Genomic DNA, 115,343 nt, shown 5'->3' with positions numbered 1-115,343 from the left:
CCGGCGAGGTCTGATCGACCGGGATCGAGCCGCCTGCCGATAGTGTTTCCGTCGAGCCCGTGCCTTCGAGAAGTTCCATGTAGCGATCGCCGACCAGGTTCTCGTAGCGCACCGTCGCCTTGGTGCTCTCCATCAACGAATACTTGGTATCGACATCGAATTCGATCTCGGCTTGGTTGGAATCGTCGATGGAAACACCGGTCACCGATCCGACCGGAACACCGGCGATCCGTACCTTGTCTCCGGACTTGAGTCCGGAGACGTCGCTGAACGTCGCCTGAAATCCGTTGCTGCTACTGAATCGCACCTGACTGAAAACGATTGCCAGGCCGGCGAAGATCACCGACATGACGACTGTAAAGATCAGGAGCTTTACCGTTGTCGGTCTCATCACTCCCCGTCCTGTTCGTAGGAGTCCCCGAAGAGGAACTGGAAGATCGTCGGAACGGTCACCTCGAGCTCGGTATTGGGCACGAAGGGGACGTTGCCGGTGTTGGTGACCGCGAACGGCGCCTGCCCGTCCACCTTCGGATCGAAGCTCGGAAGCCCGTAACAGTTGGGGCCACCTGATGCGGCCACCTTTGGAAGGGATTCCGGGTTGGTGTACGCCTGCGCACCCCACATGAAACTCGCACTGAGCATCAACGCCGCCTTGTCGCCGGTACCTGCCATCGGTTCGAATTTGATTCGGCCGTCGTTCAATCCGACGAGGAAGCAAGTTATGCCGGGCGAGTACTCCGCGAGGAGCGTCGTGGTTTCGGTGAGGGTACTCAACGCTGTTGTGAGATCCTTCTCGTTGTCGGTCAGCAGGCTGTTGCCCGTGTTGGCGAGGCCAGTCACGTTGAGCAGCAACAGGTCGAGATTGGCCTGCTCGGCAACGATCGAACCGCTGGTGGCGGTTGCGTTATCGAGGATCCGCATGAGATCGGGCGCTACATCGGCGTAAAGATTGGTGACATCGGATGCCTTCGCCAGATCCTCTTGCAGCTGCGGCAGGCTGGGATTCATCTTCGTCAGATACGTGTTACCGAGTTCGAGTACCTCGCCCAACGATTCGCCGCGACCGTTCAGTGCCGTGGAAATTGCGCCGAGGGTGGCGTTCAGCTTTTCGGGCTCGATTTGGGCCAACAATTCCGAAAGATGCTCGAACACACTGTTGAACTCGACAGTGACGCTGTCCGAGGCAATGACTGCACCCTCTTGAATGGGCGTGGTCGAGGGATCCTCCGGAATCACGATGTTGACGTACTTCGCTCCGAACACTGTGGTGGACTTGATCTCCACGCGTGCATTGGACGGAATCATCTCCATCTGCCCGGGGTCCATCGCCAGCTTCAGGTTTGCTTCGTCGCCGTCGAGCGAAATTGATTCGACGCGGCCCACCTGGACGCCGCGCAGTTTCACCTTCGCATCCGGCTCCATGACGAGACCAGCTCGCGACGACGTCACCGTGATGGGCGTGCTTTTGGTGAAGCCGCCCGAGAACATGGTCAGTGCTACGACCACGATGGCAACGAGGCCGAGGATCAGGCCTGCTGCGGCAAGTTTCTTGTGCCAACTGGGAACAGTCATTGTCTCGCCCCCTATCCCGACAGGTTGAAGTTGCCGGACCCACCGTAAATGGCGAGTGAGATGAGAAGAGTAACTGTGACTACCGCGATCAGCGAGGCGCGCACGGCGTTACCGACAGCGATGCCGACGCCCACCGGACCACCGGTTGCGTTGAAACCGTAGTAGGTGTGGATGAGCATGACGGCTAGCGCCATGACTATCGCTTGGGCGAATGACCACAATATGTCCGTGGGTATCAGGAACGTCGTGAAGTAGTGGTCGTACACGCCGCCGGACTGGTCGTAGAGGAACACCGTTGCAAAACGGCTGGCTATGAACGACGCGATCACTGCCAGCGAGTACAGCGGAATGATGGCGATCATGCCGGCCATCACGCGAGTGCTGACCAGGTACGGGATGGACGGAATCGCCATGGTCTCGAGTGCATCGATCTCTTCCGAGACGCGCATAGCGCCGAGCTGCGCCGTGGAGCCGGCACCGATCGTGGCTGCCAGGCCGATGCCCGCGATAACAGGCGCGGCGATGCGCACGTTGATGAAAGCTGCGAAGAAACCGGTCAGTGCTTCGACGCCGATATTGCCGAGCGAACTGTAGCCCTGCACGGCGATGGTTCCGCCGGTGAAGAGTGTCAGGAAGCCGACGATCACGACGGTGCCACCGATGACGGCCAGGGCGCCGGTTCCCATGCTGATCTCGGCGATCAACCGCAAAGTCTCACGCGGGTAGCGCATCAGCGCCTTGGGTGCATGTCCGAGCGCTTTCGCGAAGAACAGTGCCTGATCACCGATGCCGTCGATGCCGCGGGAGACGGATCGGATCTGCCGCCGGGTGCGGGGGAAGCGTCCTGCTGCTGCCAGTGCCATCAGTGCGTCTCCCGTCCGTCGTCAGTTGCTGTGTCGGTATTGCTTGTGCGCGTCATCCGGCCGTCAACTTGATGCCGATGGTGGTGATGAGCACATTGACGACGAACAGTGCCATGAACGCAAACACGACGGTCTGGTTGACGGCGTCACCGACGCTCTTGGCGCCACCCTTGACGTTGAGTCCGAGGTAGGAGGCGACGAGGCCGGCGATCATGCCGAATAATCCGGCTTTGACCATCGAGATCATCAGCTCTCCGAAACCGGTGAGAAGTGTGATGCCGTTGACGAAGGCGCCGGGGTTCACGTCCTGGATGAAGACCGAGAACACGAACCCGCCGAGGATGCCGATGGTGCAGACCAAGCCGTTGAGCAGCAGTGCCACTCCGGTGGACGCGAGTACTCGGGGAACGACCAACCGCTGGATCGGGTTGATACCGAGCACCTTCATGGCGTCGATCTCTTCACGAATGGTGCGCGCCGAGAGGTCTGCGCAGATCGCGGTGGCACCCGCGCCGGCCACGATCAGCACTGTCACGATCGGTCCGACCTGGGTGACGGTGCCGAGTGCTGCTCCGGCGCCACTGAGGTCGGCTGCACCGATCTCGCGAAGCAGGATGTTGATGGTGAAGCTGACGAGCACCGTGAACGGGATGGCGACCAGCACGGTCGGCACCATCGAGACGCGCGCTACGAACCACGCTTGATCGATGAATTCTTGACGCTGAAATGGACGAGAGAAGACTGCCCGCAAAGTTTCGGCTGACATCTGAAAGAAGCCACCGACCGCTCGTAACGGTACCTCGACGAGGTCTACCATTCGTCCTCCTCGTCCATGATTGCCGCAGTACTGTGTGTTCTCATTGGTCCAGCCCCCGACAGCTTGTGACTGACGTCATATTAACTAGAACGTGTTCACCTGTCAAAGAAAAGCGACAGGTGCGAGTGAATTTTGAAAATCGCAGAAAGGCCCGGCCCCCGCAACGAAGACTCTCAGTGTCCGGGATGCCAGCAGATTTATTCGAAATACTGTGCAAATTAGTACTTTTGGAGGACTCGACGCAATCGCGTCGCAGTCGAACAATCACCACGGTCGACTGGTAATCCTGCCGACCGAGCCCAATTGCACAGTAAATCGAAAGGTAAAAATAGAACACGGTCCAGTTTTTTCGAGACCGGGAGTCTCACTGGAATCCCCAGCAAACAACCCGGCCGGCGAGACACGCGAACACGCTATTTCTACCAAGGATCAGTCAAATCGCCCCGTTGCCCGCGACAAAGAGTTTCGTGTCGCGGGCAACGGGGCGGCAAAGAAGCTCAGCCCAGCGCGCAGAGCTCTCAGCCCAGCGCGCGAAGCGCGGCCGAAGCCGAAAACATCTTGCCCGGGTCTCGATCGACAAAGTAATCACCCATCGCTGCGGACAACGCTTCCGGAGACCAGGCGTCGCCGTCCGCATCGAACCGCTGCTCCACTACCGGAGCTGCCATCAGGGCAACCATCGGACCGTAAACGACAAAGACCTGCCCGTTGACGGCGTCCGCCGCCGGTGAAGCCAGGTACGAGACCAACGACGCCACATGCTCAGGCGAGAGCGGATCGATACCGTCGACCGGTGCGTCACCGAACACGCCTTCGGTCATCGTCGTACGAGCCCGCGGGCAAATCGCGTTGGCGCGAACGCCGTAGCGGGACAGTCCGCGAGCTGCTGACAGCGTCAGCGCGGTGATTCCGGCCTTGGCCGCACCGTAGTTCGGCTGCCCTTCCGGACCGAGCAGTCCAGCCTCGGACGACGTATTGATGATCCGCCCGCATACCGGAGCGCCGGCCGCCTTCGACTTTCCGCGCCAGTACGTAGCTGCGTTGCGGCACAACAGGAAATGCCCGCGCAGGTGAACTTCGAGCACCAGATCCCAGTCCTCGTCGGACATGTTGAACAGCATCCGGTCACGGACGACGCCGGCGTTGTTGACGATGATGTCGACGCTGCCGAACTGGCCTTCGGCCCTCTCCATGAGAGCGTCGGCAGTGGAGCGTTCACCGACGTTTCCGGCGACGAACTCGACCTTGGCGCCCAGTCCCCGAATCTCTTCGAGCGTTGCTTCGACGGCCTCGCTGGGCGCCAGATCGTTGACAACCACCGATGCACCGGCCTTGGCCAGGCCGATGGCCTCGAACTTTCCGAGTCCCGATCCGGCACCGGTCACGATAGCGACCTTGCCTTCGAGACTGGTTTCTGGGCTGTTCACAGCATTCATCGACGCGTTCTCCCGGTTCTATGCGGTCATGGGTCGAATCCCGTTCGGCCGAGTTGCCGTGACCCACAGATCCGCAACTTTAGAACGTGTTCCTGTTTTGAGCAATAGCCTTCAGGGATGCTCGGTCAGCGCCGCACGCGGACACTGCGCGATGGCGGACCGAACATCTTCCCATCGATCCTCCGACGGACGTGCGGAACTGATCACGAGCTCCTCGTTGTCGTCGAGGTCGAAAATATCGGGGGCGATACCGACGCACACCCCGTTTGCCTCACAACGGTCCAGATCAACCCTGACCTCCATGAACGTTCCTCTTCTCTACTCAAATACGTATGTACGAACACAGGTCCGGAACAGCCGCTTCGGGGCTGCGATGCACACCGTTCCTCCCGTAACACTAGAACCTGTTCCAGTCCTGTGCAATGATTCGAAAAAGTAGTGAAAACAGGCACCTTCGATCAGTCGACGTCACAGACTGCATCACTGGCCTTGTAGATAGAACTTGTGTCAAAACAAACGATTTGTATCTCGACCGGAGAGGCAACAATGCACATCACCTACACCCCTGAGCAACAAGCGCTTCAGGAGGAGTTACGTGCCTACTTCGCCAAACTGATGACACCGGCTCGCCGCGAGGCTCTCGCCGCAACCACCGGCGAGTACGGCGAAGGCAACGTCTACCGCGAGGTTGTCGCACAGATGGGGCAGGACGGCTGGCTCACGCTCGGCTGGCCCAAGGAATACGGCGGGCAGGAACGCTCCGCGATGGATCAGCTGATCTTCACCGACGAAGCGGCCATTGCCGGCGCTCCGGTGCCCTTCCTGACGATCAACTCCGTGGCACCGACAATCATGCACTTCGGCACACAAGAGCAGAAGGATTTCTTCCTTCCCAAGATCTCGCGCGGCGAACTGCATTTCGCGATCGGATACTCCGAACCCGGCGCCGGCACAGACCTGGCGTCGCTGCGCACGTCCGCAGTCAAGGACGGCGACGACTACATCATCAACGGCCAGAAAATGTGGACCAGCCTCATCCAGTACGCGGATTACATCTGGCTCGCGTGCCGCACGGACCAGGAAGCCAAGAAGCACAAGGGAATCAGCATGCTGATCGTCCCGACCACCGCCGAAGGCTTCTCGTACACCCCGGTCCACACGATGGCCGGACCCGACACTAGCGCCACCTACTACCAGGACGTACGTGTTCCGGCGTCGTCGATCGTCGGTCAGGAACACGGCGGCTGGGGCCTGATCACCAATCAGCTCAACCACGAACGCGTCGCACTCACCTCTGCCGGTCCGATTCTGACTGCTCAGCGTGAGGTCCGGGAGTGGGCACAGAACACCAAGCTGCCCGACGGCCGACGGATGATCGATCAGGAATGGGTGCAGATCAATCTGGCACGCGTCCACGCCAAGGCCGAGTACCTCAAGCTCATGAACTGGGAAATCGCGTCGATGACCGACCATTCGCCCGGACCTGAGGCGGCGTCGGCCAACAAGGTCTTCGGCACCGAATTCGCTACCGAGGCTTACCGTTTGCTGATGGAAATCCTCGGATCTTCCGCGGTGATCCGACAGAACTCCCCCGGCGCGCTTCTGCGTGGACGAATCGAACGCATGCATCGCTCCGCTTTGATCCTGACCTTCGGTGGCGGAACCAACGAAGTGCAGCGCGACATCATCGGCATGACGGCCCTGGGCTTGCCGCCCTCAAAGCGATAAGGACTGTTCGAGACATGGATTTCACCTTGACAGAGGCCCAGAACGATCTGGCTGGCCTCACCCGCGGAATTGTCAGCGAACTGGTCACCAATGATCGTCTGCGGGTACTCGACGCAGCCGAAAACCGGACCGATCTGGCACTCTGGACCACCCTCGCTTCCTCCGGCGTGCTCAGCGCCGCGCTACCGGAGTCGGTCGGCGGCGACGGATTCGGCGTTCTGGAGCAGTGCAGCATTCTGGTCGAATTGGGCCGCGGCGTAGCCGCTGTGCCGTTCTTGACCTCGATCATGACGTCTGCCAGCGCAATTGCAGAATTCGGCAACGACGCACAACGCGTCGAGTGGGCTGCACCGGCGGCTTCCGGCGAAAAGATTCTCACGGCAGCATTGGCCGAGGAGTTCAACGACAATCCGGCCCTTCCGACCACCCACGCCTCCCGGACCGCCGACGGTTGGACCCTCCAGGGATCCAAGATCATCGTCGATAGCGCACCGGTCGCCGATCTCTTCCTGGTACCGGCTCTGACCGACGACGGCGTTGTCGTATTCCTGGTGCAGCCCAGCGATTCCGGTGTCACGATCACACGCGAGTCCGTGGTCGATTTCGGCAGCGTCGGCCAGGTCGACTTCGATTCGGTCCAGCTTTCCGACGCCCGAGTCCTCGGCTCGCCGGCTCAGGGCGCCGAGATCACAGACTGGATCGTCGAACGCGCACGACTCGGTTCCAGTGCGTACCAATACGGCGTCCTTGATCAGGCGCTGAAACTGACCGCCGAGTACGCACGCGAGCGAGTTCAGTTCGGCCGTCCGATCGGCAGTTTCCAGGCTGTAGCGCAGCGCCTCGCCGACGGATATATCGACGTCAAAGGCGTTCGACTGACGCTGTGGGCTGCTGCCTGGCGCCTGAGTGAAGGCCTACCGGCCGCTGAAGCAGTCCAGACCGCCAAGTTCTGGGCAGCCGACGCCGGGCATCGAGTCGCACACACTGCTGTTCACGTTCACGGCGGCGTCGGACTGGACGAGGATCACCCGGTTCACCGGTACTTCCTCGCGGCCAAGCGCCAAGAGTTCTTCCTGGGAAGCGCCACCGACCAGTTGCGCATTCTCGGTAAGGAATTGGCAAGCGTTCCCGCTTGATTCGTCCCACCGAGTGGAAACTACCGACCTGATCCTCGACGAAACGACCATGATGCAGTTATGAGTGAGAGCCCCACTGTTTCCGATCTACTCCTCGGAGTCAGCGAGATCGACACGTACGGCATCAGCTTCGAGGATCAGGTCCTCAGTTGGCGTGAGCACATTCAGTACTCGTTCGACCGCGCCGCCTTGCTCGATTCACTTCTCGATCACGACAGCCCCCGACACTTCGGGCTGTTGATGGACAACATTCCCGAGTTCTCCCTTCTGCTCGGTGCCGCGGCATTTTCCGGCACCGTCGCAGCCGGACTCAACACCACGCGGCGTGGCCCCGCGTTGGCTCGCGACGTCGAACTCTCCGACTGCCAGATCATCTTCACGGAAGACAGTCAGGCACATCTGCTCGACGGCGTCGATCTCGGTGATGTTCGTGTCTTCAATGTGGATTCACCGCAGTGGCAGGAACTGCTGGCACCCTTCGTCGATTCGCCGCAACTCCCGGTTGCTGCGGCGCCCGACGACCTCCTGATGCTCATCTTCACTTCCGGAACGAGCGGCGACCCCAAGGCTGTCCGCTGCACCCACCACAAGATCGCGGGTCCCGCGATCATGCTCGGTGATCGTTTCGGGCTCGGTCCGGAAGATGTCGTCTACATGGCGATGCCCATGTTCCACTCCAACGCGATCATGGCCGCCTGGGCGATCGCACTTCACCGCAAGTGCGCAATTGGCATGCGTCGCAAGTTCTCTGCCTCAGGTTTTCTGCCCGACGTCCGCAAGTTCGGGATCACGTTTTCCAACTACGTCGGTAAACCTCTCTCGTTCATTGCGTCGACTCCCGAGCATCCTGACGATCACGACAACACACTCAAGATCATGTACGGCAACGAAGGCTCCGCTCCGGCGGTCGCCACGTTCGTCCGACGCTTCGGCGCGCGTGTCATCGACGGCTTCGGTTCCACTGAAGGCGGCGTTTCGATCGGTGCGGCGCCGGTCCCCCGCGCCGGCGCCCTCGGACTGTTGCCGGACAGCGTGAAGATTCTCCATCCCGACACCGGAGTCCCCTGCCCGCCTGCACAATTCGACTCCGACGGCCGAATCACCAACGCCGACGAGGCAACCGGCGAAATGGTCAACGTCACCGGACCGGGCACCTTCGCCGGCTACTACAAGAATCCCGAAGCCGACGCCGAGCGCATGCGAGGCGGGCAGTACTGGAGTGGCGACCTCGCCTACGCCGACGCCGACGGCTACGTCTACTTCGCCGGTCGCAGTTCAGGTTGGTTGCGCGTCGACGGTGAGAACATCGGCGCGGCGCCCATCGAGCGTGCGCTCACCGGATTCCCCGGGTTTGCGCATGTCTCCGTCTACGCCGTTCCAGACAGTGATGTCGGAGACCGCGTCATGGTGTCCGTGATCCCGGTAGGCGATGTCTCGAACTTCGACCCCGAAGCGGTTGCCGCCTACATAGATTCGCGTCCCGAACTCGGCCCGAAACAGAAACCGACTCTCATTCGGGTCTGTAGTGAATTCCCGCGAACCGCGACGTTCAAGGTAGTCACTCGAACGCAGAGCGCCGAGCGGTGGAACACCGCTGATCCGGTGTGGATCCGTCAGCGGGGCGAAAAGGACTTCCAATTACTCACGCCGGAGCGGGCCCTCACCCTCGAAAAAACCACGGTCGAGCGGAGCGAGGGGGAATGTGTCCGCGAGGACGCCGCACTGTCGGCTCAGTAGAGCTCGCCCGGATAGATTTACGACACTCTCTCCCCCACGCCGGCGGTTCTCGAGGCAAAATTGCATCTATGAAGAATCCGAACCTGACACCATCACGCATCCTTGCGCTCGTTGCTGCTGCAGCCCTGGTTATCTTCGTGATTGCACGTCGCCGCGACGACGGCGTGCTCAGTCGCGGGGAATGGTTGTCGGACAGCGTCGGACCTGACGATTTAGCCGGCTGAAACTACACATGAGAGGCCCTCGACCGATTTCCTGGTCGAGGGCCTCTCATGCGCTTCAGAGTGCTGCTTACTTCATGGAAGCAGTCACTTCATAGAGTCCAAGCGGGCTCGCGCTTCCTCGAATCCGGAAACCAACTCGGCCATGACTTCGGCGACCGGGCGGATCTCGTTCATCCGTCCCACGATCTGACCGACGGGCATTGCCACGACGTCAGGGTTATCCGACGCCGAAATACGTTGATGCGCATCACTGACCAGAAGATTCTGCAACGGCATCGGCAGAGCCGCCGGGGCGTCGGGCTGGGACCAAGCCTCGGTCCACTTCGTCTTGAGCAACCGCGCCGGCTTGCCCGAGTAGATCCGTGAACGCACCGTATCCGACGACGTCGCCTTGAGCAGTGCCCGCTGAATAGCCGACGGGCCCTCACCGGAAGCGCTGCCCAGCTTGTACTCCGACGTGGTGAGCCAGTACGACCCCATCCAGACGCCCTGGGCACCCAAGGCCAACGCTGCCGCAACCTGACGCCCACTGCCGATACCGCCGGCAGCCAACACAGGCGCACTGTCGCCTAGTGCGTCGACGATTTCGGGAACCAACACCATCGACGCGATCTCGCCGGTGTGCCCACCCGCCTCGTAGCCCTGAGCGATCACGATGTCTACGCCGTTCTCGACGTGGCGACGAGCATGCTCGACCGTTCCCGCCAAAGCCGCGACCGGAACACCCTTGGCGTGGGCCTGATCGATGACGTCCTTCGGCGGTGAGCCGAGTGCGTTCGCGATCAGGGCAATCCGGTGGCCCAGAGCGACATCGACGTGCGAACGTGCCACCGAGTGCAGCCAACCCAACGTGCCGGTGTTGTGCTCGACATCATCGGACAGCGGCGGTACGCCGAGGTCTGCGAGTGTGCGATCGACGAAGGCGCGGTGCTCCGCCGGGATCAGCTTGTCCAGATCGACAGCGCCGCCCTCGGTGGGAACCTTTGCCGGCATGACGATGTCGACGCCGTACGGCTTACCGTCGGTGTTCTCGTCCATCCAAGTCAGTACGGCTTCGAGTTCTGCGGGATCGTTGAACCGAACGCACCCCAGCACTCCCAAGCCGCCCGCGCGACTGATAGCTGCCGCAACATGTTCCGACGGCGTAAAGCCGACGATCGGATATTCGACGCCGAACTTGTCGGCCAGATCAGAGCGCATCAGGCGTCTACACTTTCTGTTGCTGCTGCCTCGGGAGCACCATTGCCATTGTGGTCATCGGCCTCACGCGACTCGGTTTCGGCCTTGGCCCAACGGTAATCGGGCTTTCCGGCCGGGTTGCGCTTGACCTGGTCCACGAACCACACGCTGCGCGGAATCTTGTATCCGGCAATCTCTTTGCGAGCCGCGGTGGCGATGTCGCTCAGTGTCGGCGACGTACCTTCACGTACCTGGATAACTGCGGCAACGCGCTGACCGAATCGCTCGTCCGGAACACCGACGACAAGCACGTCGAAGATGTCGGGGTGCGACTTCAGTGCGCCTTCAACCTCTTCCGGGTAAACCTTCTCGCCACCACTGTTGATCGATACCGAACCGCGGCCGAGCATCGTGACCGTGCCGTCGGCTTCGACCTGTGCGTAGTCACCCGGGATCGAGTACCGCACACCGTTGATCGTGCGGAACGTTTCTGCCGTCTTGACTTCGTCCTTGTAGTAGCCGAGCGGGATGTTGCCCTTGCGTGCAAGCATTCCCCGCTTGCCGGAACCGGGCTCGACCTCGTTGCCCTCGTCGTCGAGAACCGTTGTGGAGGCATCGATCTTGACCGTCGGACCGCCGGTGTGCTTCTGCCCCTTGGCGAGTACTGCCAGGCCACCGAAACCGGTCTCGGAAGAGCCGATGGAGTCGGTGAGCAGACGGTTGGGAAGCAATTCGAGGAACTGCTCCTGGATGCTCGGAGAGAACAGAGCAGCGCTGCTGGCCATCACGTAGAGCGTCGAAAGGTCATAAGGTTCACCGGTTTCGGGGTTTCCGGCGATCAGAGCGTCGAGCATCGGACGACCCATTGCGTCGCCGGTGATGAAGATCAGGTTGATCTTGTACTTGTCGATGTTCTTCCACACCTCGTGTGCGTCGAACTCCGGGTGCATCAGCAGTGTTCCGCCGCCGAAAAGGCTGTGGAAAACTGCCGACTGAGAACCACCGTGGATCATCGGCGGGATCGGGTAACGAATCATGCTCGGGTTGGCAGCGCCGACCTTCGCCATCTCGTACTCGTCTTCGACGGGAACGCCGGTGACGAAGTTGATTCCGCCGCCGAGTACGCGCCACCAGTCCTCGTGACGCCACATGACGCCCTTCGGGTTACCGGTCGTGCCACCGGTGTAGAGCATGAAGATGTCGTCGTTGCTACGCGGCCCGAAATCACGCTCGCCGGAACTTTGCGCCAGAGCTGCTTCGTACTCGATACCGAACGACGAGTAGTCGATGTCGGTGCCGTCTTCGACAACGACAACAGACTTGACGAGGGGGCTGTTCGGAAGGACATTTGCGATCTTGTCGGCATAGCGACGTTCTGCAACCAGAGCAACCATGTCCGAATTGTCGAAGATGTATTGCAACTCGTTCTCGACGTAGCGGTAGTTGATGTTGACCATCACCGCCCGGATCTTGAAGATTGCAACCATGGCTTCAATGGCCTCGCTGACGTTGCGGCAGTAGATGCCGACCTTGTCACCTGGCTTGACGCCATGTTCGAGCAGGTAGTGACCGAGCCTGTTGGCACGGTCTTCCAGTTGCGCGTATGTCACCTCTCCGGCATCTGAGACCAGTGCCACCCGGTCCGGATTGAGGTCGATCGAGTGCTCTACGAAGTCTGCGATGTTAAGGGCCACACCGTTCAAAGTAGAACGTGTTACCGTTTCTGGCAAGACCCAATTTGAGAGCCAGCTCACAAACCGCCCAGGAGTCATCAGTGTCCTCAACGACGACCGAAAAATCCGACACTTCGGAAACAGCGCCGCACGCCCTCGTCGAGAAGCGCGGTCACGTCCTGATCATCACCATGAACCGCCCCGAACGCAAGAACGCCATCACTGGCGAGATGATGGCAATCATGGTCGACGCATGGAATCAGGTCGACAACGACCCCGACATCCGCGTCGCCGTCCTCACCGGAGCGGGCGGCGATTTCTGCGCCGGCGCCGATCTCAAGAACATGGCCGCCAAGCCCCCCGGAGACGCCTTCGCCGAGGGCGGAGTCGACATGTCCAAGATCGAGGGCCTCCTCAAGGGCCGTCGCCTCACCAAGCCACTCATCGCTGCCGTCGAGGGCGCTGCCATCGCGGGCGGCACCGAAATCCTTCAGGGGACCGACATTCGCGTCGCCGGCGAGAGCGCCAAGTTCGGTGTCTCCGAAGCCAAGTGGGGCCTCTTCCCCATGGGCGGCTCAGCAGTGCGTCTGGTCCGCCAGATTCCGTACACGATTGCTGCCGACATCCTGCTGACCGGCCGCCACATCGAGGCGCCGGAAGCCAAGGAAATGGGCCTCATCGGTCACGTCGTCCCGGACGGTCAGGCACTGGACAAGGCACTCGAACTTGCCGAACTCGTCGCCGCCAACGGCCCTCTCGCCGTCCAGGCCATCCTCAAGACCATCCGCGACACCGAGGGAATGCATGAGGAAGCCGCATTCCAGATCGACTCGAAGTTGGGCCAGACGGTCTTCATGAGTGCTGACGCCAAGGAAGGCCCCCGAGCCTTCGGTGAGAGGCGAGCACCCAACTTCAAGGGCGCCTGAGCGCTCCTGCAGTCCCCTCCCCCTCCTTTCCCCCACCCCCTGTCGGGTGAACGTATCGCTACCCTTGTCAGACCGTGGCAGCGATACGTTCACCCGCCGGGCCGGGCACTGATTGATACCTTCGGGCGGGGACGCGAGGCGGCCAGAGCGAAATGCGAGCACAGATCGGCCATGACGCGGTCGGGCGATTCCCTCAATGCACTCGGGACCGTCGGGAGGACGACGATTCCGGCGTTCTGCATACGCGTCCGACGCTCAAGCGTCGCTCGGTAGTCAGCGGGCGAAAGATGCCAATCCAGCGAATCGATGTCCCACGCGAAAGCAACCGAATCGATCCAACCGTCGGGCATAGCGATGAACTTCCCACCCGCATCGCAAATTTCACGATTGAAGACCATCTCGGGAAGCCCACTACGCTCCCAAAGTTTGCGCGCCTCCGCTTCGGGAACCGAATGGACATTCGCGTCGACCTCGCGCAGGACCTCTCGTGGCAGAGCACTCCCCCGGATACTGCCAGCCTCGAGCTCTTTGGACAGGTCACGAACTGAGACATCACCTCGCTGAACTACTTCCGCAATCAGTGCACGAGCAGTGTCGAGCGTCTTGGTTCGTCGTGCTGCATCGAGCACTGCGCGAACCAATGGCGCACAATCGATTCCACTGCGAGTCAATGGCGTCGGAAGCCTGACGGTACGTTCGACTACGACAAAATCAGTGGATTGCACGCGGCGATGCATGGGCATCAGGATCTGAACGTCGCCAGAGTGCGTTCGATAGCCGAATTGCGCCATCGCCGCTTTGCCGGTGACCATCGACCCCCTGCCGCAGAACATGAGCGCGGCAATTGTTCGTTGACGTGGGCTCGGGTAACCGTTACCCAACAGCACAATTCCGGGAAGCAACCTCTGCCAGGTTCCCCCTTTTCTGCATCGCCCCGCGATTGCAGAATCGGAAACACCCAATCGGCTCAGTTCGGCAACTCGGATGACACCATCCATACTCGCGGCGTCCAACAATTTCGGATCGTCGCCCCATCGTCCCCTTCGCATAGTAGGAATCATGAGGCATCGCTGAGTTCGAACCGGTCCGTCATGGGGGTTATCCACAGGCCTACCGGCAATCCACAGCCGCGTGAACGTATCGCTCCCTCTGTCCAGCAAGGGAAGCGATACGTTCACGCGGTCGAGTGCAGGTCCCGTCGAGTGCAGGTCCCGTCGAGTGCAGGTCCCGTCGAGTGCAGGTCCCGTCGAGTGCAGGTCCCGTCGAGTGCAGACCGGGACTGGGCAGGGGCGGCCAAGGGGTGGCGTCAGCCCAGCACTGCGTCCGCAAGTGAGCGCACATGATCGGCGCTGCGGCAGGTCACCAGCAGCATGGTGACGCCGGCATCCTCCCAACGCTTGACGTCGGCACGTACCTCGTCGATGTTGCCTATAATCATGGTTTCCGTGACCATTTCGTCGGGGACGACGGCAGCGGCTTCTTCCTTTCGGCCGGACATGAAGAGGCGGCCGATCTCGTCGACCTCTTTCTCGTAGCCCATGCGCTTGTAGACCTGGGCGTGAAAGTTCAACTCCGGGGCGCCCATTCCGCCGACGTACAGGGCGGTCATCGGCTTGAGAGCATCAATGGTGGCGGCGCGATCATCGGTGACGACGACCTGGCAGGTGGCGGCTACCTCGAAGTTTTCGCGGGTGCGACGCGCGCCCTCCCGAGCGAAGCCTTCGTCGAGCCACTTGTTGTACATGGGCGCGAGACGCGGGGTGTAGTAGATCGCGAGCCAACCGTCGGCGATTTCTCCCGCGAGTGCAACGTTTTTCGGGCCTTCGGCGCCGAGCCAGATGGGGATGTCTGCGCGCACGGGGTGCGTAATGGGCTTGAGCGGCTTGCCGAGGCCCGAACTGCCGGGTCCGTTGTAGGGCAGAGGGTAGTGCTGTCCCGCACTGGTCACGGGCGCCTCACGGGCGAGAACCTGGCGGACGATCGACACGTATTCGCGAGTGCGCGCGAGTGGCTTCTCGAAGGGTTGGCCATACCAGCCTTCGACGACCTGGGGTCCGGATACGCCCAGCCCCAGGATTGTTCGACCGCCACTGAGGTGGTCGAGCGTGAGTGCGTGCATCGCGCAGCTCGTTGGCGTCCGTGCGGAAATTTGCACGACGGACGTACCCAGTTTCACTTTCTCGGTCCGGGATCCCCACCACGCCAACGGCGTGAATGCGTCCGACCCCCAGGATTCGGCGGCGAAGACGGCGTCGAAACCCGCGCCTTCGGCGGCCTCGATCAACTCCGGGGCGTTCGTGGGCGGCTGTGCACCCCAGTATCCGAGTTGCAACCCAAGCTTCATCTCGCGCCTCCGTATCACCGGTGATCAGTCGTGACTCTTGCCACATTCACTAGAACCTGTTCTACTCGATCTTGTGACCATGGGAAAGAGCGGGGTGGCAGAGAAGCCACTGAGCGCACCACTAAAGCTGGAATTCAACTACACCCGATCAACGGGTCCGACCATTGGCGCGTTCGTGAGTGCGCTACGTAATCGCAAGGTGATCGGGGCTCTCGGCTCCGACGGCCGTGTGTTTGTACCACCGCAGGAATTTGATCCGATTACCGCAGAACCTCTCACGGAGTTCGTCGGAGTTTCCGACGGCGGCACCGTGGTGAGCTGGACGTGGAATGCCGAACCTTACGACGGTCAGCCTCTCGCCAAGCCGTTTGCGTGGGCTCTCATCAAGCTCGACGGCGCAGATTCCACGATGCTCCATGCTGTGGACGTCGATTCGTCGGATGCGATCAGCACCGGTATGCGGGTTCGCGCCCGCTGGGCAGCCGAGCGTGTCGGGCAGATCCAGGATATCGAGTGCTTCGAACCGGGTGAAACCGAAAATGGTGTCGCGACACTGGATTCCGAAGGGGATCCGGTCACGATGATTACTACCCCAATCTCGCTCGATTTCATGCATACGGCATCGCTCGGCGAAAGTTTCTACCTGCGCGGCTTGGCAGAAGGCAAGCTGATCGGCGGCCGCTCCGGGCCGAACGACAAGGTGTACATTCCGCCGCGCGGAACCAACCCGACCAACGGGCGCCCCATGGTCGAGCAGGTGGAGTTGCCGGACCGCGGCATCATCACCACGTTCTGCATCGTCAACGTCCCGTTCCTCGGCCAGAAGATCAAGCCGCCCTATGTCGCTGCCTACGTCCTTCTCGACGGCGCAGACATCGCATTCCTGCATCTGATCCTCGAATGCGATGCGGCAGACATTCGGATGGGTATGCGCGTCGAAGCGAAGTGGAAGCCTCGCGAGGAGTGGGGTTACGGCCTCGAAAATATCGAGTACTTCCGGCCGACGGGTGAGCCCGACGCCGAGTACGACACCTACAAGCATCACCTGTAAAGGGCGGACACATGACAGACATCGCCGTCGTGGGCTTCGCGCAGGCCCCGCACGTTCGTGAAACAACCGGCACCACTAATGGCGTCGAAATGCTCACCCCCTGCTTCGATCAGCTGTACTCGGAACTGGGAATCACCAAGTCCGATATCGGTTTCTGGTGCTCCGGCTCGTCCGACTACCTCGCTGGTCGCGCGTTCTCGTTCATTTCGGCGATCGACGCCATCGGCGCAGTTCCCCCGATCAACGAATCTCACGTCGAGATGGATGCGGCTTGGGCGCTCTACGAAGCCTGGGTCAAGATCATGACCGGTGAGGTCGAGACCGCATTGGTTTACGGTTTCGGCAAGTCATCGGCCGGCAACCTACGCAAAATCCTTGCAATGCAGCTTGATCCGTACCTCGTTGCGCCGCTGTGGCCGGACTCTGTCGCCATCGCCGGCCTCCAGGCTCGTCTCGGTCTCGACGCGGGCAAGTGGACAGCGGAAGAAATGGCAGACGTCGCCGTTCGTAGCCGTCGCAACGCGAAGAACAATCCCAACGCACAGCTCTCCGGCGATGTAATCGCTGAATCTCTGCTCGCCAGCCCATTTTTGGCAGATCCGTTGCGTATGCACGATTGTGCGCCCATCACTGACGGTGCCGCAGCCATCGTCCTGGCCTCAGGTAACCGCGCCCGGGACCTGTGCGAACGCCCGGCGTGGATCACCGGTATCGAGCACCGCATCGACTCCGCCAATCTCGGTGGCCGAGACCTCACGATTTCGGCGTCCACCGCGTCAGCAGCCAAGGCTGCCACCCGCGGAAATGTCGCAGATATCGACGTCGCGGAACTGCATGCACCGTTCACCCACCAGGAGTTGATCCTGCGTGAGGCGATCGGTCTCACCGACGCCACGACGATCAATCCGTCGGGTGGCTCACTGAGCGGCAACGCAATGTTCGCGGGTGGCTTGGAACGAATCGGCTACGCAGCCAAGGCAATTATCGACGGCAACGCAAATCGCGCGTTGGCTCATGCAACCAGTGGACCTGCGCTGCAGCAGAACCTGGTAGCAGTATTGGAGGGACGTAACTGATGGCCGGATCGCCTCAACTCGCAGCCGTGCTCGGCACCGGCCAAACGCACTACGTCGCGAAGCGGCACGACGTCTCGATGGCCGGACTGGTCCGCGAGGCCGTCGACCGCGCCATGGAAGACGCTCAGGTCGGCTGGGACGACATCGACGCCATCGTTATCGGCAAGGCCCCCGACCTGTTCGAGGGCTCGATGATGCCGGAGCTCGCGATGGCGGATGCTCTGGGCGCCAACGGAAAGCCGTTGCTCCGCGTTCACACGGCCGGGTCGGTCGGTGGCTCGACCGCCATCGTCGCCTCTAGCTTGGTGAAGTCGGGTGTGCACAAGCGGGTTCTGACTGTCTCGTGGGAAAAGCAGTCCGAGTCCAACGCCATGTGGGCATTGTCCACTCCCGTTCCGTTCACGATGCCCGTCGGCGCCGGAGCCGGCGGCTACTTCGCACCGCACGTCCGTTCGTACATCCGCCGATCGGGCGCTCCTTCACACATCGGTTCCATTGTGGCCGTGAAGGATAGGCTCAACGGAAGCCTCAACCCGTACGCACATCTCCAGCAGCCGGACATCACACTCGATTCGGTGCAGGCTTCGCAGATGTTGTGGGATCCGATCCGTTTCGACGAGACCTGCCCGTCTTCGGACGGCGCTTGCGCTCTGGTGATCGGCAACGAAGAGGCTGCCGCTGAGGTCGAAGCTGACGGCCGCACCGTGGCCTGGATTCATGCGACAGCCATGCGCACGGAGCCGACGTTCTTCGCCGGCCGCGACCAGGTGAACCCGCAAGCCGGCCGCGACGCAGCGGCAGCATTGTGGAAAGCCGCCGGAATCACCGATCCGATCAACGAGATCGACTGCGCCGAAATCTATGTGCCGTTCTCCTGGTTCGAGCCGATGTGGCTCGAAAACCTCGGCTTCGCGGCCGAAGGTGAGGGCTGGAAACTGACGGAAGCCGGCGAGACTGCGATCGGTGGCAAGCTGCCGGTCAACGCGTCGGGTGGCGTTCTCTCGTCGAACCCGATCGGCGCTTCGGGCATGATCCGTTTCGCGGAATCTGCCATCCAGGTCATGAACCGTGCAGGCGCACACCAGGTAGCCGGAGCACGCAAGGCCCTCGGCCATGCGTACGGCGGAGGTTCGCAGTACTTCTCGATGTGGGTGGTCGGTTCCGATCGCCCCACCAACTAAGGGGTAGTAAATATGAAGTTCACCGTCGGGGTTGCCATGATCCCCCTGGATCAGTTGCCTGGTATTGCCAAAACCGCTGAGGAGTGCGGCTACTCGTCGATTGCTCTGCCGGATTCACTGTTCTTCATGGAAACCCAGACGGCGGACTACCCGTACACCGCGGACGGGTCTCGAATGTGGAATGCCGAGACCCCCTGGGTTGATCCACTCATCGCTGCTGCCGCCATGGGCGCTGTCACCGAGAAGATCGAGTTCTACACGCAGGTTCTCAAGCTCGGTAGCCGCAACCCCGTCCTCCTGGCTCGTCAGGTCGGATCGGTTGCGGCACTGACGAACAACCGATTCGGCTTCGGTGTCGGAATCGGTTGGGCACCGGAAGAGTTCGAGTGGTGCGGGGCTCCGTACAAGCGTCGCGGCGCGCGTGTCGACGAAATGATCGACGTCATCAAGCTGATCCTCAGCGGCGGAATGGTCGAATACCATGGCGAGTTCTTCGATTTCGATCGTCTCCAGATGAGTCCGACACCCACCAAACCGGTTCCCTTCTACGTCGGCGGGCACACCGAGGTGGCGCTCAAGCGTGCCGCTCGCGTCGGCGACGGGTGGACGTCGGCGATGATCAAGTTCGACGATCTGGTCGGCGTCATCGCACGACTGAAAGAGCTTCGCACCGAATACGGCCGCGAGAACGAGCCGTTCGAGATCCAGACCGTGTGCATCGACCGCTTCGGCAAGTCCGGCTACGCCGAACTCGAAGAGGCCGGGGTAACCGACATCATCACGGTTCCTTGGGCTTTCGACGGCATCGCGTTTGATGCTCCGCTCGAAGCCAAGCAGGAATCATTGCGCAAGTTCGCCGACCAGTACATCAAGTAAGGGACACGATGACCACTGAGCACCCCGCCCGCATCGCCGGCAACGCCTCCCGCGCTGCAGCAATCGCCAAGAACAAGGACGAGTGGCTTGCACTCTTCGCCGAGGACGGCTGGGTCGAAGATCCCGTCGGCCCTTCGGGTTTCGATCCCGAAGGCAAGGGTCACCACGGCCGCGAAGCCATCTCCAAGTTTTACGACATGACCATTGCCACCGCCGATTCGCTCGAGTTCCTCATCGACGATTCTCTGGTGTGCGGCAATGAGAACGTCAACATCGGGAAGATCCGGACCAGTGTCGGCGGCATGATGATCGATGCTGAGGGCGTCTTCGTGTACCGCGTCAACGACGAGGGAAAGATCCAATCGTTGCGCGCGTTCTGGGAAGTTGATCGTGCAATGAAGACTGCTCGCAAGGTCTGAATCGACAACGTGAAGACTGCTCGCAAGGTCTGAATCGACAACGTGAAGACTGCTCGCAAGGTCTGAATCAACACGCAACCTCGTACGGCCCCGGTCATCGACCGGGGCCGTACGAGGTTGCGCCGCATGGTTTGACATGGTTTCCTGGGTATCAGCGTCGCGTGTCGATGGCGGACTGCACCAGGCTGATCTAGCGAAGCCTGACTCACCGCAGGCATGGAGGCGTCCTATCGCAAGGGGTCAACAGATGACCATTTCGTTCAACCACACCATTGTCGCCGCGCTGGACCGTCAAGAGTCGGCGTGGTTCTTCACCCACATGTTCGGCCTGCCCGGACCGGTAGAGGTTGGGCACTTTCTTGCCGTCGAGCTCGATCATGGAGTTTCCTTGGATTTCGTCCAAGTTGAGAGGGACGCCGAGCTAGCGCCTCAGCACTACGCATTCCTGGTCTCCGAGAAGGACTTCGACGGCATCTACCAGCGGATCACAGACTTGAAACTTGATCACTGGACGGATCCACGCCAGTCGAGCACGGGCTTCAACACCAACGACGGTGGACGCGGCGTGTACTTCCTCGACCCGTCGGGCCACTTCCTCGAAGCGATCACCAAACCCTACGGCGGCTGAAACTCCCAGTGTCGGTTGAAACTACAAAGCGGCGCCTGCGGGAGATGAGGGATCCCACAGACGCCGCTCTAGTTCCGAATTACCCGATTAAGGGCCATCCGAAACGTTCAGTTGTAGTTCTGTGTGGGCGGGAGCGATGAACCTTGCTCCCGCAACCTACACAAACCTACTCGCCGGTTACTAACTCAGTATAGAGCTAGTTTCAGTGCTTAACCGGACAACCGGCAGTCTTGTAATCAACCTGAAACTCTTTGATGCCGTTGAGCCAACCGGAACGCAGGCGACGGGGGTCGCCGAGCCTGGTGATGTCCGGAAGATGGTCGGCAATCGCATTGAAAATCAGATCGATTTCGAGGCGTGCAAGGTTCGCTCCGACGCAGTAGTGCGCACCGGTGCCACCGAAGCCGACATGCGGATTGGGATCGCGCATGATGTCGAACTTGGTCGGGTTCTCGAAGGCGTCTTCGTCAAAGTTGGCCGATGCGTACATCATCACTACGCGGTCGCCCTTCTTGATCTTCTGGCCACCGACCTCGGTGTCCTCGAGCGCGGTGCGCTGGAAGGACGTAACCGGGGTTGCCCAACGAACGATCTCGTCAGCAGCGGTACTCGGACGTTCCTTCTTGTACAGCTCCCACTGGTCGGGATTGTCGAGGAACGCGACCATGCCGTGTGTGATGGCATTGCGAGTGGTCTCGTTGCCCGCGACCGCAAGCAGGATCACGAAGAAGCCGAATTCCTCTGGGGAGAGCTCATTTCCGTCGATGTCAGCTTCGATGAGCTTGGTGACGATGTCGTCAGCCGGGCACTTCTTGCGTGCGTCGGCCATCTGGTAGGCGTAGCCGAGGATCTCCATGGATGCGACATTCGGATCAATGTCGAACTCGGGGTCGTCGTACGACGTCATCTGGTTGGACCAGTCGAAGAGCTTCACGCGGTCTTCTTGCGGCACACCGAGAAGTTCGGCGATTGCCTGAAGCGGAAGCTCCGACGCGACCTGGGTGACGAAGTCGCCGGCACCGCTCTCGGCAGCTGCCTTCACAATCTTCTCGGCGCGCTCGGTCAGCTCTTCACGCAGGCTGTTGATGGCCCGAGGCGTGAAGCCGCGGGAAACCAGCTTGCGGAGTTTGGTGTGCTCCGGAGCATCCTTGTTGATGAGGATGAAGCGCTGCATCTCGACGTTCTCACGCGGGATGTCGTCGGCGAAGCGCGGAATCGCCGTGTTCTCGTGCGTCGAGAAGACGTCGTTGCGCTGCGAGACGTCGCGGACGTCTTCGTTCCGGCTGACGACCCAGTAACCCTCGTCCTGGAATCCACCGACCTCGGGCGGCTGCGGGTTCCACCACACCGGGGCGGTCTTCCGCAGTTCGGCGAATTCCTCGAAAGGCATCCGATCCGCGTAGATATCAGGGTCCGTGAAGTCGAATCCCTCGGGCAATGCGGGCTGTGCCACTACGTCTCTCCTAGCCTGAGCCTTTTCATCACCGGGGTGATGCGTATCCGTGATGTGTAACACGTTCTACTTACATTGAAACACAACCCTGCTTACTAGGGAAGGAAAGGTAGTCAGGTCTTGCTTCCAGCAGAGAACTTGTTCTACTTTTCATAACAAGGAAAGGAGCCCCACCATGGGCACACCAGTAATCGTCGAGGCCGTTCGCACCCCCATCGGAAAGCGCGGAGGTTGGCTCGCCGGCGTTCACGCGGCCGAGATCCTCGGTGCAGCACAGAAGGGTGTCCTCGAGCGTTCGGGAATCGACCCGATGCTGATCGAGCAGGTCATCGGCGGCTGTGTCACGCAGGCCGGCGCGCAGTCCAACAACATCACCCGCACCGCCTGGCTGCATGCCGGACTGCCCTGGCAGACCGGCGCCACCACCGTCGACTGCCAGTGCGGATCTGCGCAGCAGGCCAACCACTTGATCGCCGGCCTGATCGCCACGGGCGCCATCGACGCAGGCGTCGCCTGTGGCGTCGAGGCGATGAGCCAGGTTCCCCTCGGAGCAAACGTCGGCGACAAGGCCGGCCCCCGTCGTCCGGCATCGTGGGACATCGACCTGCCCGCCCAGTTCGAAGCTGCCGAGCGCATCGCACGTCGACGCGGACTGACTCGCGACGACCTCGAAGCCCTCGGTGTCCGCTCGCAGGCGCTGGCAAAGCAGGCTTGGGACGAAGGCCGCTTCGACCGTGAGGTGCTCGAACTTTCCGCACCCCAGATCGATAAGGAAGGAAACCTGACGGGCGAGACCAAACTGGTCAACCGCGATCAGGGTCTGCGCGATACGACGGCAGAAGCACTGGCTCGCTTGAAGCCGGTCATGGAAGGCGCAATCCACACTGCCGGAACGTCTTCGCAGATTTCCGACGGCGCAGCCGCCATCCTGCTGATGGACGAGGACAAGGCTCGCGCGCTCGGCCTCAAGCCCCGTGCCCGCATCATCTCGCAAGCTCTCGTCGGTGCCGAAACCGAGTTCCACCTCGACGGCCCGGTACAGGCCACGACCAAGGTCCTCGAGAAGAGCGGCATGAAGATCGGCGATCTCGATCTGTTCGAGGTCAATGAAGCATTTGCCGCGGTCGCTCTGTCCTGGGCTCAGGTTCACGGACCGGACTTCGACAAGGTCAACGTCAACGGCGGCGCCCTCGCTCTCGGACATCCCGTCGGCAGCACCGGCTCACGTCTGATCACGACCGCTCTGCACGAACTCGAGCGTCGTGACGGTTCCACCGCGTTGATCACGATGTGCGCCGGCGGCGCACTGGCAACCGGCACGATCATCGAGCGCATCTGAAATGAGCACTCCCCCAGCTAAACCCAAGGGACTCGACGCACCGGCGACGGTCACCATCATCAAGTGGATGTCGAAAGCAAACGTCGCGATGTATCGAGCGACTGGTGGAAAGCTGGGCAGCACTTGGCGGGTCGGCAGTGCGTTGCGACGCGGACTGCCGATCTGTCTGCTCACCACAACGGGCCGCAAGTCCGGCGAGGAGCGCATCAGTCCGTTGCTGTTTCTCGAGGACAGCGACAATGTGATTCTGGTGGCGTCGCAAGGCGGGCTCCCCAAGAACCCGATGTGGTACCTCAACATCAAGGCCGATCCCGTGGTGACGGTGCAGATCAAGTCGCGGACCCGGTCGATGAAGGCCCGCGTTGCGACGGATGAGGAACGCACACAGCTGTGGCCGAAACTGACCGCGATGTACGCCGACTTCGACAACTACCAAGCCTGGACGGATCGAGTCATCCCGGTGATCGTGTGTGAGCCGCTGAAACAGCCCTGAGACGCGTGCCACCTCGTGTCGTGAGACCAACGGGTGCCATCTGCGGAGAAGTGACGCAGTATTGAGTCGTAACGGTCCGCACGACACTACGTTTGCAGCCTCGAACAGCAAGGAGTCTTTATGACGACGCACATTCAAGATCAGATCCTGGACCGTCGAGAGCTCACCGCCGCGCTCGTTCGCGCGTTGGAACGACGGCATGAGGTTCTGGATGCCGTCGTCGACAGCGCTGATCATCAGGCTGCCGTGACGACGGTTGCAGAACTGCTCGGCACCTCCGCCACTAACGCGGAGGCCGTGTTGGGCCTCAAGTTCAGTGCCCTGACCAAAGCGGCACGCGACCGCATCCAGAGCGAACTCGAGGACCTCGACGCCACCCTGGAATGGACCACCGTGGATCGTCCGGCCAGCAGCGGCGCGCACTTCAATCTGCGCCCGTTCAGCACCAGCCCGGAGGACGCGGCGCTGTTCGCTACACGTTCGGCAGAACAGCTCGACGAGAACGGCGCTCCGTGGGCAGAGGATCGAATCGGAGCGGAGCGGACAGCGGGCTTGGGCCGCATCGAAGACGAAAGCGCAGCTTGGTTTGTCGCCGAAGATGTTTCAGCCGGTGTTCCGGAGAGCGTCGGCCTGGTTTTCGGTGAGCTCACCGATCAGGAAGTGAATGTCGCGATCTGGATCGCTCCGCAGGCCCGTAAGAAGGGCTACGGCACGGCCTGCATCAAGCATGCACGCCGCGAGCTGGCTGCCGAGTTCCCGGGCACTGTTCTGGTGGTTCGGGCAAAGGCTTAACCCTCTTGCTGTGCGCCTTTATTAACCGCCCGCGGTTAATAAAGGCGCACAGCAAGTTCAGCGGGCATACATGATCACTCCGACTCCGACGAGGCAGATCACCGCACCGGCGATATCGAAACGGTCCGGCCGGAAGCCGTCCATCACCACCGCCCAGAGCAATGAACCGGCAACGAATATTCCACCGTAGGCAGCCAGGATTCGACCGAAATTGGCGTCGGGTTGCATAGTCGCAACCAAACCGTAGAGACCCAGCGAGATCACGCCGAGGCCGACCCAGATCCAGCCTTTGTGCTCACGAATCCCCTGCCACACCAACCATGCCCCACCGATTTCGAGTACGGCGGCAAGGACGAACAGCAGTAGCGAGCGAGCGACGGTCATGCCGCACAGACTAGCGTCCGCACACACTCACCCATCGCCGCCGCGAAACGTACGCCTCGTCCGGATACGAAAAAGGCCCGGTGCGAATACTTCTCGCACCGGGCCTTCGTCGAAAGATGTCAGCGGTTCCAGTCGCCCAATCCGTCAGTGCCGCTGAGGACTCCGCCGGCTGTGTTCTGCACGATCACCGGATCACCCTTGCCGGCATTGTCGAAGAACCATTTGGCGTTCTCGGTACTGACATTGAGGCAACCGTGGCTCACGTTGGTGAACCCCTGCTGCGCTACCGACCAGGGCGCCGCATGAACGAAGATGCCGCTGTAGGAGATTCGTGACGCGTACTCGACGTAGGTGCGATAGCCCTCGGGCGAGTCGATCGGAACGCCGTAAGTGGACGAGTCCATGTACATATCGCGCAGCTGCTCGCCGACGATGTAGGTGCCGTTCGGGGTTTCGTGGCCGGGCTTACCGAAAGACGTCGGCATGGTGCGAACCACTTCACCATTGCGTGTGACGGTGATCTGCTTGGTGTTGTCGTCGGCGACGGTGACGAGTGCATCACCGATGTTGAACGTGGAGTGCGAATCTCCGGCGTCGACGGTCACGGAGATATTGGCCGGCCAGAACTGCGCCGGCTTCCAGCGCACCTGGCTGTCGTTGATCCAGTAGAAGCTACCGTCGACAGCTGGGTTGGTCGTGACGCGAATTGCGCGTTCCGCGGTAGCACGGTCACCGATCGCTTCGTTGAATCGAATGATGACGGGCTGGGCAATTCCGACGCGCTCACCGTTGTACGGGTTGACCGACGGCGCCGAGAAGTTGGGGACACCGATGGGCGGGACCGGAATCTGCGCCGGAGTACCCAGGAAGCCGGGCATCGCCGGATCCAAGCCTGGAATGCCGACAACGACGGGTACCGGAACATCCGGTCCGCCCGGATAAAGCGGGAAGGCCGTGGCAGGTCCGGCAAGAGCGAGTCCGGCCGCCACTGCCCCGACAATTGCCACAGCGATCCGTGACGTCCGACGTACTCGTTTGCTGACCATGTCACTTCTTTCGTTCGTTCACGTGCACACGCATGCATGCGAGGCGGCGTCGGCACCCGCCTGGTGCCGACGCCAACGTCCCTGTTCTCCGCTTAACGGCCAACAGGCACGATCGGGAGCAAACCTCACATTCCCCTTGTTATTAACACACAAAACGGGAAATCGGGCAATACGAGCGTTCGCTGGACCGTAGCTACCGTGGGTGCGCACGTTTGACGGCACGCATTTCGGTGAACCCGCAATTAGCTTCCGCATCTGACGGGATCGGCTTTCCGTTTTCACGACGGAGGTGCACGGTGAACTGGAGCAGCGCCGTACCGGACAGCGCGCTGTGGCTGGCCAAGGCCTACGTGATCTCGGCAGTCGTCTTTGCGATCGTGGTGGTGCTGCTCGCGCGTTTCACCCGCTGGGGACGCCAGTTTCGACGGATGGCGTGGCCGTACTTCAATCCCCGTCGCACCCCGGTCCCGATGCTGATCCTCGCAGTTTTATTGTTACTCACCGTCTTCGGTGTCCGCGTGACCGTGTTGTTCTCCTACTGGTACAAGGATTTCTACGACACCATCCAAAACCTCGACGAAGCCGGATTCTGGCACTACCTCGGAGTATTCGCCATTCTGGCGGTCATCCACGTCGTAACTTCTCTGGTCACCTACCTGATGGGGCAAACCCTCGAGATCAAGTGGCGTACCTGGCTCAACGATCAACTGACCGACGATTGGCTCGACGGCCGGGCGTACTACCGAGGAAATTTTCTGGCGGACCCGATCGACAATCCTGATCAGCGCATCCAGACGGACATCACAACTTTCGTGGCATCCTCGGACACGCTGTCGATGGGTGCGGTCACCGCGATGGTGTCGATCGTGAGCTTCACCAGAATCTTGTGGGATCTCTCCGGACCGCTGACCATTTTCGGTACCGAGATCCCGCGGGCCATGATCTTCCTGGTCTACATCTATGTGCTGGTGAGCACCGCGCTCGCGTTCTGGATCGGCCGTCCGCTGATCATGCTGAACTTCATGAACGAGAAGCTAGGGGCAACCTTCCGCTACGCCTTGGTGCGTCTGCGCGAATACGGTGAGAGCATCGCCTTCTATCGCGGCGAGAACGTCGAACGCCGGACGCTGGGAACGCGTTTCGCCGCCGTTATCCGCAACATGTGGGCCATCGTTTTTCGGACGCTCAAATTCAGCGGTTTCAATCTGGCGGTGAATCAGACCGCTGTCATCTTCCCCTTCCTGGTGCAGGGGTCGCGGTTGTTCAAAGGTCAGGTGACCTTCGGCGACGTCATGCAGACCGCGCAAGCCTTTGGCCAAGTACATGATTCGCTGTCCTTCTTCCGTGAGTCGTACGCAGAATTCGCGAGTTTCCGGGCCACCCTTATTCGCCTTACCGGCCTCGCCGACGCCAATCAGCGTGCTCGCACACTACCGGTACTCGACGTCTCCGAGTCCGGCGACCAACTCGTCATCCGAAGTCTCGACGTGCGCGTGCCTTCCGGTGAAACCCTGATCTCCGAACTTGACCTGACTCTGGATTCCGGCGACGCCCTACTGGTCAAAGGTGCGTCGGGCAGCGGCAAGACCACCCTGCTACGCAGTCTCGCGCAGTTGTGGCCGTATGCGAACGGATCCGTGAAGCGACCGACCGGCGAAACCCTTTTCCTCTCACAACGCCCGTATCTGCCCCTCGGCTCGCTGCGCGCGGGGTTGGCGTATCCGGATCAGCAGGCCGCCGCCGACGGCACACTCCGGGCGGTCCTGGACAAGGTGCAACTCGCTCATCTGGCCGGCCGACTCGACGAGGTGGCCGATTGGACCCGGATTCTTTCACCCGGCGAACAACAGCGACTGGCGTTCGCGCGGGTTGTGTTGGTCCACCCCCGGACCGTGTTCCTCGACGAGGCAACGTCCGCGATCGACGAAGGGCTCGAATACTCGTTGTACAGAATGCTCCGCGACGAGTTGCCCGACAGCATTGTCGTCAGCGTGGGTCATCGCAGCACACTGAACGTTTTTCACAATCGCCAACTCGAACTGCAGGGTTCGGGACAGTGGTCACTCACCGAACAGGTGGAGTGAGGCGGTCCCGAACCTGCAATCGTCAGCTCTCGGCGCGAGAGGCTGCGAGCATCGATTCAATGGAGATGAACTTGGTTCGGGGGCGCCCCACGGCAGCACCGGAAGCGCGTTCTGCCTTGTCGATACGCTGCCACCCCTGATAATCCACTTGATCCGGCGAGCGATCCGCGAGGAGGACCGTCAGCTTCTCGGAATCAGCTTCGGGAGCTGCAAGTCGACCACTGGCAAAGTCGTCGAAGATCATCGACACGGTCTCGGCCGAGCAGTACTTGTTCGTACCGATCACGCCGCTGGGTCCGCGCTTGATCCAGCCTGCAACGTAGACACCCGGTATCGGAGCTCCGGATTCCGTATCGATGACACGGCCGTTCTCGTTGGGAATGACACCCCGCGCTTCGTCGAACGGCAGATCTGCGACGGGAGTTCCGCGGTAGCCGACGGACCGTAGGACCAGTCCGGTGTCGATGGTTTCGGTTTCCGAGGTGGCTCGCGCCGAAAGCTGACCCGTCGGCGTTGCTACCAGCTCGTTTTTCACGATGCGTACCTGCTCCACAGCACCGTCTCCGAGAATCTCCACCGGCGAGGCGAGGAACCGCAGCACGATGCGCTTGCGTGCGGGATCAGCGGTGCGCGACGCGAATTCCTGCGCTTGCTTGACCTTGAGCAGCACCGACGGTTCTGCTGCGTCGCTCTCGACAAATGCGCGACTGGCGTCGTCGAGTTCGGCCTCGGCCGGATCGACCACCACGTCGACGTCGGCCATCAGACCAAGCGCCAACAGCTCGGGGTTGGTGTAAGCGGCCTGAGCCGGACCGCGACGACCCAGGATGACAACCTCACGAATATTGCTCTTACGCAACGCTTCCAGCGCGTGGTCGGCAAGGTCCGTCTTTGCAAGCACGTCGGGATCCGTAACCAGAATGCGTGCGACGTCGAGGGCGACATTTCCGTTGCCGACGATGACGGCCCGCTCACCGGACAGATCGAACGTGCGGTCGGCGTAACTCGGGTGACCGTTGTACCAGGCCACGAACTCTGTCGCGGCGTGACTTCCCGGCAGATCCTCACCGGGGATATCGAGCTTGCGGTCGCCGGCTGCACCGACCGCGTAGATCACTGCATGGTGATGCTCGAGCAGTTCGGCATGCGAGATGTGGTTTCCCACCTCGACATTGAAATGGCAATGCACGGTCTTCTTGGCGACGACGGCGCGGAACTGGTCGGTGACGCCCTTGGTGCCCGGATGATCCGGGGCAACGCCCGCGCGAACCAATCCGTACGGAGTGGGCAGGCGATCGAAGATGTCGACCTCGACGCGAGGCTTGCCGGTCAGTTCCATTGCGGCGTAACAGGCTGCTGGACCGGAGCCGACGATAGCAACCTTCAGTGTTCCCAGTTCGGCATCGATCTTGGCCATCTTGATCGGCTCGGGCCAGTCCGGACCCATCGGATGCTTTTCGAAGTACGACGCGTTCATTGCGAGGTACGGCGCGTCAGCTTCACTGAGCTCGTTGTCGGGGAAAATGGCCTCGACCGGGCACTCGTCCACACACGCACCGCAGTCGATGCAGGTGTCGGGGTCGATGTAGAGCATTTCGGTGGTCGCGAATTGCGCTTCGTCCGGTGTCGGATGAATGCAGTTGACCGGACACACGTCAACACACGAGGCGTCGTTGCAGCACGGCTGCGTGATCACATACGCCATAGCTTTCCCCTATCCCTGAAACACGAGCACATCTATGTCCAGACTATAACGTGTTCCAATTCGGCGCGAGAATCGTTGTCAGACGACTCCATTGCATTTCAACACGAAAATGGCCTTCACCGTGGCATGACCACGCCATTCCAGCGTCGCGGCCGGTGAATAGCTGTCGAAATCCACGCTCCACCCACCATCGGCCTGCTGCCGGGACGCCAGGGACGACAGTTCAGCGGACATCACTGCCGCATCGAAAAGGGAACGCGAGGGGCCACCGGGAAACGGAGAGAAATCGAGTGGCCGCATGTTCTCCCCCGTCGCACCGCCCTCGACGTGAACCACGCCGTTCCGCGGAATCCGAGCACCGAGCCTCTCTGTCAACGATTCGGCCTCGGGATACTGCCGATGAATCGCATCGAGAAATTGCAGCGCGAACGCCAACTCGAGAGCGCCCCGGACCTCGGCATTGTTGATCGCATCGAGACAGAATCGAACTGCCGCACCGAACCATGGATGCTGCGCCACCACGGGATCGAACTCGGCGACCCTCGCCGCAGCAGCGCACACAATTGCGGTGATCTGCAACGACGATGCGCTCGGATCGGCACTCACCCAGAACGGAGCGCACGCCGCCGGATCCGAAATCGGAAGTGCAAACGGCAGGCCACCGTCGGCGAGCGAGGCCGACTGCAGCCAGGCGCACAGTTGGTGCGCCTGCGGCGTCGGCGCACCGACATCTGCAAACACCTCGAAGGCGTGCAGTGCACCTCCCGGCTGACTGGATACCGAACGCAGATCAGGTTCGAGGCCCCAGCCGTATCCACCGTCGAGGTTCCGATAGCCGTCGACGGCTGCCAGTGCCGCGTCGCGATTTCCCTGCCCGAGCACAAGATTCAGACGATGCCGATCGACGGTCCGGGCATGGCCGGCCATGAATTGGATTGCGGCCGAAAGGTCAACACCCACACATCACCTCGAAACTCAGATTTCGCCGCTGTCGATTCGGAATCCGACCTTCAACGTGACCTGAAAATGGGCCACCACACCGTTCTCGATGTGACCGCGAGTTTCCACAACCTCGAACCACTCGAGATTGCGCACAGTCTCGTTGGCCCGGGCGATTGCCGTGCGGATTGCCGCGTCACTGCTTTCCGTGGACGAACCGACAATCTCCGTCACGCGATACACGTTGCTACTCATGATGTTCCCTTCAGTTGTCAGGACCGCCGTGCCAACTCCTGCGCCTCAGCACCCAATCGTGCCAATCGAAGATCACCCAGCGCTGTCACCGCACTACCCAGCCTGTTGGTAGTAAAGCCCAACGAGAGACCGCTGTCGAGATCTGCATACGCTCCCGAACCGCCAACACCGTAGTGTCCGATGGCGTTACGCGGTTGTCGACGCGCAGCAATGATCGGCGGGTGATACCCGAGTGCCCAGTTGGGCCGCACCGCAAGCACGTAGTCACGATCACGCGTCTGGATCGTTGCCATCTGTTCGATGGTCGATTCCTTCAGAAACCGCTTCCCGTCGATCATGCCGCCGTTTGCGATGGCGCCGTACATCTTTGCCAGGGCCCGGGCGCTGAACACGCCGTTCCAGCCCGGCATCACCGCGTCGTGTACCGCCGGGTTGCGCACCATGACGTCGAATCCGTCGGGCATCGCCGCCTCGGCCAGTCCGCGGGTCGGTCCGACGTGAGAGAGCACAGTTGAAGCAAACGCCCAGTTGAGACCGGCAGGATTGATGTGCGGGAACAGCTTTGCGATGCGTGTTCGCTCGGATTCAGGTACGCGATACCAGAACTCGTCAATTCCGAGCGGCTTCGCGATTTCGGCATCGACAACATCCGTGAAGGGCATACCCGTCACCCGGGAAACCAATTCGGCGACCAGCCAGCCGTACGTCACAGCGTGATAGCCGGGGCCCTTGAGCCGACGCGGATCCGGTTTGCTGGCCGCCAACGCCGCTACGACGGCGTCGTAGTTCATGAGATCGAGCGGACGCGGCATCAGACCACGCACTTTGTGTAGCCCGGCTCGGTGCGACATCAATTCACGGACGGTGATCTTCTCTTTGCCGGCCGCTCCGAATTCCGGCCAGTACTGAGCTACCGGTGCGTCGTAGTCGATGAGCCCACGCTCGGCCAACCGATGTACGACGGTACTGGCCACACCTTTACCGGTGGAAAACGAGAGTGCGACGGTGTCGTGGTCCCAACGACGATCTCGGTCGGCGTATCCGGCCCAGATGTCGAGTACTTTCTCGCCGCCCTGGTACGCAACCAGCGCGCCGCCGCCTTGCTGCGGTTGCCGGTACATCGCAAAGAATCGGTCGGCCAGCGGCAGGAATCGCCGATCCACATGCAGTTCGGTTCGAGCGGGCACCTCTGCGTGTGCGAGTGAACCGCGTCGAGCATTGGCAGTCATCGCGTCCTCCGATCCCGTAGATCAAGACAAACCGCCTGATCGACCACTACAGCTTTACATATTTGTGACCGGTGTCACGATGTGAACTGTAGCGCTGGTCACAGTCACGGCAGCGTCCAGGTCGATGTTCCGTCACTGAAACACCCCTGACCTGTGGCAACGTTGAAAACCAGAGTGGGACCGCCGTCACAGATCGCTCCCACGTCAGCGTCTCCGACGGCGGCTCGGCCACCGGGACCACTCAGAACCACCGAGAAGGGCGACGACGTGGTGCGGCCGAGCGCAAGCGAGTCCGGCCCGAAGGCAAATGCCGCAAGCATTCCGCCACGTGCCTCCGCCGCGCCTACCCCGCCGAACAGTCCGAAACCGGCAGCCAGACCCCCGTCTCTGGCGTCAGCGGCTCCGATTCCGTCTTGCTCGACGTGAGAGATCGCTGAACTGGTGGGATCGACCACCGCCCGGCACGCGGAGTGGCCGTCCACCATTGTTTGATCCTGGCCGTTGCGATCGCCACCCCTGGCCGCACAGTCCAACGTGGCGGCCGATGCGGGGGAACCTGCGATCAGCATTACTGAGGCTGCGACGGCCGCACCACCGGCGGCCGACGCGACTATTCGATAAATCCGGCGATCCATGCCAACCCCCACGATGCACTGACTGTTCCGATATATCCGTTTCAGACGCTACCCGTCTTCGTGCGGTCTATCTCGGTCTCGGCTCGGCTGCACGCGTTTCGGTTCACCCGGCATCTTGGGGTAGTTCGGTGGATACGGAAGATCACCCAGCCCCGCAGCGAGGTCCTTCTCGTACATTTCGAGCAGGATTTCGAGGGAAAATGCCTTGTCGTGCATGGCAGCCATCGGATCACCGCGCTTGGTCAGTAGGCCCGGAACCGTGGCAATCGTGCAATCGTCGGGATGCACGTCGCGTAATTCTTCCCAGGTCACCGGGGTGGATACCGTCGCTATGGGAGTTTTGCGCGCAGAATACGCAGCGGCAATGGTTCGGTCCCGAGCATTCTGATTGAAGTCAACGAATATCCGTTGACCGCGCTCCTCTTTCCACCAGGCCGTCGTCGCTCGATCGCCACTGCGGCGCTCCATCTCTCGGGCCAGGGCGATGCCGGCATGTCGAACCTCGACAAAATCCCAGCGCGGTTCGAGCGGAATGTAGACGTGTACCCCACGCCCACCAGAGGTCTTGGCGAAGCCTTCCAACCCGAGTTCCTCGAGCAGCGGACGCAACACCTCATCCGCGATCGCAACGGCGTCGGCGAAGTCCGTTCCGGGTTGCGGATCAAGATCGATTCGAAGCTCATCCGGATGATCGGTGTCAGGACACTTGACGGCCCACGGGTGGAACGTGATGGTTCCGAGGTTTGCCGCCCACACGATGTTTGCGGCGCTCTGCACCCGCAATACGTCGGCCTTTCGCCCGGACGGGAAGGTGACCTCACACGATTCCACGTGCTCAGGACGCTTGGCGGGCAACCGTTTTTGATACACCTCTTCGCCTTCGATTCCGTCGGGGAACCGTTGGAGATGCGTGGGTCGATCCTTGAGTGCTCGCAGCGCCGCACCCTGAAGCGCAACGGTCCGGTAGTACTCCACCAGATGACGTTTGGTGCCGCCCTCGGTGCCGAGCTTGGGGTAGTAGATCTTGTCGGGGCTGGAGAGACGGACCGCGATACCGTCGACATCCAGTTCTTCTGCCGGACTCGCCATCACACACCGCCTGCAAGGACATCTGCGAAGTCGTACCGCACGGGAACCTCCAACTGATCGAATGTGCACTCGTCAGGCACCCGGTCCGGACGCCAACGCAGGAACCGCGCGGCATGCCGGAAACGCGCCCCTTCCATCTGGTCGTACGCCACTTCCAGCACCCGCTCGGGACGGAGCGGTATCCAGGAACGATCAGCGGCCGACCGCCATCTGCTGGCCTCGCCCTCCGCTACGACGTCGTCACCGACGCGCAGCGGTTCGAGTTCAGCCAGCAACTCGATACGTCTTGCTGCGGTGAACGCGGAAGCGCCACCGACCATCTTCAATTCGGAACCGTCGAACAAGCCCAGGAGCATGGAACCGATACCGGGTTGACTCTTGTGCGGACGGTAGCCCAGCAGTACGACATCCGCAGTCCGGGCATGCTTGACCTTGATCATCTCGCGTTTGTTCGGCAGGTAAGGCCCGACGAGCTTCTTGGCGACCACACCGTCCAGACCGGCACCTTCGAACATCTCGAACCAACGCATCGCTTCGCCGGCGTCGGATGTCGCCGCCGTGACGTGGCAACTCGGACCCCCGCCGATACTTTCGACCAACAGCTTCCGTCGTTCCCCGAAGTCCCCGACCGAGGTGTCCCGATCACCTAACGCCAAGAGATCGAACCCGACAAATTGTGCCGGTGTCTGCTCGGCGAGAAGGGCCACTCGACTTGCCGCCGGATGGATACGCTCCGACAACGCTTCCCAGCTCAGACGTGTCACCCCGTCGACGTCCCGGGGAACTACTAGTTCGCCGTCCACGACGCAGCGCTCAGGTAGTTCGGCCCGGACGGCGTCGACCATTTCCGGAAAGTACCGAGCCAGGTCTTTGCCTCCGCGCGATCCGAGGACCACGTCGTCGCCGTCTCGAAAGATGATTGCCCGAAAGCCGTCCCATTTCGGTTCGTACGACCATGTCGGTTCACCGGACTCGGGCTGAACCGGCACGGCGGCCGCAGCCTTGGCCAGCATGGGGGCGAGCGGCGGCATCAGAGGAAGGTCCACCCACCCATCCTGACAGTCCGGTTCGCAATTCGACTACCGATGTACTGGAATAGGTCCCGACAATCCAAGATCGAACAGTAGGGGGACCCCATGTCCGAAATCGTGCGCCGACTGTGTGCGGCGGTGATCGCGACATCAGCCATCGCAGCTTTCACGGTCGGTTGCAGTTCAGATATCGAGCCCAAGGCCATCGCGGAATCATCATCCGCAGTGACTGAGACGACGATCCCCACCACCTCCAAGATCAACGGTCAAGAAGGCGTCGACGACGGCGGCGACGTCGACATCGATGTGGCGATCGGCGACTGCGTCGAGCTCAGTGGTACCGCCCACGACGCCAATATCGAGAATGCAGTGTGCGGAAGCATGGAATCCAACTACAAGGTGGTCTCCAAAGCGCCGACGTCCGACGACTGTGCCAGTGATGTCGATTCTGCGTACTACGAAACGTTTGCCGGAGACGAGCAAGGCGCTGTGTGCCTGGATGTCGACTGGGTTGTCGGTGGCTGCATCGACATGGGCACCGACTCGAATGACGATCAGCCGGTCCGTATCGATTGCTCGTCGAGCGGCGGAACCAATCCGGTTCGGGTAGTAGAGATTCTGCAGAATTCCAGCTCGTACACGGACTGCGGCGGCGAAGCCGATTCGGGACTCCAGTATCCGGAGCGAAACTTCACGGTGTGTATCGCAGAACTGTAAAACACTGTGCGCCTTTATTAACCGCCGGCGGTTAATAAAGGCGCACAGCAGGTTAGAGCCAGCCCCGGCGCTTGAAGACCGTATACAGAGTTCCGCACGTCAACACCATCATCGAAAGCGCAAACGGATACCCGAACTGCCAGTGCAGTTCCGGCATGTCGTCGAAGTTCATTCCGTACACGGTTCCGATCAAGGTCGGGGCGAAGAGAATAGCTGCCCACGCCGAGACCTTCTTGATTTCCTCGTTCTGCGCGTAGCTCGCATGCGTGAGGTTTCGCATTTCTTCATTCTGGTTCTGCGACACCAACGTTGCGTTCACGGTCAAGATATTGCCGAGGAGCTGACGGAATCCGTCGGCCTGCTCCACAACCGTCGTCGCATGGTCGGTGACGTCGCGGAGATAGCGCTGCAACTCTTCATCTGTGTGGTACTTGTCGAATCCGGCCGACAATCCTCGAAGCATGCCCAGCAGTGGCCGTGTGGCCCGCTGAAATTCGATCACTTCTCGGGTCAACTCGTAGATACGACGCGATACCCCGGGGTCACCACTGAAAACTTCGGTTTCGATCTCGTCGATGTCGTTCTGCAAACCGGCGACGACGGGCGCGTATCCGTCGACCACGGCGTCGAGGATTGCATAGAGAACTGCCTCGGTACCGAGTCGAAGCAGATCGGGATCGCTCTCCATCCTGGTCCGCACCGCGGAGAGATCCGGGGACTCACTGTGGCGAACTGTGAGAATGAAGTTGGGACCGCAAAAGATATGCAGCTCACCGAATTCGACGCGCTCGGTCTCGTCGCGGTACCGAGCGGCGCGCAGGACAACGAACAGCGTTTCTCCGTATCGCTCGAGTTTGGGCCGCTGATGCGCAACGATCGCGTCCTCGACTGCCAACTCGTGAAGATCGAAATGCTTTGCTGCGGCGTATAACTGAGCATCGTCGGGCCGATACATACCGATCCAGGCCATTGACTGCGAGTCCGGAAGACACGACAGCGCTTCGGCCAACGTCGACGGCGTGGCGATCCGCTCACCGTCGCGATACACACCACTGTTGACGATGGTGGATTCAACCGGCGCGACGACATCGACCGACGACGGCTTCACGACGACGCGAGCACCGCGGTTGTGACCGGAACGCGATTCACCGAAACCGGCAGAACGACGAGGCAAAGCTGACCGGGAAAACTTGAATTCGGGCATGCTGCAACAGCTTTCAAAGGAAGTGAACGGCAATGCTCCCGGGACGCAATGGACCACGGAGCAGAAACCAATGAACGCACGATGAAGCTACGGCGAAACATCCAGTGACCTGGTGCGCGGTAGCTTCAGTTGGTACTCGGAGGTTGGCCTCGCATTACAAGCCACACCTCCTCTTCCCCGAGTTTTGCTCGAACGTCAGTAGCTCTCGAACACCGAGCCCTGACCGCACACGACGCCCACACTTTACCCCGCCTTCAGGCATTGGACAAACCGAGCGCGGGAATCACCAACCGTGAATACACCTTTCAGGGCGCGGTGCCGATATCTTCGTTCCACAGGTCTGGCTTGGCCTCGATAAATTCGGCCATCAGCTCGATGCAGCGCCGATCGGCGAGAACCGTGACCGACACACCGTTTTCGCGAAGCCACTCATGTCCACCGGTGAACGTCACGCTCTCCCCGACGATCAGCGAACCGATATTGAACTGACGCACCAACCCACTGCAGTACCAACACGGTGAGAGCGTCGTCACCATGGTGGTCGACCGATAATCACGTTGGCGTCCTGCGGCCCGGAATGCATCGGTCTCACCGTGCACCGAAGGATCATCGTGTTGAACGCGGCGATTACGGCCGCTACCGAGGAGGGTCCCGTCGGAGGCGAAGAGCGCCGCGCCGATCGGAATTCCGCCTTCCCGTTTCCCCCACTCTGCCTGAGCAATCGCGATCTGCAACATCTGCTCGGGATCAGGCATCTCCGTCTTCATCATGGCTCACACTCTGGGCGCAACATCCGACCAATACAACAGTCGGTTTCAGGCGCGTAGGCCTCCGATCAACAACTCCACGATCTCGTCGGCCAGCGCCTCGGTTTCTGCGAGCGCCTGACCTTCGCGATGCCGATACCAGAGGTCGACGCCATTGAGGCTGCTGAGCAGGACTTTTGCGGCCATTCGCGGCGACGACACCTGAACTGAACCGTCCGCGACACCTTCAGCCATGACCTCTTCGAACAGGTTCTCGTAGTCGAGTCGGAGAGCATTCAACTCCACCAGCGCCTGCCGCTGCCGCGGTTTGAGCGCCGAACTCATCTGCCCGCGCACGCCTTGATGGATCGCGTGATGATGGCCGAGATGAGTCATCAGATTGATCAGATGCGCCCGCGACATAGCTTGAAGCCGCTCGAGTCCGGTTCCCCCCGCACTCACTTCCTCGTCGATCTCGGCCCGGAGCCGGTTCATACCGTGCTCGAAAACTGCAAGGTAGATGTCGAACTTCGACCGAAAGTGGTAATAGACAAGACCTTTGGTAGCGCCGATGCGGTCTGCCAGATCGTCGATCGTGGTCGAGGCGTAGCCGTCGGCAGCAAAAGCGTCGGCCGCTGCCCTGATGATCACGGAGCGCATATCCGGCACATCAGCACTCATCATTCACCGTTCCCTACCTTGACTGTTGATACCCTTTGGCATAGTAATACTCAGTAGTATCCCAGATCAGAGAGGTTTTCCCATGTCGTTGGATTTCTCAGGCAAGGTCGCAATCATCACCGGCGCCGGCGGTGGCCTCGGCCGCGCCCACGCGCTGGCACTCGCGTCACGTGGCGCACGCGTCGTCGTCAATGACATGGGAGGCTCCGTCAACGGCAGCGGCGGCGCCGACACCGCAGCAGCCAAGGTCGTCGCGGAAATCATCGAACTGGGCGGCGAAGCGATTGCCGATCACTGCGACATCACCAACCCCGACGCCGTTGCCGCCATGGTCGCCGCCGCAATCGAGAAGTGGGGGCGCGTCGACATTCTGATCAACAACGCCGGAATCCTGCGCGACAAGTCCTTCATCAAGGCCGAGCTCGACGACTTCCGCAAGGTCATCGACGTTCACCTCATGGGTTCCGTCATCTGCTCCAAGGCAGTCTGGCCGCACATGGTCGAGCAGAACTACGGCCGCATCCTCATGACGACGTCCGCTTCGGGCATCTACGGCAACTTCGGTCAGGCCAACTACGGCGCCGCCAAGTCCGGCGTCGTCGGCTTGATGAACGTGCTTTCCATCGAAGGCGAGCGCAAGGGCATTCGCGTCAACTCCCTCGCGCCGACGGCTGCGACCCGCATGACCGAGGATCTTCTCGACGAGGCGACTCTCGCTCTCCTCGCCCCCGAGTCGATTTCACCCGGCGCGCTGTTCATGGTCTCCGACGACGCCCCCACCAAGACGATCCTCAGTGCCGGCGCGGGTGTCTTTGCTATCGCTCGTATGGAGGAGTCGCAGGGCGTCTACATCCCCCAGGATGCGCTCTCCCCCGAGGTCGTCGCAGAGCGTTGGGCCGAGATCAGTGACATGACCGATTCTGTCCAGGTGCATGCGGCCTTCGATCAGACTCGTCGTTTCGTCGAAAAGGCGGTAGCCGAGAAATCTGCTGTCTGATGTAGTCGGCGCGGTGTCCGACGAGAGCGATCGGACACCGTGTCGGTACCTCGGTGCATAGTGATCCGGACATGATCTTTGCACCGAAAGGCCCACGATGAGTAGCTGGTCAGATCGCCCGATCTGCGCGTTCGACCTCGAGACCACCGGGCGCGATCCATCCACAGCCCGGATCGTCAGCGCCTGCGTTGCTGTCGTGGACGGATCTCAGGTCGAAACACGCACCTGGCTCCTCGATCCCGGCGTCGACATCCCGGCCGGTGCTATCGCAATTCACGGCATCACCACCGAGTACGCGGCCGAGCACGGGCAGAACTACGCCGAGGGCTACGAAGAAATTCGAGAGGCCCTCCACAATTCCTGGGCCCGCGACCACGCCGTCGTTGCGTTCAATGCGTCCTACGACCTCACGGTCATGCACGCGGAGGGTCTTCGAATCGGCAAGCCCGCTCTGGTTCCCGGCCTGGTTATCGACCCTTACGTCATCGATCGTGCGATGGATAAATTCCGCAAGGGAAAACGGAGCTTGGCCGCGGTATGCGAATTCTACGGAATTGCACTCGAATCCGCGCATGAGGCGGAGGCTGACGCAATGGCCGCAGCTCACCTCGCGCACGCACTGGCGGTTCGTTTTCCCGAACTCGCCGAGCTGGATCTCATGGTCGATCAAGCGGATTGGCACGGCGAACGCCAGCGCGATTTTGCGCAGTACCTGAAGGATCAGGGCAAAGACGCGTCAGACGTCGACGACCAGTGGCCTATTCGCATCATCGCGTGATGCGAATCGCGCCTCAGAGCCGTTCCGAAATCTGCTTCCGAAGCTCTTCTCGAGACTGTTTCCCGGTGTGCGTTCTCGGCAGCATTTCCAATTCGACGTAGACACGCGGCACCTTGTACGCGTTCAATCGTTCACGGCAAAAATCGATCAGATCATCGGAATCGACGCGGCGGCGGGGAATCGGAATCACGCACGCGACAAGTCGTTGGCCCTGACGTTCGTCGGCCACTCCGATCACGACAGCTTCGAGGATCAGGGGATGCTGCAACAAGACCGTCTCGACTTCTTGTGGGTACACGTTGAACCCGCTGACGATCACCATGTCTTTGGCACGCGAAACGACATAGAGATGTCCGTCGTCATCCGTCCAGCCGATGTCTCCGGTCCGTAACCATCCGTCGCCGTCCACAGTGTTGTCGATCGTCGATTCCGCGACTTCGCCCGCTTCGAGGTAGCCGGGCATGACGTTGTAGCCGGAGCAGAGAACGTGACCGTCGACATCCGGCGGGAGTGGGTAGCCGTAATCGTCGACAATCCGGATATCAAGGCCGTCAATGGGAGTCAGCATCGCGAGCGAACCCGACCCACCCTCGACAATGCTGCCGATAGCGACGGTTCCGCATGCTTCGGTAAGTCCGTAGCCGACAAACATGCTTGCGATACCGAGCTCCCGGCAGGCTGCTCGCATGCGATCGAGCGGAACCTCGGAACCCCCGCTCACTGCCATCCGGCATACCGTTCCGATGTCCTCCCTTCCACTGTTCACGAGATCGAACAGAATGGTCGGCGGACCCATCATCACACTGACTCTGTCGCGGACTATGACATCGGCGAGGTCTGATCGGTCGTACTGCTCGACCACCCGGACTGATGCTCCAGCAGCCATTGCAGTCAACAGCACTCCGTTGAATCCGAACGAATGGGCAAACGGGACGGCACCGATCACACGATCCGCACTCGTCAACCCGAGCCTGTCTGCGACTGCGGAGTACAACCGTGTCAACTGTCCGTGGGTCATGGGAACCTGTTTGGACGCACCCGTCGAACCAGACGTGGACAGAATCAGAGCCACATCGTCGTGCTCGGCAAACGGCCGGCCGACTCGAGGCGGTGTGATTTTCGCAGAGCGCATGATGTCCACGATCCGGGAGTCGTCGATGACCAACGCCGGAACTGTGACATCCAGAATTCGGGAGGACTCCATGCCGCTGACACCATGCCCGATGGGAACGACTGTTGCACCGGCGCAGAGGATCCCCAGGGCTATGCAGACCCAATCCATGGAGTTCCGGCCGGTGAGAACCACACGATCTCCCGGTTGCACACCTGAATTCGCGAGCACGGACGCAACTCGTAAGGCGTGGTCTGCAAGTTCGCCGTAAGTGATTTCCCGGTGGCCGTCGAGCAAAGCCACCCGGTCTCGGTACCGCTCCGCCAAGACCAAGCAGAGCTCGTCGAGCGTCCGCGCGGGAAAATCACGCTGCATGTCTGCATTCAAGCATTCACTCGGTGCAGGATTCGATGGACCTCCCGGTGAGCGGTTTCCCCGCATCTGCACTAATAGTCCTTTTCAAAATATTTCTAACAGAACTACTTGCAATAGCCTACCGACGGGTATTCTTCGATCATGGCCAAGGACGAAACGCCCACGGATGTGCCCTCCCTGAGACCCACGAGTTGGGCTGTTCTCGGTCTGTTGTCCTTCGGATCCGAACTTTCGGGATACGACCTCAAGAAGTGGGCAGACTGGAGCCTTCGATTCTTCTACTGGGCTCCGTCGTACAGTCAGATCTACAGCGAACTCAAAAGCCTCGAAGCGCACGGCTTTGCAACATCGCGCGTCGTGAGTACCAACGACGTCAAAAGTAAGCGACTCTACAAAATCACACCGGCTGGAACCGATGCTGCGGCGCTGTGGGCGAACGAATCCCCCGTCGAACCCGCTGTACTCAAACACGGTGTCATGCTTCGAATGTGGCTCGGTCATCTAGCAGACCCGGACAAGTTGCAATCCGCTCTCACCGAGCATCGAGACCAAGCGGAGAAGATGCGAATACGCGCCATCGCTGATGCTGAAGGCGCTTCCGAAGAGCCCGGCTGGGCCTATCCAGAACTCGTATTGCGTTGGTCGGAAATGTACTACGAATCCGAGCGAGATCGCGCAAACTGGATGTTGGAGAACATGTCCCGACTCGCCATGGATAAGTCCTCAGCGGGGCGCGCACGACGGAAGAAGCCGAAACCACTGACACCGAACGAGCTTCGCAAGCACGACAACTGAATCGACACTCACGCCGCCGCAACCGGCCGATATCGAAGCAGCGTGATGTCCCGCTCCGGATAGTCACAAAATACGGGTTCCACGCGCATACCTACGCTCAGTTCCACGTCACCGACATCCACCAATTCGGTACTGAACCGTGGACCCTCGTCCCACTGCACAACCGCCAGGAATTGTGGCAACGAATCCGACCACGGCGGCGCTGTCGGACGGTCTGTAACCGTGTAGGTATACAGCGTGCCCATCCCGCTGATTTCACTCCATTCGAGGTCGTCAGCCAGCGTACGGGGGGCCAAAACACGCGGGTAGAACACAAACTCTTCCGAAGACGGCGAATACTGAATTTTGATCTTTCTCTCTCGCAACGCATCCCAGAACGGAGCAGAAACGGGCGTCGGTTCCGGAAACGGCTTTTCGATCGACATCACTAATCTCCTTGGAGGATCAACGCAACTTGTTCACTCATGATGCCGCCGTTGCCGGTGACGAAAGCGGTATTGCAGTCGTCGACCTGTGCGTCACCGGACCTACCCATCAACTGACGGACACCGTCGCACACATGATGCATTCCACCAGCCATTCCGGCTTGCCCGAAGGACAATTGGCCGCCGGCCGTATTCAGCGGGAAGTCACCACGGAAGGTCAGGTCCCGCGAAGACACCCACTCCATACCCTTCCCCTTCTCACAGAAGCCCGCGTCCTCGAGGCTCATCACTACCGTGATCGTGTAGCAGTCGTAGATCGACGCCATATCCACTGCCGAACGTGAGATACCGGCCATGTCGAACGCAGTATTTGCGGCCTTCGCAATGGGCGTCCGCACCATGTCTTCTGCGTAAGTCGGCGTCTTGAAGGACACGTGCTCACCGAATCCCTTGATCCAGACCGGCCGATTGCGACCACGGCGTGCAATATCCGCATTGGCGACAACGACACCTGCCCCGCCCTGGACGCGCATGACCACTTCGAGCATCCGAATGGGGTCTGCAATCATCGGACTCGCCAACACGTCTTCGATGGTGATCGGCTTTCCGTGGAACGCGGCGCCGGGGGTAGCGCAGGCATTGGTCCGCTGGTCCACCGCGATCTTTGCGGTAGCTCGCTCGTCATACCCGAATTCCGCGGCATACCGCTGAGCAATCTGCGCGTATGGCGCGTTCTGACCGAGATTGCCGTACGGAATCTCGAATTCCGCTTGAGGAGAACCGAACTTGCCGCTCGAGGCGCCGAGGTACCCCGGATCCACAGCAGGCTGAATTCGAGATTTCGGGGTCATGAACGAGCCTGGAACGATGACCAACACCGCGTCGCAGATACCCAATTCGACGGCAGCTGCAGCGCGCCACACCATTCCGGCGGCCGTGGCACCACCGAGGTCGACGCGTTCACCGAAATTCAGCGGAATTCCGAGATACTCGGAGAGCGTGGCCGGAGCAAACATCTCGGATTCCGCAATCCCGTGTGTGACAAGACCGTTGATCTGCGATGCCTCGAGCCCGGCATCGTCGATCGCCATTTTGGAAAGCATCGCCCACTGCTCGATCGTGAACTGTTCCGGTCGAGTCTGCTTACGTTGCGCCGGCAATTCACAGAATCCGACGATCGCAGCCTCACCGCGCAGACCGGCCATCAGGAAACTCCCATCGACGGAAATTCGGGTCTACGAGGCAAACACACAGTCGCCGTTCCCGGCATCAGGACCGAGCCTTCACGTACACCCGCGAGCTCCAGATCGACCAGCGCCCTTCCGTTCTCGTTGCGCTTGCCGGTCACGGTACCCGTGAACTCCAACGGTTCCCCGGGGAAAGCAACGGCCCGGTTGGATGCCGAGAAGTTCACCAACGATCCAGCGCCACCGATCCAGTCTGTGACGACCCGGGCAAGCAGCGCCGCTTGGAGCGGCCCCTGCACAACAACGTCCCGATACCCCTCGACGTCTACAGCCCAGCTACGGTCGTAGTGGATTCGGTGCCCGTTGTATGTGGCTGCACTGAAGAGGAACATCTGCAATTGGTTGACGCTCACGTGTAGAACCGGGATCGAATCGCCGGTCGCTACGTCGTCGAAATACACCTGCGGTGACATGACTGCCATCTCTCCCTCGCTACGGACGCGCGATCATCGAGGTGGTGGCCTCGGCCAGCACCTCGTCGTTCTGATTTGTATAGATGGTTTTCCAGGTCACCAGCACGAACCGGCCGGACCGTCCACGCTTCTCCTCCACCGAGTCCACGACGCGCACGCTGGTGACCACGTCGCCGTCATAGCCTGGTCCGAAGAACGTGGTGTTCTCTCCTCCTGCCATACGTTTGGGGCACAATGGGAAAACCAGATTTCCGGAGGCTGCACCGGAAGATCCATCCACTCTGAGCTCCGAAATCGGAGTCACCCCGAGGATCGCGTACTGCAGATACAGTGGAGGACAGACGATATCGCGATACCCGTGGGCGCGAGCATAGCCACCGTCGAAGTACAACAGGTTGGTCTCACCGACGGACACAGCCCACCGTTGCCAATCCCGGGCGACGACGGCACCGGTGACCTCGGAGACAACATCCCCGATTCGCGCTGCGACTTCATCGGGAACCAGAGATTCCGAGTCGGGAATCAAGATCATATTTTCAGTCATAGTCGTTCTCTCTCAAGCTATTTGATGATCGGTTACCAGTCCGGAATCCTCGAGTTCGGCATACTTCTCGTCGGAGTATCCGAGAATCTCCTTGTAGACGTACTCGTTGTCCTCACCGAATCCCGGAAGCACTCGGCCGAAAGCCACATCGAATCCCTCAGCCCGCCAGGGATGTCCCGGATAACGATGGGTTCCCACCGCGGGATGTGATCGTTCCTGGAACCACTCACGTTCGCGGAGGTGAGGATCTGCAAGTACGGCGCACTCGTTCATGACCATGCCCGAAGGGATTCCCAACTCTTGCAGATCACGAACGATACTGTCCGCGCTCAACTCGCGAGTCCATCGAGAAATGCGATCCCGGATACTCACTGAATTCGAATGTCGGACGGAAGCATCCGAACCGGACGCGGCGAAACCGTCGCCACCGATCACTCCTGCCAACGCCGCCCAGTCCCGATCGTCTCGTACGGAGATCGCAACCCAGACATCGTCGTCCGCACTGAGGAAAACATCCTGCAGCACATGGGGATCCGTATTTCCGAGTATCTCCGGAATTCTGTCGTTGACCTGTGCGTCGAGTACGAACTCACCGATCTCCGCCATGACATTTTCAGCTTGTGCGAACTCGACAAGACCACCGACGCCCGTGTGCTCCCGATCCCAGAGCGCCGCCATCACGGCGAAGGCCAGCCCCGCCGGCGCCGCCTCGTCCATGTGGTAGTTCTCTCCGGCCGAATCCGGCTCCTCACCCTCGTAACCGTCCATCGCCGCTATGCCTACCAGCGAGTTGAAGTTGGGCCCGTAACCGAGGTAATCACTCATCGGACCGGTCATACCGAGCGGAGGCATTCGAGCGACGATCAACCGTGGATTGATCTCGAGCAGGCGCTCGTGTCCCAGCCCCAACTTCTCCAACGTGCCGTTCGAATTATTCTCCACCAGAACGTCACTGACTTTGATCAGCTCGATCGCCGCAGCGTGACCTCCCTCGGTGTCGAGGTTCATACACGCCGACAGTTTGTTCCGGGAATGCCAGTTGAACAGCGCAGTACGGTCGTAAGGCCGCTCGCCGGGATCTTTGTCCGGATATGTGCCACCGTGGTAGCCGGTCTGCGCGATCGACTCCTTCGTAGTCTTCGCCGAGACCTGCCTGCTGACCCGATTGTTCCCTTCGAGGCGAATCACTTCCGCACCCAGGTCGCCCAACAACGCGGTCGCCCCCGGACCCGACCATACGACGGTCAAGTCCACGACGCGGATACCTTCGAGTGGGTAGTTCATTCGGATCCTCCTGCAGTCGTGAGAGACTCACGGATCTCTGGCCCATGTTGGTCGAGTGTCGGCGCGGTGTGGCGCAACCGGAACCCGTTGGCCATCCGCCACGGCGCTCCGGTGTAGTCCAACGTGCCGGCAACAGGATGCGAACCACGAACGAATGCATCCCGGCTACGAAAATGCTCGTGGCGAAGCAGTTCCGAGACGTCGAGATACGCAGTGACGGGGATACGCGCCGCTTCACACCGCTCCATGATCGCCACCTTCGGGCGCACCGCAAACCACTCGATGACGTAGTCCATGAACTCCTCACGATCGGTACCGACAATCGTTTCGCGCCCGTGATAGCGCGAATGAAATTCACGATCATGCTCGCCCACGATGTCGACCAGCCGATTCCAGAAGGCCTGATTGGTCACGTACAGCATCACGAAACCGTCACTGGCCCGGAACGGTCCGGTGAAAGTCACGCCGTGCCGATGCGGACTACGGACTCCGCGCGGGGCATTCATGCCGGAATAGGCCGCAGACACCAGATACGACGCTCGACGATCCGCTCCCGCGAGCAGAACCTCCTGACCGGATACGTCGATCACCGATCCCCCGCCAGTACGCCGCGCACTGAACAGCCCTGCCATCGTGGCCTCTCCGGCGGTACGGCCGATCGTGTAGTGCTCGAGCAGACCAGGCTTTCGCAACGGGGCACGATCCGCTCCGCCGGTCGCGTTCATCGGCCCACCGGCAGCTTGAAGAACCAATCCTGTCGCTTCACGATCCCGGTACGGCCCAGTCTGACCGAATGCACTGATTCGTGTGATCACCAAACGAGGGTTTCTCGCCTGCAACACATCCGGGCCCAGGCCCAGCATCTCCAGGTGACCCGGCCGAAAGGACTCCACAACTGCGTCGGCAGTTTCGACGAGGCCCAGCAGTACCTCGCGGTCCGAGTCCGATTCCAGATCCAGAGCCAGAGACTTCTTGTTGGTGTTCAGATGAAGGAAGAGAGCGCTTCGTTCCGGATCGGGGACATCTCCAGGGAAAGGCCCCCACGACCGTGTCAGGCTTCCGGTGCCAGGCTTTTCGATCTTCACCACGTCCGCACCGAAGTCGGCAAACATCTTTGTGGCGTACTCACCAGCTACCCACCGAGAAAGATCCAGGATTCGCAGGTCTTGGAGAGCCTGACGTGATTCCGCGTGCGATTCATGGGACAAGACCAAGCTCCTTCTGCAACCAGGTGGCAGCGATATCAGCTGTGCCGAAACGTATTTCCGTAACCTTTGCTCGCTCGGACCACAGATGCAGGTCAGTCTCGAGGACATACCCCATTCCGCCGTGCAACTGATGACCGTCGAGCGTCGCACGCTTGTACGCTTCGTTGCAGTGCATTTTTGCGATTGCAACTGCACGTGTGGCCGATTCTCCGCGGGCAGTCCACCAGACCGCCTGCGTAGCCGCCAACCGGGCGCCTTCTATCAGAATGTGTATATCCGCGATAATGTGTTGCGCGGCTTGAAAACTGCCGATTGATCGCCCGAACTGCTCGCGCTGGGCGACGTAGTTCACCGTCCGTTCCAAGACTGCGGCGGCACCCCCCACCATCTCCATGCATTGCAGAGCAACCGCCGCATCCGCAACCCACCGGACGTCGTCGCGGCTCAGCCCATTCCCACTCTCGCCGAGAGAAACCGCGTCGTCCGGTACAAAGACATCGACCAGTTCAACACGACTGACCTTCTCGCCGGACATTGTCGAGAGCATGACACTGTTCCAGCCCGCGTCGGCCGGGTTTACGAAGGCGCCGATCAGTCGCTCGGGTTCGGCAAACACCGTCGTACGAGCGGTCAACAGAACCACGTCCGCGATCGAGGTATTCAAGGCAAAGGCGATAGCGCCGTTGAGTAGCCATCCACCCGGAGCCGGCGTTGCCGTTACGGTGGGACGGATATCCGCTGCATCGGACGGATTCCAGGCCGCGACGGTGGCCCGAAGTTCGCCGCCGGCCACACCGGACAGATACCGGCTGCGTTGCTCCGGTGAGGCCAGACGGCCGACGGCTACACCGAATTGCAATGTGCTGTAGACGATTGACGGGCACAGAACCCGGCCGCCTTCGCGGAAGAACACGCCGAGCTCGTACAACCCCGCACCGCCACCGCCGTACTCTTCGTCAACCGCCACACCGAGTACACCGACCTCTGCCAGCGCCGCCATCAACTTGTCGGGAATCCCATCCGACGCCGGTTTGGCCAATTCACGCACCAGGCTGATCGGACATTGTTTTGCCAGTACCGCGCTCACCATCGTCTGCAGATCGAGTTCGTCTTGGGTAGCAACAAGTTTCATCAGCGATCTCCTACGCGGTCGAGGAATGTCAAGGTCATGTCAGCGTCCGTAACTCGGCAGGCCGTGTCCGCGCTGCGCTATGACGTCTCGCAGAACCTCGTTTGCGCCGGCGCCGAATCGAAGCAATGGGGCAGCGCGGTACAAACGCTCGAACTTACCCGCCATCACGGCATTCGAATCGGAACCCGCAATCAACCCGGCTGAACCGAGCATCGACGTTCCGATGTCAGCGATCCTTTGTCTGAGCTCACTGGAGAACACCTTCTCCGTGCTCACGAGCACCGACGGAATAGTTCCGCTTTCCAACAGTGACGAAGCTTCGAAACCCATGAGCTGTGCGAGTTCGACATCGGCGTCCAACTGCGCAAGTTTGCGTCGTATGTCTGCGCTGTCGACGGGTCGCGTTCCGTCCTCACGGATCTCGCGGGAGAGAATCAACAGATCGTCGACCGCTCGTCGGAGGTCGCCCGCATTGGTGAGTGCACCTCGCTCCAGGTCCAATGCGCCGGTGATGTACTTCCAGCCCTTGTCGACCTCACCGATCAAGTTCGTCACGGGGACACGGACGTTGTCGAAAAACGTCTCGTTGGTTCGATATCCGGACCATGCCGTGATCGGACGAATCACGATGCCCGGCGCATCGATCGGTACGATGATCACCGAAATTCCCTTGTGCTTGGGCACTTCGGTATTGGTACGGACACACAGCCATTCGTGAGTGACGCGCTGCGCCATACTGTTCCAGATCTTGGAACCGTTGATCACCCACTCGTCACCCTCACGTACTGCCCGTGTCTTCAAACTCGCCAGGTCGGTACCCGCATTCGGTTCGGAATACCCGACTGCGCAGGTCAACTCGCCTCGAGCGATAGGTGGAAGGAACTCCTCCCGATTCTGCCGAGTGCCGTGACGCATGATCATCGGAGCCACGGAGGTGACCGTCAGATCAGGGCCCGGCACACCCCAGTACTCGAATTCGCTGACCAACAGATGCTGGTAAACCGCTCCCAGCCCGAGTCCGCCGAATTCCTCAGGCCAGTTCAGTCCGAACCATCCCTTGGCTCCGATCTTTCGGCGGAATGCAGTGAGTTCTCCGCCAATGAACTCGAGATCGTGTTCGACCATCTCCGCACGTAGTTCCGACGTGACGTTCTCAGCGAGAAATGCGCGTACCTCTTCACGCCAGGCTCGTTGGCTCGCGTCGAGTTCAAAGTCCATGATCATCCGTTCCGATTCCACTGTTGATGGCAGAGCGCCTTGCCCTCAGTTGCACGATTCGATGCTTTCGAAAAGCTCAGGGTCGGAACGCAGGACGGCCCGCACTGCCGATTCCCAGAACCCGTAGTAGCTGTTGCCGTCACTTCCGGCCATACGATCGAGCCACCAATTGGGCAACGATGTCTTCGACGGCCCGTCGGCTACTCGAATCATCCAGGCGTTCTTGCAACGCTGTTCGAGTGCGACCGCTCGGAGGTAGACAGCCGCGGCAGTGCTCCCGGTTACGAAGACGCCATGCCCGGCGAGAAGTGCCCGATCAGCCTGACCGATCGACCGTATCGCGGATTCAGCCGCAGCCATGCTGTCGACGGCACCTTCGTATTCGTCGACGAGGACCACTTCACCGCCACCGAGGCTCGAACTCTGATCGTAGGCTGGTGGAACCTCGCCCAAATCTGCCCAGACCGTGCCGAATTCGGAATGATTGTGCAACGCGATACCCACATCCGGCCGCGCTCGGTGCAGTGCAAGATGCAGCGGAATCCCCAAGGGAACAGGCCAATCACCTTCAAGGACCTTGCCGTCCAGATCGATGCGGATGATGTCGGCCGGGAGAATCTCCTCCCAGGTCAGAAGCCACGGATTGCACAACATGGTGCCGTCTCCGAGGTTGTATGTGATGTGTCCGGCGAGATGATCCCGATAACCCTCATTCCACAGTGCACGGGCAAGAACGACAATCTGTTCCGCCGGCGTCAGATCCGGGATCAGTTGCGCCACAGACGGCTTGAACTTCTTCACATCGACCTCTCGATACTTCGCAGGTTCGGAAAATTGCACGTCGAAGGTAATTTCACGAGATCTGTTGCATTATAAGTATCTCTATGCGATACTGTGTATCAATTCTGTATCAACAATAGGGGTGAGCCAGATCTCAGTCAAGACAATCGGTGGTCTCACGCGTGGTCTTCACGTCATCGAGGCCATCGCAGCCCATCAACCTATCGGGTTGACAGCGCTCGCCCGCCTACTCGACATCGACAAGAGCGCCATGCAGCGCACCCTGGCGACTCTTCATGAAGCCCAATGGATTCGCCCCGCCGGCGACGCCCCACCCCGGTGGGAACTCTCCACTCGCTGCGTCGTCGTCGCCGGCCAGGTCTACAACGGCTCGTCACTTACAGCACGCGCACAACCGGTCATGACAGAGCTCCGCAATGCAACCGGAGAGAGCGTTCATCTCGCCGTTGCAGAGAACGAACACATGATCGTGCTCGGCGTAGTCGACGGCAACCAGATGGTCCGTACAGCGCTGAAGGTAGGACAGGTACACGCGCCCGAGACCAGCGCTTCCGGACGCGTGATCCACGCCTATCTCACACAGCAAGAACGCGAAAACGGTTCGAGCGAACCACATTTGTTGCTGAGTCCTCAGGAATACCAAGAGATTCGCTCTCGCGGATGGTCCGTCAGCGCCGGTGCAGTACAGCAGGGATCAACCAGTCTCGCTTCAGCGATCCTCGATGTATCAGGCTCTCCGATCGGCGCGGTAGTGATCAGCGGGCCCGAAACACGAGTCACGGAAGACTACTTCGCTCATTACGGCCAGTTACTCCGAACTGCCGCAGACCAGCTCGGTGGGACGCCTTGAGCAGTCGTCAGTCGACTTGCGTCGAAAATGCGACTATCGCCAGACGGACCTGTTCGGATTGTGCGGTAACGCCTTTCACATCCAGCGCGGTCTCGAACGGGATCAGGCTTCCGGTCGGCAGTGATCGACCACCCAGGTCGGCTGTACCGGAGAGCACCACAACGTATCCTCGGCCCTCACACGGACGCAACGCCTCGGCCGCTAGCGCCACGCCCGGGACAAGCGCGACACCGAATGCCGAAGCACCACGACGAGTGCGGGCCAGTAGATTCAACTCACCTGTACCACTGAACTTCTCCTCAACGCTGCAGGTGAAATGCTCACCGGCACGAGTCTCACCCTTAACTCGCGACTCGGGCATGTAGTTCAGTCCGACGGCAGGATCGAGTCGCAGGGTGAAGTACGACAGACCATCCGGGCCGTCGGCGAAGATCGGGCCGTACACCGTGTACGCATCGCTGTAATGCACCGTGCCCGAGCCTATTGCGTGTCTACCCAAGCGGCCGTCACCGTCCAATACAACCTGAAATTGATCGACCTCGTGGTAGTGCGGCCGAAGTACCGGCGCTTTCTGCCCGACGAGATAGGCCTGAAAGCCACCGTCGTCCGAGCCGTCCGAATGCCCTCCCAGGTAGTCGCTCATCAAGAAATCACCAGCATCCGTGGCCCTCAGGACCGTTCGGGACTGCTCTGGCGTGACTGCATTAGGTGCCGAGTTCATCAGATCCCCGTCATCCCACGGTTTCCACAGGAACCACGCCGAAGTCCCGTTCGCGCGCCGAACGTGGCACCGGTACGGGGATCGCTTCGAGCAGGGACCGGGTGTACTCCTGCTGCGGATTCCGGAAGATGTCTGCCACCGGCCCACTCTCGACCACCTCGCCGCGCGCCATCACCAGTACACGGTCCGCGATGACTTCGATCAATGCCAAGTCGTGGCACACGAAGAGATAGGCAAGTCCTAGTTCCTCCTGAAGGTCTCGCAGGAGATTGAGCACCTGGGCACGAACCGAAACATCTAGTGCTGCAACGGGCTCATCGCAGACGATCATCTTGGGATTCAACGTCAATGCACGCGCAATAGCCACGCGCTGAAGCTGCCCACCCGACAATTCCGCTGGATATCTACCGAAATAGCGTGAGCCGATACCGACTTTGCCCAACATCTGCGTCGCCAGCTTCTCGCGCGCAGCCCGGTCCATGTCGGTATGGACGACAAGCGGTTCGATTACTGCATCCACCACTGTCATTCGTGGATTGAGTGAACTGTGCGGATCCTGGAAAATCATCTGCATCCCACGACGCATCTTGCGTAGTTCAGCCGGCTTGGCCGCCCGAACGTCGACGCCGTCAAACGTAATCGAGCCGGTATCGGGTTCGATCAACCGGAGTGCAATGCGGCCGACCGTCGATTTACCTGCGCCCGACTCCCCCACGACTGCAAGACATTCGCCGGCCTCGAGGGTGAAGCTGACATCCTTGACCGCATGGGACCACTTCGTGCGACGCCCAAGGAAGTCGCGTCCGGACGAGAACGATTTCGAGACATTCGAAACTTCGAGAAGACTCATCGCACACTCACTCCTTGCAGATCGAGATCCTGGACACGCAGGCATCGTGCTTCTCCGGTGGGAACACTCGCCATCGGTGGATGCCCCACGTCGCAGACTCCCGGAGTGACATGTCCGCATCTCGGCGCGAAACGGCAACCCGTCGGCCAATCTGCGGCTGCGGGGATTCCTCCGGGAATCGCAACCAGTCTGCGATCCGCGTTCAGTCCAGGCTGGGGTATCGACGCAAGGAGCCCAGAAGTGTAGGGATGCTGTGGCCGGAAGAAAACTTCTTCTGCAGCCGCATTTTCCGCGATCTCGCCGGCATACATGACCACAACACGCTCGCACAGCTCCGCAACCACAGCAAGATCGTGACTGACGAAGAGTAACGCCACTCCCGTCTGCTCCTGCAGATCTCGCAGCAGATCGAGGATTTTCGCTTGTACGGTCACATCGAGCGCGGTGGTGGGTTCGTCGGCAATCAGCAACCGCGGATTGCATGCCATCACCATTGCGATCATCACTCGCTGGCACATGCCACCACTGAACGCATGCGGGTACTCGGTCACCCGCTCCTTGGCTCGGGGAATCTGTACCAGTTCGAGCATCTCCACTGCCCTCGCCATAGCAGCCTTGCGATCCAAACCCAGATGCTTGCGAACGGATTCCGCGATCTGATCGCCGACCGTATAGGCAGGATTGAGACTACGAATGGGCTGCTGGAAGATCATGCCCATTCCCCTACCGCGCAGCTTTCGCCACTCACGCTCGTGAACCTTGGTCAGATCTCGTCCGTCGAATTCTATGGACCCTCTCGCAATCCGGCCGCCGGTTGCCGCGGTCAATCCCATCACCGCCAGCGACGAAACAGTCTTCCCGGATCCGGATTCACCCACCAGCGCCACGGATTCTCCGGCGCCGACGTCGAACGAGACGCCGTCGACCGTAGTTTGCCATCCGCCTGCACTCGGAAACTCGATCGTCAGATCTCGAACCCGTAGAAGCGGTTCACTTTTCGTTCCGAGCCCTGCTGATGTGCGGGTGTCATCACTAATTGTCACCATTGCGACTCCGTAGAAGGGATCGACGAACACCGTCGCCCAGGTAGGTGAAGGACAGGACGGTCAGAAAGATCATCACGCCGGGCGGCCAGACCAGGTATGGCGCAATCTGCATATTCGACGCCGCGGTACTGAGCATCGAACCCCAACTCGCGGCCGGGGCCTTTGCCCCGAGACCGAGGAAACTCAAGCTCGCTTCAGCCGCTACGGCTGCGCCGAGCGACACCGAGATGACCAGCACGACAGGCGGCAAGACATTCGGGAGGATATGGCGGACAATTGTCCTGATCGGCAAACACCCCAGTGCGATTGCGGCCTCGATATAGGTCTCTTGGCGCACATCCATGGTGGAAGCTCTTGCGACACGGAAGAATCTTGGCGCCATCACCAATCCGATGGCGAGCATCGCATTGGTGATTCCGGATCCGAGAACCGCAACGATCGTAATTGCGAGTACGAGCGACGGGGCACTCATCAACGCGTCCATCACTCGAGTGATCACGGAATCAACCCAGCCACCTCGATAGCCCGCCATAACGCCCAGCGGAAGCCCCAGAATCAGTGCGACACTCACAGCTTGGAGGGATGCTGTCAGGGAGATCCGAGCACCATAGATCAATCTGCTCAGCACATCTCGCCCGTAGTCGTCGGTTCCCAAGAGATGATCGGCGCTCGGCGGCTGCAGTCGGTTGACAACTTCCTGCAAGTACGGATCGTGCGGAGCCAGGATCGGGGCAAAAACAGCCATGAGCACCAGCAGCAGAATAAAGACACCTGCCACCAGCGTAACCGGCTTCTTCAGTAGAAGTTTCAGCCCGCGATTGCGACTGGAACGCTTCGTCGTAGCGCTCTCCGTAAGTGCCTCAGGGTCAGTCATGCGCGAACCTTAGGGTTGAAGTAGCCATAGGAAATGTCGACAAGCAGATTCACGACCACGACCACCACGGTCGTGAAGAGCACGAATCCGAGTAGCACCGGAATATCTCGGTTCTGGACGCTGTCCACCGCTAGACTTCCGAGACCTGGCATGCCATAGATGATTTCGATGGTCACTGCTCCACCCAGCACTTCGGAGACGCGGAAACCAAGCACGGTGACCACCGGGATACACGCGTTCTTGAGTCCATGTTTGAAGACGACGCTGGGGCGACTAAGGCCCTTCGCCTCCGCGTTGAGAATGTAGTCGCTCTTCAGGACTTGTCCCAGCGACGAGCGTAATTGAAGTGTCACTTCCGCGGCAGGCAGCAAGGCCAGGGCAGTACCGGGCAAAATCAGGTGCTGAATCCAAGGAACAAAGCCATCGGACAGCGGTGCGTAACCGAAGGCCGGAAAGATCTGATTCGTTACGGCAAAGACGGATACCAATACCAAGCCGAACCAGAAGGCCGGAATGGCAATCGCGATGGATGCCACGACGTTGACCATACGGTCGACGATTCCGCCGGGATGCAGCGATGCGACAACGCCGAGGACCACGCCGACCGTCACCGCAAGCACCATTGTGAAGATGACCAGCGACAGCGTTGTCGCCATCCTCCGGAGTATCAGATCCGTAACCGACTGGTCGGAGAGGAACGACGTTCCCAAATCTCCTTGCAGCACACCCCCGACCCATCGGAGATAACGCAGGAAGATGTTGTCGTCCAAATGAAGTGACGTACGGATCTCAGCCAGCCGCTCGGGCGTCGGATTCTCTCCGGCGAGAATTACCGCCGGATCTCCGGGCGACAGATCGATCAACAAGAAGATCATCAAGGGCACGATCAACAGAAGCGGCACAGCCGCCAGCAGCCGTCGCCCGGCATAACGCAACATAAGCACCCCTCACCGGCGCTTACAGCCGGTCCGTGTCGGCGGTTCCGCTTCCGGGTACGTGCAGATTGCACGTACCCGGAAGCGAACCGGTCTTCATCGAGAACGATCTGAATTCAACAGTTCTACTTGGTCAATCCGACGTATCGAAGGTCGAAGATTCCGGTGTCTACCCACGGGATGTTGTCGGCATTGACAACCTTGCCACTGAAGATCGTGGCATTCGTCTGGTTGCAGATGGGCACGAACATGGCCTCAGCCAGTGTCTTCGACCAGATCTCGTGGTACATGGTGCCCCGCTCGTCCTGGGACAACGTCGGGTTGGCTGCCTTCTTGGCAAGTGCAGCGATCTCGGGATTGCCGTTGGCGAAGTCGTACGGACCCACGACGAACGTGTTGACGGTCTCGGCCGGGTCGACCTTCGGGCTGAAACTGTTCGATACCATCGACTGGAACGCTCCGGCAATGTAGCCGGGCTCGTTCTGCGTGTTCGGCACCGGATCCAACTCGGCATCGAATCCCGCTGCAGTCAAGGATGACTGAATCACATTGGCAGGCTTCTCCGTATTGGTTCCTGCACCGAAGGTCAACTTGATCTTGGCTCCCCCAGCCGCTTCGACCAAGCTCTTGGCCTTGTTCACGTCAAAGGTGTAGGGGTACTTGTACGACGGGTCCGCTGCCCAACTCGATTCGGGGTACATCTGACGGTACGGAGTACACGTGCCCGAGAACAGCGCACTGATCGCCTCGGGATCGATGGCGTGCGCAACAGCTTGACGCACTTCAGGTTTCGCGAGGTCATCGCGCGAACGCATGAAAACACCGAGCACGTTGCGGAACTTCACCTTGTCGATACCCAGGACGTTGCGGTCCGCGAGGGTCTGCGCTTGGACGATCTCATTGGCAGAACTCACCCAACTTAGGTCGGTTGCATCGGTCTGCATACCGTTGAGACGCGTCGTCGCGTCAGGCATCGTTTTGAAGCTGATTCCGCCGAGCAATCCAGCTGCAGGATCCCAGTAATCGCCCTGCGCCCGAGTAACCTCGAGCGACTCCTCCGGTACGTACTTGCTAACGGTATACGGTCCGGATCCACTCTGGCCCGGGTCATTTCGAATGTCCGTTCCTGCCTCGATAGTCTTAGGACTGACCATCATACCGACGTTGGTACTGAACAATCCGGGTAATTCCACACCGGACCCCGGCACCAGGTTCAAGCGTGCGGTGGTCGGATCGACAACGTCGACGGACGCAATGTCGTCGAGAGCCGCCACGACTGTGCTGCCGGCCATTGTCTTTCCACGTTGGAAGTTCGCGGCGACAGCTGCGGCATCGAACTTGGATCCGTCATGGAACGTGACGTCGTCCCGCAGTTTCAATTCGAGATACGCGCCATCGGGGGCGAACTCCCATGACTTGGCAAGTCCGGGAACGAGGTTGCCGTCCTTGTCGACCATCGTCAAACGATCGAACATCGGAGTCAGATAACCCCATCCGCCGTAGCTTGCTTGCAGGTACGGGTCCAGATTTCGAGTCGGCGCCGCCGCCGTCACCCGAAGGACGGCACTGCGATCGATGTCTGCGGCCGATGCAGTCGAGCCGCCGGCCGTGGTTGTTCCGCCACCACCGCCGCAGCCGGCAACCGCCAGCGCAGTCACCAACGCCACGGCGGCAACTTTGCCTCTACCGTTCCATTTTCCGGTCATCGAATTCCTCTCGAAGTGGATCTCTACGGATCAGAAACCCCGTACGCACAGAGCCGCTCAGGTCTATTTGGCAGACTAACGCGTATATGCCTATTAGGTATACGTTTCGTGGAACTAAGTTTGAGTTTCGATCCAGAACGGCGATTCACCAACCTCGAATCCCGGTCAACGAGACGGAAATTCGGGACGAAGGGCCTAGTCAGCACCCTGACTGATCTCGCAATGCCCTCTTATCCACCTTGCCCAACGCGGTCAACGGGAGGCTGTCCACAATGTGAATCCGCTTCGGGGCTTGGACCGACCCTTTGCGTTGCTTGACCAACGCCACCAGTTCGGACTCATCCACGATTACGCCGGGCCGTAGGACTACCGACGCCGTCACAGCCTCACCCCATTTGTCGTCCGGAGTTCCGTACACCGCCGCACTGGAGACGCCGTGGTGGGAAGTCAACGCATCCTCGACTTCCTTGGGATAGACATTGAACCCACCGCTGATGATCATGTCCTTCTTGCGATCAACGATGTACAGGTATCCCCGATCATCGACGCGGGCGATATCGCCGGTGTGCAACCAACCGTCCACGAGCGTCTCTGCCGTCAACTCGTCGTTCTTCCAATAGCCATCCATGGTCGCACCGTCGCGCACACACACTTCTCCGAGTTCACCCGTGGGGACCTCCCGCCCCTCGGTGTCCCGCACCGAAACCGTGAACGGACTGAGCGGAAATCCGCAGGACGAGAGCAGATCCGGATCGCTCGGATCGTGGTCGGACTTCTTCAGTAGTGCAATCGGATAACACTCGGTCTGTCCGTACAGTTGCGAAAATACCGGGCCCACTCGATCCAGCCCCTCGATCAACCGGGACGGTGACATCGGCGATGCACCGTACAAGATCAACTCCAGTGAAGAAAGATCCGCGCCGGCGATCGCAGGGTCGTCGAGCATCGAGTAAATCATTGACGGCACAAGGAGCGTGAAGTTCGATCGCTCACGCTCTATCGCCGCGAAGACACGCTCCGGGGTGAATCCGTTGATCAGATGCACGCTGCCACCACGAATGAAGGTGGACAACACTTTCGACCCACCGACATGACTCAACGGCGCTACCGAAAGGTAACGGGGGTTGTCCGGAATCTCGAAGTCGCTCAATATGCCGGCCGTCGCACGGACAGCAGACGCATGACGACGCATCACGCCTTTCGGTTTGCCAGTAGTTCCGCCGGTGTATGCGATCACTGCGATGTCCGATCGCGAGGCAAGGTCGACTGCCCGCGAACTTCCTACCGAACTCGCCAAATCTTGCAGGTCACAGGCAAAGTCGCACGGGCTGAAACTGAAAACAGCGGTGACATCGTCTACGCACACGGCGGCCAGCTGCCCTGCACGCTCACCATGATGGCGTTCGTCGACCACCAAGCCGTCTACCTCGGCGTCGCGTATCTGGAACATCTGATCGCCGAACGAGCCCATCGGATGCAACCATGACGTCGCGATTCCTGAAGCGTGCGCGGCTGCACCGATGCACCAGGCTTCGGCGCGATTGCCGGCCAATATTGCGAGCGTAGATCCTCGACCTAATCCCCTGCGCTGCAGTATATGTTGATAGCGTCCGATCAGGTCTTCCGCACCGGCATACGAGAGCGTCCCGCCGTCCCAGGAGAATGCCGGCCGTTCCGGATATCGACGTAGCGCTCGAATCGTCAGTGAACCCATCGTCTGTCCGGGACCGAAGATCCCCGCATTTCGATTTCCTCCAGTTATCACTGAAGTTCCTCCAACACAGTCACGTTGGACTGCGTCTCGAGCATCGATCGGGTTCTCGCACGGGCACTGTGGTACTCGTTCCGCGTATCTCGGACGAGGTCCGATACCGGCCCTCGCCGCTTCACACCCGACACCGTATGTCCGGCACTCCAGACATCGATCCATCGCACCGGACCCGCTGCCGGCGCCTTTGCCCCGAACAGTTCGGCCGAATCCTTCACGGAGATCTGCTCGTTCAATTTTCCAGGATCGAGTCCCTGCGCTCGGATGGACGGCTCGAGCATGTTCGTGCGCAACCCGGTGAACGCGTTGGTCAGAAGTACATCGTCCATAGTGCTGGCGACCAACATATCCTTGTACGCCGGGGCACCGGCGCTCTCGTCCGTGGCAATGAACCGAGTGCCCATGTAGGCCGCATCGTATCCCGCCACCTCCGCAGCCCACAATGCGTGCCCGTCCGAGATGCCGCCGGCGAGAATTACTGTGCCATCGAATAATTCGCGAACAGTACGAACAAAGACAAACGGGTTCATCCAACCCGTCTGACCACCGGCCCCCGCAGACAACAACACCAGTCCGTCTGCTCCGGCCGCAACTGCTTTCTCCGCATGACGAAGAGTCCCCACGTCGGCAAGGACCTTGGCACCGATATCGTGAAGCGGACCGATGATCGGCGCGGGAGACCCCACACTCGCAATAACCAATTCCACCCGGTGTCGGAGTAGACACGCAACATCGTCTGCCAGTCGAGGTTGCCTGATGATCAGGTTGGGGCAATACGGGGCGATTGTTCCGCCGCTCTCCTCCTGCTCGCGGTCGAAGATCGTTAGCCAGGCATCGAGTTCCTCCACTGTGCGAGCGTTCGCCGTCGGAAAGGCGCCGACTACTCCCGCGGCACAGGCGGCCGAGACAAGTTCAATCCCGCTCACCCTGAGCATCGGAGCTGCAATGACCGGGATCCGCAGACGGCTGCCGAACATATTCCGAAAGGTTTGCACCGGATCGGACTCTTCAACACCGACTGAACTCTGGCTCACAAAACTGCTCCAATTCTCCTGCAATACAAACGTTCAGGGCAAATATCCAGTACGCATGACCGGGCTGGCGGGCTCCGAATCACGGCCACCTGAGAGTCGCAGGGCACCGAGAAGCGCATTGCGCAATTCGCGCGGGTCAATCACATCGTCATAGGTCACCGAACTTGCCAGACGCCACGGACCTGCGGCCTCGTTCTCGATCAGTGCGCGCTGTGTGCGCTCGTCGGCTTTCGCGGTTCGCCCACCCACGGCGGCCGGAATTCCACCCAACATGCCGCCAGGAAAGGAGAGTGAAATCGTCTGACGGTCAAAAGCATTTTGCCCCATCACGGATCCACCGAAGCCGAACGCTTTCCGCACTGTCACATGCATTTTCGGCACCGTTGACCGATGCTGAGCCGCAAACATTCGAGCACTCGCCCGAAGTATCCCGTCTCGTTCGGACTTACTTCCCGCCAGAACACCCGGGTTATCGGCCAGGAAGATCAACGGCAGATGAAAAGCGCCGGTCATCTCGATGAACCGCGTTGCCTTCTCCGCCGCTGCAACGTCGAGCGCACCAGCTAGTACCAGTGGCTGATTTGCTACGACGGCGACTGCTCGACCACCCATCCTGGCCAGTGCAGTGATCACGGAAGAACCGTGGTGTGGCTGCAGTTCGAAAAGACTGTCCTCGTCCACCATCACTGACAACACATCTCGCATGTCATACGGGATACGAGGATTCGGCGGAACGATGTCGAGAAGAGTTTCGAGTGACCGTGGTGCCGCAATGGGGGCTTCGGCATCCGAGTGTTCCGTGCGACTCCACGCATTCGACGGAAAATACGACAGGTAGCGCCGAGCCATCGCGAGCGCAGAGTCGACGTCTGCGGCCACATTGTCTGCGACACCACTCTGCACGGCGTGCACGTGCGGCCCACCAAGATCTTCCTTGGTCACCTTTTCGCCCAGCGACGCCTCCACCAATGGTGGGCCCGCAGTAAACAGTGCGCCGTGACCTTCGATCATCACCACAAAATCAGACATAGGTGCAGTGAGTGCACCGTGGCCGGCGGACGGACCACAGACTACCGAGACCGTTGGAACAAGTCCTGAAAGTTCCGCCATCGCTTGAAGATCGTTGGGTGCCGGCCGATGCGGGTGCAGTGCATTGGTGGCCCGATGCCCCGCGCCTTCCAACAACATGATCAACGGAATACGCTCCCGCTTGGCAAGTTCCGCGATGCGGGCACGTTTGGTTGCGGCCGCAGTCCCGATCGATCCGCCGGCAACCGTGAAGTCCTCCGAACCGACCAGAACCGGTCGACCGTCGAGAAGACCGGATCCGGCAACAAATCCATCCGACGGTATCGATGTGTCGCCGGCGAGAACGCCGATTTCCTGGAAAGTGCCGTGATCCAACAGCTTTGTTATGCGCTCTCGGGAATCCACCCGGCCGAATCGTCGGTAACGCAGCAGCTTGTCCGGCCCACCCATTGCCCGAGCCGCCAGGCGGCGCTCATCGAGTGCAGCCAACAAGGGAGTCCAGGCGTGACGATTCTCCGAGACGATCGCCGGTTCCGCGTCGACATCGAGTTGTTTGCGTACCACTTTTCCGGTTGCATTGCGCGGTAACGGTTCTGTTGTCAGTCGCCATCGCGACGGAACCTTGTACTTGGCGAGGCGTTCCCGCAGATACCCGAGCAGCTCTACCTCCGTGACGGATCCCGGCTCCTCGACAACAACAATTGCTGCCACTTCTTCGCCGTAGTCCGCTTGGGGAATTCCGATTACCGCGCATTCCTGCACTGCCGGGTGCTCACTGAGAACGTTCTCGACCTCGACCGGGTAGATGTTCTCCCCACCACGCAGAATCAGATCGGAACGACGGCTGCTGACGCGAAGGTGACCGTCTGCCATGAACCCCAGATCTCCGGTGCGCAGCCATCCTTCCGCGTCGAGTGCCGCCGACGTCGCGGATTCGTTGTTCCAGTAGCCCACCATCACGTGCGGCCCGCGCAGGCATATCTCGCCCTCGTAACCGTCCGGGAGCCGATGACCGTTGTCGTCCCGGATCTCGACACTCATCGTGACGACGGGGCGACCCACGGAATCGGGGTAGTCCTCGAGATCGGCTGCTGTCGCCAAGGTGGCTCCTGTGGACGACTCGGTGAGCCCGTACGTCGTCCCCAACGAACGCCCTGCCACCGGTAACAGTTCGCGGACCTTCTCCTTCAGCGCCGTCGACGACGGCGCCGATCCCAGTGACATCGTCTTGAGTGAGGACAGATCGTATCGGGACAGATCACCATGCGAAACAAGGCGATTCGCCATCGTCGGCACAGCTCCCCAGTTGGTGACCTGCTCACGCTCGATCAATCGCAGCACACGTTCGATCTCGAAGCGCCCGCTATAGATGACTGCGGTGTCACCGATCGACAACCGTGGAACGGCGAGATTGTGCAGTGACGCGATGTGGAACAGCGGATTCGACAGGAGAAACCGCCGGTCCGCGGGTGGACTTCCGAGATGCGTTGCCAACGCGTCGTTGAATCGGTGAAAGTCGTTTGCCGTGATGATGTTCCGATGCGAGTGTGTTGCACCCTTCGGTCTCCCGGTTGTGCCGCTGGTATACAAGATGACGGCGGGATCGTCCTCGTCAATAGCGCCGGTCGACAGTTCTGCGGCCACGTGCACCGTGGACAACCGCGGTACGTCGGATTCGACGGACAGCACCGGCACGTTCACATCACCGAGCAGTTCTCGTCGTTTTGCATCGGCGACAAGAAGTTTCGGAGTGGAATGCTTCATGCCGTAATCGATCTCGGGAGCGGACCACATCGCGTTCATTCCGACCACGATTGCCCCGAGTGACGTCGCCGCCCAGAATGTGATGATCCACTGGGCGTTGTTCGCAGACAGAATCGCCACGCGGTCGCCCTTGCCGATCGAGTACGTGCGTCGCAACTCCTCCGCTAGTGACGCCACACGAGAGAAATGATCGGCGAACGTGATCCGCAGTTCGTCACACACCAGATACTCGGCATCGCCGTACCGGACCGATGCGGCCAGAATCTCACGAAGCGTGTGCGCCCGGTTAGTGAACACCGGCATGACATGGCCGCGCACGGATTCGTCAGCCACCTCGAACAACTGCCCCGGGCCTGTTAGTTCTTCCACGGCCAGAGAACGCCGGTGTGCCATGTCCGGTTGAACGACCATCCTTGATCCATTTCTGTGACAACGCAGTTCGGTCGCGCTGGGCGAAAACTCGATGCGGATCGACGCCTACTTGTTCTACTCGAGGCGACTACTCACTACCGCTCATTGTGGATACTACGCAGAAGAGTCGTTCAACATGGGATATTTCGATTAGAAATACTTTTGAGTTCCTGGAGCCCCGTCGACCCCGCTCGACGCACGACAAAACGGCCCGGCAGTGTGTAAAGAACACACCGCCGAACCGCTATTGTCGCGCTGTTATCCCTGGGTCGGCGGCCATACCGGGGCGATGGACCACGGACGTGCCGTTTCGAGTTGCGACGCAACCTGAATCAGCAAATCTTCGCGCCCGAACGCGGCAACCAACTGCACGCCGATAGGAACACCGGCCGAGTCATGACCCATCGGCAAGGAAATCGCCGGCTGACCAGAGCTGTTGAACGGACTGGTCAAGCCGCTGTATCCGGCCGAGTGCTCCCAGATCGACATGGGATTCGCCGTATCGAGTAGACCCAGCGGTGCGGCCGGCCGAGCCATCGTCGGGGTAAGCAACAGATCGTGATCGACAAAGAACGCGCCGATCACCTGGGCCGCCCGCTCGAGTTCCTGCAGTGCTTTGACGACGTTGGTCGCACTCTCGGTCTTCGCGCGGTCGTAGATCATCCGAGCCATCGGCTCGAGGTCGTCGTCGCGGATTGCGCGGTTCACGACCTCGAGTCGTGCGTCAACCTCAATGGTCATGGGAATACCCATCAACACGGAAAGCCCGGCAGTGAGCGCATCGAGCGGAAAGTCCGGGGCACCTTCGGTGACATGGTGACCGAGTTCTTCGAGCAGACCGGCAACGGTCGTGGTGACGGCCGCGCACTCCGGGTCCACCGGGGTGCCATCCGGCAACGCGTTACTCAGAGCGATCCGCAACCGTCCGGGATCCGCGCCCACTTCCTCGACGTACGGCCGCTTCGGCGCCAGGATCACGTACGGATCGCCCACGGTCGGTCCGGCGGAAAGATCGAGGAGCAACGCGGTGTCCCGCACACTTCGGGTGAGCGCGTGATGAACGCCCATCGGCGACGCGAACAAAGTTCGTGCCGGCGCCGTCGGCGTTCGACCGCGACTGGGCTTGAGCCCGACCAAGCCGCAGGCCGATGCCGGAATGCGGATCGATCCGCCGCCATCGCTGCCATGGCCGGCAGGCACGATACCCACCGCAACGGCCGCTGCCGTACCACCCGAGGATCCTCCAGGCGATCGATCAAGTGCATAAGGGTTACGAGTGGGGCCGAACAGCGCCGGTTCGGTGCTTGCGTTCTTACCGAACTCAGGAGTGTTGGTCTTACCGATAATGACGAGCCCGGCGCGACGGTACCTCTCGACGAGCGTGGAATCCTCTTCTGCCACAGCGTCAGCAAACAATCGAGATCCGTTCGTGCTGGGCAGGCCCGCGACGTCCATGCCGAGGTCCTTGATCACGAACGGGATGCCGTGGAGTGGCCCGTCGGGCAGGCCTGCAGCCACTTCGTTGCGCGCTTCGTCACGGCATTCACTGATCACAGCGTTGACCGCAGGATTGCGCTCGTCGAGTCGGCTCAGACTGAACTCCAACACTTCCTTTGCCGATACGTCTCCCTTGCGGATCGCCTCGGCCAGGCCGGTCATGTCGCTGTTGTCGAACAAATCCTGCATCGATGCCCTCATCACTCGTGTACGGCTCGTACGATTGTGAGGTCCGTCATATCAAGCTGTTCAGTCGCAGCGGCCGCCCGATTCCGCTTACCGGGACTTGCCTACAAAATCAGTCCCTGCCGCTTGGCCTCCACAACCGCCGCGTGACGGCTCCGCACGTCGAGCTTGCCCATGAGGTTGCGCATGTACGTCTTCACCGTTTCGACGCTCAAGGAGAGTCGCTCCGCGATTTCCGCATTGCGCAGACCAAGCGCGACATAGCGCATCACTTCGGTTTCACGCGGCGAGAGAACAACCTCGCCCTCCACTCGATTCGGCGATGCCAATGCCCTAAGTTTTGCTTCAATCGCCTGCATCTGCGCGCTGACGCCCTTGTCCTCGAGTCCGGCTGCGATCTCACTCAATGCCAGAAAGCTCTCGGTCAACGCCACGGACACCTCGGCTTCGCGAATCGAAACCTGCTCCACTGCAGCGGCATCAAGCATCGCGACGCGCCGATCCACTTCGTCTCGAATCTCGATCTCACGAGCGAGCGAATACGACGCGCGCATCATCTTGTCTGCGATCACATCCCCGATCGGCAGATTGGCCCGCAAGCCGCCGTAGAGCGCGCCGCGCGTCTTGCCCCGAACGACGATGGGAACCGCCATCAACGACTCAATTCGCTCGGTACCGACCTCGTGGTCGTAGTCGTGCGTGATGTGCGACGAGTTGGCATAGTCCTGCACCGCGCCGGGTCGCTGTTCCGCGATCGCACGCCCACCAAGTCCGCACTCGGCGTTGATCTCGAGGTTTCGCAGGATGTTGGTGCGCGTTCCGACGTAGCCGGTGATGATCAACGAGTTCCCGCTCACGCAGCCGCCGAACAGGACCGGCAACTCGGTTTGCGGATGCAAGCGACGCAGCGCTGCGCGTAATGCGTCGTCGTCGCTCGGCCTCAAAACCCTGTTCACGTGCCCTCCTGGTCGGGGGTTGATGGCACATACCCACTTCAGAGGGTAGCGGCTTCGTCGGCCGCACAATAGCGTGCAACCCGAGCATTTGTTGTCCCGATCACACTTAGAGTGGTGCGTGGGCGACAGCGTCCGACCACGTCACCTTCGGAGGAACCCGTGTCTGCACCGACAGCCAATAACACCCCGCTCAGCCCGCTGCGTTTTCTCGAACGCAGTGCATCGGTGTTCCCCGATCGCACCGCCGTCATCCATGGCGACCGGACGTACACGTACCGCGAATTCGGCGAAGAGGTAGCCACGCTCGCGCGAGTACTGCGTGGGCGCATCCAACCCGGTGATCGCATCGCCTACCTGGCGCCGAACATCCCCGAGATGCTGTTTGCCCACTTCGCCGTCCCTCTGGCCGGCGGCGTACTCATCGCTCTCAATTCGCGTCTGGCGGGCCCCGAACTCGAATACATCCTCGATCACTCGGGCACCACGATCCTGTTTGTCGACTCCGAATTTGTCGGTTCCGTCGCCTCCTCCAAGACAAACGTATCGAGCTTGCGCGAAATCATCGAGATCCCCGATTCGACGGTGCCCGCCCCCGAAGTTCCTGCCGGAATCGTCACCGCACAATACGAAGACCTGTTGGCCGAGGGCGAAGCACTCGGCGATCAGCCGCTGCACTGGGGCGTCGACGACGAACAGCAGTGCATCGCCATCAATTACACCTCCGGTACCACTGGAAAACCCAAGGGCGTCATGTACTCCCACCGCGGGGCATACCTCAACTCCCTCGGCGAGACCTTCCACAACGGCTTCGACGGATCCACGAAGTACCTGTGGACGCTGCCGATGTTCCACTGCAACGGCTGGTGCACACCCTGGGCCGTCACTCAGGCCGCCGGTACCCACATCTGCTTGCGCGCTGTCCGCGCCGACGCCATCTGGGACGCCATCGACAACCTCGGCGTGACACATCTGTGCGGGGCTCCGACGGTCTGCTCCACGATCGCCGGCGCGGAACAGGCCCACAAGGTCAACACCCTGCGCATCACCACCGCGGGCGCTCCCCCGTCGCCGACAGTCATCGGTCAACTCGAAGAAATCGGCATCACCGTCGTCCATGTCTACGGACTCACAGAGGTGTACGGGCCGTACACGATCTGTGAGTACCAAGAGTCCTGGGACGAGAAGTCGCCCGCCGAGCGCGCCGCATTGCTCTCTCGTCAGGGCGTCGGGATGGTGCAGGCCGAGAACGCCCGCGTCGTCGATCCCGATATGAACGACGTCCCCGCCGACGGCGTCGCCATGGGCGAGATCATGCTGCGCGGCAACAATGTGATGCTCGGGTACTACCGCGACGAAGCCGCCACTGCGCAGGCCTTTGCCGGTGGCTGGTTCCACACCGGCGATCTCGGTGTCATGCATCCCGACGGATACATCCAACTCAAGGACCGCGCGAAGGACATCATCATCTCCGGCGGCGAGAACATCTCTACCGTCGAGGTGGAGCAGGCGATCATGAGCCATCCTGCAGTGGTCGACGTCGCCGTGATCGGTGTCCCTGACGAGAAGTGGGGTGAGCGTCCCAAGGCATTTGTGGTTCTGGGCAAGGGTTTGACCGCTACCGCTGAAGAACTTGTCGAGCACACCCGCTCCTTGCTGGCCGGCTACAAGGTGCCTCGCGACATCGTCTTCCCGCTGGAACTTCCTCGCACCCCGACTGGCAAGGTCCTCAAGTTCGAACTCCGGGCCACTGCCACGTAGTTCAGTCCAGCAGCTTCTTACGTGTCCGGCTGTAAGGAATCAGCGGGAAGAAGTGGGCGTAGACGCAGATCGACAGGTTGCCCGTCGGAAGGGAACGGCAAGGACGTGAAGTTGAGCGGGGCGACATAACCTGCGTCGACGTGCCAGTCGAAGCGCAGGAGGACGTGATGCATGATTGCTTTGATCTCGGCACCGGCGAAGTGCATTCCGAGGCATTTGTGTACACCACCGCCGAACGGTTCCCAGGCGTATCGATGCACTTTGTCTTCGCGTCGATGCTCCGCGAAGCGCTCGGGATCGAAACGCTCTGGTTCAGGCCAGTATTGCGACATGTGGTGGGTGAAGTGAGGAGCAACTGCAGCATAGGTCCCCGCCGGCACGAAGTGCCCCTGCACTTCGGTATCGCGTACCGCTCGGCGCGCCATGACCGGTACGGGAGAGACGATTCGGAGACATTCCTTCATAACCAGATCGAGGCTGCCCAGTCCGTCGAGATCTGCATAACTCGGCGTCGAGGTCTCTAATGCGAGGGACTCTGCCCGACACCTGTCCTGCCACTGTGGGTGTTGCCCCAGGTACTGCATCATCGTGGAGATGGTGATCGTAGAGGTGTCGTGCGCGGCCATCAGTAGGAAGATCATATGATTGATCACCTCGTCGTCGCTGAAGCGTTGCCCTGCTTCGGATTCGATGTGACAGAGCACGGAGAACAGGTCGTCGGTTTCACGAGTTCGTCGCGCCGGTAGGTAGCGACGAAAGAAGTCTTCCAGGACTCGGCGTCCGTCGAGTCCTCGCTTCCATCGGGTCCCCGGGACGGGATAGCGGATCACCGAGGTTGCCGCCTGGACGCAATCGACGAAGGCCTCCTTCACCGAGGAAATCTCGCTTTCGGTGGTTCCTTCCGCGCCGCCCATGAAGATGGTGGTGGCGAGATCGAGGGTGAGCGTTTTGACTTCCGTGTATGCACGAAATCCGTCAGTGGGGATCCAGGCGTCAAGTGCCGCGTCGATCGCCGGGTTGAGAACTTCGACCGTCTTCTCGAGTCGCGATCGGGTGAACGCCTGCTGCATGATTCGACGGTGCCGTAGGTGCTCTTCCGAATCGAGAAGCATTAAGCCACCGTGAAAGAAGGGGCCGATCAGGACTGACCAACCATCGCTGTTGACAAAAGCTCGATCCTTGTTCTGCAGCACTTCTTGGCAAGCGTCAGGTCCGAGAACAGCGATCCAACGCCGACCGACCATCGAGAACCACGAGACCTCGCCGTAACGATCCCAATGCTTTTGCATCAAAGCGAGTGGATTGCGGATGTACTCGAGTGCGTGCCCGACGACGGGCAGCCCTGCTCGGCCCGAGATCGGGTGCAACTGTGAGCGTGCGGGTGGGCTGGCCAGGATCTTGGACATGATGAACCTCAACTCCCGTTTCAATCTGACAGTGCATCCTGTCAGATACCTGCAGTCTGCGTCACAGCGATTGCGTCTGTCAATATCGAACTATGACTTCTCCTACGCCGCGTCGGTATGCCGGCCTGAGCGGCGACCAGCGCGCAGCACTGCGTCGCGAAAGCTTGCTCGAGGCTGGACTGGAAGTATTTGCGGTCGCAGGAAATCGCGGCGCCACGATGACCGCCATCTGCGCGCACGCCAAGTTGACGGAGCGATACTTTTACGAAAGCTTCACCAGCAGAGACGAATTACTGCACAAAGTCCTGGACGGAATCGCCGACGAGATCCGTGACGCCGGACTGTCCGCGCTTCGAGCGAGCACCGGAACGCTCGAGCAGCGCGTACAAAATGCCATCGCGTCATTTGTCACCATCCTTACGGACGATCCGCGCAAGGGGCGGGTCGCGATGATCGAATCCGCCGCGTTCGAACCCCTCCGCACTCATCGACGCGCAGCACTGCGGGGCTTTGCCCAGATGGTGGCGGATGAAGCCACACGTATGTACGGAGACCGAGCGTGGCCACCACATCAGGGTGAGATCAACGGACTGCTGTTCGTGGGCGGCTTGGCCGAGCTGGTCACCGCATGGCTGAACGAGGAGATCGCTATTACGCCTGGGGAAATCGTCGAGGCGGCAACATTCCAATTCACGTCCACCGCACATCGTTGAGCGGTCGTTAATCTGCCATGGTCCGTCACACCGGCTGCAGGCGCAATACTTGTCCGTATGAGTGAACGCGCAGACATCCCCGGAACCGACCCGGCACAGTTCCGGGTCCATGTCGCGTCCCAGGCAATTCGACTGTTCTCCGAAAACGGCTACGACGCCACCACCGTCGAACAGATCGCCGCTGCTGCCGGAGTATCGCGTCGCACGTTCTTCCGACAGTTCCGGTCCAAGGAAGACGTGATCTTCGCAGATCACGAGTCGCTACTCCAGCACGTAGCGGAATTCCTGTCAGCCGATTCCACCGATCCGTGGGCGTCGGTGTGCGAAGCAGCCGGATTGGTCTTCGACTTCTTCCAGCAGAACCGTGACCTGTCGATGCGGCGGTACCGCGTCGTCCAGCATGTTCCCGCGCTGCGTGACCGCGAACTGGTCACCGGGTTCCGCTACGAACGACTCTTCGTCGATTACCTACGTAGCTCTGTGCCTCGCGAACCGGTACTCAAAGTCGTCGGCTTTGCCGCCGCTGTCACTGCGTGCCACAACTACCTTTTGCGAAGCATGATCAAAGGCGATTCCGATGCCACCGCCGACGCATTGCGTCAGGCGCTGCTTGATGTGCGTCGTACGTACGGGGTGGTACCAGGATCCAAGGAAATCACCACTATGGAGAAGTCCGTCCTGGTAGTGGCATTTTCTCCGGGAACTTCCGCCGAGGAAATCAGCAGAAAGATCCACGAACAACTCGGCTGAGATGCATCGTACTGACGCCCACTCCTTGACCTGGCACTGAGTGCCGTGTTTGACTGAGTGCATTGGCACTAGTCTGCTGACGAGCCATGCTGGTCTTGTCGGCGCCGCACGACCCCCTTCTAACAAGGAGTGTTCCCATGGCCGGAAACCCGGACTTCAATCTCTTCAAGCTCAACGAAGAGCACGACGAGCTGCGGGCTGCTATCCGCGGACTCTCCGAGAAGGAAATTGCGCCCTACGCCAAGGACGTCGACGAGAACGCACGTTTCCCCGAAGAAGCACTGACCGCGCTCAACGCGTCGGGCTTCAACGCCATTCACGTCCCCGAGGCGTACGACGGCCAGGGCGCAGACTCCGTCGCCACCTGCATCGTCATCGAAGAAGTTGCCCGCGTGTGTGGCTCGTCCTCCCTGATCCCCGCCGTCAACAAGCTCGGCACCATGGGCCTGATCCTCAAGGGTTCCGAAGAGCTCAAGGCCAAGGTTCTCCCGGATCTCGTGAACGGCGGAATGGCGTCGTACGCCCTCTCCGAGCGTGAGGCCGGCTCCGACGCCGCTGCCATGCGTACCCGCGCAAAGGCCGACGGCGACGACTGGATCCTCAACGGCTCCAAGTGCTGGATCACCAACGGCGGCAAGTCAACCTGGTACACCGTCATGGCTGTCACCGACCCCGACAAGGGCGCCAACGGCATCTCCTCCTTCATGGTTCACAAGGACGACGAAGGCTTCGTCGTAGGCCCCAAGGAAAAGAAGCTCGGCATCAAGGGCTCCCCCACCGCTGAGCTGTACTTCGAGAACTGCCGCATCCCCGGCGACCGCATGATCGGCGCACCGGGCACCGGCTTCAAGACGGCACTCGAGACCCTCGATCACACCCGCCCCACCATCGGCGCGCAGGCCGTCGGCCTGGCCCAGGGCGCATTCGACGCCGCACTGGCATACACCAAGGACCGCAAGCAGTTCGGAACGTCCATCAGCGACTTCCAGTCCGTGCAGTTCATGCTCGCCGACATGGCAATGAAGATCGAGGCCGCACGCCTGATGGTCTACACCTCCGCTGCTCGCGCAGAGCGCGGCGAGAAGAACCTCGGCTTCATCTCCGCAGCAGCCAAGTGCTTCGCTTCCGACGTGGCCATGGAGGTCACCACCGACGCAGTTCAGCTGTTCGGCGGCGCCGGCTACACCACCGATTTCCCGGTCGAGCGCATGATGCGCGACGCCAAGATCACGCAGATCTACGAGGGCACCAACCAGATCCAGCGTGTCGTGATGTCGCGCGCACTGCTTAAGTAGGGTCTACGACCCTGTGCGCCTTTTTGGTAGTTACGACTGCCAAAAGGGCGCACGGGGGCTTTGCCCATCAATCGAAGGAGAATTGTGGAACTCGTAGGCGTTATCGGCGGCGGCACCATGGGTGCAGGCATCGCTGAGATTTGCGCAAAAGCCGGCAGCTCGGTGCTGGTGCTCGAAACCAAGGAAGAATTCGCTGCCGCTGCGCGCGAACGAATTTCGAAGTCGATCAACCGCGGCGTCGCCAAAGGCAAGATCACTCAGGAAGATGCAGATGCGGCTGTCGCTCGCGTCCGCGTCACCCTGGACATGGAAGAGTTCGCCGATCGTGATCTGGTGATCGAAGCTGCTCCCGAGATCGAAGCCCTCAAGTACGAGATTTTCGGCAAGCTCGACAAGATCGTCAAGCCGTCCGGCATTCTGGCGACCAACACGTCGTCGATCCCCGTCATCAAGATCGCCAAGGCCACTTCGCGCCCCGGCCAGGTTGTCGGTGTTCACTTCTTCAACCCCGTGCCGGTCATGCCGCTCGTGGAGATCGTGGTCAGCCTGACGACGTCCGAGGAGACCGTCCTCGCTGTCACCGATTACGCCAAGAACACGTTGCGCAAGAAGACAGTTCGCGCGGGTGACCGTTCGGGCTTCATCGTCAATGCACTGCTCATCCCGTACCTGTGCCAGGCCGTCCGGATGCTCGATTCCGGCTACGCCACAGCAGAAGACATCGACGAGGCCATGAAGGGCGGCTGCGGCTACCCGATGGGCCCGCTGACGCTCCTCGACACCGTCGGCCTCGATGTTGCACTCGCAGCATCCGAATCGCTGTACGCAGAATTTGCCGAGCCTCACTACGCTCCCCCGGCATTGCTTCGTCGCATGGTCGACGCCGGCCGCCTCGGCAAGAAGACCGGTCGCGGGTTCTACGACTACGCGTAATCACTTCACCTTTCAGTTTCGGCCCCATACCTTTCGACGGTATGGGGCCGGATTTGTATCCGAGTGAGTGCTGCATCTATTGACATTTTCACGCGGTGCCGCGAAAGTGCATGTTATGACAACAGGCGTTGTCATAACATGCAGAAAGGTCCGCCGACATGACCAGTGACGCCGATACTCGTTCGCAACGCCCAGAGTCACATGAACTCCGAGCCGCTCCGATCGGACCCGGCTCACTGACGTGGAAGCACTTCGGCGACATTCGCGGCCTGCTCTATCTCGGACGCGCGGGATCCCTGCAGAATATGCACCCAGCGGTAAGCGGAGCATTGCAAGACCATTCGAACTTCTTCGAGGATCCACTCGACCGACTGTTCCGATCGCTGCCACCCATCTACGGCGTTATCTACGACCAGCATGATCGGCGCACCGGAACCGTAGTCCGCGATTTCCACAAGGATCTCAAGGGAATCGACGAAACCGGCCAGCGCTACCACGCACTCGCACCCGATATTTTCTGGTGGACACACGTCACGTTCTTCGAGGTGATTCTCGATTTCAACGAAAGGTTCGCGTACAAGAAGTTCACGTCCGCCCAAAAGGACCAAGTTGTCCGCGAGGCCGTAACCTGGTGGCGCTGTTACGGTCTCACCGACCGGCCGGCCTTCGACGACTATGCAAGCTTCCGCACGTACTGGGAAAACATGCTCGACAACCAGTTGATCAACACGTACACCACCCAGTGGTCGAGCCGCATTTCGGAGCATCGCATCGCACCCGCGCCGGGGGTACCGCCGTGGTTGTGGAAGATCATCGGCCGTCCCACGACCGTCGCTGGAAACTGGCTCGCCAAGGCATTGATGCCCGAAAAGGCACGCGAGACACTCGAATGGGAATGGACTGCGCGCGACCAAAGGATCTACACGTGGTTCACCCGCGCCATGACCACGACAGATCGGTTCTGGCACCTCCTACCGCCACGCCTGCGATACGCTCCGCGCGCCTACGCCGGAATGCGCAAGCAGGGCCGGTAAGTCACCTCAGTGCTTGCGGTCCCCATCTGCTGCGGTGAACTCTGCACCGGAAGTCAGTTCGTCCCAACGCTCCTCACTGGTACACACCTTGACGATTTCCCCGCCTTCGGTACGCACCTGCACTAACCAGCACTCGGAGCTCGCCAACTTCGAGTGCCGAAAACCGGTTCGCCCTCCGAGGTGAAATGCACACTCGTATCGGGCGGCAGGTGAAGCGTCGATATAACAACGCCGTCGGGGACCGGTCCGAACCTGCCCCACAGCACCGCCCCGATCGACCACCAGATTTTTGTCTTCGACAAGAGTTCTCCACCACCTGAATCAAGTTATCCGGCAAAGCCGAAAGCGTCACGCGCGGAGATGTTTTGGCCGACCCAGCTCAATGCTCTATGCAGATTGAGCGAATCTCTCCAACAACGTGACGAAAGTCGACACGTCCTCTTGCTTCCACCCCTCGAGCATGTCGGCGATCCCGTCACGCCTGGCCTTGCTCACGTCCCCGAACTTCGCAGCCGCTTCCGGCGTCGGCGAAAACAGCGCCACCCTGCCGTCATGAGGGTCAGGTTCGGAGACCAGATAGCCCTCCTTGACCAGAGCAGCCAACTGTCGACTCACCACACTTCTGGCTAATCCCGTGGCAGCAATAATCGCCGCTGGTGACATTGGAGCCACGTCCGCAATTCGCGCCATAATGACAAACGCAGCGGGCGCCATCCCTGGCGCAACCGCACCCGCACTGGTCAACACAGCCTTCCGAGAACTCCGCACAAGCTTGCTGATTGCCTCTTGAATCGCCCGGATATCCGTCTCAGATTTTGTCGAACTCACCTGATCAGCATAGAGACGCCGCGCGTCCTGAGTCTCACCCCATAAATATAGTTGCATGATGTAACTAAATATGATTGACTATAGTCACATACTTTTTGCCAGCCAAGCAAGGAACCTCATGAAGGTAACGACAGTCGATAACAGTCCGAACACGACAATGTCTCGACGCCAGGTAAACGAAGCCTTCGGCGGAATTCTCATGGGCATGCTCGTCGCCATCTTGTCGACTTCCGTCATCAACACCTCCCTCCCTCGCATCGTCACCGATCTCGATGGCAATCAATCGACGCTCACCTGGGTCGTCACCGGATCGTTGCTCGCGGTCACCGTGAGCACCCCGATTTGGGGCAAGCTCGCCGATCTCTTCAACCGAAAACGTCTTCTGCAAATCTCGCTGGCGATCTTCATGGCCGGCTCACTCACTGCCGGACTCGCGCCAACGCCCATGATGATGATCGCCGCGCGCGTGGCACAGGGAATTGGAACCGGCGGACTCCTTGCCCTCTCCCAGGTCGCGATCGCTGACATCATCAGCCCTCGCGAACGCGGAAAGTACATGGGCGTCCTCGGTGCTGTCGTCGTGGCCGGCACGGCCGGCGGACCACTCCTCGGCGGCTTCGTCACCGATACGTTCGGCTGGCGCTGGAACTTCTATATCGTCATTCCCGTTGCCGTCATCGCGATGATCGTCATCCAACTCAAGCTCATCGTGGCCACACCCAAGGGTGCCGCTCGCATCGACTACATCGGGTCGGTCCTACTCACCGCCGCAATTTCGACGCTTCTCATCTGGCTCTCGCTCGGCGGCAACGAATTCGCGTGGGACTCCACATTGTCGTGGGGACTGGGCGTCGGCACAGCGGTGCTGATCGCAGTGACGTTGATCGTCGAGAGCAAAGTGAAGGACCCTGTCCTCCCCTTACACATGTTCCGGGAAAGAACCTTCACCTTGGCGATCATCGCCAGTCTGTCCGTTGGCATCGTCCTCTACAGCGTCTCCGTCTTCTTCAGCCAGTACATGCAGCTCAGCCGCGGCGCCACCGCCAGCGGCGCCGGCCTGATGACACTCCCGCAGGTCGCCGGCAACCTCATCGCCTCTACCGTCGTCGGCGCCCTCATCAGTCGTACCGGCAAATGGAAGCCTGCACTGATCACCGGAGCGTCGCTACTCGTCGTCGGCACCATCCTGCTCTCGACTCTGCGGGTGGACAGCCCGTATGCCGTAATCTTCCTTGCCACACCGATCATCGGACTCGGCCTCGGCATCATGGCGCAAAACCTTGTCCTGGTCGTACAGAATGCCGCGAGCGTCCTCGAGATCGGCGCGGCCAGCTCTGCCGCCGCATTCTTCCGCAGCCTTGGCGGCGCCCTCGCCGTAGCAGTGCTCGGAGCAGTACTCTCCACACGAGTCGATACCGAGATCGACAACGGCCTTCAAGAATCAGACATAGCAAAATCGGCGAGTGGGCTGACGGACGGAACGCTCCCCGACTTGCATACCTTGCCCGACGAAGTGCGCAACATAGTCGAATCCGCGTACGGACAGGGCATCGGAGAAGTCTTCCTCATCGCCGTTCCGTTCGCCGTGATCGCCCTGATCTGCGTCATCTTCATCCCGAACGCAGCTCTCGGCAACAAATCAGGTATCGAGCAGCTCGCCGACATCGAACTAGACGAGTCCGTAGAAGCTCGCACTGCCGTCAAGGTGTCCTAGCCACTCAGGCAAACATTGCGCGGACGGTATCGTCGTTGCCATGGCCCAACTACCTTCCGACGCGATCAGTGTCCGAGTGGACAGTTGGACCTGGGCTGTCCGCCTGTTCAAGACCCGTTCGCAGGCTGCGGCCGCATGCCGCTCCGGGCACGTCCGCGTGAACGGAACCTCTGCCAAGGCTGCTCAGCAGGTCAAAGCCGGCGACGAGGTTCGGGTGCGGGTGTCCGGCGTCGAACGCATCGTTCTCGTAGTCAAACCGATCACCAAACGCGTCGGCGCGGTCCTGGTTGCCGACTGTTTGAAAGACAATTCGCCGCCGCCCCCACCGCCGGAACTCCTGGCGTCCATACCGACACGCGATCGTGGCGCGGGCCGCCCCACCAAGCGGGAACGGCGAGATCTCGAGAAGCTTCGCGGTCTAGATCTCTGACGTCGGTATATCGGCCAGCACGTACGTCGATTCCAGCAGTAGCGTATCCGTGACACGGATGCCGGTAACGGCTTCACACAGCGCGAAAGTTGCTTCGTCATCAAGGTATTCGTCCGGCTCCGTCTCCGGCGAATCGAGATGGAAGCCACCGATCTCTGACATCAGCGGCAACAACGCGTCCGGTTCCGTGCCTTCGCGGGAGTGCGCGAACAGTGGCTCGAACGATGTTCTCACGTCCCCGTCGACGAACCAGTAAAAATGGGAGACACCGTGTCCGCCAGAATAGTTGCAGACAATCTCTCGTCCGGAGGACAGCGGCTGCATGATCGTCGGATTGATACCAAGCACTCCGTTGGGTTCGAACATCACAACCGAAGATTTGTACTCGAGCAGTCCCACTACGTCGGGCGCTCCCCGGCCGACGTTGTCGAACGCCCGCTCGTCCAGGTCCGAGTATGTGCCGATCAGTGTGCTCGCTGGGGTCGGGAGCGCAGCAAGAACCTGTTCCGCAGTGACGTTCGGGATGATGCTCAGACAGAATGCCTCGAAGAGGTCGGGACGATCTCTGGTCCAAGCGTAGTCACGATATGTGGGAACCGACATATCGGTCGACGCTACAGCGTTGGGGCAGCTGCCGTGATCGTTTGAGATCCAGCCACACAAATTTACGTGCCGTATCGGCGGAAGGTGGCGGGTTGGTTGAGCGTGGATCTGGGGATCGTGAACCTTGCGGTCACCACCGACGACGATCCGGACGAGCTTGATGTGCGGTGGTCCGGCGGCGCCGTCACCGCCCGCCGCAAGAAGAACCAGGTGATGCGGACGGCGTTGCAGAAGGTCGGCACGAAGTCCGCGAAACGGAAGATCAAACATGTGGACGTTACGATTCCCCGGCTCGGCAAGGGATTCGACGGCACCCGAGTTGTTGCCGTCACCGATACACATTTCGGTCCGATCAACCGCACCAAGTGGTCTGAAGGCGTCGCTGCCGCCGTGAACGAACTGCGCCCCGACATCGTCGCCCACGTCGGTGATATCGCCAACGGTACCGTCGAGCAACGACGCGGACAGGCGGCCCCACTTGCCACCATCCGAGCCGAACTCGCCAGCGTCTACGTGACCGGAAACCACGAATACCCCCGCGAGGCTCAAGGCTGGCTCGACTACATGGACTCCATTGGCTGGGAACCGCTGCACAACAGGCACATTGCCGTCGAACGTGGCGGTGACAGCTTGATTATCGCGGGCGTCGACGACGCCACCGCCGAGTCGTCAAAGATGGCCGGTCACGGCGCAAACTTCGAAATGGCTCTTGCCGGAACCGATCCCGACCTGCCGGTATTGATGTTGGCGCACCAACCCAAGCAGGTTTTCCAGTCCGAAGCCGCGGGCGTCGACCTACAGATCGCAGGTCACACACACGGCGGGCAGATCTGGCCGTTCAACTTCCTGGTCCGCCTCGATCAGCCTAACGTCCACGGACTCAGTCACCACGGCGAACGCACCCAGTTGTACACAAGCCGCGGTTCAGGGTTCTGGGGTCCGCCGATACGCATCTTCGCGCCCAGCGAAATCACTGTGCTGACACTGCGTTCCGCTTAGCCAGTTCACGTCGCTCCAATTCGCGACGCAATTCTTCGGTACCCACATGCTCGAGAGAGTCGTGATCAGACCGCTGTGCCAGGAGTTGAACCTGCGCGGCAAGATCCGCGACCTGTTTACGTGTAGCACTCTGTGCTGCGTCGTCTTGCTCGGCTATCTGCTCGAGCAACCACGATGCCAGGGTGGCAGTCACGATACCCAACAAGGCAATTCCACTGATCATCAGAGTTGCCGCTATCACCCGTCCCGTCGCGGTGACCGGTGAAATATCGCCGTATCCAACGGTTGTCACGGTCACGATCGCCCACCACAGCGCCTGACCGTAGGTTCTGATCTCGGAACCGTCGGCATGGCGCTCGGCGTCCAACATGGCAAGTGCCGCAACACTGATCAGCAGTGCTGTGCCCGAAATTGCATAGAACACAACCCGCCCGCGAAGTGTCGCGCCGCTGGATCGGTGCATCACGGTGAGGAGCGTAACCAGCCTGAGCAATCGCAACGGCCGGAACATCGGAAGCACCACCATCGCCAAATCCAGAAGGTGCCGCGCAAACCAGTTCCAGCGGTCCGTCGCCAGTGACAAGCGGACGAGATAATCGACGGTAAACACTACCCACGCCGCGATGAGCGACCACCGGACAAGGGAACCCAGCAAACCGGACGGCTGGGCCAGCACCTGAAATGCATACGCGAACAGATAGAACAGTGCCGTCGCGATCAGTGGCATGTCGGTGGCGCCCTGCCATCGTTCGCTGGTCCACGCGCGCTGACCAAGTGCGCGCTCAGCCGACTTCGAGTTATCGATCACCATCGCAGAAGTTTCGCATCTGCATTCTCGTCCTGATGGTCCGGCATTCAGTTGGATAGTGGACTCGATACGTTCGGTCCTCGTTCACCTTGCAGACTCGATCAACTACCCGCCCTCAAGGACCAGGTTGCTGCTCACCGATGCCAGAGAAGTGGGCTGCTATAGGCACGGTTGACAGGGCGGACCAATATTTTTCACGCCCGGCGCAGCAATGTTGCGGGCAGCATTATGGTCCGCATGCCAGGTCCACCCACACTCGCTGCACTCGAACCCTGCGTGACTGCGACGATTCTTCGCATCACAAAAACCACACCGAGAGAACGTCGGGTGTCCAATCACGGCAACGGAAAAGGGGACTAATACGGACCGGTCCGTGGCTAAAAGGCCAATATTCGTACTATAGGTATATTTAGGGCAATAGTAACAAAATGCTTGCTTGTAGTTACATAGGGCGATAATCTGTAACTGCCAGCCGGATAGGAACAGCGAACCGAATGTCTACCGCAGTCGAATCCGTCAAGGATTCGGCGTGGCAGGTTCGCTGAACTCGAAGGTTGTGAGTGGTTGAGAAAACTCGATCACGGGTGCCGGACGGGCAACGGTGTTCCAGGCACAGCTTCCCACTAACCTGCGGAGAACATACTGTGAACGACAACACCTCGATCTACGGCTTGTTTGCTATCCATGCTTCAAATAAATTGCGCAACAACGATATCCAACCCTCAACCGATAAGGGATTAGTCGAGCGGCTGAGCGGCCTGTTTCGAGAAGCGACTACTTCGGGAGAACTGGTGACTCCTCGACGCCTTGCGGAAGTTCTGTCCGATCCCCAGCGCGAGACCGTGAAACCTGAGATCAGTGCGCCAACGAGTGTGGCAGGAGTCGGCTTTTCGAGCCCTCAGCCTGTATCGCTAGTACAGGCAGCCGAGGGTCTCTCCGACGAATCGCTGGATCTGCTGTATCAAGCTTTCGAGCATCTGTTGCGGTCCGAAATCTCCGAGGAGTCCGACCAACTGGTGGCAGCAAGGGTTTCGAGTTAGCGCCCGAAGACTCGATCCTTGCAAGCAAGAAAGTTCTGGCAGGTCTGGGTGGGGCTGCCGTTCCCGTTAGTGACCAATACATATTTGCCGGTCGAAGCCTCGCCCACTCAGCTTCGGCCACGCACGGCCACGCACGGCCAACCCCACGTCCCCCGGAAGGGCCCCAGATGATTACCTTCGTCGACCCGAAGCGTATCGACCGCCAACTCTCCCAACTCAGCATTCAACGCTGGGAGCTCGTCGACCAAATTGCGTTCACCTACAACATGATTCACAACGCAATCGAGGACCGGATGATTTCGTCCACTCGTTGGGCCCTGTCGGATTCGGCTGCTGAGGCAGCCCTCATCTCGCAGCTTATCGACACGGCGTCCAGCCCCCGTGTGTCGGAGTGCTCCGAGATTCTCCGTCATCTCCTGCAACTCAGGGCCGACCTCTTCGACCTCGACGAAACGTTCTCGCGAATCGAAGGCCCCTACTACGAGCATCCATGGCCACGCACCTTCGTCGATCGGACCGGCACCATTCACGCGGCCGCATCGTGCGATGGACTGCCTCTCGACGCTCGCCTCGGTTGGTTGCCCGAGGTATCCGGCGAAACCGACATGAAAGCGGCTGGTGGGCGCAGTTCGATGTTGTGCACCCATTGCCTTCCGCAGTTTCCGTAAGGCCGCTGTATGCAACTGCCGGGCTACCGGTGCGCTCTGCTGGCAGTGTCAACAGTCCTCCGCACCTTCGGAGATCCGCGTGCGTCGTCAACTACACGTTGGCTAGCAGCACTACTCCCGGCAGGGGCGCTACTGAGCTCACACCGGTACAGCAGTCAGAATCTTCAATGCCGCCGGAACTGCTTCGATCGTGACGGGCAGGGGGCCCACCCGATCACCGTCGGCGTAAGCGATGATGCCTTCGGAGATAAGCCGAATCTTTTTCGATCGGTAGGTCTGCACGGCGTCGAGGTCAATGTGAGTTCCCTTGTATACCTTGGGAAACAGCCGCATCAGACGCAATCTGGAGGTGTGCGAAACTACCGTGACATCAAGTAGACCGTCGGACTTGGATGCGTCAGGGGTAATGAGCATGCCACCGCCGTAGGAGCGCCCGTTGCCGACCGCGACGAGAGTCGCGTCGACGGTGACAACCTCGTCGTCGAGTTCGATTCGGTACTTCAGCGGACGCAACCTGGCCAGTTCCGCCACCATGGCCAAGTTGTACCGCATCGGCCCCTTGGGCCAGGACATCTGGTTGGCCCGTTCGGTGACAATCGAGTCGAAGCCGCTGGCGATGATCGTTCCCGACCACACGATGCTTCCATCGCTCAAGGTGATCTTCGCGAGATCCGACTGCTGAACGATTCCATCGGCGATGACGTCGGCCGCCGCCTCCGGATTGCCTGTGGGAATACCGAATTCACGGGCATGGTCGTTGCCCGTGCCGGCCGGAATGAGTCCGATCGGGGTGTCGGTCAATGCGGCCGCCTGCAATCCGATGCTGATGGCACCGTCACCGCCGACCACGACCAGGGCGTCGGTACCCTCCGCGATCGCTCGCTTCGCGAGTTTCTTGGCGTCGTCGGCATCGGTGCCGATGATCTCGGTGACGGCAATTCCGCGAGAACGCAGTTGCGCAACACCTTTACGACCGGCTTCGGGCGCGTGCCCATGTCCCGCCATCGGATTGATGAGGACGGTAACCTTCTCGATCTGACAGCGGCTTTCGGTCATGGAATGAGCTTCCCAGGGTTGAGGATTCCAGCAGGGTCAACTGCATTCTTTACTGCACGAAGAATATTCGCGCCCAATTCGCCGATTTCGTCTTTCATCCACGGACGATGGTCCGCGCCGACGGCATGGTGGTGGGTAATCGTGCCACCGGCCGCGATGATGGCGTCACCGGCAGCGGTCTTCGCCTTCTTCCACTGTTCGAGGGGATCGGCGGTCTGTGCGCAGACAACGGTGAAGTACAGCGACGCACCAGTCTTGTAGGTGTGCGAAATATGGCACATCACGAGCGGTTGAGTTCCCTGCTCGACCAATGCCGTTGTCAGGGCCGCGGTAACTGCCGAGCGCAGATTGGTGAGGTTGCCCCAGGTCGCCGCAGTTTCAAGAGTTTCACACAGCGCGCCGGCATCGAGTAGTGCATCGCGCAGATACGGCGCATTGAATCGTCCGTGTTCCCAACTGTTTCCGGGCTCCTCACCGAGAGAGGTGCCTCCCTGCGCCGTCAGGATTGCGCGGGCCTCTGCCATACGCTCAGCCGTGTGCGACGCCGTACCTTCGTAGGTGGTGATACCGAGACATCCACCGGTGAAAGCGTTTTCACCGATTTTGTCGGTGGTCGCCAGGTTGACGCCACTCTCGGCTTCGTCGGACAACCTCAATACCGTCGGCGCTGAACCTTCCTGGACCAACTCACGCAATGCCGCGGCGCCGGTAGCGAAGTCGGGGAAACTCCAACCTTCACGAACTGTGGTCTCGGGCAACGCGTGAACTCGAACGCGCACGTGCGTGATGACCCCGAATGTTCCCTCGGAACCGACAAACAATTCGCCGAGATCAGGGCCGGCAGCTGATGCCGGTGCCCGGCCTGTTTCGAGCACACCACTCGGCGTGACGACCGTGAGGCCCTGAACCATGTCCTCGAATCGTCCGTACCCGGCCGAGGCCTGTCCGGAAGAACGCGTCGCGGCAAATCCGCCGAGTGTCGCGAAGAGGAAACTCTGGGGGAAATGCCCCACCGAGAATCCGTGTTCACGGAGCAATTCCTCAGCGCGGGGTCCGGTTGTGCCGCCGCCGAACGTCGCGATGCCGGATTCTTCGTCCAGATCGGTCAGGTCATCGAACCGGCGCAGATCCAGCGAAAGCACCGCGTCGAATCCGTCGCGGATGGGATCGAGCCCACCGACAACGCTGGTGCCACCGCCGAAGGGAACAACGGCGATGGCGTTTGCCGAGCAGTACCGCAGAATCTGCTCGACCTCGGCATCGGTCCCTGGGGTGACCACCGCGTCGGGAGCCTCTTGCGGCCCCTTACTGCGTCGGCGGAGCAGATCTGGAGTGCTCTTGCCGCCCGCTCGCAAGATCCGCGAAACGTCGTCGACCCTGACGAACTCCGCACCGACAATCGCTACCAGTGCATCGACATGCCCTTTCGCGAGCGCTGACGGCACCACCAGGACGTCGCCGAGGCCCTTCCGTGGTTCCGTCGGTGCTGAGACACCTAGGAATTGCGTCAGGAGAGACTGAACAGCCTCCGACAGTGGGCGTTTCTTGGACGAGTCGCCCCAGGCGTCCCACTGCATCGGCGGCTGAAGCGAAGATTTTTCAGTGCTCATACCTACTAGTGTTACACATTTAGTCAATGTGTAACGGGATTTCGGACACTAACCCATTGTCTTGGAACCGTCGATTGCTTCCCTCAGCATGTCTGCGTGTCCCGCATGCTGCGAAGTCTCCGCAACCAGGTGGAGCAGGACACGTCGCGCCGACCACTGCGCTCCGGGCTCGAACCACGGCGCCGCCGGTAGCGGGTGTGCGATATCAAGGCTGTCCAACGAAATCACCAACTCGTCGGTCCGGGCTGCAATCCGCCCGTACTCGGACACGATGGATTCCACTGTGTCGTCGCCGACCATCGCGAACTCGTTCGCGCGCTCTTTCTGCATTTCTTCCGACCACGCAGACGGATCAAAATCCCCACCCAGTCCGGCCGGCCCTTCCAGGATGAAATTGACCCATCCTCGCTCCATCTCCCCCACATGCTTGATCAATCCGCCCAGGCACAGTTCGCTCACAGTCGGATGTGACGCGGCTTGTTCGTCGGTGAGGTCCTTGACCGTGAACAGAAGGAATTCGCGATGCCGGCGCAAGCTCTCGAGAAAGTCTGCGCGCTCGCCGGTGACGGTACTGGTCGGTGCATTCATCATTGTGTCCTTTTCCTGGTCGGGCCTTGCTCGTACAACCCACGCTAGAAGCAATTGCGGACAGAAACGGTCCTCAATAAAAACTCTGAATAAAAAACTCCCGGCATCTCGTGGATACCGGGAGTTCTTCGGGCTGAAACTGAAATCAGACGGTGCGAGCCAAACGATCAGCGAGCAGACGCGTGAAGTGAGCGGGGTCGCTCAACTCGCCGCCCTCGGCAAGTAGCGCCATGCCATACAGCAACTGAGCTGTCTCGGTGAGGTTCTCGGCACTACCTTCCGCAGCCTGGGCTTCACGCAGACCTGTCACGAGCGGATGCGACGGATTGAGTTCGAGAATCCGTTTGCTGTGCGGAACCGGCTGTCCCGACGCCCGGTACATCTTCTCGAGCGTCGGCGACATGCTGAACGCGTCGCCGACGATGCAAGCAGCCGACGTGGTGAGGCGCGTCGACAGTCGCGTTTCCTTGATGTCGTCAGAGAGAGTTTCGGTGAGCCACGTCAGTAGTGCACCGAATTCCTTTTCCTTCTCTTCACGCTCGGCCTCGGCCGCCTTCTTCTCGTCCTCGGTGTCGAGGTCGACCTCACCCTTGGCAATCGACTGGAAGGTCTTGCCGTCGAAGTCGGAAACCGCGTCGACCCACATCTCGTCGACGGGATCGGTGAGAACGAGAACCTCGAGGCCCTTGGCTTTGAAAGCCTCCATGTGCGGAGAGCTTTCGATGAGGTGGCGAGATTCGCCGGTCATGAAGTAGATCTGTTCCTGACCGTCCTTCATCCGCTCGACGTACTCGGCGAGAGTGGTGACGCCCTCTTCGCTATTGGTGGAGGCGAAGGAAGAGATGTCCAGCAACGTCTTACGGTTGTCGGCATCGGCCATCAGGCCTTCCTTGAGCGCACGCCCGAACTCGGCCCAGAAGGTCGAGTACTTCTCGGGCGCGTTCGCCTTCATGTCCTTGATCGTCGAGAGGACCTTCTTGGTCAGACGGCGACGGATGGCCGCGATCTGACGGTCCTGCTGCAGAATCTCACGAGAGACGTTGAGCGAGAGGTCTTGTGCGTCGACGACACCCTTGACGAAGCGCAGGTAGTCGGGCACCAACTCTTCACAGTCATCCATGATGAAGACACGCTTGACGTACAGGTGGATGCCGGCGTTGCGCTCACGCATGAAGAGATCGAACGGCGCCGTCGACGGAATGAACAGCAGCGCTTGATATTCGAAAGTGCCTTCCGCCTTCATCGGGATGACCTCGAGAGGCTCATCCCAGGCGTGGCTGACGTGCTTGTAGAACTCCTTGTACTCTTCCTCGGACACCTCGTCCTTGGATCGAGTCCACAGAGCCTTCATCGAGTTGATCGTCTCGGTCTCGACAGTAACCTCAGGCTCTTCACCCTCGGCCGGCGTCGACGTGCGCACGACATCCATACGGATAGGCCACGCGATGAAGTCGGAGTACTTCTTGACCAGTTCCTTGATCTTCCATTCCGACGTGTAGTCGTGCAGGCCGTTCTCGGAATCCTCGGACATCAGGTGGAGCGTCACGGAACTACCCTGCGGCGCCTCGTTGACATGCTCGAGGGTGTACGTGCCCGCGCCGGTGGACTCCCAGCGCGTCGCATGGTCTTCGCCGGCGCGACGAGTCAGCAGTGTGACCTTCTCGGCAACCATGAAGGTGGAGTAGAAGCCGATACCGAACTGACCGATCAGTTCCTCGGATGCCGCAGCGTCCTTGGCTTCCTTGAGTTTACGACGCACCTCGGCGGTACCGGACTTGGCGAGCGTGCCGATCAGGTCGATGACCTCGTCACGCGACATGCCAATTCCGTTGTCGCGGATAGTGAGAGTGCGTGCTTCCTTGTCGATGTCGACCTCGATGTGGAGGTCGGAGACGTCAACGTTGAGGTCCTTGTCGTGGTACGACTCGAGACGGAGTTTGTCCAGCGCGTCCGAAGCGTTGGAGATCAACTCGCGAAGGAAACTGTCCTTGTTCGTATAGATTGAATGAACCATCAGATCCAGCAGCTGACGTGTTTCTGCTTGGAACTCGAGCTGCTCGGTATGCGCGGTCACTTCGATCCCTTTCTCTTCTCGGACTGGTCACCGGCATTTTACGCCACTGCAAAAGCTACGGACCCGGCCCTGTGGACACAAGAGAAGGCCACGCAGAAACCTGCGTGGCCTTCTCCGGGGGAATCCGTACTACTCGCCGACGTTGACCATCGAGTAGTTGGAAACATTGCCGGCGAGCACCCGCAGGTGATCGTCGGATGCACCCAGTGTGTGCTCGATGGCAACCAGACGCGAGACATAATGTCCGACTGGATATTCGGCAGTCATACCGATACCGCCGTGCATCTGAATGGATTCCTGACCGATCTGATGCGCAGCGCGCCCGACAGCCAGTTTTGCCCGCGACGCCACAACCGGATCGATGACGCCGTCAGCGATCGACATCGTTGCGTACAGGCTCATGCTGCTCGCAAGTTCGAGCGTCACGTACATGTCCGCGGCGCGGTGCGTCAGCGCCTGGAACTTCGAGAGCGAAACACCGAACTGCTTACGCTGCTTGAGGTATTCCGTCGTCAGACGCAATGCCTCGGTCATAACACCGATTGCCTCGGCACACAGTGCTGCCTGCGCCCGCACTTCTGCCTCGACGATCGCTGAACTGGCGTCGCCGCCTTCGCCGAGCGGTTCTGCGGCGGCATCGGTGAATGCGAACTGCGCGCCGCGTCGGCCGTCATGTGTGGTGAATGTGGTGCGTGAAACACCGGCACCCTCGGCATCCACCAGGAAGAGTCCGGTGCCACCGTCAGGCAGAGTCGCAGTCACGATTACGACATCGGCGCTGTCGCCCTGCAGGACTGGGTTTTTGACGCCGTTGATTGTCCATCCCGCTGCGGAGGCTGTTGCCGTGGTCGATACGGCTGCAACCGGCCAGCGTGTACCGGGTTCTGCATGGGCAAAGGCAGCCAGTGCAGTCCCCTCACTGAGCAACGGCAGGTAACGCGACCGCTGCTCAGCGGAACCGACTGCGGCAATCACACCGCCGGGCGTCAGAACGCCACCCAAATACGGCTCCGGCGCGAGTGCGCGGCCGAGTTCGGTCATCACGACCATGGTCTCGACCGGGCCGGCCCCCATGCCCCCGTCAGCCTCGGCGAACGGCAGACCGAGCAGACCCAACTCCGCCAACTGCTTCCACACATCGGCACTCCACCCCGCCTCGGTGGCCGACACGGCGTTGCGCTTCTCTGCGTCGTAACTGCGACTGAGCACCTCACGTGTGGTGTCGCGCAGCATCGTCTGTTCGTCGTTGAGTTCGAAATCCATGTCAGATACTCACAATCCGAGAATCGAAGAGGCAATGATGGAGCGCTGCACCTCACTTGATCCGCTGTAGATGGAAACCTTTCGGTAGTTCAGGTAGCGCGGTACCGACTGCTGCGCCCACTCGGGCGAGCTGATGTCAGTAGCGTCCACCGGCAACGAATCCGGTCCGGCGACATCGGCCAACAGTTCGGTTGCGGCCTGCTGCAATTCGGAGCCCCGGAGCTTGAGCAGCGACGACGCCGGATTCGGCTTGCCGTCTGCCGAACTCGCGACGACGCGAAGTTGCGTCAGGTCCAGAGCCAGGAGTTCATTTTCCAACTCCGCTAACCTGGCCGCGAACAGCGGATCCTCGAGCAGCGTTCCAGCTCCGACGCGGACCTTACGAGCCTTCTCTTTTGCCTTGGCGACAAGGGTTTTGGAGTATCCGACGCGGGTGACGCCGGTGCGCTCGTTTCCGAGAAGGAACTTGGCGTAGTCCCAACCCTTGTTCTCCTCGCCGACGCGGTTCTCCGCCGGTACTCGTACGTTGTCGAAGAACACTTCGTTGACCTCGACGCTACCGTCGATCAATTTGATGGGACGAACGGTAATACCGGGGGTTGCCAGGTCGATCAGCAGGAAAGAAATTCCGGCCTGACGCTTCGCCGCACCCGAGTCCGTGCGGACGAGGCAGAAGATCCAATCAGCGTGCTGCGCCAGGGTTGTCCATGTCTTCTGTCCGTTGACGATGTAATCGTCACCGTCACGAACAGCGGTCGTCTTCAGGGACGCCAGGTCGGAACCCGATTCGGGCTCCGAAAACCCTTGGCACCACCAGATATCCAGGTTGGCCGTCGCGGGAAGGAACTTCTCCTTCTGCTCCTGCGAACCGAAAGCCGCGATAACCGGGCCGACCATTGCGACATTGAACGGCAGCGGGTTGGGTACCGACGCCAACTGCATTTCGTCGGTGTAGATGTGGCGCTGAACCGGAGTCCAGTCCTTACCGCCCCACTCGACTGGCCAATGCGGAACCGCAAGGCCGTGTGCGTTAAGGACTTTCTGGCTCGCAACGAGGTCTTCGCGGCTCAGCTTTCCGAAACCTGCTGCGCGCTCGCGGAGTTCGGCCGAGATTTCAGTGGTGAAGAAGGTTCGCAGCTCATCGCGGAACGCTACTTCCTCGCTGGTGAGTTCAAGATTCACAGGAGACTACTTTCTTGTACAGGAGAGTCAGAAGAAGATTCGTGTCACGGTTTGCGCCACAACAGCAGGCTTGTCCGAGCCTTCGATCTCGACCGTGTTGGTGACTTGACTCTGCAGAGAACCGTTGGGCAATTCTTCGACCGAAGTCAGAACGACGGTGTTGCGAACCCGGGAACCCACCGGAACGGGACTGGGGAATCGCACTTTGTCGGAACCGTAGTTGACCAGGAGTTTCGGTCCCTCGATCCGGTACACGCTCTTGGAGAGAACCGGAATGAGTGAGAGCGTCAGATAGCCGTGCGCAATCGGGCCACCAAACGGTGATTCACGCTTCGCCCGTTCGTCGTCGACGTGAATCCACTGATGATCACCGGTCGCGTCGGCGAACTGGTGCACCATCTCGCGCGTGATCTCGAGCCACTCACTTGTTCCCAGCGTCTCACCGACCGCGCCCAGAAGGTCGCTCTTGCTCTCGAACACACGTGTCATCAAATTCTCCACTCGGTACAATTTCCGAACACTGTTAGGTAATTGCGATCATAAACTCACAGTGTAAGGTTGTCCAGTACGTCCAAGGAGGCTGATCACAATGGCGCGACCGCGCATTCCGCTGTTGAGCAGGCAAATCATCAGAGATGCAGCCCTCAAGTTGGTCGACGAGAAGGGCCTCAACGACTTCTCGATGCGCAAGTTGGCCACCGCCCTGAGCGTCCAAGCCCCGTCTCTGTACAGCCATTACGCCAACAAAGACGAACTTCTCGACGACGTCGCCAATACGATCATGGAATCCGTCGATGTCAGCGGATTCGCTTCCGGCGATTGGCGTTCGGCGCTACAAACCTGGGGGCGTTCCTACCGTGCCGCCCTCGCCCAACACCCCAACATCGTGCCGTTTCTCGCGTACGGGCCCAGCCTGCGACCTATCGCATTGGAACGGGCGAACGCCATCCACGGCGGGCTTGTCCGCGCCGGTTGGCCGCAGCGCACCGCCACCCTGATCGGCGCGTCAGTGAAATATCTGGTTGTCGGCGCCGCGATGTCGACCTTCTCCGGCGGTTTTGCCGACGATCCCGATATCTACGACGAACGCTATCCCCACCTCACCCGGGCCCATCTCCTTCGCGAGCGTGCCGCTGAAATCGACGGCGCCAGTTTTGAACTCGCACTCGACGCACTCCTCGATGGGCTCGAAGCCCGGTACGCCGCGCTGGCCGCCAACCGCCAGGAGTGATTCGCTCAGGAACGGACTGAAAGGTTCTGACTGTCGATCAAACGAAAGACACCAGTATATTTTCGACTGTGCCCGTCAACCAGTCTGCTTCTATGGAGATCATGCCTTCCGACGCCGTGAGCCCCCGCCGAGTCCTCTTGCGTCGGCTTGCAGGCGTTGTCGGAGTTACGGGAGTCGTGGTTGGCCTGGTCGCTTTGATCGCCACGAGGCTCGATGTCGACCACAACGTGGTGATCATCCTTGCGTCGTTCGCCCCGCTGTTGATGATCGCCCCTTTGATCGGCGGCTTGGTCGCCGGAATCGGTCGCCAGTGGATCGTGTGCGCAGCTTCGGTAGCCGTCTTGAGCGCCTTCGGATGGTTTGTCGGCCCGCTGTACGTGGGTGGTCCGACCGCGGTGGCAGATGGTCCGTCGATTCGCGTCATGCAAGCTAATCTGATGGTCGGTTCGGCGAACCCGGAATCACTCGTCGCCACGGTCCGCGATCGAAACGTAGATGTGGTGACCATTGACGAGTTGACGTCACGCGAGGCCGACGCTTTGAAAGCCGCAGGGCTGGAGACACTCCTACCGTTCCAGTTCTTGGTCCCCTACGCAGGCGGCGGCGGTGGCGGCGGGATTTACAGCCGATTCCCGATGTCGAATTCACGCAGCCTAGACGGCTTCTCACCCGAAACCTTGGCCGCTGAGCTGAATGTCGGCTTGCCGCAACCAGTCACGTTGTTTGCCGTGCATACTGCCGCGCCGTACATCTCACCCGCTACGGTATGGGCTGCGGAACAACGCAAGCTCGGCAGCTACATGTCGGAGGTGGCCGGCCACGACAATGTGATTGTCAGCGGCGACTTCAATGCGACTTACTCGCACAAGCAGTTTCGCGATCTACTCACCAACGGCTACTCGAGCGCCGCGGACCAGGTGGGCACCGGACTCATACCCACCTACCCCACGGACAAGTCGTACCCCGCGATCGTGGGCATCGATCACATCATCACCAAAGGTGCAGTGGCCACATCTCTCGAACGTATCGATATCGAGGGATCCGACCATCACGGACTGATTGCCGACATCACGTTGGCGTGACTATCGCAAAGTCCGGGTCCGGTTCATCCAGGTAGCCGGCAAGTTCTGCGAGCTTGGCTGGATCACCTTCCACGACAACACTTCCGTCGCCGATAGCAGCGGCTAGATCTGCGCCGCCCAGCAGCACACCCAGCAACATGGGCCGAGCCAGAGTGAACGTCGCATCCGCTGGGCCTGCATCGGCCGGCCTGTCGAAGTGGACCAGTACACCGTTGTTCAATTCCGTTCGATACAACAGTTCTTCGTCGGTGATGTTCCAATCGATGACGATGTGCGCACCCCAGGCTCGTGGACCGTCGACCCGCAGCGAGATCGCGTCGAACACCTGGCTCACCGACAGTGCCATCACGATATCGGGAGCCGACGCCTGTGTCGGCGTCCCGACCGATCCGTTGCGCAGTTCGTACGCCCCGGTGAGATAGAAGTTGCGCCAGGTTCCGTTCTCGGCGCCGTATCCGAGTTGTTCCAGCGTATCGGCTTGCAGATTCCTGGCCTCGACATTCTCGGGTTCCGCAAAAACTACGTAATTGACTACCTGTGCAACCCAACGGAAGTCGCCTTGATCGAATGATTCGCGTGCCTTGCGGAGAACTTCGGCAGAGCCGCCCATGAATTCGACGTGGCGCGTCGCGGACTCGACGGGTGGGTGCTCCCACAGGTGCGCCGGATTGCCGTCGAACCACCCCATGTACCGCTGATAGATGGCTTTGACATTGTGGCTGACCGACCCGTAGTACCCGTGGGTGTGCCACGCCTGCTCCAACGCCGGGGGCAGTTCGATAGCCTCGGCAATCTCGATACCAGTCCAGCCTTGGTTGATTCGACGCAGCGTTTGATCGTGGAGGTATCCGTAGAGATCGCGTTGCAGCGACAAAAATTCGGTGAGACGTCCGGTTCCCCAAGTGGGCCAATGGTGCGACGCGAACAACACGTCGGAACGCGCAGCATAGCGATTGATCGCTTCGGTGAGATAAGACGACCAGACGTGCGGATCCCTGACCAAGGCGCCGCGCAGCGTGAGCAGATTGTGCAAGTTGTGAGTTGCGTTCTCCGCCATGCACAGTGCACGCAAGTCCGGGAAGTAGAAATTCATCTCGGACGGCGCTTCCGTGCCGGGAGTCATCTGGAACTCGATACGAACGCCGTCGAGAGTTTCGGTGTGGCCGGTCGTCGAAATCGAATGGGTCGGCGCAATGAGCGTCGGCGTTCCTTTCGACGTCGTCTGCCCTAATCCTGCGCCTACCGCTCCGCGCGGCCCACGCGGTAGCGCTGCGCCGTACATGTATGCTGCCCGCCGAGCCATTGCCGTTCCCGCATACACGTTTTCCTCGACGGCATGTTCGACGAAACCGGTGGGAGCCAACACGACACAACGCCCCGCCGCAACATCCTCCGCAGTCGTAACGCCTTTGACGCCACCAAAATGGTCGATGTGCGAATGGGTGTAGATCACCGCTTTCACCGGGCGATCCCCGCGATGCTTCCGATAGAGAGCAAGCGCTGCGGCGCCGGTCTCCTGACTGATCAATGGATCGATGACGATGACACCGGTCTCACCCTCGATCAGCGTCATATTCGACAAGTCGAGCCCGCGTACCTGATAGATCGTCTCCGAAACCTCGTACAGTCCTTGCCTCGCTACCAGACCGGACTGACGCCACAGGCTCGGGTTGACTGTCGGAGGGCACTCCTCACCGAGAAAAGCGTAAGAATCGTTGTCCCAGATGGTTTTCCCGTTGCCGTCGATCACCGTTCCCGGATCGAGCGCGGCGATGAGCCCACGGTCTGCATCATCCATGTCAGATGTATCGGAGAAGGGTAGGGATTCAATAACTTTCGCATTTGCCGAAGCAATCGAAGCTGACGCGTCTCGCGGATCGATCATGAATATTGCCTTCCAGCAGTAAATTTAACCGAGTAATTGCGCTTTCGCCGCCGTGAATTCCTGGTCCGAGAGAACCCCGGACTCGTGCAGTTTCCCGAGTTCTTGCAGTTTCGACACCAGATCGCCCCCAGTCGACGGGGCTGGCGACTGTGCCGCCGGCTGCTGTTGCTGATAGGCCTGCTGCTCAGCTGCCTGCTGCTGTTGCTGATAGGCCTGTTGCTCGGCAGCCTTCTGCTGGCCGCGTCGATCCATCGCATTGGACGTCGCTTTTGCTGTTCCCGCGACCACCGCGGTTCGCGCTACGGTGCCCAGTAAACCGGGCCGTCCTCTACGTCCACCTCGAAAAACCATGCCGATCTCCTCTACTGAATCTACTGAAGCGCCGCGTCGACAGCGGCCACTACGACGTCGTGCGGGATCTGAACGTGCAGGACCACTTCTCCGCCGCCGGCCCGAGCCTTCGACGCAAAGTCACGTGCCCACGTCTGCTCGTAGACGATGATCGCGGCCGACGTTCCCGGTTCGAGAGACTCACGGACCACATCGAGATCCTCGTCGCTGATCAACGCTTTTGCCTCGATCGACAGTATTTCGAGTCCGATGTCGGTGAGGTCTTCATCGACATCGACCTGCCGGATGTTGCCTTCGGTGTCTTTGGCGATGTAGACGAGATCAAGCAGCGTCACAAACCCCCGCTCGACAATGTTCTGCAAGGCCGCGACGGTGTCCGGGTCCACTCTCGAACCGGGGAACGCCACCACCACCAACTCGACTGGACCGACGTTGCGTGCTTCGTTCATGTGTTCAGCGTGGCATCGTCGCCGTCGCGGATCCTCACCCGCAGAGGATGAAATTGTCAGCGACGGCGTAGAACCTCACGCATCGAACGCACGTGAACTCCGTCGGCGGCGAGTTCACGTCGAGCCTTTCCTCGCGTGACCAGTACCCCGATGATGCCGATGATCCAGACCGGATATTGAACCATCCACGCCACCCGGAAGCCGTCGAAGGTGTAGCCGCCCATGTTTCCGAGGATCACGCCCATGATCTGGATGACGATCAGGGACGCCAGGAAGCCGCCGATATTGACCATGCCCTGAGCGGTACCCATGTTGGAGCTGGGGTTGAATGCGCGGGCGTAGTCGAATCCGATCATCGAACCGGGTCCGCCGATGGAGATCACGACAATCAGAATCACCAGAAGCCACAACGGTGCCGGATGATCAAGCGACAACACGATGGTCCACATTGCGGCATTGCTGATCATGATGGACAGCACCAACCACGATCGGCGCATCGGGAAACGACCGCTGAGAATGCCGAAGATCGGGCCGGCAACAATCGCCGAGATCACCGAAAGTGTGAGCAACGAACCCACCGTTGCGTCGTCAAGACCTTGCGCCGACGACAGGTACGGCACACCCCAGAGCAAGGCGAACGTGGTGATCGAGAACTGAGTGCCCATGTGAGTGAAGAAACCGAGACGCGTGCCGGGACGCATCCACACCACCCGAATCTGTCGGACGACGTCGCGAGCACCCGCCGGAACTGTTTTGACGTCCGCGCCCGGCGGGGAGTCACGGATGATCGACAGCGCGAGGACAAAGGCGAGCAGTCCCAGGGATGCTGCGCTACCGTACGCGATCGTCCACCCGAAACCATTGAGCAACAACATGAACGGCAAGGCCGAGAGAACCTGGCCGATCTGCCCGAGAATGCCGGTGAATTGCGAAACCAGTGGCACCTGACGTGCGGGGAACCACTGCGGAACGAGTCGCAGAACCGAGATGAACGTGAGCGCATCGCCCGCACCGACCGCAATGCGCGCACCGATCGCAATCGGCAGCGATTCGGTGAGTGCAAGGGTGAATTGAGCCGACATCATGATTGCGGCACCGACCGCAATCATGATGCGCGAACCGAAGCGGTCCAGGAGCACTCCGGCTGGGATCTGCATGCCGGCATAGACCACGATCTGCAAGACGACAAAGCTCGAAAGGACACTCGGACTGATCGAGAACCGTTCTGTTGCAACGAGGCCCGAGACTCCGAACGAGGTACGATGAAGCACGGCGATCATGTAGGCGAAAACACCGATACCCCAGACCAACCATACTTTTTTCATCGGGATGTAATGCTACGCCTCTCGTTCGGGGGCCTCAGGACGTGACTATTCGCGCCCCTGCGAGATCCAGTTGAGGTCGTCCGAGCGGTAGCCGTCGGTGATCGCGGCCAGCGCGTCGAGGCGCGAAATCTGATCTTCGGTGAGCTCGATATCCAGAGCACCGGCATTCTCCGTGACACGCTTCGCGAAGCGAGTGCCCGGAATGGATACCGACGGGAGTCCGTAGTGCCGGCCCTTGGCGTCGAGCCACGCGAGTGATACCTGAGCCGGCGTCGCACCAAGTTCGGCGCCCACCTCGCGCACGACGTCGAGAACCTTCCGGTTGGCGACCATCGCCGCATCGGTGTATCGGGGGAAGCGTCGACGCAGATCGTTTTCGCCCAGTGAATCGGCGTCGAACGAACCGGCCAGGAACCCTCGTCCGACCGGTGAGAACGGAACGAACCCCACGCCGAGTTCGGCAGCTGCGGGCACAACCTTGTTCTCCACATCGCGGCTCCACACACTCCATTCGGATTGGATCGCGGCGATGGGATGGACCGCGTAGGCCCGACGCAATTCGTCGCCGGTTGCTTCCGACAATCCGATGTGGCGGATCTTGCCGGCCTTCACCTGCTCGGCCATCGCGCCGACGGAGTCCTCGATCGGAACGTTCGGATCAACCCGATGCAGGTAGTACAGGTCGACATGATCGACACCCAACCGTCCGAGGGACGCATCGAGAGCCTGCGACATGTACGCCGGATCACCGTTGATTCCCCGCCGACCGGTCGCGGGATTGGTGACCAAACCGAATTTGGTGGCCAACTGCACCTCGTCCCGACGGGTTTCGAGAAGCTTGCCCACTGCCAGTTCGCTGGCACCCTCGCCGTAGATGTTCGCGGTGTCGATGAAGGTGATCCCGATATCCACGGCGTGATGAAGCGTCGCCAGTGCTTCCGCCGGATCTACCGGCCCGTACACCGGTGCCACGGACATCGCGCCGTACCCCTGTGCGCTGACGGTGAGGCCTTCGGCCAGGGTGACGGTGGAAACGGGCATGAAATCTCCTCGGGTTCGAATCAACAGCGACTGATGACAGTCTCTCCCGGAACATTCGCAGGCGCACACCAGGAGCCTCCACTCTGGTCGAGCACGGTGTCGCCGGGTTACCCTCGATTGATGGCTTTCGATTGGCTCGAACTCGTGCTCACAGCCCACCGTGAATTCGGTTCGCGACTCACCTTGGTCGACGACTGGAATGCACCGACGCCGGATTCCGACTGGCATGTGGAGCATCTGGTTCGCCATGTGATCGAAGAACAGCAGTGGGTACCTCCGTTGCTGGCCGGTCTCACAGTTGGTGAGGCAACGCCCGACATCGTTCCGGTCGGTGACGATCTGTGGACCGAGTGGCAGAAATATTCCGAAGCCGCCATTGCTGCTTGGAAATCCACCGACCTCTCGGCCCGAGTTCACCTGTCCTACGGCACTGTGGACATGGAACCGTACCTGCGCCAGCAAACCTCCGATGTCACCATCCACAGCTGGGATCTCGGCCGAGCCGTCGGGGCAAAAGACCCTCTGGACCCGACGCTCGTCGAAGCCGTCTGGTCCGACCTGGATGGTCAGCGCGACATGCTTGCCGAAAGCGGTTTGTTTGCAGAGCCAGTCGAGATTCCTGATGATTCCACGTTGCAGGACAAGCTGATTGCACTGACGGGCCGCGATCCCCGCTAAGCCGGATCGATCTCCGAGAAGTGGGCTCGCAACGTCATGCCGACCTCGGCATGACGAAGTAGGAACGCTTTCTCGTCATAACCTTTGCGACGCAACCAGAGTGTGACTTCGCTGTTGCACTTGCTGGCATTGCACGACGCGCAGGCCGGCGCAATATTGTCGAGGGTGTAGCGGCCACCGCGCGAGATCGCCAGGACGCAATCACGCTGTAGCGGTTTGTCTTGCACACCGCAGTACGCGCAGCCGTCCCACGCTGATGTGAGCGCAGACCACTGCTCGCTGCTGAGGTCATGTTCGACGCTATCCATCCGACGTTTGCGTCGGCGCGCGTAGGTGGCTTTGCGACTGCGGTTGATCGTCACCACAGAATCGTACCGGCACATTGCCCCCGTCTCCCACTGCGCGGAACGGACCAGTTCTGCAGGATTCGGATCGCAGTAGGTTACGGGTATGGCAGGCGACAAGGTGTACGTGATCGACCGGATCATCACGAAACCAGGATGTGGGAAGGAGTTCGTCGATGCATACCTGGCCGAGTACGTGCCGGACGCACAGCGCCGAAGCATGACTCTCGCAAGTGTTCTCGTCAGTCCCCCACTCTGGACCGACAACGAATCCAACGAAGTGACGATTACCTGGACAGTGGAGGGCACGGCCGGTTGGTGGGCGATGACACGCCAAGGGCGAGGTGATCCCACTATCGGCCAGTGGTGGGAACGCAACGCTCCCTTGATCATGGAACGCAGTCGCACCATGGCTGCAGACGCCGCCGATATCGAAGGACTGAGCAATGTATAGCGTCATACGGATCGTCCAGGCTGCCGAGGGCTGCGCACCCGACGAGTGGGCCGCCGCCGTCATCGCCGTCACGTCAGCCGCCGAATCGTGCGGCGCTGCACGACACATCGTTTCCGAAACACTGCCGGGAGTAATCAACGGCGGAGATCTGATAGTCCACGCAGAGTTCACCGACGAATCTTCGTGGCAGCGCGCCGGTACTGCATTCGACGGAAGCCTCGACCACCCGGCCGTCGCAGGTTTTCATGGTGTCGAGTACCAGAACGGAACCAGCGGGCGATCGACTATCGATACCCGAACCGGCATCTACCGGGCACTACTCGTCCGCGTCACGCCCGGCACTCCGCTGACAGCCATCGAGCACTTCGAACGCGATCTACTTCGGATGCCTGCACTCGTGTCGTCGATCGGAGCGTGGCGGCTCAGCCGTGTCAGTGCGTCGATTGGTCCGACGCAGTGGACACACGTGTGGGAGCAAGAATTCACTGACCACGAATCGTTATCGGGACAGTACCTCGATCATCCGATTCATTGGGGCGTCGTGGACCGTTGGTTCGATCCGGAATGCACCGAGGTCATCATTCGTGATCGGGTCTGCCACACCTTCTGTGCACTCGATACACCAATCTTGCTCGGCAGCTAGAGAATTCACCACAAGGTTCCACAAGCCCGAAACCCGGAATCGACTGACTATCGATTCCGGGTCGCGAATGGCCGTTATCCCACGTCGAGCGCGGCTCGCATCATGTCCCAGACCTCTCGTCGAGCAGGCTCAGTGAACGAGAGTGAGGGAATAGTCAGGAATCCGTGGAAGAGCCCGTCGAATCGGCGATGCCGGACGGGTACACCCGCCGCACCGAGCATCTGCGCATACGTATCACCCGACGAGCAGGGCGGATCCAACTCTGCGGTGACAACCACCGCGGACGGCAGGCCTACCAGTGATTCCGCTCGTGTCGGAACCAAACGAACGTCATCAGTGCCGCCGGGGGCGTACTGCTGCCAGTACCACTTCATTGCCGAGGCGGTGTTGTAGTAGCCCGAGCCGTACAGCCGATACGACTGCGTGTCGAAATCATCATCGATCACCGGGTAGATGAGAACCTGCGCAACCACATCCGGGCCTCCTCGATCCCGGGCGGCTATGGATACCGTTGCGGCCAGGTTTCCACCGGCACTATCTCCGGCCAGGGCAATTCTCGTCGGATCTCCGCCGAACTCGCCCGCATTCTTCGCGGTCCACTCCAAAGCTGCATACACGTCGTCGTGGGCTGCCGGAGCTTGATGTTCCGGAGCCAGTCGATATTCGACGGAAACTACAACGGCGCCAACGCCTTCCGCCATCGACCGGCAGAATTCGTCGTGACTGTCGAGGTCGCAGAACACAAACCCGCCGCCGTGGGCGAATACCACCACAGGCCTAGGATCGTCACCACCGTGCGGCCGGAAGACTCGCAGCGACAGATCGCCACCCGGACCCTCTATCGTGAGGTCGTGGACCTCACGCATATCCGGAAGTCGTTGCAGTGGTGCACGACGGCCACGAATCAACGCCCGTAATTCAACCGGCGGAACACTCGACACATCAGGGAAACCTGCTTCCAGGACAGCAAGCATTTCGGTTACTTCTGGAAGCAGTGTCATGGCCGGTCTCCTGATCGTCGCCGATGCCCGCCGCCCGGCACATCGTGTGTCGCTACGATAAGTCGCCCGACCACCGATGAGAACCAAGTCTCCCGCCCAGCGGGTCATCCACCACGCCACTAAGCCGGCAGGGCAACCCCGGCCGTGCGGGCGACTCCGTCCCAACCACCGACCGGTGCACCCAGTCCCAACAACGCAGCAACTGTCGGGGCCACGTCGATGGTGCGCGCCGGCTCAGCCACAGCTCGTCCACCGTCGAGTGCGGGATGCCCGCCGCTGAGGAAGAACGGGATGGGCAAGGTCACGGAGTGCCCGTGGTTTCCGGGGATCGGATTGGACAGTGGCGTCGGATCGCTGAACCGCCAACCCTGCGAGCAGAATGCGACCACGTCACCCGCATTGGCGCCGAGGTTGAATTCGGCCGGCAGATGGCTTGATTCGACACCAGCAACTGAAGCGACGATCTTCTGAATGCGCGCGCTGGCCTCGCTTCGGTCCTCATCCGGCCCCACGAAGTAAATCAGATCTGCGCCGCCGTTCTGTGCGATCCGAATCTTCCCGGCCAACAACGGATCCGCATTGAGCGGACGATCCAGCCCGACAAGCCGCGTCGGCTCCGACCAGTCCATGGAATGATCGGCCAACACCATGACGATGCTGCGGTTCCAGCGACGGGTGGCGTGGAGGAAATCGACAAAGCGTCGTACCTGATTGTCGGTGTTCTGCAACGCGGCCGCGCGAGCGATCCGAATAGAAGGTCCCGAAAGATCAAGGTGTCCAACGCGATCGACGTCACCGAGGTTGGTGAACGACAATCGCGGCGAGCTCTCGCCGACGATACGGATCAGGGCATCAATTGTGAAGTTGTCCGGAGCGTGCGCCGTGCCGGGAAGCAGCGGCTGCGGATCCCACACGACGGACGCACGATCGCCGAACAGTCCGTGCAGGTAATGCTTGGACAACACACTCGCAGTGGTCAATCCGAGTTCGGTACGTGCCCGTTCGAGGACGGTCGACGTCTGCAGATCAGATGCACGATCAAGATCACGGGCCTTGCCGACGGCAGGGTCGTAGACGGAATTGGCCGGCACCCCCGAACGAGCGGGGTAGACGCCGGTCATCATCGCCGTGTGATTAGGGAGCGTCTCGGCGATGTTGATCGCGCTGGCATTCGGGTAGTGAACGCCACCAGCAGCCAGACCCGTGAGCATGGGAGTGAGGTCGGCGCGCAACTCGTCGGGGCGCATACCGTCGACAACCATGACGTACACGTCGACGTCAGGAATACCCTTGTTTGTCGGCACACCGGCAAATGCCGGAGAACCGAGCAAAGCTGTTCCCGCAGCAATACTTCCGCCGATCAGAACCTGACGACGTGAAACGTCCGAACTCACTGAGATACTCCTGGTCGGTACGAAGCTGGATCAAGCGGAATCGACGAATGTGAAACTCTGGCACCGGCTCCGGCCGGTAGCCTGTAGCCGGCCGCATAGTGCGCGTTGCTCTGAGGATCGGTGAGACTGTCGACGTAGTGCCAGTCCATCTGGGTACTGCCGCGCGAGATCTCGAATACCCCGTAGCCGTGTGAGTCCAACTCGACGTATCGAACGTGCCGATTGACCACCTTGAATGCTTCTTCTGCGGCAACGGATACCGTGCGCGGCGGCACTTTCAGCGAGTCGTCGATGTTGGGAGACGTCACCGAAGGGACCACGAACTCCGCGCCGACGGTCGGGCCGCCGGGATAGTTCGCGGCGTTGGTCGGCAGATCGCACGCCCAGGACGTGTGGATGTCACCCGTGATGAAAACCGTGTTGTCGATGTTGTTCGAGGTGATGGCATCGAAGAGCCTTGCCCGGTCAGCGGTGTAACCGTCCCACTGATCGGTGTTGTACGGGTATCCGCCCTGCGGGATTCCGACCAACTCGGTGATCGCCGCAGTGGTCGCCGGCTCCAGAGGCGGAAACACACACGGAGTGATCATCACCGGATTTCCGACGATCTTCCACTGGGTGGGCGAGCTGACAATCCCGTTGGTGAGCCAATCCATTTGTGCGCGTCCGGTTATGCTGCGCGTCGGATCGTCTACCTGACGCATCGTGGGCTGCTCGTCGCGGTAGGTGCGCAGGTCGAGCATCGAGATTTCGGCAAGATTACCGAAACGGAACCGGCGATAGAGTTGTGTTGCCGAGCCACTGCCCGACGGCCGGACCGGCATCCACTCGAAATAGGCCTTGGCCGAGTTGGCCTTTCGATCAGCCCAATCGCCTTCGGCTCCGGGGGTGTGGTTTTCAGCTCCACCGTTGTACGCATTGTCGGCCGATTCGTGATCATCCCAGGTGGTGATGAACGGCAACTTCCGGTGCAGGGCAGCGAGGTCAGGATCAGTCTTATACTGCGCGTGCCTGATTTGATAGTCGGCCAGTGAGATGATCTCGTGCGCGGGCTCATGCAACCGCACCGAACCGTCCTTGGCGCCGTACTCCCCCTGGCCGTACTCGTAGATGTAGTCACCGAGGTGGATGATCGCGTCGAGGTCATCGCGGAGTCCGAGGTGGCGGTAGGCACTGAAATAGCCTGCCTCCCAGTTGGAGCAGGACACCACTCCGAAGCGTAGGCGCTCGAGGTCCGCAGAATTCGACGGTGCAGTACGGGTACGACCCACCGGCGAGACTGCCGAGCCTGCTGTAAATCGGTACCAGTACGCGGTAGACGAATCGAGTCCGGTGACATCAATTTTGGCAGTGTGATCGGAATTAACCGAAGCGACAATACTTCCCGACGCTGCGACGTTTGCAAAGCCTTCGTCGGTTGCAACCTGCCAGTTCAACGTCACAGCCGGTCCGACTCCGGAACCCGGTGTCGCCGCCGCAACCGGCGTGACGCGCGTCCAAATGATCACGGAGTGCGGCAACGGATCTCCGGAGGCAACGCCGTGCGAAAAACTCGCGGCCACCTCGGCACCAGCGCGGTTCGCTCCGACCACACCAAGGGTTGCCGCACCGGCAAGTACGGCCGAACTCTGCAGGAGTCCACGTCTGGTTATTCGTTCAAAGGCATTCGGATGCACGCTAGGAGTGAACCGGCAATTGGACGGCCGTACAAGAGAGTTTCGTGATGTTCACCCAGGCTTCGCCTGTGCGCCTTTTGGTAGCGCCAACTACCAGAAGTACACACAGGCGGAGCCTTCAGACCCAGGCGCGCGAGGATCGCCCTGACCAATTGGCGAGACGTTCCGTAAGGCCGGCCTCGGCGCGAGGCTCCACGACCGCAGAGAATGGCACCCCGGGCACGCGGGAGGCCGGAGGAATGAGCTGGCGCACCACTTCAGCCGTCGACTCGACCAACGTCGGGTCCGCCTCGGCGGGCTGACCGATCGCTACGGCGAGGTCCCAGCCATGCACGAGGACTTCGTTCGTATAGCCCCACAGCGCAAAGCGGCCCGAAGACTCGCCCCACGGAGCTTTGACGGGTTGGTCCAGCAGGGCGTCGTCAGCCCAAACGCGCTGGGCATGCTCGGCGAGCCGCGCAAAGGTATCCGCATCGTGCTCGGAAGCGATCGGCGATACGGAATCGGGGCTCCCCAGCTCCGCAATGGCGATGATCCGGCCGACGGTACCGATCAGGTGCGCCGACAATGTCAGCACGTCAAACTCGTCGCATGGAGTGGGCAAGGTGAGCTGATCTGCGCGGACTGTCCGGAGCAAGGTTGCCACCCAGGCCGTCGCGCCGAGGTAGATGGGGCGCGGATCGATCAACTCGGGAGCGGTGATGATGGAAATGACTGAATCCTCTCGTCGGTGCCGCCGGATGTGATCGGCACTGAAGTCGAGTAAACCGGCCAAAGATGTCATCTTCTGTCATGTTCTGCTGGCAAGATTTCCCAACATGCGCGCCGACCGACTTCTATCCATCCTCATGCTTCTGCAACATCGCAATCGGTTGACCGCCGCGGAGATCGCGACGGAACTGGAGGTGTCCAAACGAACCGTGCTCCGCGATATCGAAGCGCTGTCCACATCCGGGGTCCCCGTCTACACCGACCGGGGACGTGGCGGTGGCATCAGTTTGATTCCCGGATATCGCACAGACCTGACCGGTCTCACTCTCGAGGAAGCCAAGGCGCTTCTCTCCTCCGGCGACGGCCGCGTAGCCTCCCCGAATTTCGCGAGCGCAATGCGCAAGGTCACCGCTGCACTACCTGAATCGCACCGCGCGGAAGCCACCCGAGCATCACAGCGGATCCTCTTCCGCCCTGACGGATTCGCCTGGCCGACCCCACCCGAACCTCACCTCGTCGAATTGCAGCGGGCGGTGATCGACGGATGGCGAGTGCAGGTGCTTTACGGCAATCGCAATGGCGACACTGCCGAACGAATACTCGATCCGATCGGTCTCGTCTACGCGGGCACCCACTGGTACCTGCTGGCCCAGCGTGAAGGTACCGAACGGACCTATCGAGTCTCCCGAATCGCGGAGTTGACGGTTCTCGCCGCGACTGCCAACCGGCCCCCGACGGTCGATCTGGAAGCGTCATTCCTGTTGCACTGGAAGTCCTTTCGAAATTCACTACCTAACGTCACCGTTCACTGCATGGTCCACGACGACGTCTGGGAAGCACTATCCGGCAAGTCACTCCGCATCCACAACCGCGATGACGGGCCTGACGGCTGGTCACGTGCCGAGTTGGAATTCGCAGAAGACTCCCACGCCGTCCGCGCACTGTGGGCCGTCGGACCGGGCGTCGTCGTCCTCGCCCCACGGCTGATCCGGGACGAACTTGCCACGCGGGCCGCAGAAACCGCGGCCGGCTACAAAGGCTCCGCCTATGCTGAGGCAATGACCGAACCCGACATCAAACCTAGAAGTCGTGACGTCACCGACGGACTCGAAAAGACCGCAGCGCGAGGCATGTTGCGCGCAGTAGGAATGGGCGACGACGACTGGGTCAAGTCGCAGATCGGCGTCGCCTCGTCCTGGAACGAGATCACCCCCTGCAACCTGTCCCTCGACCGCCTTGCCAAGGCTGTCAAGGAAGGTGTCCGGGAAGGTGGCGGATTCCCCCTCGAATTCGGCACCATCTCCGTCTCCGACGGCATTTCGATGGGCCATGAGGGCATGCACTTCTCCCTCGTCTCCCGTGAGGTGATCGCGGACAGCGTCGAAACCGTCATGCAGGCCGAGCGCCTCGACGGTTCGGTCCTGCTCGCCGGCTGCGACAAGTCGCTCCCCGGAATGTTGATGGCTGCTGCCCGCCTCGATCTCGCCAGCGTGTTCCTCTACGCCGGTTCCACCTTGCCGGGAGTGGCAAAACTGTCCGACGGCAGTGAACGCGAAGTCACCGTCATCGATGCTTTCGAGGCTGTGGGCGCGTGCTCACGGGGGCTGATGAGCCGCGCGGACGTCGACATCATCGAACGCGCAATCTGCCCGGGCGAAGGTGCCTGCGGCGGCATGTACACGGCAAACACCATGGCCAGCGCGGCCGAGGCAATGGGTATGTCGCTCCCCGGCAGTGCGTCCCCGCCGGCACCGGACCGTCGACGCGACGGATTCGCTCGGGAGAGCGGCAAAGCCGTCGTCGAACTCCTGCGTCGGGGCATCACCACCCGCGACATCCTCACCAAGGAAGCCTTCGAAAATGCCATCGCCGTCGTCATGGCTTTCGGCGGTTCCACCAATGCGGTGCTCCACCTCCTCGCCATCGCGCATGAGGCGTACGTACCTCTGACTCTCGACGATTTTGCTCGCGTCGGCGCCAAGGTTCCGCACCTCGCGGACGTCAAGCCTTTCGGTCGTCACGTCATGACCGACGTCGACCGGATCGGCGGCGTTCCCGTCATCATGAAGGCATTGCTCGACGCCGGACTCCTACACGGTGACTGCATGACAGTCACCGGTCGAACCATCGCCGAGAATCTCGCAGATATCACCCCGCCCGATCCGGACGGCAAGGTTCTGCGGGCGATGAGCGAGCCGATCCATCCCACCGGCGGCATCACGATTCTCAAGGGCTCACTGGCACCCGGCGGCGCTGTCGTGAAGTCTGCCGGATTCGAGTCCGACATATTCACCGGCACGGCACGGGTATTCGAACGTGAACGTGCCGCCATGGACGCTCTCGAAGACGGAACCATCACCAGCGGCGACGTCGTGGTGATCCGCTACGAAGGCCCCAAGGGCGGCCCCGGAATGCGTGAGATGCTCGCCATCACCGGCGCAATCAAGGGAGCCGGGCTGGGCAAGGACGTCTTGTTGCTGACCGACGGACGGTTCTCCGGCGGCACCACTGGTCTCTGTGTCGGGCACGTGGCGCCGGAAGCTGTAGACGGCGGACCCATCGCATTTGTTCGTGACGGTGATCAGATCCGGCTCGACGTCAGTACCGGATTGCTCGAATTGCTGGTCGACGACTCTGAACTGGCTGCGCGCAAACAAGGTTGGGAGCCGTTGCCCCCGCGGTACACCCGCGGTGTGCTGGCCAAGTACACCAAGCTTGTGGGTTCAGCCTCAGGCGGAGCAGTCTGCGGCTGAGGCCGAACCCACCTGAATTGAGCTAGATAGGCTGGTACCCGGCACCGACACCGCCCTGCGAGTTCATACTCGCGAGGATCGATGACATGTTGGTGCCGAGTTCCGGCCCCAAGCAAGGAACGAAAACGTACGCATTCACCATCGCGACCAGTGTGGTTCCGACAGTGACGGGCGCTCCGGAATCACCGTGGTCGACACACACTTGCGTCCACGTTTGTGCGTCGGCACTCAGATCTCCCCACACAATTCCGCAGGTATTGCCCGTGGTCCGGCCTTCCTTGCATGCAACTGCCGGGAAACTGGCCGGCGTGCCGATTGCAGTGATGGTGGCACCGCGGATGGTCCGGACGGGCGTGACTTTGCCGGGATCGAACGCAATGACCGCGTAGTCGAGGTCAGGGTTGGAGGTGACGAATTTACCGACAACTCCGGCACCTTGATCGTCCTCGGGCACCACGGTCGAGCCTGGTTCACCGCAGTGACCTGCGGTGATACCAACCAGCCGGCCTCCGCTGTCATGTCCAATCGTTGTCAAAGTGCAAATGACTTCGTCGTTGACGATGATGCCCGAGCCGCCACCCATCGGCGTGGCCGCAGCAATCGCCGTTCCACTGGCGACGAACCCGAGCCCCAATGCAAGAATCCACGCTGCCAGTACAGATACGATTTTTCGTAACATCATATTTTCTCCGCTGGTAGACCCCCGCTGCACAAAACGCATACCCCGGAAAGTTTGCAGCTACGCAAGAGAGTTACGCGGTGGGTGCGGAATTACTCGGTGGTGCCGAGTGCCTCCAGCATCTTGCGTGCCTCTTCGAGTTGGCGGCTCAGCTCGTCGACGCGCGCAACCGCCGCGTCACGGGCCTCCACGATGATCGATTCGACTGCCTCGATGGCCGTCGGCTCACCCAATTCGCGGATGGCGCGCTCAACTGCGTCGGGAGCTACCGGAACCGCTTTGCCCGGACGCTTGGCGCCTAGAGTGACGGTGACACTCCAGTCGTTGTCGGCGCCGGCGTGAATGGTGACGCTGACTCCGGCCGGGAGTTTCTTGGCACGCTTGACGGCTGGGCGAGGCGCCGGCGTCGGCGCAATGACTGCCGGGACGGGGGCTGCTGCCGGTGCAGGCCGCGGCTTGGGTCGCGTTTCGACGAGTGGTTCCATGAGGGGTTCGGACTCCACAACTGGTTTCGGGCGCGGCGCCGGTTTCGGCGGCGCCGATGCCACGCGGTTGATGCGCAATTCCTCTGCCTCGAAAGGCAATTCGTCATTGACGCCCTTGGGTCGGATCAGCACGGTAGTTCCGTCCACCGATACCACTTTGGCGGAAGTGCCTGCCTCGATACCGAGGCTGGGGGTTGCCTCGCGCAGGTATACGGTGGCGCGTTTACCTTCGGCGACTGCCGAGGCGAGAGTCGCCAAGTTTTCCGCAGTGAGGTGATCCGGCGTTGATGCGGTAGCGCCGGAACGTCTACGGGGTGGCATTCGCAAATCCTTTCGAGAGTTTCGGTGGTGCTTTTCTCGGGGCAACTCTTGCACAAGCCACCGACGTGTTCCCGCACACCGCCCCGATGTTCGTCGAATTAAGTACTGTTCGGCGAGCGCAACCTGGAAGATGATGACAACAACAACGTAGAAGTACCGAGGAGCACAGTGAGCAGTTCGGAGCCGTCGGGCATGAACGAGGGCACCGAACCAGGTGCTACTCAACCGCAAAACCCGTTCGACGCGAATATGCTCAGCAGCATTCAGGCCGACATCGAAGAATATCTCCTCGGCGGTTCCCGATGCTTCACTCAAACCCAGATCGCCGAGTTCGCCGGAGTCTCGCGAGATCGTGCGGATCGCCTGTGGGTAGCCATGGGATTTGCCGTCGACGAAGATCCGGATGCCGTCATGTTCACCCAGCAAGATGCCGACGCCCTGAAGAGCCTCACCAGCATGGTTGATCGCGGAATCATTTCGCGCAGTAGCGAAGTCGCCGCGGCACGTTCACTGGGACAGTCGATGTCAAGGCTCGCCGAGTGGCAGGTTTCGCTCATCGGAACACACATCGTCGATCAGTTGACCGAGTCCGGCGATCAGGACCCGGAGTCGATCCGGAAACTGATCTTACGTCTGGGCGCCGAGATCATCCCGGCCGTCGAATCGCTCCAGACCTACGTGTGGAAGAGGCATGTTGCGTCGTCAACCGGCCGCAATGTCGGCAATCCCGGTGAAGAAGTTGCCAGCCGAATTTTGATCGTGGGGTTCGCCGACATCGTCGGGTACACATCGTTGACCCGCGGCCTCGATCCCGCCGAGCTGAGCGATCTGCTGGAACGTTTCGAATCCGCCTCTGCCGAAATCGTCGGCCGAAATTTCGGCTGGATCGTCAAAACCGTCGGCGACGAGGTGATGTTCGCCGCCGAGAGTCCGCATCATGCCGCTGAAATCGCGATGCAGATCCAGGAATCGGTTCTAGCCGACCATGACGACCCCCAATTGCGGGTGGGCCTGGCAATGGGGCCGACCTTGGTTCGATTCGGCGATCTCTACGGTTCCGTGGTCAACAAGGCAGCGCGGCTCACCAGTTCTGCTCGCCCCGGCACAGTACTGATCGATTCGGAATTAGCCGGCGCGGTAGGCCTGGACGCCAATTTCAAGCTCCGCCACCTGAGGCCACGACGGGTGCGCGGCATCGACCGTCTCGAGCAGTACGTCCTACGACGGAATATCGAGTCGTAAGTCAGGCTCGGCGCGCCGCCAGGAAATCGTCGACGATCTGCTCACAGGCCGATTCGCCGAGTGGGGTGAGTGTGGCCAACCTGGTGAGCACCAACGGACCGACCAACTGCGCCAGGGCGACGTCGTAGTCGTACTCCCCCAACTCCTCGATCGCCTCCGGTGTCCGTAAGACGCGATCGAACGCCTCCCGGTACTGCTCCATGATTGTTTGCCGCAGTGACCGCATCTCCGGTTTGTCGGCCGAGAGGGCTTCGGTGCTCGAATAACCGGCCAGGTCCGGGCCCAAGCCGAGCCAGCACATCGCGGTGACCTGCACCGGCGCACTCTCGATGACCTTGGCCTGGCTGGTCAACAGTTCGAGCAACTGAGTCCGGAGGTCGCCCTCTCCCGAAATCGCCGGAACTGACGGCAGTAGCCGTGCAAATGCTGCGGCCAACAGTTCGGTACCGCTGTCGAAGTGCCGATACAGGGTCGCGCGGGCCACGTTGGCGAGCTTGGTGACGGCGTCGATCGTCACGGCGTCGACGCCGCCCTTGGAGAGGAGCGTTGTCGCTGCGTCGAGCAATCTGGTTCGGGATCGCTGTTTGCGCGGATCCTCGTCGATGGGCTGCTGATCCGTTCTCACCGTCGTCACAAGTTCAAGCTATACCCACCCCGGTCTTGTGGAACTGACGTTCTTGTAACGATACTGATGGTCTCTTTTCTATCGAGAGGGATTAGATGAGCGCCGATACGGACATCGAACAGTCGACCTGGACCGCCCGGCAGATCTGGATGCTGACGGTCTCGTGCTGCGCTGTGGCACTGGTCGTCGCCGCGATGGCGTCCTTGAACACCGCACTCCCCGACCTCGCCCGAGACACCGGTGCCACCCAATCCCAACTGACATGGATCGTCGACGGGTACACCCTCGTTCTCGCCTGCCTGCTACTTCCGGCCGGCGCGCTCGGTGATCGCTACGGCCGACGCGAACTGCTCATGTTCGGTCTGCTCGTGTTCGCCGCCGGTTGCGCCATTCCGGCCTTTGCCGACGAACCCGCCTGGATCATCGCGTCCCGAGTAGTTGCCGGCGTGGGTGCCGCGTTTGTCATGCCCGCAACCCTGTCGCTGTTGACCGCCGGATTTCCCACCGCTCAACGCGGCCGCGCCGTCGGCATCTGGTCCGGTGTGGCAGGTTCCGGAGCCATCGCCGGACTCATCATTTCGGGACTGTTGCTCGAAAAGTGGTCCTGGCATTCGATTTTCATCAGCCTGGCTATGGTGTCCGCTGTGATCCTCGTGCTCTCGTTCACGATCTCGTCCTCGAAGGACGCGGAGACAACTCCGCTCGATCTGCCCGGCACCGCGCTCATTGCCGCTTCTATCGGACTGTTTGTTCTCGGCATGATCGAGGCCCCGGCCAGGGGTTGGCTGGACCCCGTGGTCCTCGCTCTTCTGATCAGTGGAATCGCCCTGGCAGCCATATTCAGTGTTGTGGAATTACGTACCGCCCATCCACTTCTCGACGTCAGACTGTTTGCAAACCGCGCATTCGGAAGCGGTGCAGCATCACTCACACTGCAGTTCCTGGCCACCTTCGGCCTGTTCTTCCTGATCGTGCAGTACCTGCAACTAGTCCTCGACTATTCACCCCTGCAATCGGCGCTCGCACTATTCCCGATCGCGGTGCCCGTCATGCTGCTTTCGGTAGTTTCCCCTCTCCTGATTCCGCTTGTCGGACTACGCATTCTCACCGCTTCGGGCGTTGCACTGCTGGGGACGGGCATCGCACTGATGATCACACTGGACTCCGGTTCAACCTATGCGGAAGTGTCCATCCCACTGATCGTGGCTGCCATCGGACTCGGGCTCTCGACAACCCCCGCCACCGCCGCCATAGTTTCCAATGCGCCCGACGCCAAGCAGGGGGTCGCGTCGGCAGTCAACGACGCCACCCGCGAAATCGGTTCTGCGATCGGCGTTGCCTTGGCCGGAAGCATCCTCGCTGCGGGCTACGGACTGCACGTGCAACCGGCAGTCGACATGCTGCCGGAATCAGCGAAGGACGCTGTATCCGGCTCGCTGGCAGCGGCTCTCCACGTCGCGGAAATCGCCGGCCCGCAAGGTGATCAACTGGCGGACTTCGCCAAGGAAGCCTTCATCCGCGGCATGGATCAAGGCGCGTGGACATTGGCGGCGATCATGTGGGTATCCGCTATTGCTCTCGGGTTCTGGGCTCCCGGACGCAAGGGCTGAATCAGCTTCGATGCTCCCGGTAGGCCGGCGCTTTGACCGCGCCGCGAGTGTCGAGTGTCTCGAGCAACGGCAACGCCCGGAAGGGCACCACCACCGACAGAACCATCACACTCGTGGAGCGAGTGGCTACGCCGGATCGGTTCAGATCGAGCAACGTCTGCTGCAAACCTTGATGCGACGCTGCCGCCACTCGACACAAAACGTCGCCGGTGCCGGTTGTCGCGAATGCTTCGATCACACCGGGGATGGCCTCGAGTTTGATCGTGACGGTATCGAGGGCACCTTGGGCGATCTCCAAGGTTACAAACGCTTGGACACCGAAACCTGCTGCGGCCAAGTCGATGTGCGGCGCATATCCTGAGATGATTCCGCCATCTTCGAGCCTGCGTAGTCGGGCCTGCACTGTCGCGCGGGCAACCTTGGTCAATCTCGACAGTTCCAACGCCCCGGCACGCGGATGCGCGTGCATCGCTTCGAGCAAGGCCAAATCCAGACCGTCGAGTGACACCGAATTCCGCACCGATTCCGCCATGCCCCTCAACCTATACACAATGACTGGAATAGTCCCCTGATTCCTGCGCCATTCCGTCGAATTGCCTAGCTGAATGCACGCTCGTTGACTAGCAGTATCGCGGCGGACTTAGCTCTTTGTATCGCGCAGTGCGCTTCTTCGTACTCGCTCACGGAAGGGTGCCGAGCATGACCATCGATCAGACTCTTACCGACGAAGAACGACTGGCCGGACTCGATCTCGAACAGTTACGCCAACTGGTCGGACTGATCGAGTACGACGACAGCGCCGACCCGTTCCCGGTCCACGGCTGGGACGGACTCGAATGGATCGTCGGAAATGCCACGCAGAGTGCCCATTTCTTCCAGTCCGCCTTCGGCATGACGCTGATTGCGTATTCGGGACCGTCCACCGGTAACCGCGACCATCATGCGTACGTACTCGAAAGCGGTGCAGTGCGTTTCATCGTCAAAGGTGCAGTAGATCCGGCGAGCCCGCTGATCGAGCACCACGGCAAGCACGGTGACGGAATCCGCGACATCACCTTGAATGTTCCCGACGTCGACAAGTGCATTGCGCAGGCAATCTCTCAGGGCGCGAAGGTCATTGCAGAGCCACGCGACATCAGCGACGAGCACGGCACGGTTCGTATCGCCACCATCGCCACCTACGGAGAAACTCGGCACACCCTGGTCGACAGGTCGCGGTACACGGGTCCCTATCTACCGGGATACGTCACTCGCACGTCGTCATGCAGCAAGCCCACCATCTTCCAAGCCCTCGACCATGTGGTCGGCAATGTCGAACTCGGAAAAATGGATCAGTGGGTCGACTTCTACCACCGAGTCATGGGGTTCACGAACATGGCCGAATTTGTCGGCGGCGACATCGCCACCGACTACTCCGCACTGATGAGCAAGGTCGTCTCGAGCGGCGACCATCGGGTCAAGTTCCCGCTCAACGAACCGGCGATCGCCAAAAAGCGTTCCCAGATCGACGAGTATCTGGAGTTCTATCAGGGGCCCGGCGCCCAGCATCTGGCACTTGCCACCGCCGATATCTTGGGCGCGGTCGACGCTTTGGTTGCCGAGGGCATCGAGTTTCTGTCCACCCCGGCGTCATACTACGAAGATCCCGAACTGCGCGCACGGATCGGAAACGTGCGAGTCCCGATCGAGGACTTGCAGAAGCGTGGAATCCTCGTCGACCGCGACGAGGACGGCTACCTTCTGCAAATCTTCACCAAACCGATCGGCGACCGGCCCACCGTGTTCTTCGAACTCATCGAACGCCACGGCTCACTCGGTTTCGGACTGGGCAACTTCAAGGCACTGTTCGAGGCAATCGAGCGGGAACAGGAAGCGCGCGGAAACTTCTGATGCAGCTCAGTCGTTTTCGGTCCACCGCCACACAACCGACGGACGACCCGTCGCACTGACTCGCACTCGTTCGTCGGTGCGTTCGAGGCCCGGTAGGGCTTTGAGAGTGCGATTGAGGTTGCCGGCGTCGGGCCGCTCGCCGGACAGTTCTGCGGCGACAGCCAGTGCGTACGACGCCGGAAACGACGGCCCGGACAGCGCCCGCGTGAAGGACTCGTCCCGCCACAACAAGGTGTCTGCAAGGATCGGCCGCGTGTCCGCGACAATCCGGTTGTGGTCGAAGGCAAGGTGACCCGGCTTGTCCCAACTCACCCACTCCGGCGTGATGTCGCCGGTGGGCACCTCAGCCGGAGAGATCACGGCCCACATGGCAACCGACAATGTCGGACCACGCGGGTCGCGGTTGGGTTCGTCGAATACGGCCAACTGCCCGGTTGCAAGAATCGCCTCATCGGGAAATCCGAGCTTGGTGGTCACTGCGCGCCGGGCCGCGTCCTGCAACCGCTCACCAGCGCCGAGGAGTACACCGGGCAGCGCACGCTGCCCGGTGTACGGCTCGGTTTGACGCTGCGCGACGGCAAACCTCAAGTGCCCCGGTTCCGGATTGCCGAATCGCAGAGCGATGACGTCGATCGAGACAAGTGACTGTTCCACGTTCTCCATCATGCAGGCACAGTGCTGCGTAGCCGACGATCGGCCCGATCCGGTCCGCCGGCGGTCAGCACCACCGGCACTCCGAGCGCACTGCTCAGATAGTCGACAAACGCCTCGGGTTCAGGCGGAACTTGTTTCGCCGCAACTTCTACCGTCCGAAGAGTGTCCGTCAACGCTTGTTGATGATCAAGGTCCTTCCACTTCCCGACGGGTATCGACGCCCACTCTTCGTACCTCTCCACCCCGTGGATCGGGGTGTTTGCTGCCGCAGCGCGGCCAAGGGCATCGAGGTGCGTCAGCGCCACCCCGTCGACGCCGTTGCTGACCTCGATCGCGTACCGCAGCAGCAACTCGTCGAGGTGTCCGACCCGAAACGAACCCTGATACTCGCCGACGCCGTTGTGTGGTTCCGGAAGAGCCAGCCCGAGAGGGCCGTCTTCCATCGGGAAAGGTCCGGCGCCGTGGCGTGTCATGTACGTCCGGGTAACGCCGAGTACGTAACTCTCCCTACCCATCTGGCCGATCATTGCTCGTGCGTTGGACGGTTCGACTGTCGACCACGTGGTGTGCGGGTGAAATCCGCGCCACTCGTCGAGTAGAACTCCCTGGGCGCCTTCGAAAATCAGTCGCCCGCCGGCACCGATCGCTTGCAACGCACCGGGTCCGACTATGTTCACTGCTGCAGCAAATTCCCCGTACATCTCGGTCATGTCGTTGATCGACGGGAAGCCATGTCGACTGTCGGTGATCAACCGGCCGTAGTACCTCGTCATCTCCACCAACTTTCGACGGAGAACGTCCGGACGTAGGCAGTCGCCTACGGTTGGCGCATCAGCATACTCGAGTGCATACGCTGCCGTCTCGCCGATCCCTTTGCCACACGAACCGTGCCGGTTGCCGCCGCGGGCATCTTCGCGAGCCCTGTTGGCGGCGACGTGAATCGGCGTGGTCAGCAGGGCTCGCCCGTCGATGGTCAACAGGTCGAACGGATTGTTCACTCCGATCGCTTCCAATGCCCGCGCTTCCGTCGCGAGAGCAATCGGTTCGACCAACATGAACTTCGAGAGAAAGGTCGGCACGCCCGACAACGTGCCGGCCCCGAACTGCGAAAAGGTGTGGTGGTGTTCTCCGTTCACAACATTGTGGGCAGCCTGCGCCCCGCCGTTGAATCGAACTACCGCAGCTACGCCCAGGCCCGCCTGCGGCGAACACAACCAGTCAACCGTGGCACCCTTGCCGGCGTCGCCGAAACCGAGGTCCACGACGACGATGTCACGACTGTCAAAAGCATTCATTTCAGTCCTTACGTTTTAAGAAGGGTGATCTACGAGGTTTCGAGTTCTAGGCTTAGATCGCCCAGGGATGCCGGATATGGCTGGCATTTCGTCGCTGTTGTTGATGGCCGAAGGGGATTGGCCGTCCGG

Annotated in this window: 111 protein-coding genes and 3 pseudogenes (1 of these 114 running past the window's edge); 41 read left to right on the top strand and 73 right to left on the bottom strand. The window is 60.6% G+C overall.

Translation table 11 applies throughout. From position 1 onward, the window contains the following. The 6 genes from MTX36_RS05660 to MTX36_RS05635 form a co-directional block, all read right to left on the bottom strand. Positions 1-391, bottom strand: partial view of an MCE family protein gene (locus MTX36_RS05660; protein ID WP_243618749.1) — the beginning only. The gene continues 629 nt to the left of window position 1, outside the view; the window shows 391 of its 1,020 coding nt (coding positions 1-391); it begins with the start codon at positions 389-391; the stop codon falls past the left edge of the window. Then, positions 391-1,572, bottom strand: a complete 1,182-nt coding sequence (locus MTX36_RS05655; RefSeq protein ID WP_243618748.1) for an MCE family protein — start codon at positions 1,570-1,572, stop codon at positions 391-393. Before MTX36_RS05655 ends, MTX36_RS05660 begins: the two co-directional genes overlap by 1 nt. 11 nt (positions 1,573-1,583) lie before the next feature. Then, a complete protein-coding gene (locus tag MTX36_RS05650; RefSeq protein ID WP_243618747.1) occupies positions 1,584-2,435 on the bottom strand; it encodes an ABC transporter permease in 852 nt (283 codons plus the stop codon). 52 nt (positions 2,436-2,487) lie between these two features. After that, positions 2,488-3,252: an ABC transporter permease gene (locus MTX36_RS05645; protein ID WP_243618746.1), complete on the bottom strand. Its 765-nt coding sequence runs from the start codon at positions 3,250-3,252 to the stop codon at positions 2,488-2,490. 518 nt (positions 3,253-3,770) lie between these two features. Next, on the bottom strand, positions 3,771-4,688 hold the full coding sequence (locus MTX36_RS05640; protein WP_243618745.1) for a 3-oxoacyl-ACP reductase: 918 nt from the start codon (positions 4,686-4,688) through the stop codon (positions 3,771-3,773). A 111-nt stretch (positions 4,689-4,799) separates the two neighbouring features. After that, entirely contained in the window at positions 4,800-4,991 is a 192-nt protein-coding gene (locus MTX36_RS05635; RefSeq protein WP_094271167.1) for a ferredoxin, read from the bottom strand. 243 nt (positions 4,992-5,234) lie between these two features. Between MTX36_RS05635 and MTX36_RS05630 the strand changes: the two genes are divergently transcribed. From MTX36_RS05630 to MTX36_RS05615, 4 genes are all read left to right on the top strand, one after another. Continuing rightward, complete coding sequence (locus tag MTX36_RS05630; protein ID WP_094274769.1) at positions 5,235-6,416, top strand: acyl-CoA dehydrogenase family protein; 1,182 nt, start codon at positions 5,235-5,237, stop codon at positions 6,414-6,416. A gap of 14 nt (positions 6,417-6,430) precedes the next feature. Then, positions 6,431-7,552 (top strand): acyl-CoA dehydrogenase family protein, encoded by a 1,122-nt coding sequence (locus MTX36_RS05625; protein ID WP_243618744.1) that lies wholly within the window; start codon positions 6,431-6,433, stop codon positions 7,550-7,552. Positions 7,553-7,612: 60 nt separating this feature from the next. Further along, a complete protein-coding gene (locus tag MTX36_RS05620) occupies positions 7,613-9,289 on the top strand; it encodes a long-chain-fatty-acid--CoA ligase (protein WP_243618743.1) in 1,677 nt (558 codons plus the stop codon). A 68-nt stretch (positions 9,290-9,357) separates the two neighbouring features. Next, positions 9,358-9,513, top strand: coding sequence for a hypothetical protein (locus tag MTX36_RS05615; protein WP_169632010.1), 156 nt, complete (start codon positions 9,358-9,360; stop codon positions 9,511-9,513). 84 nt (positions 9,514-9,597) lie between these two features. On the opposite strand, the gene MTX36_RS05610 is transcribed toward MTX36_RS05615, so the two are convergent. Continuing rightward, positions 9,598-10,713 carry a nitronate monooxygenase family protein gene (locus MTX36_RS05610; RefSeq protein ID WP_243618742.1) on the bottom strand — a complete coding sequence of 372 codons (1,116 nt, stop codon included), beginning with the start codon at positions 10,711-10,713 and terminating at the stop codon, positions 9,598-9,600. Further along, complete coding sequence (locus MTX36_RS05605) at positions 10,713-12,386, bottom strand: acyl-CoA synthetase (RefSeq protein ID WP_243618741.1); 1,674 nt, start codon at positions 12,384-12,386, stop codon at positions 10,713-10,715. Before MTX36_RS05605 ends, MTX36_RS05610 begins: the two co-directional genes overlap by 1 nt. 80 nt (positions 12,387-12,466) lie before the next feature. Between MTX36_RS05605 and MTX36_RS05600 the strand changes: the two genes are divergently transcribed. Then, positions 12,467-13,291: a crotonase/enoyl-CoA hydratase family protein gene (locus MTX36_RS05600; protein ID WP_243618740.1), complete on the top strand. Its 825-nt coding sequence runs from the start codon at positions 12,467-12,469 to the stop codon at positions 13,289-13,291. 89 nt (positions 13,292-13,380) lie between these two features. Here MTX36_RS05600 and MTX36_RS05595 read toward each other — a convergent pair whose 3' ends face one another. Both MTX36_RS05595 and MTX36_RS05590 read right to left on the bottom strand, forming a co-directional pair. Further along, positions 13,381-14,340, bottom strand: a complete 960-nt coding sequence (locus tag MTX36_RS05595; RefSeq protein ID WP_243618739.1) for a hypothetical protein — start codon at positions 14,338-14,340, stop codon at positions 13,381-13,383. A gap of 257 nt (positions 14,341-14,597) precedes the next feature. Continuing rightward, entirely contained in the window at positions 14,598-15,635 is a 1,038-nt protein-coding gene (locus tag MTX36_RS05590) for an LLM class F420-dependent oxidoreductase (RefSeq protein ID WP_243618738.1), read from the bottom strand. A 79-nt stretch (positions 15,636-15,714) separates the two neighbouring features. Between MTX36_RS05590 and MTX36_RS05585 the strand changes: the two genes are divergently transcribed. The 6 genes from MTX36_RS05585 to MTX36_RS05560 all read left to right on the top strand — a co-directional run bounded on the left by MTX36_RS05585 (position 15,715) and on the right by MTX36_RS05560 (position 20,866). Further along, positions 15,715-16,686, top strand: coding sequence for a Zn-ribbon domain-containing OB-fold protein (locus MTX36_RS05585; protein WP_243618737.1), 972 nt, complete (start codon positions 15,715-15,717; stop codon positions 16,684-16,686). An 11-nt stretch (positions 16,687-16,697) separates the two neighbouring features. Then, positions 16,698-17,762, top strand: coding sequence for a thiolase domain-containing protein (locus MTX36_RS05580; protein WP_243618736.1), 1,065 nt, complete (start codon positions 16,698-16,700; stop codon positions 17,760-17,762). Beyond that, complete coding sequence (locus MTX36_RS05575; RefSeq protein WP_243618735.1) at positions 17,762-18,943, top strand: thiolase domain-containing protein; 1,182 nt, start codon at positions 17,762-17,764, stop codon at positions 18,941-18,943. Before MTX36_RS05580 ends, MTX36_RS05575 begins: the two co-directional genes overlap by 1 nt. Positions 18,944-18,955: 12 nt before the next feature. Continuing rightward, the gene (locus MTX36_RS05570) at positions 18,956-19,819 is read left to right on the top strand and encodes a TIGR03619 family F420-dependent LLM class oxidoreductase (protein WP_243618734.1); all 864 of its coding nucleotides are present in this window, start codon (positions 18,956-18,958) and stop codon (positions 19,817-19,819) included. A gap of 8 nt (positions 19,820-19,827) precedes the next feature. Next, positions 19,828-20,238, top strand: coding sequence for a nuclear transport factor 2 family protein (locus MTX36_RS05565; RefSeq protein WP_243618733.1), 411 nt, complete (start codon positions 19,828-19,830; stop codon positions 20,236-20,238). A gap of 247 nt (positions 20,239-20,485) precedes the next feature. Further along, positions 20,486-20,866 (top strand): VOC family protein, encoded by a 381-nt coding sequence (locus MTX36_RS05560; protein WP_243618732.1) that lies wholly within the window; start codon positions 20,486-20,488, stop codon positions 20,864-20,866. A 202-nt stretch (positions 20,867-21,068) separates the two neighbouring features. Here MTX36_RS05560 and MTX36_RS05555 read toward each other — a convergent pair whose 3' ends face one another. Next, a complete protein-coding gene (locus MTX36_RS05555) occupies positions 21,069-22,319 on the bottom strand; it encodes a cytochrome P450 (RefSeq protein WP_243618731.1) in 1,251 nt (416 codons plus the stop codon). Positions 22,320-22,494: 175 nt separating this feature from the next. Between MTX36_RS05555 and MTX36_RS05550 the strand changes: the two genes are divergently transcribed. From MTX36_RS05550 to MTX36_RS05540, 3 genes are all read left to right on the top strand, one after another. Then, positions 22,495-23,658, top strand: a complete 1,164-nt coding sequence (locus MTX36_RS05550; protein ID WP_243618730.1) for a steroid 3-ketoacyl-CoA thiolase — start codon at positions 22,495-22,497, stop codon at positions 23,656-23,658. Position 23,659: 1 nt separating this feature from the next. Next, positions 23,660-24,151: a nitroreductase family deazaflavin-dependent oxidoreductase gene (locus tag MTX36_RS05545; protein WP_243618729.1), complete on the top strand. Its 492-nt coding sequence runs from the start codon at positions 23,660-23,662 to the stop codon at positions 24,149-24,151. A 120-nt stretch (positions 24,152-24,271) separates the two neighbouring features. Further along, positions 24,272-24,943: a GNAT family N-acetyltransferase gene (locus tag MTX36_RS05540; RefSeq protein WP_243618728.1), complete on the top strand. Its 672-nt coding sequence runs from the start codon at positions 24,272-24,274 to the stop codon at positions 24,941-24,943. A gap of 57 nt (positions 24,944-25,000) precedes the next feature. On the opposite strand, the gene MTX36_RS05535 is transcribed toward MTX36_RS05540, so the two are convergent. Next, positions 25,001-25,327 carry a YnfA family protein gene (locus MTX36_RS05535; protein WP_094271150.1) on the bottom strand — a complete coding sequence of 109 codons (327 nt, stop codon included), beginning with the start codon at positions 25,325-25,327 and terminating at the stop codon, positions 25,001-25,003. Between the two features lie 119 nt (positions 25,328-25,446). Beyond that, positions 25,447-26,373 (bottom strand): Ig-like domain-containing protein, encoded by a 927-nt coding sequence (locus MTX36_RS05530; protein ID WP_243618727.1) that lies wholly within the window; start codon positions 26,371-26,373, stop codon positions 25,447-25,449. A gap of 296 nt (positions 26,374-26,669) precedes the next feature. Between MTX36_RS05530 and MTX36_RS05525 the strand changes: the two genes are divergently transcribed. Next, positions 26,670-28,457 (top strand): ABC transporter ATP-binding protein/permease, encoded by a 1,788-nt coding sequence (locus tag MTX36_RS05525; protein ID WP_243618726.1) that lies wholly within the window; start codon positions 26,670-26,672, stop codon positions 28,455-28,457. A gap of 22 nt (positions 28,458-28,479) precedes the next feature. Here MTX36_RS05525 and MTX36_RS05520 read toward each other — a convergent pair whose 3' ends face one another. The 7 genes from MTX36_RS05520 to MTX36_RS05490 all read right to left on the bottom strand — a co-directional run bounded on the left by MTX36_RS05520 (position 28,480) and on the right by MTX36_RS05490 (position 35,355). After that, positions 28,480-30,162 carry an FAD-dependent oxidoreductase gene (locus MTX36_RS05520; protein ID WP_243618725.1) on the bottom strand — a complete coding sequence of 561 codons (1,683 nt, stop codon included), beginning with the start codon at positions 30,160-30,162 and terminating at the stop codon, positions 28,480-28,482. Between the two features lie 78 nt (positions 30,163-30,240). Then, positions 30,241-31,122: a hypothetical protein gene (locus MTX36_RS05515; protein ID WP_243618724.1), complete on the bottom strand. Its 882-nt coding sequence runs from the start codon at positions 31,120-31,122 to the stop codon at positions 30,241-30,243. Positions 31,123-31,137: 15 nt separating this feature from the next. After that, entirely contained in the window at positions 31,138-31,356 is a 219-nt protein-coding gene (locus MTX36_RS05510) for a dodecin (RefSeq protein ID WP_243618723.1), read from the bottom strand. Positions 31,357-31,373: 17 nt separating this feature from the next. Then, complete coding sequence (locus MTX36_RS05505) at positions 31,374-32,585, bottom strand: serine hydrolase domain-containing protein (protein WP_243618722.1); 1,212 nt, start codon at positions 32,583-32,585, stop codon at positions 31,374-31,376. A gap of 104 nt (positions 32,586-32,689) precedes the next feature. Further along, positions 32,690-33,220, bottom strand: a complete 531-nt coding sequence (locus MTX36_RS05500; protein ID WP_243618721.1) for a DUF6764 family protein — start codon at positions 33,218-33,220, stop codon at positions 32,690-32,692. A 48-nt stretch (positions 33,221-33,268) separates the two neighbouring features. Then, on the bottom strand, positions 33,269-34,309 hold the full coding sequence (ligD, locus tag MTX36_RS05495; protein ID WP_243618720.1) for a non-homologous end-joining DNA ligase: 1,041 nt from the start codon (positions 34,307-34,309) through the stop codon (positions 33,269-33,271). Next, positions 34,309-35,355, bottom strand: a complete 1,047-nt coding sequence (locus tag MTX36_RS05490; protein WP_243618719.1) for an ATP-dependent DNA ligase — start codon at positions 35,353-35,355, stop codon at positions 34,309-34,311. Before MTX36_RS05490 ends, ligD begins: the two co-directional genes overlap by 1 nt. Before the next feature lie 90 nt (positions 35,356-35,445). Here MTX36_RS05490 and MTX36_RS05485 point away from each other — a divergent pair, with 90 nt between their 5' ends. Further along, a complete protein-coding gene (locus tag MTX36_RS05485) occupies positions 35,446-36,057 on the top strand; it encodes a hypothetical protein (RefSeq protein WP_243618718.1) in 612 nt (203 codons plus the stop codon). 52 nt (positions 36,058-36,109) lie between these two features. Here the strand turns inward: MTX36_RS05485 and MTX36_RS05480 are convergent, their stop codons facing one another. The 3 genes from MTX36_RS05480 to MTX36_RS05470 form a co-directional block, all read right to left on the bottom strand. Next, a complete protein-coding gene (locus MTX36_RS05480) occupies positions 36,110-37,261 on the bottom strand; it encodes a magnesium and cobalt transport protein CorA (RefSeq protein ID WP_243618717.1) in 1,152 nt (383 codons plus the stop codon). A 305-nt stretch (positions 37,262-37,566) separates the two neighbouring features. Next, a complete protein-coding gene (locus tag MTX36_RS05475; protein WP_243618716.1) occupies positions 37,567-38,031 on the bottom strand; it encodes a nucleoside deaminase in 465 nt (154 codons plus the stop codon). A 45-nt stretch (positions 38,032-38,076) separates the two neighbouring features. Continuing rightward, entirely contained in the window at positions 38,077-38,688 is a 612-nt protein-coding gene (locus MTX36_RS05470; RefSeq protein WP_243618965.1) for a TetR/AcrR family transcriptional regulator, read from the bottom strand. A gap of 82 nt (positions 38,689-38,770) precedes the next feature. Between MTX36_RS05470 and MTX36_RS05465 the strand changes: the two genes are divergently transcribed. Next, positions 38,771-39,685: an SDR family NAD(P)-dependent oxidoreductase gene (locus MTX36_RS05465; RefSeq protein ID WP_243618715.1), complete on the top strand. Its 915-nt coding sequence runs from the start codon at positions 38,771-38,773 to the stop codon at positions 39,683-39,685. 97 nt (positions 39,686-39,782) lie between these two features. Next, the gene (locus MTX36_RS05460) at positions 39,783-40,463 is read left to right on the top strand and encodes a 3'-5' exonuclease (RefSeq protein WP_243618714.1); all 681 of its coding nucleotides are present in this window, start codon (positions 39,783-39,785) and stop codon (positions 40,461-40,463) included. Between the two features lie 13 nt (positions 40,464-40,476). On the opposite strand, the gene MTX36_RS05455 is transcribed toward MTX36_RS05460, so the two are convergent. Then, entirely contained in the window at positions 40,477-41,949 is a 1,473-nt protein-coding gene (locus MTX36_RS05455) for a class I adenylate-forming enzyme family protein (RefSeq protein WP_243618713.1), read from the bottom strand. Between the two features lie 141 nt (positions 41,950-42,090). Here MTX36_RS05455 and MTX36_RS05450 point away from each other — a divergent pair, with 141 nt between their 5' ends. Then, on the top strand, positions 42,091-42,744 hold the full coding sequence (locus tag MTX36_RS05450; protein WP_243618712.1) for a PadR family transcriptional regulator: 654 nt from the start codon (positions 42,091-42,093) through the stop codon (positions 42,742-42,744). Positions 42,745-42,752: 8 nt separating this feature from the next. On the opposite strand, the gene MTX36_RS05445 is transcribed toward MTX36_RS05450, so the two are convergent. The 9 genes from MTX36_RS05445 to MTX36_RS05405 are packed head-to-tail and all read right to left on the bottom strand — an operon-like array spanning position 42,753 to position 51,016. Then, positions 42,753-43,169 carry an OB-fold domain-containing protein gene (locus MTX36_RS05445; RefSeq protein ID WP_279394247.1) on the bottom strand — a complete coding sequence of 139 codons (417 nt, stop codon included), beginning with the start codon at positions 43,167-43,169 and terminating at the stop codon, positions 42,753-42,755. A 2-nt stretch (positions 43,170-43,171) separates the two neighbouring features. Continuing rightward, positions 43,172-44,374 (bottom strand): thiolase family protein, encoded by a 1,203-nt coding sequence (locus MTX36_RS05440; RefSeq protein ID WP_243618710.1) that lies wholly within the window; start codon positions 44,372-44,374, stop codon positions 43,172-43,174. Beyond that, the gene (locus MTX36_RS05435) at positions 44,374-44,829 is read right to left on the bottom strand and encodes a MaoC/PaaZ C-terminal domain-containing protein (protein ID WP_243618963.1); all 456 of its coding nucleotides are present in this window, start codon (positions 44,827-44,829) and stop codon (positions 44,374-44,376) included. The genes MTX36_RS05440 and MTX36_RS05435 overlap by 1 nt, the downstream gene beginning before the upstream one ends. 19 nt (positions 44,830-44,848) lie before the next feature. Further along, positions 44,849-45,373: a MaoC family dehydratase N-terminal domain-containing protein gene (locus MTX36_RS05430; RefSeq protein WP_243618709.1), complete on the bottom strand. Its 525-nt coding sequence runs from the start codon at positions 45,371-45,373 to the stop codon at positions 44,849-44,851. Positions 45,374-45,385: 12 nt separating this feature from the next. Continuing rightward, complete coding sequence (locus MTX36_RS05425) at positions 45,386-46,657, bottom strand: CaiB/BaiF CoA-transferase family protein (RefSeq protein ID WP_243618708.1); 1,272 nt, start codon at positions 46,655-46,657, stop codon at positions 45,386-45,388. Next, positions 46,654-47,865 carry a CaiB/BaiF CoA-transferase family protein gene (locus MTX36_RS05420; protein WP_243618707.1) on the bottom strand — a complete coding sequence of 404 codons (1,212 nt, stop codon included), beginning with the start codon at positions 47,863-47,865 and terminating at the stop codon, positions 46,654-46,656. Before MTX36_RS05420 ends, MTX36_RS05425 begins: the two co-directional genes overlap by 4 nt. Further along, complete coding sequence (locus MTX36_RS05415) at positions 47,855-48,997, bottom strand: acyl-CoA dehydrogenase family protein (RefSeq protein WP_243618706.1); 1,143 nt, start codon at positions 48,995-48,997, stop codon at positions 47,855-47,857. Before MTX36_RS05415 ends, MTX36_RS05420 begins: the two co-directional genes overlap by 11 nt. 39 nt (positions 48,998-49,036) lie before the next feature. Continuing rightward, positions 49,037-50,215 (bottom strand): acyl-CoA dehydrogenase family protein, encoded by a 1,179-nt coding sequence (locus MTX36_RS05410; RefSeq protein WP_243618705.1) that lies wholly within the window; start codon positions 50,213-50,215, stop codon positions 49,037-49,039. Positions 50,216-50,260: 45 nt separating this feature from the next. Next, positions 50,261-51,016 carry a class II aldolase/adducin family protein gene (locus MTX36_RS05405; protein ID WP_243618704.1) on the bottom strand — a complete coding sequence of 252 codons (756 nt, stop codon included), beginning with the start codon at positions 51,014-51,016 and terminating at the stop codon, positions 50,261-50,263. Positions 51,017-51,137: 121 nt separating this feature from the next. Here MTX36_RS05405 and MTX36_RS05400 point away from each other — a divergent pair, with 121 nt between their 5' ends. Next, a complete protein-coding gene (locus MTX36_RS05400; protein ID WP_243618703.1) occupies positions 51,138-51,866 on the top strand; it encodes an IclR family transcriptional regulator in 729 nt (242 codons plus the stop codon). Between the two features lie 7 nt (positions 51,867-51,873). Here the strand turns inward: MTX36_RS05400 and MTX36_RS05395 are convergent, their stop codons facing one another. The 12 genes and pseudogenes from MTX36_RS05395 to MTX36_RS05340 all read right to left on the bottom strand — a co-directional run bounded on the left by MTX36_RS05395 (position 51,874) and on the right by MTX36_RS05340 (position 66,643). After that, on the bottom strand, positions 51,874-52,509 hold the full coding sequence (locus MTX36_RS05395) for a hypothetical protein (RefSeq protein ID WP_243618702.1): 636 nt from the start codon (positions 52,507-52,509) through the stop codon (positions 51,874-51,876). 88 nt (positions 52,510-52,597) lie between these two features. Then, positions 52,598-53,437 (bottom strand): ATP-binding cassette domain-containing protein, encoded by an 840-nt coding sequence (locus MTX36_RS05390; RefSeq protein ID WP_243618701.1) that lies wholly within the window; start codon positions 53,435-53,437, stop codon positions 52,598-52,600. After that, positions 53,434-54,483 (bottom strand): ABC transporter ATP-binding protein, encoded by a 1,050-nt coding sequence (locus MTX36_RS05385; RefSeq protein ID WP_243618700.1) that lies wholly within the window; start codon positions 54,481-54,483, stop codon positions 53,434-53,436. Before MTX36_RS05385 ends, MTX36_RS05390 begins: the two co-directional genes overlap by 4 nt. Continuing rightward, positions 54,470-55,357 (bottom strand): ABC transporter permease, encoded by an 888-nt coding sequence (locus tag MTX36_RS05380; protein ID WP_243618699.1) that lies wholly within the window; start codon positions 55,355-55,357, stop codon positions 54,470-54,472. The genes MTX36_RS05385 and MTX36_RS05380 overlap by 14 nt, the downstream gene beginning before the upstream one ends. Beyond that, positions 55,354-56,295, bottom strand: a complete 942-nt coding sequence (locus MTX36_RS05375) for an ABC transporter permease (RefSeq protein ID WP_243618698.1) — start codon at positions 56,293-56,295, stop codon at positions 55,354-55,356. Before MTX36_RS05375 ends, MTX36_RS05380 begins: the two co-directional genes overlap by 4 nt. Before the next feature lie 122 nt (positions 56,296-56,417). Then, positions 56,418-57,998 carry an ABC transporter substrate-binding protein gene (locus MTX36_RS05370; RefSeq protein ID WP_243618697.1) on the bottom strand — a complete coding sequence of 527 codons (1,581 nt, stop codon included), beginning with the start codon at positions 57,996-57,998 and terminating at the stop codon, positions 56,418-56,420. A gap of 199 nt (positions 57,999-58,197) precedes the next feature. Continuing rightward, positions 58,198-59,712, bottom strand: a complete 1,515-nt coding sequence (locus tag MTX36_RS05365; RefSeq protein ID WP_243618696.1) for an AMP-binding protein — start codon at positions 59,710-59,712, stop codon at positions 58,198-58,200. Between the two features lie 47 nt (positions 59,713-59,759). Then, positions 59,760-60,800 carry a nitronate monooxygenase family protein gene (locus MTX36_RS05360; protein ID WP_243618695.1) on the bottom strand — a complete coding sequence of 347 codons (1,041 nt, stop codon included), beginning with the start codon at positions 60,798-60,800 and terminating at the stop codon, positions 59,760-59,762. A 33-nt stretch (positions 60,801-60,833) separates the two neighbouring features. Next, a complete protein-coding gene (locus MTX36_RS30505; protein WP_374230437.1) occupies positions 60,834-62,354 on the bottom strand; it encodes an acyl-CoA carboxylase subunit beta in 1,521 nt (506 codons plus the stop codon). Positions 62,355-62,405: 51 nt separating this feature from the next. Further along, a pseudogene (locus MTX36_RS30500) lies at positions 62,406-63,896 on the bottom strand (class I adenylate-forming enzyme family protein); the annotation flags it as partial. A 366-nt stretch (positions 63,897-64,262) separates the two neighbouring features. Continuing rightward, positions 64,263-65,690 (bottom strand): amidase, encoded by a 1,428-nt coding sequence (locus tag MTX36_RS05345; protein ID WP_243618694.1) that lies wholly within the window; start codon positions 65,688-65,690, stop codon positions 64,263-64,265. A gap of 101 nt (positions 65,691-65,791) precedes the next feature. Beyond that, on the bottom strand, positions 65,792-66,643 hold the full coding sequence (locus tag MTX36_RS05340) for a LuxR C-terminal-related transcriptional regulator (protein ID WP_243618693.1): 852 nt from the start codon (positions 66,641-66,643) through the stop codon (positions 65,792-65,794). 159 nt (positions 66,644-66,802) lie between these two features. Between MTX36_RS05340 and MTX36_RS05335 the strand changes: the two genes are divergently transcribed. Beyond that, positions 66,803-68,401, top strand: coding sequence for an acyl--CoA ligase family protein (locus MTX36_RS05335; RefSeq protein ID WP_243618692.1), 1,599 nt, complete (start codon positions 66,803-66,805; stop codon positions 68,399-68,401). Between the two features lie 17 nt (positions 68,402-68,418). On the opposite strand, the gene MTX36_RS05330 is transcribed toward MTX36_RS05335, so the two are convergent. Continuing rightward, on the bottom strand, positions 68,419-69,807 hold the full coding sequence (locus MTX36_RS05330) for a cytochrome P450 (RefSeq protein WP_243618691.1): 1,389 nt from the start codon (positions 69,805-69,807) through the stop codon (positions 68,419-68,421). 92 nt (positions 69,808-69,899) lie between these two features. On the opposite strand from MTX36_RS05330, the gene MTX36_RS05325 reads away from it, so the two are divergent. The 5 genes from MTX36_RS05325 to MTX36_RS05305 all read left to right on the top strand — a co-directional run bounded on the left by MTX36_RS05325 (position 69,900) and on the right by MTX36_RS05305 (position 74,532). Further along, positions 69,900-70,520 (top strand): TetR/AcrR family transcriptional regulator, encoded by a 621-nt coding sequence (locus tag MTX36_RS05325; protein ID WP_243618690.1) that lies wholly within the window; start codon positions 69,900-69,902, stop codon positions 70,518-70,520. A gap of 57 nt (positions 70,521-70,577) precedes the next feature. Then, positions 70,578-71,270: a TetR family transcriptional regulator gene (locus MTX36_RS05320; protein WP_243618689.1), complete on the top strand. Its 693-nt coding sequence runs from the start codon at positions 70,578-70,580 to the stop codon at positions 71,268-71,270. A 137-nt stretch (positions 71,271-71,407) separates the two neighbouring features. Beyond that, a complete protein-coding gene (locus MTX36_RS05315; RefSeq protein WP_243618688.1) occupies positions 71,408-72,565 on the top strand; it encodes an acyl-CoA dehydrogenase in 1,158 nt (385 codons plus the stop codon). 84 nt (positions 72,566-72,649) lie between these two features. After that, complete coding sequence (locus MTX36_RS05310; protein ID WP_243618687.1) at positions 72,650-73,498, top strand: 3-hydroxybutyryl-CoA dehydrogenase; 849 nt, start codon at positions 72,650-72,652, stop codon at positions 73,496-73,498. Positions 73,499-73,656: 158 nt separating this feature from the next. Next, positions 73,657-74,532, top strand: a complete 876-nt coding sequence (locus MTX36_RS05305) for an oxygenase MpaB family protein (protein WP_243618686.1) — start codon at positions 73,657-73,659, stop codon at positions 74,530-74,532. Positions 74,533-74,919: 387 nt separating this feature from the next. Here the strand turns inward: MTX36_RS05305 and MTX36_RS05300 are convergent, their stop codons facing one another. Continuing rightward, positions 74,920-75,360: a MarR family winged helix-turn-helix transcriptional regulator gene (locus MTX36_RS05300; RefSeq protein ID WP_243618685.1), complete on the bottom strand. Its 441-nt coding sequence runs from the start codon at positions 75,358-75,360 to the stop codon at positions 74,920-74,922. A 118-nt stretch (positions 75,361-75,478) separates the two neighbouring features. Here MTX36_RS05300 and MTX36_RS05295 point away from each other — a divergent pair, with 118 nt between their 5' ends. Together MTX36_RS05295 and MTX36_RS05290 are read left to right on the top strand one after the other, a co-directional pair. Then, positions 75,479-77,074: an MFS transporter gene (locus MTX36_RS05295; RefSeq protein ID WP_243618684.1), complete on the top strand. Its 1,596-nt coding sequence runs from the start codon at positions 75,479-75,481 to the stop codon at positions 77,072-77,074. A gap of 40 nt (positions 77,075-77,114) precedes the next feature. Further along, entirely contained in the window at positions 77,115-77,504 is a 390-nt protein-coding gene (locus MTX36_RS05290; protein WP_243618683.1) for an RNA-binding S4 domain-containing protein, read from the top strand. On the opposite strand, the gene MTX36_RS05285 is transcribed toward MTX36_RS05290, so the two are convergent. Beyond that, positions 77,493-78,107: a DUF6461 domain-containing protein gene (locus MTX36_RS05285; RefSeq protein ID WP_243618682.1), complete on the bottom strand. Its 615-nt coding sequence runs from the start codon at positions 78,105-78,107 to the stop codon at positions 77,493-77,495. The two genes, MTX36_RS05290 and MTX36_RS05285, sit on opposite strands and share 12 nt — an antisense overlap. A gap of 258 nt (positions 78,108-78,365) precedes the next feature. Here MTX36_RS05285 and MTX36_RS05280 point away from each other — a divergent pair. Next, a pseudogene (locus MTX36_RS05280) lies at positions 78,366-79,106 on the top strand (metallophosphoesterase); the annotation flags it as partial. Here MTX36_RS05280 and MTX36_RS05275 read toward each other — a convergent pair. Continuing rightward, on the bottom strand, positions 79,078-79,917 hold the full coding sequence (locus MTX36_RS05275) for a potassium channel family protein (RefSeq protein ID WP_243618681.1): 840 nt from the start codon (positions 79,915-79,917) through the stop codon (positions 79,078-79,080). The pseudogene MTX36_RS05280 and the gene MTX36_RS05275 sit on opposite strands and share 29 nt — an antisense overlap. Before the next feature lie 156 nt (positions 79,918-80,073). After that, positions 80,074-80,253, bottom strand: a complete 180-nt coding sequence (locus tag MTX36_RS05270; RefSeq protein ID WP_308198192.1) for a zinc ribbon domain-containing protein — start codon at positions 80,251-80,253, stop codon at positions 80,074-80,076. A gap of 305 nt (positions 80,254-80,558) precedes the next feature. Here MTX36_RS05270 and MTX36_RS05265 point away from each other — a divergent pair, with 305 nt between their 5' ends. After that, positions 80,559-80,954, top strand: a complete 396-nt coding sequence (locus MTX36_RS05265; RefSeq protein ID WP_243618680.1) for a hypothetical protein — start codon at positions 80,559-80,561, stop codon at positions 80,952-80,954. Positions 80,955-81,121: 167 nt separating this feature from the next. Continuing rightward, positions 81,122-81,622, top strand: a complete 501-nt coding sequence (locus MTX36_RS05260; protein ID WP_243618679.1) for a hypothetical protein — start codon at positions 81,122-81,124, stop codon at positions 81,620-81,622. A 138-nt stretch (positions 81,623-81,760) separates the two neighbouring features. Here the strand turns inward: MTX36_RS05260 and MTX36_RS05255 are convergent, their stop codons facing one another. The 7 genes from MTX36_RS05255 to MTX36_RS05225 form a co-directional block, all read right to left on the bottom strand. Further along, entirely contained in the window at positions 81,761-82,678 is a 918-nt protein-coding gene (locus MTX36_RS05255; RefSeq protein WP_243618678.1) for a diacylglycerol kinase, read from the bottom strand. Then, entirely contained in the window at positions 82,675-84,288 is a 1,614-nt protein-coding gene (locus MTX36_RS05250; protein WP_374230429.1) for an FAD-binding oxidoreductase, read from the bottom strand. The genes MTX36_RS05255 and MTX36_RS05250 overlap by 4 nt, the downstream gene beginning before the upstream one ends. A gap of 48 nt (positions 84,289-84,336) precedes the next feature. After that, positions 84,337-84,876, bottom strand: a complete 540-nt coding sequence (locus MTX36_RS05245; RefSeq protein ID WP_243618959.1) for a DinB family protein — start codon at positions 84,874-84,876, stop codon at positions 84,337-84,339. A gap of 145 nt (positions 84,877-85,021) precedes the next feature. Beyond that, positions 85,022-86,950, bottom strand: a complete 1,929-nt coding sequence (htpG, locus tag MTX36_RS05240; RefSeq protein WP_243618677.1) for a molecular chaperone HtpG — start codon at positions 86,948-86,950, stop codon at positions 85,022-85,024. 129 nt (positions 86,951-87,079) lie between these two features. Next, a complete protein-coding gene (locus MTX36_RS05235) occupies positions 87,080-88,213 on the bottom strand; it encodes an acyl-CoA dehydrogenase family protein (RefSeq protein WP_243618676.1) in 1,134 nt (377 codons plus the stop codon). Positions 88,214-88,222: 9 nt separating this feature from the next. Next, complete coding sequence (locus tag MTX36_RS05230; RefSeq protein WP_243618675.1) at positions 88,223-89,395, bottom strand: acyl-CoA dehydrogenase family protein; 1,173 nt, start codon at positions 89,393-89,395, stop codon at positions 88,223-88,225. Between the two features lie 27 nt (positions 89,396-89,422). Further along, positions 89,423-89,884: a MaoC family dehydratase gene (locus MTX36_RS05225; protein ID WP_243618674.1), complete on the bottom strand. Its 462-nt coding sequence runs from the start codon at positions 89,882-89,884 to the stop codon at positions 89,423-89,425. A 100-nt stretch (positions 89,885-89,984) separates the two neighbouring features. Here MTX36_RS05225 and MTX36_RS05220 point away from each other — a divergent pair, with 100 nt between their 5' ends. Next, positions 89,985-90,626, top strand: coding sequence for a TetR/AcrR family transcriptional regulator (locus MTX36_RS05220; RefSeq protein ID WP_243618673.1), 642 nt, complete (start codon positions 89,985-89,987; stop codon positions 90,624-90,626). Between the two features lie 92 nt (positions 90,627-90,718). Further along, on the top strand, positions 90,719-91,708 hold the full coding sequence (locus tag MTX36_RS05215) for an endonuclease/exonuclease/phosphatase family protein (RefSeq protein ID WP_243618672.1): 990 nt from the start codon (positions 90,719-90,721) through the stop codon (positions 91,706-91,708). Here MTX36_RS05215 and MTX36_RS05210 read toward each other — a convergent pair. The 5 genes from MTX36_RS05210 to MTX36_RS05190 are packed head-to-tail and all read right to left on the bottom strand — an operon-like array spanning position 91,695 to position 96,759. Next, complete coding sequence (locus tag MTX36_RS05210; protein WP_243618671.1) at positions 91,695-93,593, bottom strand: alkyl/aryl-sulfatase; 1,899 nt, start codon at positions 93,591-93,593, stop codon at positions 91,695-91,697. The genes MTX36_RS05215 and MTX36_RS05210 overlap by 14 nt on opposite strands. Before the next feature lie 24 nt (positions 93,594-93,617). Further along, positions 93,618-93,944, bottom strand: coding sequence for an SHOCT domain-containing protein (locus tag MTX36_RS05205; protein ID WP_243618670.1), 327 nt, complete (start codon positions 93,942-93,944; stop codon positions 93,618-93,620). A 20-nt stretch (positions 93,945-93,964) separates the two neighbouring features. Continuing rightward, positions 93,965-94,393 (bottom strand): DUF6325 family protein, encoded by a 429-nt coding sequence (locus tag MTX36_RS05200; RefSeq protein ID WP_094271091.1) that lies wholly within the window; start codon positions 94,391-94,393, stop codon positions 93,965-93,967. A gap of 56 nt (positions 94,394-94,449) precedes the next feature. Beyond that, on the bottom strand, positions 94,450-95,718 hold the full coding sequence (locus MTX36_RS05195; protein ID WP_243618669.1) for a nitrate/nitrite transporter: 1,269 nt from the start codon (positions 95,716-95,718) through the stop codon (positions 94,450-94,452). Positions 95,719-95,763: 45 nt separating this feature from the next. After that, positions 95,764-96,759 (bottom strand): aldo/keto reductase, encoded by a 996-nt coding sequence (locus tag MTX36_RS05190; protein WP_243618668.1) that lies wholly within the window; start codon positions 96,757-96,759, stop codon positions 95,764-95,766. Between the two features lie 120 nt (positions 96,760-96,879). On the opposite strand from MTX36_RS05190, the gene MTX36_RS05185 reads away from it, so the two are divergent. After that, a complete protein-coding gene (locus MTX36_RS05185; protein WP_243618667.1) occupies positions 96,880-97,437 on the top strand; it encodes a TIGR03086 family metal-binding protein in 558 nt (185 codons plus the stop codon). On the opposite strand, the gene MTX36_RS05180 is transcribed toward MTX36_RS05185, so the two are convergent. Beyond that, complete coding sequence (locus MTX36_RS05180) at positions 97,434-97,745, bottom strand: HNH endonuclease (protein WP_243618958.1); 312 nt, start codon at positions 97,743-97,745, stop codon at positions 97,434-97,436. The two genes, MTX36_RS05185 and MTX36_RS05180, sit on opposite strands and share 4 nt — an antisense overlap. Before the next feature lie 142 nt (positions 97,746-97,887). Here MTX36_RS05180 and MTX36_RS05175 point away from each other — a divergent pair, with 142 nt between their 5' ends. Together MTX36_RS05175 and MTX36_RS05170 are read left to right on the top strand one after the other, a co-directional pair. Beyond that, a complete protein-coding gene (locus MTX36_RS05175; protein WP_243618666.1) occupies positions 97,888-98,235 on the top strand; it encodes a hypothetical protein in 348 nt (115 codons plus the stop codon). Next, a complete protein-coding gene (locus MTX36_RS05170) occupies positions 98,228-98,878 on the top strand; it encodes a Dabb family protein (protein WP_243618665.1) in 651 nt (216 codons plus the stop codon). Before MTX36_RS05175 ends, MTX36_RS05170 begins: the two co-directional genes overlap by 8 nt. Positions 98,879-98,952: 74 nt before the next feature. On the opposite strand, the gene MTX36_RS05165 is transcribed toward MTX36_RS05170, so the two are convergent. The 4 genes from MTX36_RS05165 to MTX36_RS05150 all read right to left on the bottom strand — a co-directional run bounded on the left by MTX36_RS05165 (position 98,953) and on the right by MTX36_RS05150 (position 103,733). Next, on the bottom strand, positions 98,953-99,879 hold the full coding sequence (locus MTX36_RS05165) for an alpha/beta hydrolase (protein WP_243618664.1): 927 nt from the start codon (positions 99,877-99,879) through the stop codon (positions 98,953-98,955). A 119-nt stretch (positions 99,880-99,998) separates the two neighbouring features. Next, positions 99,999-101,273 carry an alkaline phosphatase family protein gene (locus tag MTX36_RS05160; protein ID WP_243618663.1) on the bottom strand — a complete coding sequence of 425 codons (1,275 nt, stop codon included), beginning with the start codon at positions 101,271-101,273 and terminating at the stop codon, positions 99,999-100,001. Then, a complete protein-coding gene (locus MTX36_RS05155) occupies positions 101,270-102,949 on the bottom strand; it encodes an alkaline phosphatase (RefSeq protein ID WP_243618662.1) in 1,680 nt (559 codons plus the stop codon). Before MTX36_RS05155 ends, MTX36_RS05160 begins: the two co-directional genes overlap by 4 nt. Positions 102,950-103,067: 118 nt before the next feature. After that, entirely contained in the window at positions 103,068-103,733 is a 666-nt protein-coding gene (locus tag MTX36_RS05150; protein WP_243618661.1) for a TIGR03086 family metal-binding protein, read from the bottom strand. 34 nt (positions 103,734-103,767) lie between these two features. Here MTX36_RS05150 and MTX36_RS30495 point away from each other — a divergent pair. Further along, positions 103,768-103,926 (top strand): annotated as a pseudogene (locus MTX36_RS30495) (helix-turn-helix transcriptional regulator); the annotation flags it as partial. Positions 103,927-104,055: 129 nt separating this feature from the next. Beyond that, on the top strand, positions 104,056-106,413 hold the full coding sequence (gene ilvD / locus MTX36_RS05140; RefSeq protein ID WP_374230436.1) for a dihydroxy-acid dehydratase: 2,358 nt from the start codon (positions 104,056-104,058) through the stop codon (positions 106,411-106,413). A 22-nt stretch (positions 106,414-106,435) separates the two neighbouring features. Here the strand turns inward: ilvD and MTX36_RS05135 are convergent, their stop codons facing one another. After that, a complete protein-coding gene (locus MTX36_RS05135) occupies positions 106,436-107,092 on the bottom strand; it encodes a S1 family peptidase (protein WP_243618956.1) in 657 nt (218 codons plus the stop codon). A gap of 92 nt (positions 107,093-107,184) precedes the next feature. After that, positions 107,185-107,898, bottom strand: a complete 714-nt coding sequence (locus tag MTX36_RS05130; protein WP_243618660.1) for a DUF6319 family protein — start codon at positions 107,896-107,898, stop codon at positions 107,185-107,187. A 168-nt stretch (positions 107,899-108,066) separates the two neighbouring features. On the opposite strand from MTX36_RS05130, the gene MTX36_RS05125 reads away from it, so the two are divergent. After that, positions 108,067-109,140 (top strand): adenylate/guanylate cyclase domain-containing protein, encoded by a 1,074-nt coding sequence (locus MTX36_RS05125; RefSeq protein WP_374230428.1) that lies wholly within the window; start codon positions 108,067-108,069, stop codon positions 109,138-109,140. A gap of 1 nt (position 109,141) precedes the next feature. Here MTX36_RS05125 and MTX36_RS05120 read toward each other — a convergent pair whose 3' ends face one another. Further along, the gene (locus MTX36_RS05120; RefSeq protein WP_243618659.1) at positions 109,142-109,774 is read right to left on the bottom strand and encodes a TetR/AcrR family transcriptional regulator; all 633 of its coding nucleotides are present in this window, start codon (positions 109,772-109,774) and stop codon (positions 109,142-109,144) included. A gap of 86 nt (positions 109,775-109,860) precedes the next feature. On the opposite strand from MTX36_RS05120, the gene MTX36_RS05115 reads away from it, so the two are divergent. Further along, a complete protein-coding gene (locus MTX36_RS05115; protein WP_243618658.1) occupies positions 109,861-111,375 on the top strand; it encodes an MFS transporter in 1,515 nt (504 codons plus the stop codon). 1 nt (position 111,376) lies between these two features. On the opposite strand, the gene MTX36_RS05110 is transcribed toward MTX36_RS05115, so the two are convergent. Beyond that, a complete protein-coding gene (locus MTX36_RS05110; protein WP_279394244.1) occupies positions 111,377-111,907 on the bottom strand; it encodes an Lrp/AsnC ligand binding domain-containing protein in 531 nt (176 codons plus the stop codon). Positions 111,908-112,074: 167 nt separating this feature from the next. On the opposite strand from MTX36_RS05110, the gene hppD reads away from it, so the two are divergent. Further along, the gene (gene hppD, locus MTX36_RS05105) at positions 112,075-113,265 is read left to right on the top strand and encodes a 4-hydroxyphenylpyruvate dioxygenase (RefSeq protein ID WP_243618657.1); all 1,191 of its coding nucleotides are present in this window, start codon (positions 112,075-112,077) and stop codon (positions 113,263-113,265) included. Between the two features lie 6 nt (positions 113,266-113,271). Here hppD and MTX36_RS05100 read toward each other — a convergent pair whose 3' ends face one another. Beyond that, the gene (locus MTX36_RS05100) at positions 113,272-113,931 is read right to left on the bottom strand and encodes an NUDIX hydrolase (RefSeq protein ID WP_243618656.1); all 660 of its coding nucleotides are present in this window, start codon (positions 113,929-113,931) and stop codon (positions 113,272-113,274) included. Then, positions 113,928-115,214 (bottom strand): adenylosuccinate synthetase, encoded by a 1,287-nt coding sequence (locus tag MTX36_RS05095; RefSeq protein ID WP_243618655.1) that lies wholly within the window; start codon positions 115,212-115,214, stop codon positions 113,928-113,930. The genes MTX36_RS05100 and MTX36_RS05095 overlap by 4 nt, the downstream gene beginning before the upstream one ends. Positions 115,215-115,343: the final 129 nt, after the last annotated feature.

Origin of the sequence: Rhodococcus sp. ARC_M6 (genome assembly GCF_022810305.1) — a bacterium.
GTDB lineage: Bacteria > Actinomycetota > Actinomycetes > Mycobacteriales > Mycobacteriaceae > Rhodococcus_F.
The sequence above is the reverse complement of the archived record's forward strand: the minus strand, read 5'-3'. Positions and strand labels throughout refer to the sequence as shown.

Bases quoted from the DNA above. Each gene is read 5' to 3' on its own strand.
- MTX36_RS05130 (WP_243618660.1), bottom strand. From the start codon at position 107,898: ATGCCACCCCGTAGACGTTCCGGCGCTACCGCATCAACGCCGGATCAC.
- MTX36_RS05305 (WP_243618686.1), top strand. From the start codon at position 73,657: ATGACCAGTGACGCCGATACTCGTTCGCAACGCCCAGAGTCACATGAA.
- MTX36_RS05100 (WP_243618656.1), bottom strand. From the start codon at position 113,931: ATGATGGAGAACGTGGAACAGTCACTTGTCTCGATCGACGTCATCGCT.
- MTX36_RS05550 (WP_243618730.1), top strand. From the start codon at position 22,495: ATGGGCACACCAGTAATCGTCGAGGCCGTTCGCACCCCCATCGGAAAG.
- MTX36_RS05575 (WP_243618735.1), top strand. From the start codon at position 17,762: ATGGCCGGATCGCCTCAACTCGCAGCCGTGCTCGGCACCGGCCAAACG.
- hppD (WP_243618657.1), top strand. From the start codon at position 112,075: ATGACCATCGATCAGACTCTTACCGACGAAGAACGACTGGCCGGACTC.
- MTX36_RS05245 (WP_243618959.1), bottom strand. From the start codon at position 84,876: ATGAATGCACCGACCAGTACCGTCACCGGCGAGCGCGCAGACTTTCTC.
- MTX36_RS05135 (WP_243618956.1), bottom strand. From the start codon at position 107,092: ATGTTACGAAAAATCGTATCTGTACTGGCAGCGTGGATTCTTGCATTG.
- MTX36_RS05315 (WP_243618688.1), top strand. From the start codon at position 71,408: ATGGCCGGAAACCCGGACTTCAATCTCTTCAAGCTCAACGAAGAGCAC.
- MTX36_RS05250 (WP_374230429.1), bottom strand. From the start codon at position 84,288: ATGAGCACTGAAAAATCTTCGCTTCAGCCGCCGATGCAGTGGGACGCC.
- MTX36_RS05110 (WP_279394244.1), bottom strand. From the start codon at position 111,907: ATGGCGGAATCGGTGCGGAATTCGGTGTCACTCGACGGTCTGGATTTG.
- MTX36_RS05475 (WP_243618716.1), bottom strand. From the start codon at position 38,031: ATGATGAAGACGGAGATGCCTGATCCCGAGCAGATGTTGCAGATCGCG.
- MTX36_RS05225 (WP_243618674.1), bottom strand. From the start codon at position 89,884: ATGACACGTGTGTTCGAGAGCAAGAGCGACCTTCTGGGCGCGGTCGGT.
- MTX36_RS05520 (WP_243618725.1), bottom strand. From the start codon at position 30,162: ATGGCGTATGTGATCACGCAGCCGTGCTGCAACGACGCCTCGTGTGTT.
- MTX36_RS05210 (WP_243618671.1), bottom strand. From the start codon at position 93,593: ATGATCGATCCGCGAGACGCGTCAGCTTCGATTGCTTCGGCAAATGCG.
- MTX36_RS05535 (WP_094271150.1), bottom strand. From the start codon at position 25,327: ATGACCGTCGCTCGCTCGCTACTGCTGTTCGTCCTTGCCGCCGTACTC.
- MTX36_RS05285 (WP_243618682.1), bottom strand. From the start codon at position 78,107: ATGTCGGTTCCCACATATCGTGACTACGCTTGGACCAGAGATCGTCCC.
- MTX36_RS05585 (WP_243618737.1), top strand. From the start codon at position 15,715: ATGGGAAAGAGCGGGGTGGCAGAGAAGCCACTGAGCGCACCACTAAAG.
- MTX36_RS05640 (WP_243618745.1), bottom strand. From the start codon at position 4,688: ATGAATGCTGTGAACAGCCCAGAAACCAGTCTCGAAGGCAAGGTCGCT.
- MTX36_RS05195 (WP_243618669.1), bottom strand. From the start codon at position 95,718: ATGAAAAAAGTATGGTTGGTCTGGGGTATCGGTGTTTTCGCCTACATG.
- MTX36_RS05330 (WP_243618691.1), bottom strand. From the start codon at position 69,807: ATGTCCAAGATCCTGGCCAGCCCACCCGCACGCTCACAGTTGCACCCG.
- MTX36_RS05645 (WP_243618746.1), bottom strand. From the start codon at position 3,252: ATGGTAGACCTCGTCGAGGTACCGTTACGAGCGGTCGGTGGCTTCTTT.
- MTX36_RS05365 (WP_243618696.1), bottom strand. From the start codon at position 59,712: ATGGGTTCACTGACGATTCGAGCGCTACGTCGATATCCGGAACGGCCG.
- MTX36_RS05510 (WP_243618723.1), bottom strand. From the start codon at position 31,356: ATGAGTAGCAACGTGTATCGCGTGACGGAGATTGTCGGTTCGTCCACG.
- MTX36_RS05255 (WP_243618678.1), bottom strand. From the start codon at position 82,678: ATGACCGAAAGCCGCTGTCAGATCGAGAAGGTTACCGTCCTCATCAAT.
- MTX36_RS05635 (WP_094271167.1), bottom strand. From the start codon at position 4,991: ATGGAGGTCAGGGTTGATCTGGACCGTTGTGAGGCAAACGGGGTGTGC.
- MTX36_RS05190 (WP_243618668.1), bottom strand. From the start codon at position 96,759: ATGCCCGTTTCCACCGTCACCCTGGCCGAAGGCCTCACCGTCAGCGCA.
- MTX36_RS05485 (WP_243618718.1), top strand. From the start codon at position 35,446: ATGTCCGAAATCGTGCGCCGACTGTGTGCGGCGGTGATCGCGACATCA.
- MTX36_RS05465 (WP_243618715.1), top strand. From the start codon at position 38,771: ATGTCGTTGGATTTCTCAGGCAAGGTCGCAATCATCACCGGCGCCGGC.
- MTX36_RS05370 (WP_243618697.1), bottom strand. From the start codon at position 57,998: ATGACCGGAAAATGGAACGGTAGAGGCAAAGTTGCCGCCGTGGCGTTG.
- MTX36_RS05570 (WP_243618734.1), top strand. From the start codon at position 18,956: ATGAAGTTCACCGTCGGGGTTGCCATGATCCCCCTGGATCAGTTGCCT.
- MTX36_RS05295 (WP_243618684.1), top strand. From the start codon at position 75,479: ATGAAGGTAACGACAGTCGATAACAGTCCGAACACGACAATGTCTCGA.
- MTX36_RS05215 (WP_243618672.1), top strand. From the start codon at position 90,719: ATGGAGATCATGCCTTCCGACGCCGTGAGCCCCCGCCGAGTCCTCTTG.
- MTX36_RS05460 (WP_243618714.1), top strand. From the start codon at position 39,783: ATGAGTAGCTGGTCAGATCGCCCGATCTGCGCGTTCGACCTCGAGACC.
- MTX36_RS05445 (WP_279394247.1), bottom strand. From the start codon at position 43,169: ATGTCGATCGAAAAGCCGTTTCCGGAACCGACGCCCGTTTCTGCTCCG.
- MTX36_RS05455 (WP_243618713.1), bottom strand. From the start codon at position 41,949: ATGCAGCGTGATTTTCCCGCGCGGACGCTCGACGAGCTCTGCTTGGTC.
- MTX36_RS05430 (WP_243618709.1), bottom strand. From the start codon at position 45,373: ATGACTGAAAATATGATCTTGATTCCCGACTCGGAATCTCTGGTTCCC.
- MTX36_RS05425 (WP_243618708.1), bottom strand. From the start codon at position 46,657: ATGAACTACCCACTCGAAGGTATCCGCGTCGTGGACTTGACCGTCGTA.
- MTX36_RS05185 (WP_243618667.1), top strand. From the start codon at position 96,880: ATGGCTTTCGATTGGCTCGAACTCGTGCTCACAGCCCACCGTGAATTC.
- MTX36_RS05415 (WP_243618706.1), bottom strand. From the start codon at position 48,997: ATGAAACTTGTTGCTACCCAAGACGAACTCGATCTGCAGACGATGGTG.
- MTX36_RS05385 (WP_243618700.1), bottom strand. From the start codon at position 54,483: ATGGTGACAATTAGTGATGACACCCGCACATCAGCAGGGCTCGGAACG.
- MTX36_RS05435 (WP_243618963.1), bottom strand. From the start codon at position 44,829: ATGTCACCGCAGGTGTATTTCGACGACGTAGCGACCGGCGATTCGATC.
- MTX36_RS05290 (WP_243618683.1), top strand. From the start codon at position 77,115: ATGGCCCAACTACCTTCCGACGCGATCAGTGTCCGAGTGGACAGTTGG.
- MTX36_RS05620 (WP_243618743.1), top strand. From the start codon at position 7,613: ATGAGTGAGAGCCCCACTGTTTCCGATCTACTCCTCGGAGTCAGCGAG.
- MTX36_RS05375 (WP_243618698.1), bottom strand. From the start codon at position 56,295: ATGTTGCGTTATGCCGGGCGACGGCTGCTGGCGGCTGTGCCGCTTCTG.
- MTX36_RS05450 (WP_243618712.1), top strand. From the start codon at position 42,091: ATGGCCAAGGACGAAACGCCCACGGATGTGCCCTCCCTGAGACCCACG.
- ligD (WP_243618720.1), bottom strand. From the start codon at position 34,309: ATGGCGAGTCCGGCAGAAGAACTGGATGTCGACGGTATCGCGGTCCGT.
- MTX36_RS05625 (WP_243618744.1), top strand. From the start codon at position 6,431: ATGGATTTCACCTTGACAGAGGCCCAGAACGATCTGGCTGGCCTCACC.
- MTX36_RS05655 (WP_243618748.1), bottom strand. From the start codon at position 1,572: ATGACTGTTCCCAGTTGGCACAAGAAACTTGCCGCAGCAGGCCTGATC.
- MTX36_RS05200 (WP_094271091.1), bottom strand. From the start codon at position 94,393: ATGAACGAAGCACGCAACGTCGGTCCAGTCGAGTTGGTGGTGGTGGCG.
- MTX36_RS05410 (WP_243618705.1), bottom strand. From the start codon at position 50,215: ATGGACTTTGAACTCGACGCGAGCCAACGAGCCTGGCGTGAAGAGGTA.
- MTX36_RS05345 (WP_243618694.1), bottom strand. From the start codon at position 65,690: ATGCAGGATTTGTTCGACAACAGCGACATGACCGGCCTGGCCGAGGCG.
- MTX36_RS05580 (WP_243618736.1), top strand. From the start codon at position 16,698: ATGACAGACATCGCCGTCGTGGGCTTCGCGCAGGCCCCGCACGTTCGT.
- MTX36_RS05205 (WP_243618670.1), bottom strand. From the start codon at position 93,944: ATGGTTTTTCGAGGTGGACGTAGAGGACGGCCCGGTTTACTGGGCACC.
- MTX36_RS05530 (WP_243618727.1), bottom strand. From the start codon at position 26,373: ATGGTCAGCAAACGAGTACGTCGGACGTCACGGATCGCTGTGGCAATT.
- MTX36_RS05480 (WP_243618717.1), bottom strand. From the start codon at position 37,261: ATGCCCGAATTCAAGTTTTCCCGGTCAGCTTTGCCTCGTCGTTCTGCC.
- MTX36_RS05540 (WP_243618728.1), top strand. From the start codon at position 24,272: ATGACGACGCACATTCAAGATCAGATCCTGGACCGTCGAGAGCTCACC.
- MTX36_RS05560 (WP_243618732.1), top strand. From the start codon at position 20,486: ATGACCATTTCGTTCAACCACACCATTGTCGCCGCGCTGGACCGTCAA.
- MTX36_RS05650 (WP_243618747.1), bottom strand. From the start codon at position 2,435: ATGGCACTGGCAGCAGCAGGACGCTTCCCCCGCACCCGGCGGCAGATC.
- MTX36_RS05260 (WP_243618679.1), top strand. From the start codon at position 81,122: ATGATTACCTTCGTCGACCCGAAGCGTATCGACCGCCAACTCTCCCAA.
- ilvD (WP_374230436.1), top strand. From the start codon at position 104,056: ATGCGCAAGGTCACCGCTGCACTACCTGAATCGCACCGCGCGGAAGCC.
- MTX36_RS05235 (WP_243618676.1), bottom strand. From the start codon at position 88,213: ATGGATTTCGAACTCAACGACGAACAGACGATGCTGCGCGACACCACA.
- MTX36_RS05170 (WP_243618665.1), top strand. From the start codon at position 98,228: ATGTATAGCGTCATACGGATCGTCCAGGCTGCCGAGGGCTGCGCACCC.
- MTX36_RS05275 (WP_243618681.1), bottom strand. From the start codon at position 79,917: ATGGTGATCGATAACTCGAAGTCGGCTGAGCGCGCACTTGGTCAGCGC.
- MTX36_RS05380 (WP_243618699.1), bottom strand. From the start codon at position 55,357: ATGACTGACCCTGAGGCACTTACGGAGAGCGCTACGACGAAGCGTTCC.
- MTX36_RS05440 (WP_243618710.1), bottom strand. From the start codon at position 44,374: ATGGCCGGTCTGCGCGGTGAGGCTGCGATCGTCGGATTCTGTGAATTG.
- MTX36_RS05500 (WP_243618721.1), bottom strand. From the start codon at position 33,220: ATGGATCGCCGGATTTATCGAATAGTCGCGTCGGCCGCCGGTGGTGCG.
- MTX36_RS05565 (WP_243618733.1), top strand. From the start codon at position 19,828: ATGACCACTGAGCACCCCGCCCGCATCGCCGGCAACGCCTCCCGCGCT.
- MTX36_RS05595 (WP_243618739.1), bottom strand. From the start codon at position 14,340: ATGCGAAGGGGACGATGGGGCGACGATCCGAAATTGTTGGACGCCGCG.
- MTX36_RS05505 (WP_243618722.1), bottom strand. From the start codon at position 32,585: ATGACTGCCAATGCTCGACGCGGTTCACTCGCACACGCAGAGGTGCCC.
- MTX36_RS05390 (WP_243618701.1), bottom strand. From the start codon at position 53,437: ATGAGTCTTCTCGAAGTTTCGAATGTCTCGAAATCGTTCTCGTCCGGA.
- MTX36_RS05220 (WP_243618673.1), top strand. From the start codon at position 89,985: ATGGCGCGACCGCGCATTCCGCTGTTGAGCAGGCAAATCATCAGAGAT.
- MTX36_RS05175 (WP_243618666.1), top strand. From the start codon at position 97,888: ATGGCAGGCGACAAGGTGTACGTGATCGACCGGATCATCACGAAACCA.
- MTX36_RS05470 (WP_243618965.1), bottom strand. From the start codon at position 38,688: ATGAGTGCTGATGTGCCGGATATGCGCTCCGTGATCATCAGGGCAGCG.
- MTX36_RS05115 (WP_243618658.1), top strand. From the start codon at position 109,861: ATGAGCGCCGATACGGACATCGAACAGTCGACCTGGACCGCCCGGCAG.
- MTX36_RS05615 (WP_169632010.1), top strand. From the start codon at position 9,358: ATGAAGAATCCGAACCTGACACCATCACGCATCCTTGCGCTCGTTGCT.
- MTX36_RS05610 (WP_243618742.1), bottom strand. From the start codon at position 10,713: ATGCGCTCTGATCTGGCCGACAAGTTCGGCGTCGAATATCCGATCGTC.
- MTX36_RS05590 (WP_243618738.1), bottom strand. From the start codon at position 15,635: ATGAAGCTTGGGTTGCAACTCGGATACTGGGGTGCACAGCCGCCCACG.
- MTX36_RS05395 (WP_243618702.1), bottom strand. From the start codon at position 52,509: ATGAGCGACTACCTGGGAGGGCATTCGGACGGCTCGGACGACGGTGGC.
- MTX36_RS05325 (WP_243618690.1), top strand. From the start codon at position 69,900: ATGACTTCTCCTACGCCGCGTCGGTATGCCGGCCTGAGCGGCGACCAG.
- MTX36_RS05095 (WP_243618655.1), bottom strand. From the start codon at position 115,214: ATGAATGCTTTTGACAGTCGTGACATCGTCGTCGTGGACCTCGGTTTC.
- MTX36_RS05545 (WP_243618729.1), top strand. From the start codon at position 23,660: ATGAGCACTCCCCCAGCTAAACCCAAGGGACTCGACGCACCGGCGACG.
- MTX36_RS05630 (WP_094274769.1), top strand. From the start codon at position 5,235: ATGCACATCACCTACACCCCTGAGCAACAAGCGCTTCAGGAGGAGTTA.
- MTX36_RS05180 (WP_243618958.1), bottom strand. From the start codon at position 97,745: ATGGATAGCGTCGAACATGACCTCAGCAGCGAGCAGTGGTCTGCGCTC.
- MTX36_RS05320 (WP_243618689.1), top strand. From the start codon at position 70,578: ATGAGTGAACGCGCAGACATCCCCGGAACCGACCCGGCACAGTTCCGG.
- MTX36_RS05150 (WP_243618661.1), bottom strand. From the start codon at position 103,733: ATGACATCTTTGGCCGGTTTACTCGACTTCAGTGCCGATCACATCCGG.
- MTX36_RS05165 (WP_243618664.1), bottom strand. From the start codon at position 99,879: ATGACACTGCTTCCAGAAGTAACCGAAATGCTTGCTGTCCTGGAAGCA.